The following is a 115,343-nucleotide window of genomic DNA, read 5'->3' on the forward strand; positions in this document are numbered from 1 at the left end:
TAATCCAACGCTGACCAACTATAAAGGACATAACATTTACTCTTATTATTTTTATTACGACACAACAGCGACAAAGCCATCTCGCCAATATCTGCTGACAAAAAAGGCGGCTATTTTAACGATCTTGCGACAAATATGACAAAAATTTGAGAGTTATCACAAATTATAAGGGGCTGTCCTAGATAACAACTAAAAAATCTATTTAGGTTAGAATGAACCAATGAGAAAAAGTCGTCTAAGTCAGCACAAACAAAATAAACTCATTGAGCTATTTGTTGCAGGTGTTACTGCAAGGACAGCAGCAGAGTTAGTCAATGTAAACAAAACGACTGCCGCATATTACTTTCATCGTTTATGCCAACTCATCTATCAAAACAGCCTTCACTTAGAGATGTTTGAAGGTGAAATTGAAGCCGATGAAAGTTATTTTGGCGGTGCTCGCAAAGGCAAACGTGGTCGTGGTGCGGCAGGGAAAATTGCGGTATTCGGGCTTCTCAAGCGCAATGGCAAGGTTTATACCGTTGCGGTTCCAAATACGCAATCTGCCACCTTGTTACCCATTATTCGGGAGCAGGTAAAGCCTGATAGTATTGTTTACACCGATAATTATCGTAGTTATGACGTGCTTGATGTGAGTGAATTTAGTCATTTTCGTATCAATCACAGCACACATTTTGCTGAAAATCATAACCACATTAACGGAATTGAGAATTTTTGAAGCCAAGCAAAACGCCATTTACGCAAATTTAATGGTATCCCAAAAGCGCATTTTGAGCTTTATTTAAAGGAATGTGAATGGCGTTTTAATTACAGCAACATAAAAAGTCAAATTTCTATTTTAAAACAATTGGTTAAAGGGAGTTTAGTCTAGTTATCTAGGACAGCCCCAAAAATTATGCCTTATAACATTTTGCTATAAATTATCTTTTTTAAAGTGCGGTCAGTTTTAGACGATGTTTTTCTTAGCCTTGACATTGCACGCATTCAAGATTAAAATTCGGCGTCTATCTATTCTAAGATAGAGTAAAAAGTAAACATTCTTTTATGAATAACATTTAATAAACTGGAGCTTTTTTAATGGCAACTATCAACCAGCTAGTACGCAAACCGCGTGTTAAAAAGGTTGTAAAAAGCAACGTTCCTGCATTAGAGGCTTGCCCGCAGAAACGTGGCGTGTGTACTCGTGTGTACACAACTACACCTAGAAAACCGAACTCAGCATTACGTAAAGTATGCCGTATTCGTTTAACAAATGGTTACGAAGTAACTTCTTATATCGGCGGTGAAGGTCATAACCTTCAAGAGCACAGCGTTGTGCTTATCCGTGGCGGTCGTGTTAAAGATTTACCGGGTGTGCGTTATCACACTGTACGCGGTGCATTAGACTGTGCTGGCGTTAAAGATCGTAAACAAGGTCGTTCTAAATACGGCGTGAAACGTCCTAAAGCTTAATGGTTCTCCGTTAAGTAAGGCCAAACGCTAATTAAATTAAATAATTATCATAAACTCCAGTAAACGTAAGCTCTCTTACACAACAGAGTTTTGGATAATCCTGAAGATTAAAAAACGGAGAAATTGCAATGCCACGTCGTCGTCGTATTGAACCACGCAAAATTCTTCCAGATCCAAAGTTCGGATCAGAATTACTTGCGAAATTTATTAATGTATTAATGGTAGATGGTAAAAAATCTATCGCCGAATCTATCGTTTATGGTGCGTTAGAAACTTTATCTCAACGTACAGGTAAAGAAGCTTTAGAAGCTTTTGAAATCGCATTAGAAAACGTTCGTCCAACTGTTGAGGTTAAATCTCGTCGTGTTGGTGGTTCGACTTATCAAGTGCCCGTTGAAGTACGCCCAACTCGTCGTAACGCATTAGGTATGCGTTGGATTGTTGAAGCAGCGCGTAAACGTGGTGATAAATCAATGGCTTTACGTTTAGCAAACGAATTATCTGATGCTTCTGAAAACAAAGGTGCAGCAGTGAAAAAACGTGAAGACGTTCACCGTATGGCTGAAGCCAACAAAGCGTTTGCTCATTACCGTTGGTAATTTTTTATTCAAACGATTGCTAGGCTTCATCTCATTTTGTGCGGTGAAGCCTTGTGCATATTTAAAATTTTAATTTATTGATTCCAAGCAAGGAAATCAAACAAGGAAATAATAATGGCTCGTGTAACTCCTATTGAGCACTATCGTAATATCGGGATTAGTGCTCACATTGATGCTGGTAAAACAACAACCACAGAGCGTATTCTATTCTATACAGGTGTTAGTCACAAAATTGGTGAGGTGCACGATGGTGCAGCTACCATGGACTGGATGGAACAAGAACAAGAGCGTGGTATTACCATCACTTCTGCGGCAACAACGGCTTTCTGGTCTGGTATGTCGCAACAATACCCACAACACCGTATTAACGTTATCGACACGCCGGGACACGTTGACTTTACTATCGAAGTAGAACGTTCAATGCGTGTTCTTGATGGTGCGGTAATGGTGTACTGTGCAGTAGGTGGTGTTCAACCTCAGTCTGAAACGGTATGGCGTCAAGCAAATAAATATAAAGTACCTCGTATTGCGTTCGTAAATAAAATGGACCGTACAGGTGCAAACTTCCTACGCGTTGTTGAGCAAATCAAAACTCGCTTAGGGGGAAATGCTGTCCCTCTTCAACTTCCAATCGGGGCTGAAGAAAACTTCAAAGGTGTTGTTGACCTGATCAAGATGAAAGCAATTAACTGGAATGAAGCGGATCAAGGTATGACATTTACCTATGATGATATTCCTGCGGATATGCTTGATTTATGTGAAGAGTGGCGTCAAAATTTAGTTGAATCTGCAGCTGAAGCTTCAGAGGAGTTAATGGAAAAATACCTTGGAGGTGAAGAATTAACTGAAGAAGAAATCAAAGGTGCACTTCGTCAGCGTGCATTAGCGACAGAAATCATTCTTGTAACCTGTGGTTCTGCGTTCAAGAACAAAGGTGTGCAAGCAATGCTTGACGCGGTAATTGATTACTTACCAGCACCAACAGACATCGCTTCAATTAAAGGGATTAACCCAGATGAAACAGAAGGCGAGCGTCACGCAGATGATAATGAACCGTTTGCAGCACTTGCATTCAAAATTGCAACCGACCCATTCGTGGGTAACTTAACCTTCTTCCGTGTATATTCTGGTGTGGTTGAGTCTGGTGCAACCGTATTGAACTCTGTGAAAGATAAACGTGAACGTTTTGGTCGTATCGTACAAATGCACGCAAACAAACGTGAAGAAATCAAAGAAGTTCGTGCAGGAGATATTGCAGCAGCGATCGGTTTAAAAGATGTGGGTACAGGTGATACATTATGTGCAGTTGATGCACCAATCATTCTTGAACGTATGGAATTCCCAGAGCCAGTAATTTCTGTTGCGGTAGAGCCGAAAACAAAAGCTGACCAAGAGAAAATGGGCTTAGCGTTAGGACGTCTTGCACAAGAAGACCCTTCATTCCGTGTTCATACCGACGAAGAATCAGGTGAAACCATTATTTCTGGTATGGGTGAGTTACACTTAGATATCATCGTTGACCGTATGAAACGTGAGTTTAAAGTGGAAGCAAACATCGGTAAACCACAAGTATCTTACCGTGAAACTATCCGTACTCGCGTGAATGATGTTGAAGGTAAACACGCAAAACAATCTGGTGGTCGCGGTCAATATGGTCACATTGTTATCGACTTGTACCCATTAGATCCAGAAGGTCCAGGTTACGAATTTGTCAACGAAATCAAAGGTGGTGTAATTCCTGGTGAATATATCCCAGCGGTTGATAAAGGTATTCAAGAGCAACTTAAATCTGGTCCATTAGCGGGCTACCCAGTAGTAGATTTAGGTGTACGTTTACACTTCGGTTCATACCACGATGTGGACTCATCTGAGTTAGCGTTTAAACTTGCTGCATCATTAGCGTTTAAAGCAGCATTTAGCAAAGCAAACCCAGTATTACTTGAGCCAATTATGAAAGTGGAAGTTGAAACTCCACCGGAGTATGTGGGTGATGTAATTGGTGATTTAAGCCGTCGTCGTGCTATGGTAAATGGCCAAGAAGCAAGCGAATTTGTTGTTAAAATCAATGCAGAAGTTCCACTTTCTGAAATGTTTGGTTATGCAACAGATCTTCGTTCACAAACTCAAGGTCGTGCATCATACTCAATGGAACCATTGAAATATGCTGAAGCACCTTCAAGTGTTGCAGCTGCAGTAATTGAAGCACGTAAAAAATAATTTTTGATTCAATAAAACTTCGTAGCATCTCAAGGTGCTACGAAATTTCACTTAAAGGAAACATTAGCAATGTCTAAAGAAAAATTTGAACGTACAAAACCGCACGTAAACGTGGGTACAATCGGCCACGTTGACCATGGTAAAACAACTTTAACAGCAGCAATCACCACAGTATTAGCGAAACACTACGGTGGTTCAGCACGTGCATTTGATCAAATTGATAATGCACCAGAAGAAAAAGCACGTGGTATCACCATCAACACCTCACACGTTGAATACGATACCCCAACTCGCCACTATGCACACGTTGACTGCCCAGGGCACGCGGACTATGTTAAAAATATGATCACTGGTGCGGCACAAATGGACGGTGCAATTCTTGTAGTAGCAGCGACAGACGGCCCAATGCCACAAACTCGTGAGCACATCTTATTAGGACGCCAAGTAGGTGTACCATACATCATCGTATTCTTAAACAAATGCGATATGGTAGATGACGAAGAGTTATTAGAATTAGTAGAAATGGAAGTGCGTGAACTTCTTTCTCAATATGATTTCCCAGGTGATGATACACCAATCGTACGTGGTTCAGCGTTAAAAGCGTTAGAAGGCGATGCGGCATGGGAAGAAAAAATCCTTGAGTTAGCAAACCACTTAGACACTTACATTCCAGAGCCAGAGCGTGCGATTGACCAACCATTCCTATTACCAATCGAAGACGTATTCTCAATCTCAGGTCGTGGTACCGTAGTAACAGGCCGTGTAGAGCGTGGTATTATCCGCACTGGTGATGAAGTAGAAATCGTAGGTATCAAAGAAACTGCGAAAACGACCGTAACAGGTGTAGAAATGTTCCGTAAATTACTTGACGAAGGTCGTGCGGGTGAAAACATCGGTGCATTATTACGTGGTACAAAACGTGAAGAAATCGAACGTGGTCAGGTATTAGCGAAACCAGGTTCAATCACACCACACACAGACTTCGAATCAGAAGTTTACGTATTATCAAAAGAAGAAGGTGGTCGTCATACTCCATTCTTCAAAGGTTACCGTCCACAATTCTATTTCCGTACAACTGACGTAACAGGAACAATCGAGTTACCAGAAGGCGTGGAAATGGTAATGCCAGGCGATAACATCAAAATGACAGTAAGCTTAATTCACCCAATCGCGATGGACCAAGGTTTACGCTTTGCGATTCGTGAAGGTGGTCGTACAGTAGGTGCGGGCGTGGTAGCGAAAATCATCAAATAATGATGATATTGCTAGGTAACACTAGAAAGTTAAGAGAGGGCATCGAAAGATGCCCTTTTGTTTTGCTTGGATTTCTCAATGAAAAAATGACTGCACTTGGCATAAAAGAATAAATAAAGTGCGGTATAATTTTTAAGAATTTTTTCTTTGTATAGATTTATGCCCTTATTGTATGAAATCGTGAAAATTTCTCTTATTTTTAATAGGCAATAAAATAAGAAAATGATACAATTCACCGTTCGAAGTATATCCCAATATAAAATTAAATAATGGATAAACATTATGGCGTTAGACATTCATAAACATAAACATGCTCAAGGGGCGGAAAGTAATCAAAAGTCAAAAGGGCTAAATACGTTTTTGTGGCTATTGGCAATCTGCATTATTGTTATTTCTGCGGTAGGCAATATTTATTTTGCTAACCAATTTTCTACTCCAATTCGAGTTGTTGGAATCGTAATTTTATTACTTATTACTCTTGTTATTCTTGCAATAACTAATCAAGGTGTAAAAGCAAGACTCTTTTTGAGAGATTCATATACAGAATTAAGAAAAATTGTTTGGCCGACTCGTCAAGAGGCAATGCAGACAACCTTAATTGTGGTGACTGTTACGGTTATTGTTTCTCTAATCTTGTGGGGGCTTGATTCTATTATTGTTTCTGTAATTAATTTCTTAACAAATTTGAGGTTCTAAAATGGCAGAGAATACAGCAAAGAAACGCTGGTATGTGTTACAAGCATTTTCTGGCTTTGAAGGCCGTGTAGCAGCAACATTACGCGAATATATTAAATTGCACCAAATGGAAGAGCAATTTGGTGAAGTCTTAGTGCCTACCGAAGAAGTGGTTGAAAATGTCGGGGGTAAACGCCGTAAAAGTGAGCGTAAATATTTTCCAGGTTATGTTTTGGTACAGATGGAAATGAACGATTATACTTGGCAGCTCGTGCGTAGTGTGCCGCGTGTAATGGGTTTTATCGGCGGAACGCCAGATAAACCAGCACCAATCAGCAATCGCGAAGCGGATATCATCTTAAATCGACTTGAGCAAAATTCCGACAAACCAAAACCAAGAACTGTCTTCCAACCGGGTGAAGAAGTGCGTGTTAAAGAAGGACCATTTGCTGACTTTAATGGTACGGTGGAAGAAATTGATTATGATAAAGGGCGTTTAAAAGTGTCCGTTTCTATTTTTGGTCGAGCGACTCCTGTGGAGCTTGAATTTAGTCAGGTAGAAAAAAATAGTTAATATACAAAAGGTAAGCTAAGGCTTACCTTTTTCTTTGGGTTTATTTGGGTGAATAAAATGAAAAAATATCTAGGGCTATTTCTGCTTGCAGGGCTTTGTTCTTCACCGCTCTTGGCAGAAGATTATATTGTGTTTTCTTGTTTTACGGCGAAAGGTAAGCAAATTGCCTTAATAGAAAGCGAGGGATATTATGAGTACAGTTTTGGCAAACCAGGCAAGCCCGAGTTAGTTTTTAAAAACAAAATTGCTGATGTTGAAGCACGTTCTGAAAAATGGAACGGCGTGGGATCTTATTGGGAAGCCTATAACCTTAAAAATGGGCAATATTATTATGTGGTGTATAAATCGGAAAACCGTGTGAGCGATGAACATGAGTTCAGCGGAGGGGTAACGGTTTCTAAAGGCGATAAAGAAATCGCAACGGTTTCTTGCGAACGGTTTTAAAAAACAGTAAAAAAACGACCGCACTTTAAGGAATAAAGCCGTTACTTTATTCCTTTTTCAACAATCGGATAATTTCTTCTAACTGCCGAATTTCTTTTTCTTTTTGTTTTAGAAGCTCTTCTTTGTGCGTGATGATAAGTTTGAGTTTTTCGTTTTCAGCAGAGAGAGCTTGGTCATTATTAGCATAGTTTGTATAAATATAGTCGCTATTTTCATTCATAAAAAAGACGACACCTTTATCAAAGTCAACTAATTCGCAAACTTCAATATTGAATATTTTGGCAATTTGTACAAGTTTATCATAATAGAGCTTACTTTCTCCTCGCTCAATTTTTGAGTACCCACTAACTGACATATTCATTTTATTTGCCATATCTTCTTGAGACCATTGGTGAGCCTCACGCATTAAACGAATTTTATTATGAAGAGTATTCATTTTTATTTTTCCTAAATTGATTTTATTTTGACAATGAAGGTAGGTTATTGTCTTGTTTGATATTGGATCTCTTTTCTTAACTTGATTAGAATTTTAGCACATTTAAATTAAAGTTGTGTAATTCATTATTATCTATTAAGTGTGTATAGAGGTTTGTATGGGAGGGAGTATCAGATTGCCACACACTTGTCCTAAGTGTAGGCAGGTTACAGCAAAATCAGCACAAGAATTAGAAGAAAAATTTGGATATATAACTCTTGGAGGCAATGCAACTAATCAGAGTTGGTGTAAAAAATGTCGTTCAATGAAGTAAAGGTAAACTGATGAAAATAAAGTGCCAAAAATGTGGATTGATAGAAGAAGTTAATATTTCATTAATTATTAGGGGCTGTCCTAGATAACTAGACTAAACTCCCTTTAACCAATTGTTTTAAAATAGAAATTTGACTTTTTATGTTGCTGTAATTAAAACGCCATTCACATTCCTTTAAATAAAGCTCAAAATGCGCTTTTGGGATACCATTAAATTTGCGTAAATGGCGTTTTGCTTGGCTCCAAAAATTCTCAATTCCGTTAATGTGGTTATGATTTTCAGCAAAATGTGTGCTGTGATTGATACGAAAATGACTAAATTCACTCACATCAAGCACGTCATAACTACGATAATTATCGGTGTAAACAATACTATCAGGCTTTACCTGCTCCCGAATAATGGGTAACAAGGTGGCAGATTGCGTATTTGGAACCGCAACGGTATAAACCTTGCCATTGCGCTTGAGAAGCCCGAATACCGCAATTTTCCCTGCCGCACCACGACCACGTTTGCCTTTGCGAGCACCGCCAAAATAACTTTCATCGGCTTCAATTTCACCTTCAAACATCTCTAAGTGAAGGCTGTTTTGATAGATGAGTTGGCATAAACGATGAAAGTAATATGCGGCAGTCGTTTTGTTTACATTGACTAACTCTGCTGCTGTCCTTGCAGTAACACCTGCAACAAATAGCTCAATGAGTTTATTTTGTTTGTGCTGACTTAGACGACTTTTTCTCATTGGTTCATTCTAACCTAAATAGATTTTTTAGTTGTTATCTAGGACAGCCCCAATTATTAAAATAATAGGTGGAGCAATGCCAATAGGTGGATTTTGGGCTTGGGTTACTTATTTTTTTGCAGGAACTGGATTTGCTTTACCTATCTGTATAGCTCTTGTTACAGGTGGTACAGCAATGCTTGTATTCAAAGATGAAATTGTTTCTTGGATTATTCAGAAAGGATATAGTTGTAACAACTGTCATCAATCTGAATGGAAAGTTATTGATTAAAATTAAATAAGGAAAAGTAATTATGGGATTTTGGGATGCCGTAGGCAAAGTGGTTGGTTCTGCTTTAGATAAAGGTAGAGAGATGAATGAGCAAAAACGTCGTGTAATGATGGAATTTGACCATCTTTCTGATAGTGCGTTATTTGAAAAATTGGCAGATTTGGGACGACAAAAAAGATTTGCCGAAGCTGTCGGTATTAAACAATTATTAAAAAACAGGGGATATAGCGATGAAGAGATTAGCCGAAGATCAAAGGCATATCTCTAAAATAGCAATACTATTTTGTTGAGTTGTAAAAATAGTTAGCGTATAATCCGCAATCTACCACGAGCAAGCCATCTTGCTCGTGGTTTTATGTAAAGCATCTTTGATGTGTTTCAATTAACGGGGAGCTGAAAAGCGTTATCACCCATAACGAGGAAATTAAAATGGCAAAGAAAGTTCAAGCCTATGTTAAGTTGCAAGTTGCAGCAGGTATGGCTAACCCTTCACCACCAGTTGGTCCAGCATTAGGTCAACAAGGTGTGAACATTATGGAATTCTGTAAAGCATTCAACGCACGTACTGAAAGCTTAGAAAAAGGTTTACCGATTCCAGTTGTTATTACTGTTTATGCAGACCGTTCATTCACTTTTGTTACAAAAACTCCACCAGCAGCTGTATTATTGAAAAAAGCAGCCGGTATCAAATCAGGTTCTGGTAAACCGAATAAAGATAAAGTGGGTACTGTAACTAAAGCTCAAATCCGTGAAATCGCTGAAACAAAAGCAGCAGATATGACCGGTGCAACAATTGAAACTAAGATGAAATCTATTGAAGGTACTGCACGTTCAATGGGTTTGGTAGTGGAGGACTAATCAATGGCTAAACTAACCAAACGTATGAAAGCAATCAAAGCGGGTGTTGATTCAACCAAAGCTTATGAGATCAATGATGCGATCGCAGTATTAAAACAATTTACTAGCCCTAAATTCGTAGAAAGCATTGATGTGGCAGTAAATTTAGGTATTGATGCACGTAAATCTGACCAAAACGTGCGTGGTGCGACTGTATTGCCAAACGGTACAGGTCGTAACGTTCGCGTTGCTGTGTTCACTCAAGGTGCAAATGCAGACGCTGCGAAAGAAGCAGGTGCAGATTTAGTGGGTATGGAAGATTTAGCAGAACGCATCAAAAAAGGCGAAATGGACTTTGATGTGGTTATCGCTTCTCCAGATGCAATGCGTGTTGTTGGTCAATTAGGTCAAATTTTAGGGCCGCGTGGCTTAATGCCAAACCCTAAAGTGGGTACAGTAACACCAAACGTTGCAGAAGCCGTGAAAAATGCGAAATCAGGTCAGGTGCGTTACCGTAATGATAAAAACGGTATCATTCACACCACAATTGGTAAAGCGGACTTCACCCCTGAGCAATTAAAAGAAAACTTACAAGCATTATTGGCAGCCTTAACTAAAGCAAAACCTGCTTCAGCGAAAGGCGTGTTCATTAAGAAAGTAAGTCTTTCTACCACTCAAGGTGCAGGCGTTGCGATCGATCAAAGCAGCCTATAATCCTGTTTTATAGAAAAGTGCGGTAATTTTTGACCGCACTTTTTCCGTGGCTAATGTGCAAATAGTGCTTTACTTTGTTTAAAAAATAACTATAATTGGCCACCTTAATTTTGTACGTTGTCTTTAAGAGCGAAGTGCAAAATATTGATGGTGCTTGCCAATACAAGCCCCGTCCAAGACCGTAGGTGAAATGGCGTGAGCGATTTCTTAATTTAAATCCTACGTAGATGGTGAACAGACAGAATTTTCTGCTTCTGGACACCTTAGGCTTAGAAAAGCAGACTGGCTTGTTTATAAAGTGCGGTCGGTTTTTTTAAGATTTTTTGTAAGTTCCGCTTTGGCGGAGTGTATCAGGAGCTAAAGCCAATGGCATTAAATCTTCAAGACAAACAAGCAATTGTTGCTGAAGTAAATGAAGCAGCCAAAGGTGCCCTATCAGCAGTAATCGCGGATTCTCGCGGTGTTACTGTAGATAAAATGACTGAATTACGTAAAGCAGCTCGTGAAGCTGGTGTTTCAATGCGTGTTGTGCGTAACACATTATTACGCCGTGCAGTTGAAGGCACTGATTACGAATGCTTAAAAGATGCGTTTGTAGGTCCAACACTTATCGCATTCTCTACTGAACACCCAGGTGCAGCAGCACGTTTGTTCAAAGATTTTGCAAAAGCAAATGATAAGTTTGAAATTAAAGGTGCAGCCTTTGAAGGTAAGATCCAAGATGTTGAATTCTTAGCAACATTACCAACTTACGACGAAGCAATTGCACGTTTAATGGGTACAATGAAAGAAGCGGCAGCAGGAAAACTTGTTCGTACGCTTGCAGCATTACGCGACAAATTACAAGAAGCGGCTTAATTCAAGCCTTTCTTACTCGGTTTAATTTATTTACTTTAGGAATTGATTGTTATGTCATTAACTAACGAACAAATCATTGAAGCGATTGCTTCTAAATCAGTAACTGAAATCGTAGAATTAATCACTGCGATGGAAGAAAAATTCGGTGTTTCAGCAGCAGCGGCTGCAGTAGCAGTAGCAGCTGGCGGTGACGCAGCTGCAGCAGAAGAGAAAACTGAATTTGATGTAGTTCTTGCAGCAGCAGGTGCTAACAAAGTAGCAGTAATCAAAGCGGTACGTGGTGCAACTGGCTTAGGCTTAAAAGAAGCGAAAGACTTAGTTGAATCTGCACCAGCAGTATTGAAAGAAGGCATCGCTAAAGCAGAAGCTGAAGCACTTAAGAAAGAATTAGAAGAAGCGGGTGCACAAGTAGAAATCAAATAATTTTGATTTTTCTATTACCCATTCTGGTTCTAAAAGCCCTGATAGAAATATCGGGGTTTTTTATTTTTTGTTCATTCATTTGCAATATGGCTTAGAGTTATCTAATATATACTTATTTTATAAAGTATATACTCTGAGAGGTTATTATGGTAATAACAAAAGTTTTCCAAAGTGGTAATAGCCAAGCTGTACGTATTCCATTAAGCTTTCGATTAGAGGTTGATACAGTAGAAATATTATATGGTGAAAATGGCGATATTATTTTACGCCCGATCAAACCTAAAGCGGATGTAAGTTTTCTCGATTTATTTTCAGGATTTGACGATGATTTTATTCAAGCATTAGAAGATCGCGATATTGAACCGCCACAAGAAAGAGAAACCCTATGATTTATATGCTTGATACCAATATTTTGATTTATTTAATGAAAAACAAACCGCTCAAGGTTACAGAGCGGGTTGCACAATTAAGTACACAAGATAAATTAGTAATGAGTTTTATTACTTATGCAGAATTATTAAAAGGGGCTAATGGTAGTACTCATTCACTGAAAGCTCGGGAAAATATAGCACGCATAACCCAACGTATTTCTGTACTTCTTCCTCCCAAAGAAATTTGTGAGTTCTATGGCATATGGGCAGATAAATTAAAACGTCAAGGTACGCCTATTGGCGGCAATGATCTTTGGATTGCTTGCCACGCATTAGCTTGTGATGCGGTACTTGTTACTCATAATGTTAAGGAATTTCAGCGGATTTCTTCTTTAAAGTGGCAAGATTGGACGGTTTAAATTAATTGCTTGACCTAAGTTGCTGTAATCCACTATAATAGCCAGCCATTTTTAATTCGCAAAGCCAATTTTGGATTAAAAATATACTGAATAATTCCCGTTTTGTTGCGTTATCATCAAGTTAAATTTCTCTTTTAGATAGGCAAAATTGCTTATTTCTAGGTAATTTGATGGCAGCCCGTTCATCAGAAGTAAGGTTCAGAGTGCGGTATCTAAAAACGGATTCATCATTGATATAAAAAACTGTGTGAAAAAATGACCGCACTTTTGTTTTATATCGACTCGGTCTCACTAAAATTTATTGAGGAAAACCAATGGGTTACTCCTATACTGAGAAAAAACGTATTCGTAAAGACTTCGGCAAACGTCCGCAAGTTTTAAATGTACCTTATTTATTAACTATTCAACTTGATTCTTTTGATAAATTTATCCAAAGAGATCCTGAAGGTCAGCAAGGGTTAGAAGCGGCGTTCCGTTCTGTGTTCCCGATTGTCAGCAACAACGGCAACACCGAATTGCAATATGTGAGCTACCGCTTAGGCGAGCCTGTATTTGACGTACGTGAATGTCAAATTCGTGGTACAACTTATGCCGCCCCATTGCGTGTAAAATTACGCCTTGTGAGCTACGACAAAGATGCCGCCCCTGGCACAATCAAAGATATTAAAGAGCAAGAAGTCTATATGGGTGAAATCCCATTAATGACAGACAATGGTACCTTTGTGATTAATGGTACTGAGCGTGTTATTGTTTCACAATTACACCGTAGCCCAGGCGTTTTCTTTGATAGCGATAAAGGTAAAACCCACTCGTCAGGAAAAGTGCTTTATAACGCACGCATTATTCCTTACCGTGGTTCTTGGTTGGATTTTGAATTTGATCCAAAAGATAACTTATATGCACGTATTGACCGTCGCCGTAAATTGCCTGCGACCATTATTCTGCGTGCGTTAAATTACACCACAGAAGAAATTTTAAATTTATTCTTCGATAAAGTGATTTTCCAAATCGAAGACAATAAATTATTAATGGATTTAGTGCCAGAAAGATTGCGTGGTGAAACCGCGACTTTCGATATTGTGGCAAATGGCAAAACCTATGTGGAAGTAGGTCGCCGTATCACCGCTCGCCATATCCGTGCCTTAGAAAAAGATAACGTTACCCAAGTTGAAGTGCCAACAGAATATATTGTGGGTAAAGTGGCAGCGAAAGATTATGTGGATCTAGAAACGGGTGAGGTGATTTGTCCTGCGAATGGCGAGATCTCCCTTGAGATTTTAGCGAAATTATCGCAAGCAGGTTATAAAACCATCGAAATCCTGTTCACTAACGATTTAGACTACGGCCCTTATATTTCTGACACCTTACGCGTTGATCCAACCACCGATCGCCTAAGTGCATTAGTGGAAATTTACCGTATGATGCGTCCGGGTGAGCCACCGACAAAAGAAGCGGCAGAAGGTTTATTTGATAACCTGTTCTTCTCACCAGATCGCTATGATTTATCAGCGGTAGGTCGTATGAAATTTAACCGCTCTTTAGGTATTGAAGAAACTACAGGCAGCGGCATTTTAAGCAAAGAAGACATTGTGAATGTGATGAGAAAGCTCATTGATATTCGTAATGGTCGCGGTGAAGTGGACGACATTGACCACTTAGGTAACCGTCGTATCCGTTCTGTGGGTGAAATGGCAGAAAACCAATTCCGTATTGGTTTAGTGCGTGTTGAGCGTGCAGTGAAAGAGCGTCTTTCTTTAGGTGATCTTGAAGCGGTAACCCCACAAGATTTAATCAATGCGAAACCAATTTCAGCCGCGGTGAAAGAATTCTTTGGTTCATCACAGCTTTCCCAATTTATGGATCAAAACAACCCGCTTTCAGAAGTAACGCATAAACGCCGTATTTCTGCCTTAGGGCCGGGTGGTTTAACCCGTGAGCGTGCGGGCTTTGAGGTGCGAGATGTTCACGCAACCCATTATGGTCGTGTGTGTCCAATTGAAACCCCTGAAGGGCCAAACATCGGTTTGATCAACTCATTAGCGGTGTATGCACGTACTAACGACTATGGTTTCTTAGAAACCCCATATCGTAAAGTGGTAAATGGTCAAGTAACCGAAGAAATCGAATATTTATCCGCCATTGAAGAAGGCAAATATATCATCGCACAGGCAAACTCTAACTTAGATGATGAGTTACGTTTTACCGATACCTTCGTAACCTGTCGTGGTGAGCATGGTGAGTCTGGTTTATACCGTCCAGAAGAAATTCACTATATGGACGTATCGACCCAACAAATCGTTTCTGTGGCAGCGGCGCTTATCCCGTTCCTTGAACACGATGATGCGAACCGTGCCTTGATGGGGGCGAACATGCAACGCCAAGCCGTGCCAACCTTGCGGGCGGATAAACCATTAGTCGGTACAGGTATGGAAAAACCGGTGGCGTTAGACTCTGGTGTTGCGGTTGTAGCAAAACGTGGTGGAACAATCCAATACGTTGATGCTTCGCGTATCGTTGTAAAAGTAAACGAAGATGAAACTGTTGCAGGTGAAGCAGGGATTGATATTTACAACTTAGTGAAATATACCCGCTCTAACCAAAATACCTGTATTAACCAAATTCCTTGCGTGAAATTAGGTGAGCCAATTGAACGTGGTGAAATCCTTGCTGATGGTCCTTCAACGGATTTAGGTGAACTTGCCCTTGGTCAAAATATGCGCGTGGCATTTATGCCTTGGAATGGTTATAACTTCGAAGACTCAATGTTAGTGTCTGAGCGTGTGGTGCAAGAAGATCGTTTCACTACCATTCACATTCAAGAGCTTTCTTGTGTGGCGCGTGATACCAAACTTGGTTCTGAAGAAATCACTGCCGATATTCCGAACGTAGGTGAAGCGGCATTAAGCAAACTTGATGAATCAGGGATCGTCTATATCGGTGCGGAAGTAAAAGGTGGCGATATTCTTGTGGGGAAAGTAACACCAAAAGGTGAAACCCAATTAACCCCAGAAGAAAAATTATTACGCGCAATCTTTGGTGAAAAAGCATCTGATGTAAAAGATTCTTCATTACGCGTACCAAACAGCGTATCTGGTACAGTTATTGATGTTCAAGTGTTCACCCGTGATGGCGTAGAAAAAGATAAACGTGCCTTAGAAATCGAAGAAATGCAGTTAAAACAAGCGAAGAAAGACCTCGTTGAAGAATTAGAGATCTTAGAAGCAGGCTTGTTTGCACGCGTTCGCAATGTATTGATTTCAGGCGGAATGGACGCGACACAGTTAGATAAATTAGACCGCACTAAATGGTTAGAACAAACCCTTTCAGACGAAGAAAAACAAAGCCAGTTAGAGCAACTTGCGGAGCAATATGAAGAACTCCGTAAAGACTTTGAGCATAAACTCGAAGTGAAACGTGGCAAAATCATTCAAGGTGATGATCTTGCACCGGGCGTATTGAAAGTGGTGAAAGTATATCTTGCGGTGAAACGCCAAATCCAACCGGGTGATAAAATGGCAGGTCGCCACGGTAACAAAGGGGTTATCTCAAAAATCAACCCAGTTGAAGATATGCCGTATGACGAAAACGGTCAGCCAGTAGACATCGTATTGAACCCGCTGGGCGTACCTTCGCGTATGAACATCGGTCAGATTCTTGAAACGCACTTAGGTTTAGCGGCGAAAGGAATTGGTGATCAAATCAACGCAATGATCAAACAAAAACAAGATGTTGAGAAATTGCGTGGCTATATCCAAAAAGCCTACGACTTAGGTGGCGGTTCACAAAAAGTGGATCTTTCAACCTTTACTGATGAAGAAGTAATGCGTTTAGCACAAAACTTACGCAAAGGTTTACCATTGGCAACGCCAGTATTTGACGGGGCGCACGAAGAAGAAATTAAGGGCTTACTAGAGCTTGGCGGCTTACCAACATCAGGGCAAATTACCCTTTATGATGGTCGCACGGGTGAGAAATTTGAGCGTCCAGTAACCGTAGGTTATATGTATATGCTCAAATTGAACCACTTAGTTGATGACAAAATGCACGCACGTTCAACAGGTTCTTATAGTCTTGTTACCCAACAGCCATTGGGTGGTAAAGCACAATTCGGTGGTCAGCGTTTCGGTGAGATGGAGGTTTGGGCGCTTGAAGCTTATGGTGCCGCTTACACCTTACAAGAAATGCTCACGGTGAAATCCGATGATGTGAATGGTCGTACGAAGATGTATAAAAATATCGTCAGCGGCAACCAACAAATGGATCCGGGTACACCAGAATCCTTTAATGTAATTATGAAAGAAATTCGTTCACTCGGTATTAATATTGATTTGGACGAAGAGTAATCTGAGTAGCAAACGCTAAAGTACGCTCAAGTGCGGTGTAAAAAACGCAAGAATTTTCTACCGCACTTGGATAAGTTTAACTCCGACAGGAGCAAAATCTGTGAAAGACTTAGTTAAGTTTTTAAAAGCACAATCTAAATCCAGCGAAGATTTTGATGTGATCAAAATTGGTTTAGCCTCACCGGATATGATCCGTTCTTGGTCATTTGGTGAAGTTAAGAAACCTGAAACCATCAACTACCGTACCTTTAAACCAGAGCGTGACGGGCTTTTCTGTGCGCGTATTTTCGGGCCAGTGAAAGACTACGAATGTTTATGCGGAAAATATAAACGCTTAAAACACCGTGGTGTAATCTGTGAAAAATGTGGCGTAGAAGTGACACAAGCAAAAGTTCGCCGTGAACGTATGGGTCATATTGAGCTTGCTTCACCTGTTGCTCATATCTGGTTCTTAAAATCTTTACCGTCCCGTATCGGCTTATTATTAGATATGCCGTTGCGTGATATTGAACGTGTACTTTATTTTGAATCTTACATTGTTACTGAGCCGGGAATGACTGATCTTGAAAAAGGTCAATTATTAACGGAAGAACAATATATGGACGCAGAAGACCGTTGGGGCGATGAATTTGAAGCTAAAATGGGTGCAGAAGCGATCCAAGCGTTATTGCGTGATATGGATCTAGAAGTGGAATGTGAAACCTTGCGTGAAGAGTTGCAAGAAACCAATTCAGAAACTAAACGCAAAAAAATCACTAAACGCTTAAAATTATTAGAATCTTTCATTCAATCAGGCAATAAACCTGAATGGATGGTGATGACTGTATTGCCAGTGTTGCCACCAGATTTACGTCCATTAGTTCCACTTGATGGCGGACGTTTTGCCACTTCAGATTTGAACGATTTATATCGCCGAGTGATCAACCGTAATAACCGTTTAAAACGCTTATTAGACTTGATCGCGCCAGATATTATCGTGCGTAACGAAAAACGTATGTTACAAGAATCTGTTGATGCGTTATTAGATAATGGTCGCCGTGGTCGTGCAATTACCGGTTCTAACCGCCGTCCATTGAAATCACTTGCGGATATGATCAAAGGTAAACAAGGTCGTTTCCGTCAAAACTTATTGGGTAAACGTGTAGATTACTCAGGCCGTTCTGTAATCACCGTAGGGCCATACTTACATCTACATCAATGTGGTTTACCGAAAAAAATGGCGTTGGAATTATTCCGTCCATTTATTTATGCCAAATTAGAAAGCCGTGGCTTTGCAACTACAATCAAAGCAGCGAAGAAAATGGTTGAGCGTGAAGACGCAATTGTATGGGATATTTTGGCAGAAGTAATTCGTGAACACCCAATCCTATTGAACCGTGCGCCAACCTTGCACCGTTTGGGTATTCAAGCCTTTGAGCCGATCTTAATTGAAGGTAAAGCGATTCAATTACACCCATTAGTGTGTGCGGCGTTCAACGCGGACTTCGATGGTGACCAAATGGCGGTTCACGTGCCATTAACCCTTGAAGCACAGCTTGAAGCGCGTGCCTTAATGATGTCAACCAACAACATTCTTTCACCAGCAAATGGTGAGCCGATTATCGTACCATCACAGGACGTGGTATTAGGTCTTTATTATATGACCCGCGACAAAGTGAACGCGAAAGGCGAAGGAATGTTATTGCAAGATCCACGCGAGGCGGAAAAAGCTTATCGTACTGGACAAGCCGAGCTTCACGCTCGTGTGAAAGTGCGTATTACCGAATATGTGAAAGATGCGTCTAACGAATTTGTGCCACAAACCACGCTTGTGGATACCACAATCGGACGTGCCATTTTATGGCTGATCGCACCAAAAGGTATGCCATTTAGCTTGTTCAACCAAACCTTAGGCAAAAAAGCGATTTCAAAATTAATTAACGAAAGCTATCGCCGTTTAGGATTGAAAGCGAGCGTATTGTTTGCTGACCAAATTATGTACACCGGTTTTGCTTACGCTGCACGTTCTGGTTCATCAGTAGGGATTGATGATATGGTGATCCCAGCGAAGAAATATGAAATTATTTCTGCGGCAGAGCAAGAAGTGGCTGAAATCCAAGAACAGTTCCAATCAGGTTTGGTAACGGCGGGTGAGCGTTACAACAAAGTGATCGATATTTGGGCAGCAGCGAATGAACGCGTTGCCAAAGCGATGATGGAAAACCTTTCACAAGAAGAAGTAATGAACCGTGAAGGGGAGTTAGAAAAACAAGCTTCATTTAACAGCATCTTTATGATGGCTGACTCAGGGGCGCGTGGTTCTGCGGCTCAGATTCGTCAGCTTGCAGGTATGCGTGGTTTGATGGCTCGTCCAGACGGCTCAATCATCGAAACGCCAATTACCGCGAACTTCCGTGAAGGTCTAAACGTACTTCAATACTTTATTTCAACCCACGGTGCACGTAAAGGTTTGGCGGATACCGCATTGAAAACAGCGAACTCAGGTTACTTAACCCGTCGTTTGGTTGATGTGGCACAAGATTTAGTCATCATTGAAGATGACTGTGGCACTTACGAAGGGATCGTAATGACCCCATTAATCGAAGGGGGAGATGTAAAAGAACCTCTGCGTGATCGCGTATTAGGTCGTGTGGCGGCAGAAGACATCTTAAAACCAGGTACAGACGAAGTGCTTATCCCGCGTAACACCCTATTAGATGAAAAATTGTGTGATCTGATCGATGAAAACTCAGTGGATAGTATCAAAGTGCGTTCAGTGGTAACCTGTGATACGAACTTCGGGGTGTGTGCGAAATGTTACGGACGCGATCTTGCACGTGGACACCTTATCAATCAAGGTGAAGCCGTGGGGGTTATCGCCGCACAATCTATCGGTGAACCGGGTACACAGCTCACGATGCGTACATTCCATATCGGTGGTGCGGCATCGGCGGCAGCAAAAGAATCTAGCGTTCAAGTTAAAAACAACGGTACTTTACGTTTAGCCAACGTGAAATTCGTAACGAACAAAGAAGGCAAATTGGTCTTAACGTCGCGTAACACCGAATTAACTATTATTGATGCATTCGGACGTACCAAAGAGCATTATAAAGTGCCATATGGTGCGGTGCTAAATAAAGCCGATGGCGACGAAGTGAATGCAGGCGAAACCGTAGCAAACTGGGATCCACATACAATGCCAGTGGTTTCTGAAGTATCAGGTTTCGTGAAATTTGTGGACATTGTTGATGGCTTAACGGTAACGCGTCAAACTGACGAATTAACGGGGCTTTCTTCCATCGTTGTTCAAGATGTGGGTGAACGTGCAACCGCAGGTAAAGATCTACGTCCATCAATTAAATTGGTTGATGCACAAGGGAATGACATTCTGATTCCCGGTACTGATGTGATTGCACAATATTTCTTACTGGGTAAAGCTATCGTTACCCTTGAAGACGGTGCAGAAGTTCACGTTGGGGATTCTTTAGCACGTATTCCGCAAGAATCGGCAGGAACTAAAGATATTACTGGGGGTCTTCCACGCGTAGCGGATCTCTTTGAAGCTCGCAAACCGAAAGAGCCAGCAATCCTTGCGGAAATCTCAGGTATTGTGTCTTTCGGTAAAGAAACCAAAGGTAAACGCCGCTTACTCATCACCCCAACAGAGGGCGAAGTGTACGAAGAAATGATTCCAAAATGGCGTCAGCTCAACGTATTTGAAGGGGAAATGGTACAACGTGGTGATCTGATTTCTGATGGTGCAGAAACCCCACACGATATTTTACGCTTACGTGGCGTGCACGCCGTCACCGATTACATCGTAAACGAAGTGCAAGAAGTTTACCGCTTACAAGGGGTAAAAATTAACGATAAACATATCGAAGTTATCGTACGCCAAATGTTGCGTAAAGCTATCATCACCAACGCTTATGACTCTGAATTCTTAGAGGGTGAGCAAGTGGAAGTGGCACGTGTGAAAATGGTTAACCAAAAACGCGAAGCGGAAGGAAAACCATTGGTGGAATTTGAGCGTGAATTATTGGGTATCACCAAAGCCTCATTGGCAACGGAATCCTTTATTTCCGCCGCATCGTTCCAAGAAACCACTCGTGTGCTTACCGAAGCTGCGGTGGCAGGAAAACGCGATGAATTACGTGGCTTGAAAGAGAACGTCATCGTAGGTCGCTTGATCCCAGCAGGTACAGGTTTCGCGTATCACCAACAACGCCAAAAAAACCGTGCCGCAGGCATCGTTGAACCTGAGCAATTAACCAAAGCATCAACGATTTCTGATGAAGAAATTGCTTCAGAATTTACATTCACCGCAGACGACGCAACCGCAAGTCTTGCTGAAATGTTAAATATGGCAGAAGATGCAGAATAATCGCTAACAAGTAAATAAAAGCCCGAAACATCGTGTGATCTGCACCCCAAAAGTTGGACTAAATAACCAACTGATTAAGGTGCAGATTTTTTATGACTAAATATACTCAACGTTTCAAACAACAAGTGCTCGACTTTTATCATCAAAATGGAAAAAACCGTTCGCTTACTCGCCAGTATTTTCAGCTTCCCCAAAGCACGTTAGCACGTTGGATTGCGAAATTTAATCATAATGGAATCAATGGATTAGCTGTGTTAGGTAAAAAACGATGTTATTCTGTTGAGTTTAAATTAAAGGTTATTCAAGCTATCAAAAAAGGCCAGTGCTCCGCTGAAGCCGCCTGCTTTCGCTTTGATATCCCCAGTTCAGGGATAATTAGTCAATGGTTGCAACGCTTTGAAAAACAAGGTATAGATGGGTTATTACTCAAACCTAAAGGTCGTCCAAGTATGAAACTCAACTCACCTAAAATGCCACCAACGCCCAAAACAGAAGAAGAACGCTTGCGTTACCGAATTTTGGAATTAGAAGCGGAGAATGCAATGCTAAAAAAGTTGCAGGAACTCAACCAACAAAAAATGCAGAAAAAGCCGTCATCGTAAATGCCTTACGCTTGCGTTTCCCGTTGGAATTGTTACTCAGGCTAATCGGATTGGCACGCAGTTCGTTCTTTTATCATCTCAAGCCAAAGTCGGATAAAAATGTAGCGATTTCACAGAAAATAGAGGAAATTTATCGCAAAAATGACGAAAATTATGGTTATCGTCGAATTACCTTGGAATTAAGGAAATACTTGATTATCAACCACAAAAGGGGGCAAGCGATAATGCAACGTTTGGGGTTAAAAGGAAAAAGTAAGCAGAAAAAATATCGTTCTTACCAAGGCAAAGTGGGACACATTGCCGATAATCTGTTGCAACGGGATTTTACGGCAACGATGCCGAATGAGAAGTGGGTAACGGATATCACCGAGTTCAAATGTGCGGAAGGCAAAGTGTATTTATCGCCGATTAAAGACTTGTTTAATAACGAAATTATTGCTTATGATGTGGCGAGAAGTCCGAGTTTTGAGCAGATAACCAGAATGCTGACCCAGGCGGTGAACCGATTAGCGGGGGAAAAACCGATACTGCATTCCGACCAAGGGTGGCAGTATCAAATGATGGGTTATCGGGAGATATTGAAAAAACACGGTATTACGCAAAGTATGTCGAGAAAAGGCAATTGCCTTGATAATGGTGCGATGGAAAGCTTTTTCGGGCGATTGAAGACGGAATGTTACTTTGGCAAGCGGTTTGAAACCTTTGAACAGCTTGAAAAAGTGATTCACGAGTACATTCATTACTACAACAATGAGCGTATTCAAGTGAAGCTCAAAGGACTAAGCCCTGTGGAATACAGAACTCAGTCCTTGAATGAAATTAGAATATAGTCTAACTTTTTGGGGGCAGATCATTTTTTCAATAAAAAAACACCGCACTTTTTAAAATATCTAGTTAAATTATTTCTTCAACGCCCCCATAATCCCTCGCATAATTTGTTTGGTGATTTGGTTGCGGATATTACGCCCGACGGATTTTGCCACACTGCTCACCACTTGTTCGGTAACGCTGAGCTGTTCGCCGCGTTTTTTCTTACCAAATAACATTCGGCTGAGGCTGCCCATAATGCCGTTATCCTCTTCCTGTTGGGCTTGTTCCGCTTGCTTTTGAGCGACGGCGGCAAGATCCGCTTGTTCTTGCAACATTTCAAAGGCGGAAATGTTGTCCACATAATTATTGTAGTAAGTGTAAAGATCATCGTCTTTTACCCATTGCTCACGTTGCTCAAGAGAAATCGGTTTCAGTTGGCTTTTCGGCGGGTAAATATAGGCGATTTCCACTGGTGTTGGCATTCCTTTTTCATCAAGGAAAGATACCAAAGCCTGCCCCACACCCAACGAGGAAATGCTTTCCACTACATTGACTTTCGGGTTTGAGTGGAAGGTTTCCGCCGCCGATTTCACCGCTTTTTGATCCCGTGGCGTAAAAGCACGCAAGGCGTGTTGTACGCGGTTACCGAGCTGTCCTAAAACGGTATCGGGCAAATCTAATGGATTTTGCGTAACGAAATAGATCCCCACGCCTTTGGAGCGAATCAGGCGAACCACTTGCTCCACTTTATCCACCAGCACCGCCGGGGCACCGTCAAATAATAAATGGGCTTCGTCAAAGAACATCACAAATTTTGGTTTGTCTGGATCGCCCACTTCAGGCAGTTGTTCAAACAATTCCGCCATTAACCACAGCAAAAACGCACTGTACATTCGTGGCGAGTTGATCAATTTTTCTGAATTTAGCACATTGATCACTCCACGCCCATCGCGAGTTTGTAGCCAATCCTCAAGATTTAACGCGGGCTCACCAAAAAGCTTTGCCGCTCCCTCATTTTCTAAGGTGAGCAAGGCGCGCTGAATTGCACCCACGCTGGCGGCGGAAACATTACCGTACTCTAATTGGAATGTTTTGGCATTTTCTGCCACATATTTCAGCATCGCACGCAGATCTTTTAAGTCAATCAGCAAAAGCCCTTTATCATCGGCTACGCGGAACACCAAATTGAGCAAGCCCTCTTGGGTGGCATTCAAATTGAGCAAACGGGAAAGCAGTAACGGCCCCATTTCCGAAATGGTGGTTCGTAGTGGGATTCCCGTTTCGCCGAACACGTCCCAAAAAGACACGGGATAGCCCTGCAAATAGCTTTCATCACCCAAATGAAATTGTTTGATACGCTCAGCGACTTTGCCCTGAAACTCGCCTGCTTTGACTAATCCCGACAAATCCCCTTTCACGTCCACCAAAAAAACGGGTACGCCGTCATCACTGAATGCCTCTGCCATTTTGCGTAAAGTAACGGTTTTCCCCGTCCCTGTTGCCCCCGCGATCAAGCCGTGACGGTTTGCCATTTTGGCAGTTAATCCTAAGGTTTCACCCTGTTCTGTTTGTGCTAATGAGTATTGCATACAAGCCTCTGAGTAAGTCAAACTTTTGTAAAGTTAAAGAAAAAATAGAGTGCGGTTAAAAAATTAATTTAATCACAAATTTTAAACGAGAAAATAAACATCGCTTCTCATTCCCTATGATAGTGATCTTATTTTTCCATATCATTCATTCCCGTTATCATACCTTACCACTTTCTTTATTACCACTTTAAGCCGTGATGATAAGCTGTAGATGATGAAGTTTATGGGAGATTATGGTTAAATTTAGTATTAAAAGAACATATAAAAGCCCCTTTGTTGAGGAAATTTGATACAGTTCCTAAAATACTATGAAAAAACATACTCAACTTTCTGATTTTATGGGAAAATTAACTCTCCTGTTTTCTAATAGAATAAGATTATGACAACACCTTATTATCAATGGCCAAAGCCAGTCTTACTTTATCCAGATCGTAATAACAAGTCTTATCGGTTAAAACGTTTACGTTATCGTTTGCGAAGTTGGTTACATTTTAGCTATATCAAGAAATTTGAACATTTCGTAAATCAGCAACCTTGGTTAATTAATCTATTAGAATCTCGAGCTGATTGGAGCTATCCTATTGCACATCGTTTTTTAGATAAACGCTTTACTCGTAAACAACGATTTACGGCGGTTTGTGATAATTTGCAATTTTTACCTATTGAACTTGCAAAATTAGGTATCGCTCCATTGTGGGAACGTCCCATTTCTTTTGGAGAAGTTATTCCAGATTTTGAGCTTATTCTCACTTTAACGACCCATCAACCAATGGAAGGTTATTGGACGTTTGAGCTTATTCATAAACCAACAAATGAACTTATCTATTTATTGACCTTTGGTAAAGTGGAAGACGCCTTACTTATTGCTGTTGTGCAGGGACCAAATTGTGAAGGTTCAAAAGATATCGTAAAACAATTAACAAAGCAGTGTTATGGGTTAAGGCCTGCTTATTTAATGGTTGAAGTGATGAAGATTTTTACTCAAGTTTTAGACTATAAGCGTTTGTTGGGAATACCACAGAAGTATCAAAATAAATCTCGTTTTGTTCGGGCTTCTAGATATATAGTAGATTACGATGTGATTTTTAAAGAAAGTGGAGGCGTTTTAAAAGAATATTGGCAACTTCCAATAGGTATTGAAATGAAAGATTTAGAAACCGTGTCGAGTAATAAGCGATCGATGTATCGTAAACGTTATGCAATGTTGCAAAATATTCAGCAGGTTTTTTATCAAGTACTCAATGTAAAAAATAATGATAGCTTAAGTTTAAAATAAGATCAGGTAATGTATAAGGGAGAGCTGATTTTAGAGCTAAAAACAATATTAAAAAATACCGCACTTTACATTTGAAAAATCAGGGCGAATTGCCCTGATTGAGTGAGAAATTATTCCAAACGTTCGCCGTGTGAAGTGAGATCTAAACCTTGACGTTCTTCATCTCTCTCTACGCGAAGTGTCATAAATTTGCTCATTCCCCATAATAAAGCGAACGAAACCGCACTGCTATAAACGAGAGTGATAAGGACGCTTTCAATTTGTATCCAAAGGCTTGCCCCTTCGCTGCCCGTAATGTCGGCGGAAACGAAAATGCCAGTTAAAACGGCTCCCACAATTCCACCAATACCGTGGATTCCAAAGGCGTCTAAGGAATCATCGTAGCCTAATTTGTATTTGAGTTTGGTTACGGAGAAGAAGCAGATCACACTGGTGATAAAGCCAATGAAAACCGCACTTTGTGCATCAACAAAGCCTGCCGCAGGGGTGATACCCACTAACCCCGCCACAGCCCCCGAAGCCAAGCCTAAGGCGGACGGTTTGTGGCGATAGCAAGCTTCACATAAAATCCACGCTAATGCACCAACAGCGGCAGAAATTTGTGTGGTTACCATTGCCATTCCCGCACGACTGTCGGCTGCGAGGGCAGATCCTGCGTTGAAGCCGAACCAGCCAATCCATAACATCGCACAGCCAATCAGAGTGAGGGTGAGGTTATAGGGTGGCATTGCGTCTTTGCCATAGCCGATACGTTTGCCGATGAACATCGCAGCGCATAGCCCCGCAACGCCCGCATTAATGTGAATGACCGTGCCACCCGCGTAATCTAACACGCCGTCTTCCGCAAGCCAACCGCCAATGCCCCAAACCCAGTGAGCGGTCGGTACATAAACGAGTAATGTCCATAATCCAACGAAAATTAACACCGCACTAAATTTCATACGCTCAGCGAATGCACCCGTCATAATCGCCCCTGCGATGATAGCGAATGCCATTTGGAAGAGCATAAACACGGATTCAGGAATGGTGCTTGCACCAGGATAAACCGTGAGTTGTTCTTGTGCGGTGAACACGTTTAAGCCGTGTAAAAATAGACGATCTAGCCCGCCAATAAAGGTGTTGTTAGGTGTGAATGCAAGGCTATACCCGCACACAAACCAAATGACGGCAATGAGGCTACAAGCGGCAAAACTTTGCACCATTACGGATAAAATATTTTTCTTGCGAACCATTCCCGCATAAAACAGGGCTAGCCCAGGGATTGTCATAAACAGAACTAAAATGGCGGATAACATTACCCAAGCGGTATCCCCCGCACTAATGACTGAGAAAGGTTGCACCCAGTCTGATAAGGCCGCGTGCGATGTCAGGGGGAAGCATAAAAGGGTTAATAACCCACTGAATTTTTTCATTTTGCGATTCCTCAATTCGTTTTCTATGTTATAGGGCTTGCTCACCGGTTTCTTTGGTACGAATACGCACCACTTGCTCCAAAGGAAGCACAAAAATTTTGCCGTCGTCCACTTTTCCGCTTTAAGCGGCATCAAGGATAGCATCGATTGCGGGTTCAACTAGATCATCGGCAAGGGCAATATCAATTTGAATTTTCGGGATAAAATCCACCTGATATTCACTCCCACGATAAATTTCAGTATGCCCTTTTTGCCGCCCAAAGCCCCGCACTTCGCTGACGGTAATGCCACGAATGCCAATGGCGGTTAAGGCTCCTTTCACGTCCTCTAGCCTAAAAGGTTGAATAATGGCACTGATGAGTTTCATAAAGTTCTCCTGTATGATGGTTAGTATAATTAATGTTGTGTTTGCTTTGAATTTTCTATATAAAAATACAAATTTGATTGGATATTGTCAAATAATAAGATAATTTGTTTATATAATATTTCAAATTGAAAGTAATTTGAGATAACGAATTGAAGATAGTGTAAGTAATAAGATAAGGTGGATTTGTGCAGGTTTATTTTGAAATCAAATGACTATAGTTTGATGGTGGGAAGAAGCCCATTGTTTATTCAAACAATGGGCGATCTAAGAGATAACCCCTACAACGAAATAGAAGGGTAATTTCTCTAATTAACGTTTTAGCGACTGCAGTGGGTAAACAGCATAATCATCTAAATTTTTCACACTCTCAACTAAGGCTTCTGCCGCCGCGAGGGTGGTTTGGATAAAGACTTTTTGTTGCAATGCACTGTGGCGAATGGAATGGCTATCTTCCACGCTTTCCGGCAGGCTGCCGACGGTATTAATCACCATCGCAATTTCGCTGTTTTTGATCGCGTCCACGATATGCGGGCGGCCTTCACGCACTTTATTGACGATTTGGGCGAATACACCGTTTTCGCGTAAAAATTTTGCTGTGCCGATGGTGGCACATAAGCCGTAGCCTTGTTCTTGCAAGCGTTGGGCGATAGGCAGCAAGCGGGCTTTGTCTTTGTCATCCACGGAAAGGAATACTTTGCCGGTTTTCGCAATGCGTTCGCCTGCCCCTAGTTGAGCTTTGATAAAGGCTTCTGCAAAGGTTTGCCCCACGCCCATCACTTCCCCTGTGGAACGCATTTCAGGCCCTAAAATGGTGTCCACGCCTGGGAATTTAATGAATGGGAACACGGCTTCTTTCACCGCATAAAAGTGCGGTTGGATTTCGCCTTGAATTTGCTGTTTTTGTAAGCTTATCCCTGCCATTACACGTGCGGCGATTTTGGCTAACGGTCGCCCTGTGGCTTTGCTCACAAACGGCACAGTACGGCTGGCGCGCGGGTTCACTTCTAACACATAAATCACGCCATCTTGCACGGCAAATTGCACATTCATCAAGCCCACTACGTTCAAGGCTTTTGCCATTGCCACTGTTTGACGGCGAATTTCATCTTGAATTTCTGTGCTTAAGGAATAAGGCGGAAGCGAGCAAGCGCTATCACCACTGTGAATCCCAGCTTGTTCAATATGCTGCATAATGCCACCAATCACCACTTGCTCGCCATCGCAAATGCAATCTACGTCCACTTCAATGGCGTTGTTTAAGAAGTGATCAAGCAAAATTGGGCTGTCTTCGGAAACCTGCACCGCTTCACGCATATATTTGTTCAGTTCGTCCACGTTATACACGATTTGCATTGCTCGTCCGCCTAGCACATAGGAAGGGCGTACCACCAGCGGATAGCCCACTTCTTCCGCTAATTGCACCGCTTCAATGGCATTGCGTGCCGTGCGGTTATTCGGCTGTTTTAAGCCGAGTTGTTGCAGAATTTGTTGGAAGCGTTCGCGATCTTCGGCAGCGTCAATGCTGTCTGCGGACGTGCCGATAATATTTACGCCATTTTCCGCCAAGGCATTGGCAAGTTTTAATGGGGTTTGACCGCCATAATGCACGATCACGCCATAAGGCTGTTCAACGTGAATGATTTCTAACACATCTTCAAGGGTGAGCGGCTCAAAATAAAGGCGGTCTGAGGTGTCAAAATCGGTAGAAACCGTTTCAGGGTTACAGTTCACCATAATGGTTTCAAAGCCGCTTTCACGCAAGGCAAGGGCAGCGTGTACACAGCAATAATCAAACTCAATACCTTGCCCGATACGGTTCGGCCCACCACCTAAGATCATAATTTTTTTACGATCAGAAGGATTGGCTTCACATTCTTCTTCATAGGTGGAATAAAGGTATGCGGTGTCGGATTTAAATTCGCCCGCACAAGTATCCACGTGCTTATAAACTGGGTGAAGATTGAAAGATTTGCGTAAATTTCGCACCGCACTTTCCGTGCTTTTTACCAGCTGGGCAATACGTTTATCGGAGAACCCTTTGCGTTTTAAACGGCGTAGTTCGGCGTAATCCAATTGCTCTAGCGTTTTTTGCTCAAGCGCCAGTTCTTCCTGCACAAGATCTTGAATTTGCACCAAGAACCACGGATCGATTTTGGAATAATGATGCACTTCTTCTAGGCTAAACCCTGCGCCAAAGGCATCTGCCACATAAAGAATGCGGTTAGGGCCGGGGTTGCCAAGCTCGGTGCGGATTTTTTCTGGTGCTTCAGACAGCAAATTGAACCCACAAATGCCTATTTCCAGGCCACGCAAGGCTTTTTGCAAGCTTTCTTGGAAAGTGCGTCCCATTGCCATCACTTCCCCTACGGATTTCATTTGCGTGGTTAAACGATCGTCCGCTTGTGGGAATTTTTCAAAGGCAAAGCGTGGCACTTTGGTAACCACATAATCAATAGACGGTTCAAAAGAGGCAGGGATTAATCCCCCCGTGATGTCGTTACGCAATTCATTGAGCGTATAGCCCACGGCTAATTTTGCTGCCACTTTGGCAATCGGGAAGCCTGTGGCTTTTGAGGCAAGGGCAGAAGAACGGCTCACACGCGGGTTCATTTCAATCACAATCATTTCGCCATTGGCGGGATTAATGGCAAATTGCACATTTGAACCGCCCGTATCCACGCCAATTTCACGCAATACCGCAAGGCTGGCGTTACGCATAATTTGATATTCTTTATCGGTGAGTGTTTGCGCTGGCGCAACGGTGATGGAATCGCCTGTATGCACGCCCATTGGGTCAAAATTCTCAATGGAGCAAACGATAATGCAGTTATCCGCTTTATCACGCACCACTTCCATTTCGTATTCTTTCCAACCTAGCACCGATTGTTCGATAAGTAATTCGTGGGTTGGCGAGGCATCAAAACCGCGTTCGCAAATGGCGACAAATTCATCACGGTTATAGGCGATCCCACCGCCAGAACCGCCCATTGTGAAAGAAGGACGAATAAGCGTCGGAAAGCCCACTTCGGCTTGTGCTGCCCAAGCTTCATCGAAAGTATGGCAAACAAAGGATTTTGGTGTATTTAAGCCGATTTTCGCCATTGCTTCTTTGAAACGACCACGATCTTCCGCTTTATCAATGGCATCTTCGCTCGCTCCAATCAGCTCCACGCCGTATTTTTTCAGCACGCCATTTTTGGAAAGATCTAAGGCACAGTTCAACGCGGTTTGCCCGCCCATTGTTGGCAAAATGGCATCGGGGCGTTCTTTCTCAATGATTTTTTCTACCGTCTGCCAAGTGATCGGCTCGATGTAGGTAACGTCCGCCATATCGGGGTCGGTCATAATGGTGGCTGGGTTGGAATTTACCAGCACCAATTTATATCCCTCTTCACGCAAGGCTTTACACGCCTGTGTGCCTGAGTAGTCAAATTCACAAGCCTGCCCAATCACAATCGGGCCTGCACCGATAATTAATATTGTCTTTATGTCTGTACGTTTTGGCATTTTTTATAGTCTCTTTTTACTTAAATTGGAATGATTCGATAAATATATACAGTTTTGGAAAATAAAAGAATAATAATCATTAATAACCAAGATAAACCACAAAGCATCCCAATATAGATAGGAATGCTACTCACAGATCCTTTAAAACCACATAGCATTTTTTTAATTAATTCTGGTTTTTCTTTAATAAACTCTTCTAATTCTTTTTTCTCTCTTTCTTTTGCAAGCTTCAATGTATCGTTATATTTATCTATAGACGAAAATACTCCTCTCTGACCACTAGCGATCGCTAACTTCTTTTCTATATCAAACAATTTCATTTCCCATACTTCGTGCCAATATTTCGCTCCAATAGCACCTCTTGTTTGAAGGAAAGACATAATAATTCCTATAATTGGTATTATATAATAAATTAGGGTGACAGATTTCCCATCAGAAAACATTGTTGTAAAAACTGAGAATAAAATACCTTGAAATACTAGGAAAAAATTATTTCGTGTAGTTATTTGCTCCGCTTCAAACCTTCTATTTTCTATACATATATTATATAACTCAATTTGTTCAGGATATTTTTTATTATTCACAGCTTTCACCTATATTTTTAATAAACTTATCAAACAAATACGCTACATCATTTGGGCCGGGGCTGGCTTCGGGGTGGCCTTGGAAAGAAAACGCCACTTGGTCGGTGAGTTCAATGCCTTGCACGGAATCATCAAATAAAGAGCGGTGGGTTATTTTCACATTTTTTGGCAAGCTGTGTTCGTCCACTTCAAAACCGTGGTTTTGGCTGGTGATATACACTTTTTGCGTATCCAAATCTTGCACGGGGTGGTTTGCACCGTGATGCCCGAATGGCATTTTTTTCGTTTTACCGCCTACGGCAAGCCCGAGTAATTGATGCCCTAAACAAATGCCGAAAATCGGTTTTTTCGTTTTGAGCAAGGTTTGAATATTGCTGATGGCATAATAACAAGGCTCAGGATCGCCTGGGCCATTGGATAAGAAAATGCCGTCAGGTTGATAGGCTAGCACTTCTTCTGCTGAGGTTTTAGCTGGCACAACGGTAATTTTACAGCCTCGTTCGGCGAGCATTCGTAGAATATTGTGCTTCACGCCGAAATCGTAAGCGACAATATGATATTTCTGTTCTAGCTCGGAATGATACCCTTTGCCTAATTGCCATTCTCCTTGCGACCATTCATAAGGCGTTTGGCAGGTGACTTCTTGAGCTAAATCTTTGCCCGCCATTGAGCCAAAACTTTGTGCCAGTGTAAGGGCTTGTTGTTCATCGATTTCACCCGCCATAATGCAACCTGCCATTGCCCCTTTATCCCGTAAAATTCGTGTTAAACGGCGGGTATCAATGTCTGCAATCGCCACCACATTATTCGCTTTTAAGTAATCAGCAAGGCTCTGATTGGCACGGAAGTTGCTGTGTAATAAAGGCAAATCACGAATGATTAAGCCACTGGCATATACCGCATCGCTTTCTTGATCTTCATTATTTGTGCCGGTGTTGCCAATATGGGGATAGGTGAGGGTAACAATTTGTTGGAAATAGGAAGGATCGGTCAAAATTTCTTGATAACCCGTCATTGAGGTATTAAAAACCACTTCGCCAATGGTTGTTCCACTTGCACCAATAGATCTGCCGTGAAACACCGTGCCGTCAGCCAATACTAAAATCGCTGAATCAGACATAAAATACTCCTTAATTGTAATGGTCGAACACTTACGAATGCTCATTAACCGCAATTTAGCTTGTGTTACTTTTAACAAAGGGCTAAATTTGCCTGTATGTCTAGCCATCGAGCTAAACTGACTAAGTGTAAAAGACTCTGGTTAATAATTCAAGTAAATTCGAAAAAGGTTTTTTAGGGATTATTTATGCATTTATTCTGCATAAATAATCATTCTAATGCAAGTGATTTATTTTTCTTTGATTTATTTTGTAGTTCCTCAATAAGTTGTTTACAATGTGCATCATTTGAATGGAAAAACGATAATGAAAAGATCCTATTTACTCGCCTCGCTGGTTTTAGGCTCATCAATCCTTGCGGGTTGTGCTACGATCGATCCAAAAACTGGTGAACGTAATGATCCCTTAGAGGGCTTTAACCGTATGATGTGGGATTTCAACTATAACGTTGCCGATCCTTATCTTCTCAAACCCGTTGCCAAAGGCTGGAAAGAATATGTGCCACAGCCTATCAAAACGGGCATCACTAATGTGGCGAACAACCTTGATGAACCTGCTAGCTTTGTAAACCGCTTATTACAAGGGGATTTCAAAAAAGCAATGGTGCATTTTAACCGCTTTTGGATCAATAGCGTTTTCGGCTTAGGCGGTTTGATTGATTGGGCAAGTGCAAGCCCACCGCTTAGATTAGAAGAAAGTCGCCGTTTTGGTGATACGCTAGGTTCTTACGGTGTCGGTACGGGGTCTTATGTAATGTTGCCTTTATATGGACCAGCTACCCCGCGTCAAGATCTCGGTAACTTAGTAGATACCACCTATCCGATGCTTTCTTTATTAGGACCTTGGGGGGTATTAAAATGGGGTATTCAAGGCGTTAATGCTCGAGCGAAAATGCTAGATAAAGAGGCACTCCTAGAACAATCGCAAGATCCTTACGTTACTTTCCGCGAAGCCTATTTCCAAAACTTGGAATATCGTATTAATGACGGAAAAGTGCAAACTGTTAGTGAAACGCTTTCCCAAGATGAACTTAAAGAAATTGACTAAATAATATAGGAATAAATACTATGGAAATGACCTCAACCCAGCGTTTAATTCTTGCCAATCAATATAAATTAATGGGCTTATTAGATCCGAACAACGCAGCACAATATGCACGTTTAGAAACCGTCGTTAAAGGTGGCTTTGGCTTAGAATTAAAAGAATTAGACAAAGAATTTTCTAACCTTTCAGAACAAGAATGCCAAACTGTGCGTGATACCCTTGAAATGTATCACGCCTTACAGGTTTCTTATAATAACTTAGGCGACACCACCACTGTAACGCCACACCGTTTACAATTTGCGGGGTATTGTGCCGTGCGTGAGAAAAAATACCTCAATTACTTACGTTTTATCACCACCACAGAAGGGAAATATCCAGAATTTATGCAATGCGAACACGGCTGTGATTCACAAACGCCAATGTGGGATAAATATATCAAAATGCTTGAAGCTTGGCGTAGCTGTCCGCACGAATACCATTTAAGTATGGCAGAAATTCAGAAGATTTTGAATGCTTAAAGATTCGGGACTGTAACAGATACAATGGAATACACCAGTATGGTATAAGATTATAAAATATAAGGGAGCAGATTGATCTGCCCCCAAAAAGTTAGACTATATTCTAATTGGGGCTGTCCTAGATAACTAGACTAAACTCCCTTTAACCAATTGTTTTAAAATAGAAATTTGACTTTTTATGTTGCTGTAATTAAAACGCCATTCACATTCCTTTAAATAAAGCTCAAAATGCGCTTTTGGGATACCATTAAATTTGCGTAAATGGCGTTTTGCTTGGCTCCAAAAATTCTCAATTCCGTTAATGTGGTTATGATTTTCAGCAAAATGTGTGCTGTGATTGATACGAAAATGACTAAATTCACTCACATCAAGCACGTCATAACTACGATAATTATCGGTGTAAACAATACTATCAGGCTTTACCTGCTCCCGAATAATGGGTAACAAGGTGGCAGATTGCGTATTTGGAACCGCAACGGTATAAACCTTGCCATTGCGCTTGAGAAGCCCGAATACCGCAATTTTCCCTGCCGCACCACGACCACGTTTGCCTTTGCGAGCACCGCCAAAATAACTTTCATCGGCTTCAATTTCACCTTCAAACATCTCTAAGTGAAGGCTGTTTTGATAGATGAGTTGGCGTAAACGATGAAAGTAATATGCGGCAGTCGTTTTGTTTACATTGACTAACTCTGCTGCTGTCCTTGCAGTAACACCTGCAACAAATAGCTCAATGAGTTTATTTTGTTTGTGCTGACTTAGACGACTTTTTCTCATTGGTTCATTCTAACCTAAATAGATTTTTTAGTTGTTATCTAGGACAGTCCCTTCTAATTTCATTCAAGGACTGAGTTCTGTATTCCACAGGGCTTAGTCCTTTGAGCTTCACTTGAATACGCTCATTGTTGTAGTAATGAATGTACTCGTGAATCACTTTTTCAAGCTGTTCAAAGGTTTCAAACCGCTTGCCAAAGTAACATTCCGTCTTCAATCGCCCGAAAAAGCTTTCCATCGCACCATTATCAAGGCAATTGCCTTTTCTCGACATACTTTGCGTAATACCGTGTTTTTTCAATATCTCCCGATAACCCATCATTTGATACTGCCACCCTTGGTCGGAATGCAGTATCGGTTTTTCCCCCGCTAATCGGTTCACCGCCTGGGTCAACATTCTGGTTATCTGCTCAAAATTCGGACTTCTCGCCACATCATAAGCAATAATTTCGTTATTAAACAAGTCTTTAATCGGCGATAAATACACTTTGCCTTCCGCACATTTGAACTCGGTGATATCCGTTACCCACTTCTCATTCGGCATCGTTGCCGTAAAATCCCGTTGCAACAGATTATCGGCAATGTGTCCCACTTTGCCTTGGTAAGAACGATATTTTTTCTGCTTACTTTTTCCTTTTAACCCCAAACGTTGCATTATCGCTTGCCCCCTTTTGTGGTTGATAATCAAGTATTTCCTTAATTCCAAGGTAATTCGACGATAACCATAATTTTCGTCATTTTTGCGATAAATTTCCTCTATTTTCTGTGAAATCGCTACATTTTTATCCGACTTTGGCTTGAGATGATAAAAGAACGAACTGCGTGCCAATCCGATTAGCCTGAGTAACAATTCCAACGGGAAACGCGAGCGTAAGGCATTTACGATGACGGCTTTTTCTGCATTTTTTGTTGGTTGAGTTCCTGCAACTTTTTTAGCATTGCATTCTCCGCTTCTAATTCCAAAATTCGGTAACGCAAGCGTTCTTCTTCTGTTTTGGGCGTTGGTGGCATTTTAGGTGAGTTGAGTTTCATACTTGGACGACCTTTAGGTTTGAGTAATAACCCATCTATACCTTGTTTTTCAAAGCGTTGCAACCATTGACTAATTATCCCTGAACTGGGGATATCAAAGCGAAAGCAGGCGGCTTCAGCGGAGCACTGGCCTTTTTTGATAGCTTGAATAACCTTTAATTTAAACTCAACAGAATAACATCGTTTTTTACCTAATACAGCTAATCCATTGATTCCATTATGATTAAATTTCGCAATCCAACGTGCTAACGTTCTTTGGGGAAGCTGAAAATACTGGCGAGTAAGCGAACGGTTTTTTCCATTTTGATGATAAAAGTCGAGCACTTGTTGTTTGAAACGTTGAGTATATTTAGTCATAAAAAATCTGCACCTTAATCAGTTGGTTATTTAGTCCAACTTTTGGGGTGCAGATCAAAATACCGCACTTTTTATTATTGCTTATTTAATAAGATTTTCTAACCCAGAAGATGGTGGCAAGCTTACTTTTTCAAATACTTTCCCTTTATTTGCCTGAATCAATGTTTCCGTTTGTTTAGCTAATTCAACTAAGTTCATTTTCTCATAAGCATATTTCATCAAAGGCAATGCTTCAAGAGTAGCTTGGGTATCTGGATATTGACGAAGCATATCTGCTACACGATTTGCTACCGCAACGTAAGCATTACGTTTCATATAAAATTTTGCAATAGCTAATTCGTGACGAGCTAAAGCAGCTTTAATATAAGCCATTCTAGCTAAAGAATCTTGTGCATAAACACTATTAGGAAAATATTGCACAAGCGTCCGAAAATTTGCAAACGCTGCTTTCATCGCTGCTGCATCTCTTGTTGCACGATCTATACCAAAAAAATCTTGCAAGAAATTATCACCTGAAGCGAAATTCGTTAATCCTGCCATATAAACAACATAATCCACATTTGGGCTATTAGGATATCGCTGTAAAAAAGCTTCAGCTGCTGATAACGCTTTTGTATATTCTTGAGATTTATAATAGGCGTAAATCAAGCCTAACTGTGTTTGTTCACTGTAACTCATTGCAGGAAAACGATTTTTCACCGCTTCTAAATAGCGTACAGCTTGAGAATAATCGCCATTTTGCAAATAACTCTGCCCTTTTGTGTAAAGTTCTTGTTCTGAGCCTTGTTCTATCTCTTTTCCTGAACTAGAGCAAGCACTTACGGCTAACGCAACGAGAGCAACCAGTGTAAAAGACGTTAATTTACGCATTGATGAATCCTTTTTTTACGAGCAATAATAAATAAGTTACAATATTCCGTATTTTATAGCACATTGCTAAATAAGCAAATTATTCACGGATTTTATTTATGGCACAAATTACTTTATCGGCTGAAGTGCAGCCAAGCCAAATGGGACAACGTTTAGACCAAAGTTTAGCAGAAATGTTCCCTGACTACTCACGCTCCCGCCTAAAAACTTGGATTGAAGACAATCTCGTTCAGGTCAATGGCGAGATCGTGAATGTGCCAAGAAGCAAAGTGTACGGCGGCGAGCAAATTTCTATCACTGTTGATGTGGAAGATGAAAGCCGTTTTGAGCCAGAAAATATTCCGCTCAATATTGTCTATGAAGATGATGATATTATCGTTATCAACAAGCCAAAAGATATGGTGGTTCACCCCGGTGCGGGCAACCCGAATGGCACAGTATTAAATGCCTTGCTTTATCATTATCCGCCCATTGGCGAAGTGCCACGTGCGGGCATTGTTCACCGCTTAGACAAAGACACCACAGGTTTAATGGTGGTGGCAAAAACCATTCCGGCGCAGACTAAATTAGTGCGAGATCTGCAAAAACGCAAAATCACCCGTGAATACGAAGCTATTGCTTACGGCATTATGACGCAAGGTGGCACCGTGGACGAACCCATGGCGCGCCACCCAACCAAGCGTACTCATATGGCGGTTCACCCAATGGGTAAGCTTGCCACAACCCACTATCGCGTAATGGAACGCTTCCGCAATTACACCCGCTTACGCCTTCGCTTGGAAACGGGCAGAACGCATCAAATCCGCGTACATATGGCACATATCGCCCACCCATTATTAGGCGATCAAACCTACGGCGGACGCCCTCGCCCACCGAAAAACGCCAGTGAAGAATTACTCACCACCTTGCGTGATTTCAAACGCCAAGCCTTGCACGCCATAATGCTCCGCCTCGCCCACCCCATTACGGGCGAATTAATGGAATGGTACGCACCGCTGCCAGCGGATTTTGTCGGCTTAGTCAATGCCTTAAAAGCAGATTACCTCGCACACAAAGACGAATTAGATTATTAAAATGGATGCCATCAAACCTAATTGGACAGTCGCGAAAACTATTCACGCTTTCACCACCACAAGGCAAGGCGGTGTAAGCCTGCCGCCTTATGACAGCTTCAACCTTGGCGACCACGTTGGCGATGAAAAAAGTGCGGTCAAAAATAACCGCACTTTATTAGTGGAACGATTTCACCTGCCTCAATTCCCAATCTTCCTCAATCAAACCCACAGCACAAGAGTAATTCGTCTGCCTTATGAGGGCAACAATGTAGATGCCGATGCGGTTTACACCAACCAACCGAACCAAGTTTGCCTTGTCATGACCGCAGATTGCCTGCCCGTCCTCTTTACCTCCCAGCAAGGCAATGAAGTCGCCGCCGCTCACGCCGGTTGGCGAGGTTTATGCAATGGCATATTAGAACAAACGATACAACAATTCCAAGCTCAACCACAAGAGATTATCGCGTGGTTTGGACCAGCTATTGGGCCGCGTTCTTTTCAAGTAGGAGAAGATGTCCGCCAACAATTTATCGCACAAGATCCCAATGCCGCGCAAGCCTTTATGCCAGATCCTAGCGAGCAAGGCAAATACCTTGCGGATCTTTATCACATCGCCCGATTACGTCTTAATAAATTAGGCATTTCGCAAATTAGCGGTGGCGAGCATTGCACCTATTTAGAACGGGAAAATTTCTTTTCTTTTAGACGAGATAAACAAACAGGAAGAATGGCATCATTAATTTGGTTCGAATAAGAAATATTTTTGTGGAATTCAAAAATTAATTTGCTTACCAACCTCAGATTATTTTGGCGTAATATAAAAATATTTGCGACCGAGAGGTTCATCTACTCGATAGATGACCTTATAAAACAAGGTGTTACATTGACTGTCAAGTTTTTTACTTTAATTTATTAATCCTTAGGATAAATCCCCCCTAAACTCACCGCACGGCTCGCTCCTGTTACGCTTGGTTCATTGGAGGGAAGATTTTCCATTCGGCGATAAGCTAGCCACGCGAAGGCGGCGGCTTCTAAATAATCCGCGTCCAAACCGTAATCCGTGGTGGTGGCGAGTTGCCATTCGGGGAGCAAGCGTTGTAAATGTGCCATTATCACAGGATTTTTCGCCCCGCCGCCACAGACCAACAAAAGACGCGGTAAGTCAGATTGAGCGACTCCTGTGAGTTCGCGTGCGGTGCATTGTGCGGTAAATTCTGCCAGCGTTGCTTGCACATCTTGGGGGAGAAGTGCGGTGTGTTTTTGCAGAATTTTTTCTAGCCACGCCAAGTTAAATAACTCTCGCCCAGTGCTTTTGGGGGCTGGCAAGGAAAAATAAGGATCTGCCAACAAATCTTGCAATAATGCAGGATTGCTTTGCCCCGTTTTCGCCCATTCGCCATTTTTATCATAGCTTTTCCCCTGATGTTTGGCGATCCAGCTGTCCATTAAAGCATTGCCTACGCCCGTATCATAACCAATCACAGGCTGGTTTGGGGCGAGTACGGAAATATTGCTGATCCCGCCGATATTCAGTATCACGGTGATCCGCGTAGGATTAGCAAAAATACCTTGATGAAAGGCAGGAACGAGCGGTGCACCCTGTCCGCCATAAGCCATATCTTTACGGCGAAAATCGGCGATGGTGGTAATTCTCGTTTTGGTAGCGATCACATTGGCGTCACCAATCTGCCAAGTGAACGGAAATTGCCCCTGCGGTGCGTGCCAAATGGTTTGCCCGTGGCAGCCCACCGCTTGAATTTGTGTGGAAGAAAGGGAATGCTTGGTTAAAAATTGGTTGATGCTGTCTGCATACAGCAAGCCGAGTTGCTGATCCAATTCGCCAATTTGTTGTAACGTACCTTGCCCTGAATGGATAAGTGCGGTGAGATTTTCACGCAAATTTTGTGGCATTGGCACAAAATCCGTTGCCACTAGCTGGGCAGGTTGGAGCGAAAGATCCATTAACGCGAGATCCACGCCGTCAAGGCTGGTGCCAGACATCACGCCAAGATAATATTGAGATTGCATAGGATTGCCGTTGAAAATTTGAATTGCGACTATTCTATTATAAAATAGCCGAGATTTTTATCTTTAAAATACAAAGGAATTTTTATGAACAAACTCAGCGTGGTGATTTTAGCTGCGGGTAAAGGCACAAGAATGTATTCAGATTTGCCAAAGGTGCTGCATAACATCGCAGGAAAGCCAATGGTGAAGCACGTTATTGATACAGCAAAACAGCTCAATGCCGATAATATTCATTTAATTTATGGACACGGGGCGGAATTGTTACAGCAACGCTTGGCTGATGAGCCTGTAAATTGGGTGCTACAGGCGGAACAGCTCGGCACGGGACACGCAATGCAACAAGCCGTACCGTTCTTTGCGGACGATGAAAATATCGTAATGCTCTATGGCGATGCCCCGCTTATCACGGCGGAAACCTTGCAAAAACTGATTGCGGCGAAGCCTGAAAACGGCATTGCGTTATTAACCGCTCATTTGGACGACCCAACAGGCTACGGGCGAATTATCCGCCAAGACGGCAACGTGGTGGCGATTGTGGAACAAAAAGATGCCAGCCCCGAACAGCTCGCCATTCAAGAAGTGAACACGGGCGTGATGGTATCTAGCGGGGCGAGCTTTAAAAAATGGTTGGCTAAGTTGGATAACAACAACGCACAAGGCGAATATTATATGACCGATGTGATCAAGTTCGCAAACCAAGACGGCTGCCAAGTTGCCGCTGTACCAGCGAGCGACATTATGGAAGTGGAGGGCACGAATAACCGCTTACAACTGGCGGAGCTTGAGCGTTATTATCAGCGTAAACAAGCGGAAAAATTATTGCTTGCGGGCGTGAGTTTGCGTGATCCCAATCGCTTTGATTTGCGTGGCGAAATCCTTCACGGTAAAGAAGTAGAGATTGATGTGAATGTGATTATCGAGGGCAACGTGAAGCTGGGCGATCGGGTTAAAATTGGTGCAGGTTGCATTATCAAAGATTGCGTAATTGGTGATGATGTGGAAATCAAACCTTATTCTGTATTTGAAGATGCCGTGATTGGCGAAGAAGCGAAAATTGGGCCTTTTGCCCGCCTTCGCCCAGGTACAGAACTTGCCGCGCAAACCCATATCGGCAACTTCGTTGAAGTGAAGAAATCACACATCGGCAAAGGCTCGAAAGTGAACCACCTCAGCTATGTGGGCGATAGCGAAATTGGCTCAAATTGTAATATTGGTGCGGGAGTGATCACCTGTAATTATGACGGTGCGAACAAATTTAAAACTATTATTGGCGATGACGTGTTTGTCGGCTCAGACAGCCAACTCGTTGCCCCTGTGAAGATTGCAAATGGTGCGACTATTGCGGCAGGCACAACGGTAACCAAAAACATCGCACAAGATGAACTGGTGATTTCACGCGTGCCACAACGCCACATTCAAGGCTGGCAACGTCCAAAGAAAAAAGACAACGCAAAATGAACCTCTAACAAGGTTTTTTGACTAAGCAAAAGTAGAGAGCAATAAAGTGCGGTGCATTTTATCGCTGTTTTTTCAACCCTAATGCTAAAGGTAATTTATGACAACAGAAGTAACCACCACAGAGCAAAACATCAATCTTCCGGCACAAACTTCCGAATTAATCGACAAAGTGCATTCAATGGAGTTTTCGCAACTATTACAACAATATCTCATACCCTATGGCATAAAATTGTTACTTGCCATCGCCATTTATGTCATCGGCAAAAGCATCGCCCGCCTCTTGAGCCGATTACTGGGTAAAGCGGTGCTACATTCAAGTAAAGATGAAATGTTGCAAAGTTTTGTTTCTTCAATCAGCTATTTTTTATTCCTCTTAATGGTGATTATTGCTGCCCTTTCCCAACTCGGCATTAATACTTCTTCCCTTGTGGCATTAATTGGTGCGGCTGGCTTAGCCGTTGGCTTAGCATTGCAAAACTCACTGCAAAATTTTGCCGCAGGTGTGATGATTTTGCTTTTCAAACCCTTTAAGAAAGGCGATGTGATCGAATCTAGCGGTACAGTAGGAAAAGTAGAGAAAATCGGGATCCTATTTTTGGAATTACGCACAGGCGATAACAAAACCATCTTAATCCCGAACGGCAAAGTGTTTGGCAACAGCATCACAAATTACTCCAGCAACGCTACACGGCGTATCGATTTTATTTTTGATATTGACTATAAATCCAATATTGAACAAGCGAAAAGCATTGTAGCAAATATTTTGGATCAAGATTCCCGCATCTTAAAAGAACCGACTCCAACGATTGCCGTTGGAGCTTTAGCAGCAAATAGCGTACAACTTGTGGTTCGTCCTTGGGTGAATACGTCTGATTACTGGGCGGTGCATTTTGATGTTACAGAAAAAGTCAAACTCGCCTTTGACGAAGCAGGTATCGAAATCCCATTCCCACAAATGAACATTCATTTGCCAAAAAAATCAGATTAATTTCGAAAGAATATGCGATTCTTATCACCTTTCAAATTATATTGTCTTTGGAGCAAAATCTTATTTTGGTTTAACCAATCCTAATAAGTGAAAACGTATTTAATCTTAGATTAAATACGTTTTTTATGTGTTATTCAAAATAGAGCACTAACCCTAATTCTTTAAGCCGATGATGTTCTGTAATAAGATCATTTCGTATAAGGGGATTTTCATTTAGATAATTGTCCTCAAATTGCAATGTCCACTCAGTTGAAGTGCGGTCGGTTTTTAGGGTTATTTTTTCGCTAATTACACTAGCTTGGCGAGATTTATTGAGCAAAATCGCTAAACGAAGCAGACGGATTAGGGCGAGGATATCCTGTACATTATAGCGGGAAAATTTAGCCAAATCAGAGAGCTTAATATTATTAATTTGATAGCGAACTAAAGTAGCAAGCAGGCGTTGCTGCTCTTTATCAAAACCCGGTAATTCCATATTTTGTAAAATATATGCCGAATGTTTTTGCACACCTTTGTGGTTGATTACAAGGCCTACTTCGTGCAGTCGAGCAGCCCAAAACAAAATATCACATATTTCTTCCTGTAACTTTGGATTTTTCCAAATCCTGTATTGTGTAGTAAGCAATTTGACGCTTTTATAAACACGTTCCGACTGTTCAATATCTAAATTAAATTGTTCGGTGAGGGCAAGAGCAGTGCGTAAGCGAATATTGCTCATTTGAAAAGTTTTTTCAAGACTGTACATCACACCTTCACGCAATGCTCCGTCAGAATATCGCATTTCTTCAATGCCGAAAACCTCAAACACGGCAGTTAAAATAGCAAGCCCTGGCACGAACACATCGGCACGATCTTCATTTAGCCCGTCTAAATGCAGATCATCAAAATGCTGAACCGATAACACTTTTTTGCTAAGCTGTGCTAAACGCGATGGAGTGATAATGCCATTTGGATCGAGATTAGCGGCAATCACTTGGTAAACAGTTTTGATCGTGCCAGATGAGCCAAGTACTGATTGCCAGCCCAATTTGCGGTATTCAAAAGCTAAATCTTCAATTTTATTGACCGCACTTTGTTTTGCCCGCTGAAAATTTTCGGCAGAAATGTCGCCATTGGGAAAGAATTTTTTCGCAAAGCTCACGCAGCCCATATGGCGACTTTCGGCGATGAGCGGGTGGAAATCTTCACCGATGATCATTTCTGTTGAGCCGCCGCCGATGTCCACCACAAATTTCCGTCCGATTTCAGGCTGAGTATGCGAAACGCCTGCGTAAATGGTTTTGGCTTCCGTTTGCCCACTAATAATATTGATAGAATAGGGGAAAACTTGGGCGGCTTGGCGTAAAAATTCGTCATTATTGACGGCAGTTCGGAGGGTGAATGTGCCGACCACATTTACATTTTCCGCCTTGAAACCTTGTAAGCGTTCAGCAAAAAGAGCAAGGCAATTTACCCCTCGTTGAATTGCCTCTTGGCTGAGGCGATTGTTTTCATCAAGCCCTTCGGCGAGCTGAACTTTCTGTTTGAGGCGAGAAAGCACTTGAATTGAGCCGTTGATAATACGGGCGACAATCATATGAAAGCTGTTCGAGCCTAAATCAATGGCAGCAATTTCTTTCACTTCGCCACGCTGATGGACATAATCCGACGCTTTGCTTAAAAGGTTTTCGTTATTCATACATTGCCCTTATTGCCTTAGAAATCAAAATGATAAAGAAGATCCACTGCTTGGCTTACGCCAGAAACAGACTGTAAATAAAGTTGCGGCAGTAATTTATACCGCACGGTAAATTCTGCCAACCCGTCAAATAATCCTACCCCATATTTGAGTTGTAAACGAGGAGTAATATTGCCGCTCACGGTAACTTTTGAGCTGTCGCCCACCCCTTGCGTGCCTAAGCTAAGGTCTTGAACACCAAAGGCTTCGCCAATACCGCCGACTAATTTACCGCTTTTGGCTAAGCCCATTCCGAGTAAGGCTGCTCCGATCGAACCGCCGGTTCCCGCTTCGCCACTGTTTTCTAAAGAACGCCCTGTCAGTAAATAAGAAAGGGCTTCATCTTGTGAGGATGCTGGATCAGAAAACACAGTAATTTCAGGTGAACTTGCCAGTCCAATAACTTTAACCCCAGCGGTAACATTACTATTTTCCATAGTAGCTAGATTACGAATCGCCTCAATATTTAGCATAGGCTGCGAAGGTAAACCCGAGAAGCTAATTTGTCCTTTACGAATAAATAAATCTTGCCCATAAGCAGCGTAACGTCCATTTTGCAGATAAATTTGTCCGTATAATCCGAGATTACCATTATCTTGTTGTACTGAAAGCGTACCATTAAGACTAGATTTTAAGCCATAGGCTTTCAGTGTTACTTCTTTGCCGATGATGATCTTCAAATCGGAACGAATTTGCATACCGCTTTGGGTTTGTGCTTTGATTTGCCCTTGTGTGAGCGGGGTGATTTTGGTTTTGTCTGGCCCGTCTAAAATCACTTCATCGCTGCTTACGGCGACCGCACTGTCGGGTAACCCTTCAATGGCAATTCTTGCCCAAGGAATATCTACCGTGCCAGAAATATCCAACAATTTCGGGCTGGCAGAAAGTGCTACATTTGGGCTGACTTTTAATTTAGCCATTGCAGGGATATTTACGCTGAAGCGATCGGCTTTGGCGATTAAATGCGTGTTCCAATGTTCGATGTCCCGCCAATTGGCATCACCGCTTAGATCTAAACGGCTATCTGGGGTTTGCAATGCTCCTTGCAAGGTGGAGTGATTACCCATAAAACGCAGTGCCAAGTTCCCTTGTTTAATTTCAAAAGGCAGGGTTTTGGTGATAGCACTGATTTGATTAACATCAAAATTCCCGTGCAATAGCGGATTATTCAGATTTCCGCCAAGGGTGAGATTTGCCATAATTTCACCATTGACTTTCTCACCGCTCGAAAGTAGCTGATTTGCCAGTTTTAAATTCAGATGCTGAACGCTGATCGTGCCGCCTAACGTGCGTGATTTAGCTAAATCTTGTATGCTAAGTTGTGTATTTAAACGCCCGTTATCCGCCAGATCCACTTGGCTATCTAAATGTAATTGATCGTTCGCCATTTGGGCTTTGACGGTTAAATTGGAAATCGGCAGTCTAAAGGTGCGGTAGTCCAGTTTCTCCGCCATTTCTAAATGATTGCCCGTCAGTTCAACATTTAATTTAAGTGGCTGATTAGTCGCCCATTCCACTTTTCCGTTACTTTGTAAAATGCCTTTAAATTGTTCTTTTTCCAGCAGTTTATTCACTAAATTAAGATCTAACTTGCGTAATTGGAACGGCAATTCTCCCGATTTTCCAGCAGTAAATGCCGTAGGGAAGCAAAGCTCAATGTCGCTATTCAGCCAACAATGGGAAGCAATGTTGGCTTCGATTTTTTGTTGGTTGTAAGCGATATTCACCGCCTGATTGGTTTGCCATTTTCCGATAGGGGATTGAATATCCACGCCACTTAGCACGCCTTTCCAAACTTGTGAAGTGCGGTCAAAATTTCCTGTGATTTTTAAATTCGCCGCTACAGGTTTGCCTTGCGATTGGAGTTGCAAGCTATGATTTTTCTCATCGCCTTTCAAACTCAAGTTGGCTTGATTGAGGGCAACACTGTCATAATGCAAGCCGTTTATATCCATCTCAAGACTTCCTTGAATCACTTGATCCGCACTGATACGGCCTTTCAGGCTAAATTGGTTAAGTTGCAGTTGTTGAAAGTGGATACGGCTTCCTGTTAAATCCACGTCGATATTCGGCGAGTGAATATCCCCTTTGAGATTAGCATAGCCCGCTAAACTGGCGGATAAATCAGGCAATAAACCTTTTAAATCAGGAGCTTGGATATTGAGTGCTAAGTCGGATTGCTTCCCCACATTGCCCTTTACAGCGATGTGGTTTTTGCCATAATCCAGTACTAAATTAGGAATGGTTAATAGGCTGTCATTACTGGCGTTGAGTTCGCCCACCAAACTGAGCGGTTGTCGTGAAAGTGTGCCGTTTATGGCTAAATCAGCCACCTGCATTTGCCATTTTTGCCCTTTGATCTCGCCTTGTGTCGCGAGTTTTCCCGATAGCACAGCGGGCATTGTCGGCAAATAAGGCCTGATATTGAGCTGAGCAAAATCCAGCCCACTTTGCCATTGCACGCCATCAGCCCAATTAATGTTGCCTTGTAAATTTGCCGTCCCTTGCAAGGTTTTCAGTTGAAATTGGGAGATTGTCGCTTGCGAAAGCCCCCCGTTAATCAGGCTCGTCAGTTTGGTGCGAGGCACGCCCATACCCTGTGCATTGCCGTTGAGTTGAATGCGATAATCCAGTAAATCCCCACTAACTTGTAAGGAAAGATCCTTAATTTTCAGCGGATCTTTTTCTTTTAGATCAAAAGGATACTGCACATTTTGGCTGCTGAGGCTGAGGTTCAGCGGGGTTCTCTCCACGTTGAGTTGAGCTTCGGCATTCAGATGGGCGTTAATCCCGCCAGAGGTTTGTACATCAAGCTGCGTTTTGCCGCGTAATTCCCCCGAAAGGTTGAGGGTTAAATCTGTCTTTGGTAAAACAAGCTGTTTTTCTTGCTCGATTTGGGCGATATGGCTTTGCAATTTGACATTCAACGGAAATTGCTCCGCCAGTTGAATTTGCCCCTGCCCTTCAAGCGTTCCCACAGAGCTTTCAATGCTTAGTGTTTGTAGTTCAACGCGATCGCCGTTGCTGTCCGCTTTGAGTTGTAAGTGCGGTAGGTTAATTTGCTGTTTTTGTTCGCCATTAGTGCTGACATATTGCCACTGTGTTCCTTCAATATTTTGAATGTGGAAATCAAAAGGCAGCTCAATTTTTGGTAGATCGGCTAAAAGTGGCTGGCTGAGTTTTTGCTCTAACGCTTGCCAATCAATCGGGGAATTTTTCGCCTCATTGCTCGCTGATTTGGTATCTTCGTTTTCAGCTTTAGTTGAGGAACTATTTTGCATTTGAACGATTAATTGATCGATCTGCGTTGGGGCAAGGGTAAAACCTTGTTCGTTATTTAGACTAAGTGCGGTGTGAAAACGGGCTAAATTTATTTGGTTCTCATCGATCTTAACTTGCAGATTTTGCACATTCACTTGATCCACCTGAACGGAAATCGGCAGCTCAATTTTGTGCATTGGCGTGCTGGGTTCGTTTTTTTCCTCTGACGGCGGCAGCAGGGCAGTATCGATCTCGATCTGCGGATCTTGCAGGCTGAGATCCCGCAGGCAAACTTGTTTTTGCATTAAGCAATGAAAATCCAGTTGCACGCGGGCTTGGGCGAGGTGGGTTTTCACCCCTTGTTGCTGATAGGTGAGATTGGTTAGCACTAGCCCTTGTTGCAAATCCCCCTCTGTGCGTTCAATGCTCAGGCTATCCATCAATTTATCCGCGAGCTGGATCAGCTTATGCTGCCCGAACGGGGTGGCTAAGGCGGCGATGAGGAAAAAAATAGGCAAAAAAATGACCGCACTTATCATCAGCACACATTTTCCCCAATGGCGTTTTTTTACTACGGGAGGCGTTGGCGTGCCGTTTTGCTCTGCGGACGCTTGAGGTTGTTCAAGTGCGGTGCGATGATTTTGCGTTTTTTGATCTTCGTTTTGAGCCATAGCCATATGCCTTTTTTATAATTCTGAACCTAATCCAATGTAAAATTGAATATTTTTGCTGTTGTCTTTATCGCGAATGGGGGTGGCGATGTCAAATTTAATCGCCCCGATCGGGGAAGCCCAACGTACGCCCACGCCAGCTCCGTAACGCAGTTCATCAACGCTGTATTTGTCTGCTGCAAGCCCCGTGTCGGCAAAGGTCGCGAGCCACCAATCTTCGTACACTTGATATTGATATTCCGCACTGCCCGTCAGCAATTTAGACGCACCGATCAATTTTCCTTCGCTATTTTTGGGCGAGATTTTTTTATAGCCGTAGCCTCTCACGCTGCGATCACCCCCCGCGAAAAAGCGAAGTGCGGGCGGAATGCGTTCAAAGTCGCTAGTTTTGAGCCAACCGATTTCTCCGCGAACTAAAAAGCGATGGTTGTCAGCGAAGGTGCGAATCCACGCGGTTGAGGCTTGCACTTTCAAGAAATTCACATCAGACAGCCAGATTTTGCGTCCAAAATCCACCGTGATACGCTGAGTATCGCCCCAGGTTGGGAACACGCCACCTTTCAGCCTTGTACGACTTGCCGAGGCGGTGGGATAGACAAGCCAAGTTTTATCGGAATGATCCGCTTGAATAAAGGAATCATAACGCACCCGCAAACCCAGTGCGTGTTGCCAACCCGTTGGGCGATTCCAATAGCGTAACGCGGCAAAGGTCGCGGCGGAGGTTTCGGTGTCGTTGCTATTTTCCTGTTCATACCCCGTAGAAAATTCATAATAATAGCGTAAAGGATTTTTCAGCAGCGGCATTTTGTAAGTGGCTTCAATGGTTTGCTTCGGAGAGGACGCATAAACATTAAGGTTGAAGCTATGCCCACGACTATTGATCCAAGGCTTCAGCCAGCCGAATTGGAGGCGAGGCCCTACATCGGTGGAATAGCCGATCCCGATGTCCATTGAGTTTTTCTTGCGAGGCGTGAGTAGCACATCAACATTGACGATTTTATTTTTTTCATCTAAGTTAGGTTGCACTAATACCGAGCTGAACCAGTTGGTGGAGGTGTAATCATTGGTGAAACTGGAAAGATCATTGATCAAGTAAGGTTGTCCCTCTTTGATCTCCATCATATTGTGTAAATAATCCTCGCGAATCTGCGAACGAGTAAAGGTAAACCGTCCGAAGCGGTAGCGATCCCCCGTGTTGTAAATCAGTTTCCACCAGCCTTGATCGGTGGAAGGCTTGACTAACAACTGCGAAGCCTCAAATTCCGCATCAAAATACCCCCGTGCGAGGGCTATGGTTTGCAGGCTACTTTTGTAATCGTCATATTTTGAGTGATACAGCATATCGCCGATTTTCGGCAGTTTTTTCTCTAAGACTTGAAAGGCTTCATCGTCTTTGCCTTGCCCTAACACTAGCACATCAAACCCCGCGAGCAACACGGGCTTGCCCGCATTCACATCGGCAATCAGCACAGGGCGTTTGCCATCTTTCGCGGGCTGGAGGGAAAAATCAATTTTGATATTGTAATAACCATAAACCCTTAAGGCTTTTTTGATGGCTTCGCTAACTAAATATTGATAGCGATCTGAACCGTCAGCTTCTTCGCTGTCGATCATTTTGGTGTAAATATCCACGTTTTCAATGGCTTTTACCCCTTTCACGCCGATGACTTTTAAATCAACGCGATGCTCGGCTTGAGCATTAAAACTGATGATGCTACAGCCCATCATTAGGCAAGATACTATGCGTAAATGGCGTTTTTTTTGTTGTAATAATTTTATCATTTTTTCTAAGTTATTTATTCAGCTTAGGCTTTATTTCTAGCTCAATCTACTATGCCACAAGGCTCAAATGAATGTAAATGCAGTGCGTTTTGATCGCATTTTTTATGAATGCAATAAATGCCGTTTACGCACACCAAATAGAGCTAATGCTGCGACATAAATCAGGGCGGCGAGGGCAATCAGCCAAGCGAGCCAATGAACGCGTTGTAAAAAACTCATTTGTTGCCAAAGGTCTAAACTTGGGCAATAGTGCCAAATTACGCCGCCCATAGCCAGCCCTGCCAATAAAACTTTGACAAAAAACACCGCACTTTGTTTACTAAAATGATAAATATTTGCCCGAGCCAAGCCACGATAGAGCAAATAGGCGTTCAGCGTGGCAGACATCGCAGAAGCAATGGCTAAACCCACATAACTAAAGGGAATGGCAAGCAGGTTAAATGCCATATTGCTCACCATTGCGATAATGCCGATTTTCACGGGGGTTTTGGTGTCTTGGCGGGCATAGTAACCATTGGCGAGAATTTTAATCAGCATAAAGCTCAACAGCCCCGCATTAAAGGCGAGCAGGGAATAGGAAGCGGCTTGCACATCAGAAAAGAGGAATTGACCTCGCATAAATAGCACTAGCAACATCGGTTGTGCCAACACGCCAATGCCGATCATCGCAGGCACGCCGAGCAACAAAATCATTCGCACGCCCCAATCCATTGTGTTGCGAAAATCCACCGCACTTTGTTCGGCATTATCCGAACGATTAACGTGGTGGCGGGCGAGGGTTGGCAAGATCACAGTAGAAATGGCGATACCAAAAAGCCCAAGAGGAAATTCGAGCAAGCGATCGGAATAATACAGCCAGCTAATCGAGCCTGTCATCAGGAAACTGGCGATAAAGGTATCAAGCAGTAAATTGATTTGGCTCACGGAAACGCCGAATAACGCGGGGATCATCAGCGTACGAATTTTCTTCACCCCTTCATCATTCCACGCCCATCGCGGTTTCACCAAAAGCCCTGCTTTTTTTAAGAACGGCAGTTGAAATAAAAATTGTAGCAATCCGCCGATAAAAATCCCGATAGCCAAGGCGAGATCGGGGCTGCTGGTATGAGGGGCAAGAAAAAGTGCGGTGCAAATCATCGCCACATTGAGCAACACAGGGGAAAACGCCATTACGCCGAACTTGCCCAAAGTGTTTAAAATCGCCCCTGAGAGGGCGACAAAGGTGATAAACCACAGGTAGGGAAAGGTAATTTTGAGTAATAACGAGGCCTGCTCGAATTTTTCCGCGTTTACCCCGTCATTAAGCCAGTCGATGAACCAGCCCGTGCCAAAAATAGCGGCAACGACAGGCGATCCGACCATCGCAAAAAGGGTAACAAGGGTAACCAATCCTCCCAAAGTGCCAGACACTTTGCTGATAAATTGCTGAGTTTTGCTGAGATCGCCGGCTTTTTGGTATTCCGCCAACACAGGCACAAAGGCTTGAGAAAATGCCCCTTCGGCAAATAAACGGCGTAAAAAATTGGGAATGCGATTGGCGAATAAAAACACATCAGCTGCCACACCCGCCCCGATAATTTGGGCGATGATCACATCTCGTACCAGCCCCAAGACGCGGGAAACTAAGGTCATTACACTGACGATAATGCCAGATTTTAATAATCGTTTACTCAAAATAGCTTTCTCATCAAGAAAAATTTGGCTTAATTGTATAGAAATTTTGTTTTTAAGCTATATTCTAGCCAAAAAAACTGATAAAATCTCGCCCACATCGTTTGGTGGGCTAATTTTGAAAGCCGCATTTTTCGCGAACGATGCAGACTTTCGGTTGTGTCTCACCGAGTAATCAAGCTAAATTTTGCTAATTGTTTATTGACAATTATTGAACGAAAAGGCATAGTTTACGCCTTTATTTATTCCATAAACTAACAGAAATTTTTAGGAGTTTGACCTTGGCTAATATCAAGTCAGCTAAAAAACGTGCGGTTCAATCTGAAAAACGCCGCCAACACAATGCAAGCCAACGCTCTATGATGCGTACTTACATTAAAAAAGTTTACGCAGCCGTAGCAGCAGGTGAAAAAGCCGTTGCTGAAGCCGCTTTTGTCGAAATGCAAAAAGTTGTGGATCGTATGGCTTCTAAAGGCTTAATCCACAAAAACAAAGCTGCGAACCACAAATCTAAATTATCTGCTCAAATCAAAAAATTAGCGTAATTCAGATTTAAAAAACGATTCAAAATCCAACCGCACTTTTAAGGTGCGGTTTTTTATTTTCTTAATCCTTTGCGGCGGCGGTGATAGGTTAATCTTGACGCAGGGCGAGACGTTTGTGCCACCGTTGGCACTGTGGATTTATGTGGCTTATGACGGCGATAATGCTTGATAAAATAATACATGCTGCTCGCAAGCAAAAAGCCCGTAAAAAAAAGAATGATCAGCTCGCCATACAACCGATTGAAAATCTGATTAATTTTCTGCTGTGTGGTTTGGCGATATTTGCTGTTAAAGGTAACGCGTAAAAATCCCTCTACGCCATTGGCAGAATAAATCGGCTCAACCACCTGTTGATAATCCTTATTCGGCGTCGCCTCGCTGTTTGAAGGAAAATGGCTGAGGGCGTGGTTGGAACTTTGGGCGAGCAATTCCCCTTTGTTAGAATAAATAGAGGCATCAACAATAAAGCCCTCTTTGGTGAATTTATCCAAATTTTCTGTTAATTGCTCAGCTTTCGCATTATTAATCAGCAAAATTGAAAACAGATGGGTTTGTTGGCGAACCAATAAATGGGATAAATTGGTAACTTGATTAATGCTCGCCAACTGCGAACCCCATTTAAATTGTTGCACGCCAAAGAAAACCACGCCGACAATCCCCGCACAGAATCCGACGATCACCAACAGCATCGTGATTTTTAACGCTTTTTCTTTAATGAGTGGCAAGTTATTTTCCCCAAATTTTTATAAAATAGGCTAGAATAGTCGGCATTTTAAGCTATTTTGCGGTTCGTCGCACGAAAATATCTAACATCACGATAATTTACAGGATTTCCTATGCAAACACAAAATCTCCACTCGCTCCAACAGCCATTTCCAACCCTGCCTTGCCCGCTGCGTCAAAATTTACCGCGTTCTACGGCACAGGCGTATTTTATTCTTTATGGCGACAAGCTGAATTTTGCCACGTTAATGAACTTCCAACAAAAGTGCGGTGTAAATTTTATGCTTTTTGATTATTGGAATGAACAGCAAAATACCGTTGTGTTATTACAAGGGCAATGGGACGCACAATGGCAAAGCTATGCCCATCAACTCGGGGTGGACATTGCGTATTTGAATTTTCACGCCCGCTTACAACAAAAGGGCTTGCTGGTGATGGATATGGATTCCACTGCGATTCAAATAGAATGTATTGATGAAATTGCCAAATTAGCAGGCACGGGGGAGATGGTGTCGCAAATCACCGAGCAAGCAATGCGTGGCGAGTTAGATTTTGAACAAAGCCTACGCCGCCGTGTCGCCACCTTAAAAGGGGCGAAAGAACAGATTTTGCAACAGGTGAGAGAAAACCTCCCCCTCACCTCAGGGCTAAAAGAAACCCTTAAAACCTTGCAAAAATACGGCTGGCGAACTGCCATTGCTTCAGGGGGCTTCACCTATTTCGCTGACTATTTGAAAGATGAACTCGCACTTGATGCCGCCGTGTCAAACCAATTTGAAATTGCGAATGGCATTTTAACGGGCGAGGTAAAAGGGGCAGTGGTGGACGCACAATATAAAGCCCGCACACTTGAACAACTCGCCTCACAATACCATATCCCAATGGAAAACACCGTGGCTATTGGCGACGGGGCAAACGATTTGCCGATGATGAAGGTAGCAAATTTAGGCGTTGCCTTTCACGCCAAGCCAAAAGTACAACAACAGGCACAAATTGTGATAAACTTTGCCGACTTAACCGCACTTTTATGTATTTTAGGTGCAAATGACCGAATAATGAAAAACGAGGAGTAAAAATGCCTTCATTTGATATTGTTTCCGAACTGGATTCGCACGAAGTCCGCAATGCGGTGGAAAATGCCAACCGCGATTTATCAAACCGCTGGGATTTCCGCAATGTTCCGTCTTCTATCGAACTGAACGAAAAAAACGAAACTATTAAAGTAGTGAGCGAATCCGATTTCCAAGTGGAGCAGTTAGTGGATATTTTGCGTAACGCCTGCATTAAGCGTGGCATTGATTCTGCATCATTGGATATTCCAACAGAATATGAACACAGTGGTAAAACCTTCAGCAAAGAAATTAAGCTGAAACAAGGTATCGAAACGGATATGGCGAAAAAACTTACCAAGTTGATCAAAGAATCCAAACTCAAAGTGCAAACTCAAATTCAAGGGGAACAGGTTCGCGTAACGGGGAAATCTCGTGATGACTTGCAAGCAGTGATCCAACTGGTAAAAAATGCAGAATTAGGTCAGCCATTCCAGTTTAATAATTTTAGAGATTAATACCTCTTTTAAATTTATGACAGGAAAGAAATAAAATTCCGAACTATCAAAAGAATTAAGTCTAATATATTACTTTCATTAGTCCTAATTTTTGCATTCTCTCGATTCACAGAATTGGCTTAACATCCTATATTTGGGCGTTAAGCCTCTTTTTTAACTATACAATATCGACTTTTACCAAAATTTCATTGATTAATAACCAGAGTAAAACTTAGTCATCACCCATTATTGTTTCTAAAAATCAATTCTATTTTTACAAAAGACTATAAATATCAAAACGATGATTTTTGGTTTCACGGCTAAAGTGCGGTGCTTTTTCGGCGAGAAATGTGGCGTAGTCAGGGCGTTTTACCACTACGCGTTTTTGGGCGATTTGTAAGGCGGGGGAGAGGAGTTGATCGGCATCTTCATCTGCACCAACCAAATGCTGGAAAATTCGCATTTCTTTTTTCACCAACGCACTTTTGGCTTTGTGTGGATACATCGGATCAAGGTAAACCACGTCAGCTTGAATGCCTTGTGGGGCTAATTCGGCGATATGAGTTTCGGGCAGGAGTTGCATATTTTGTTGCATCATTGTGCCAATTTCAGCATCTTGGTAGGCTCGCTGTAAGCCGTCTTGCAACAACAATCGCACCACAGGGTGGCGTTCGACCAAACGCACTTGGCAGCCAATTGCGGCTAGCACAAAAGCATCTCGCCCCAGCCCTGCGGTTGCGTCAATCACAGTGGGGAGATAATCTTTTTTGATACCGACCGCTTTGGCGATGGCTTCGCCTCGTCCGCCACCAAATTTACGCCGATGGGCAAGCGTGCCGCTGACAAAATCCACATAAACCGCCCCCAGCTTGGGTTCATCTAGCTTGCGTAGCTCTAAACGTTCAATCCCATTTTGTTCGGTTTGTACCAATGCTAGCGGGCTTTCTGGCTGATGAACTAAGCCTTCTCGTTCACAAAGTGCGGTGAATTTTTCGGGCATTTTTGTTTCGCAGAGGAGCTGAAGGGCTATTTTCGTTGCAACCATACACCCGCCTCCATATGTTCCGTGTAAGGAAATTGATCGAATAAGGCGGAACGCTCGATGCGGTGCGTTTGGCAAAGGCTGGTGAGGTTGTTGCATAAGGTATGGGGATTGCAGGAGATATACAAAATGCGATCGTATTGTTGCACCAGTTTCACCGTGTCGGGGTCTAGCCCCGCTCGTGGCGGATCGACAAAAATCGTGTTGCATTCATACTCACGCAGATTAATCCCTTTTAAGCGATTAAATTCACGCACGCCGTTCATCGCTTGGGTAAATTCCTCCGCTGACATTCGGATAATTTGCAAATTGTCAATGTGGTTGGCTTGAATGTTAAATTGTGCTGCTGCCACAGAGGGTTTGGCGATTTCCGTTGCTAGCACGTTGCGGAAATTTTGTGCCAGGGCAATGGAAAAATTGCCGTTGCCACAATAAAGCTCAAGCAGATCCCCTTGGCTGTTTTGAGTGCAATCCATCGCCCACTGTAACATTTTGCAATTCACCGCCGCATTCGGTTGGGTGAAACTGTTTTCCACTTGGCGATAGGTGTAATTTTTGCCATTGACGGGTAAAATTTCATCAACATAATCCTGATCCAAACAAATTTTTTGCTTGCTTGCACGCCCGATCAGTTGTACATCAAAGCCTTGTTGTTGCAAGTTTTGGCGTAGTTGTTGGGCTGCTTGTTGCCATTGTTCATCAAGGGTTTTGTGATACAGCAGACTGACGATGATCTTATTGCTCAGCGTGCTGAGATAGTCGATTTGAAACAGACGATGGCTAAGAGCAGGCTCAGCTTTCAGCAGAGGCAAAATTCTTTGCATCATTTGATTGATAAGCTGGCTAGCAATGGGGAAATCATCAATGCGGTAGGGCTTGCGGGTTTGCGGATCAAACATAATATGATAAAAATCCGAGCCTTGATGCCAAATGCGAAACTCCGCCCGCATTCGGTAATGCAACGCGGGGGAATCGAACACCTCCAACGCAGGAGCGTTGAACGGAGATAAAAGTGCGGTCAGTTTTTGCTGTTTTTTTTCTAATTGCTGTGAATAATGATCGGGATTGTATTGCATAAGATTGCTGGCTCTTTTCTGTCAGAATGGCTAGTTTATTGTGTTAGCGATAAAAAATCAGGGCTTGAATATTCAAGCCCTTGTTTCGTCAAAATGTGCTGTTTTATTCGGCAGAAAAATCGTCTAAATTATCCGCACCCACCACGCCAGAGAGCGTATAAACACGTTTTGTTGCGGAAATACGAGAACGGTATTTATCCCACGTTTTCTCGAAGAACGTTTCGGCTGGGCGTTCGCCTTTACAAAAAGCAACAAATGCCGTTTCTTCTTCGGTTGCTGGCGTGCGTTCACCAGATTCTAACGCTTTGAACGCTTGACCATATTGCTCTAACACTTGAGATTCTTTAATCGTATAATCACCGTGGCGAGCAAAACCGCGGGGATAGTTTTTATCGTCAAAAAAGCGACGGGTTACACTAAAACTTTCTGCCATAATATCCTCAGTTTTCCGTATTCAAAATCGGCACGCATTAAACCAATTTTTTAGTCTTTTTGCAATGGATTTGTTACTTTTGTAGCAAGGCTTTCACCGTGTCCACATAATCTTGAATAAAGCCGTCTTGGGTGTGAGATAAGCCCTCAGGATTGATGCGATATTTGCCATTCACATAAAAATCTGGCACGCCGTGGACATCAAAACGCTGTGCCGCTTGCACTTGCTGATTATAAAGCCCTGTTACCGCAAAACTATTAATGCCGCCGTCAAACTGCTCCGCACTCACCCCATTATCAATGAAAATTTGGCGAATATCCGCTAAACTTGGGGCATTTTGATCGCGATTTCGCACCGCACTTTGTGCCGCTTCAAATAAAGGGGCTTTCACTTTCTTTTCCACGCCTAACGCCATTGCCAACGCCCACGCACGAGTTAAGTTTTCTGATTGAAAACCTAAGAAATTAACGTGATATTGTTTAAATTTCGTTCCTTCAGGCAAAGCATTTTCCACTTTTTCAGGAATGTGATAGTCCATTTCAAAGGCATAACAATGCGGGCAATAGAATGAGAAAAACTCAACCACCTCAGGCTGCACCGAACGCTCGGTATTTAAGGTAACATATTGTTTTCCCTCAGTTAAATCCGCCGCCTGCACATTTGCCACCGCAAAAAAAGAAACCAGTGTAAAAAGCAATTTTTTCATTGAGATAATCCTTATTTAATGATACCGCGTGCTTTTAACAACGCAGTTTTGAAATCTTCTTCGTAATCTTTTTTAATTCCCGGAATTGGCTCATTTTTATCTGTGCCATACATTTTTAAATGATAGATGATCACCTCATCGGTCAATTCCGCCACAGGTTTATCAAAGCCCGCCTCATCAGCAATTTTCTGCAAAATTTGGGTTAAGCTCAAATCAGGATCTTGCGACCAATAAGGCTGCAACAATTCCAACACTTCATTTAAACGATGACATTTCATAGCACTTCCTCACCAAGAATAACAAAAGGTTGAATGATACTTTAATTATTTTGAGAAAGGAATAAGCTGGGGTAAAAAACCATAAACTTCAATGAAAGCTGAAAATCCCTCCATTTTCACACCGCACTTTTCATTTGCTCATTTCTAGACTAACCTCGTAAAATAAACCATCATTAAGTGGAGGAAGTAATGGAAATCAGTGCGGTAATTTTAGCTGGCGGTTTGGCAAGGCGTATGGGCGGTGTGGATAAGGGGTTACAACTTTATCAAGGCGTGCCGCTCTTTTGGCATTGTTATCAACGGCTGAAAAATCAAGTGGCGGAAGTGGCTGTGAATGCCAATCGTAATCAAGCCATTTATCGACAAAGTGGCTTGCCTGTGTTTGCTGATGATTTAGCCGATTTCCAGGGTCCGCTTAGCGGTATGTTAGCGGGATTAACCCGAGCGAAAAGTGATTTGGTTTTATTTGTGCCTTGCGATTGCCCGTTCTTACCTTTAGATTTAGTGGAAAAACTGCAACAGCCCTTTTTAGACAACGAAACGCAAAATAAAAGTGCGGTGAAAAAATCCTCTATTTTTCTCACTTATGCCACAGATGGAGAACGCGAACACCCCACATTTTGCCTTGTTTCTCCCTTATTGACGGAAAATTTACGCACATATTTACAAAAAGACGAACGGCGAATGTTACAGTTTATGCGAGAAAATCACGCCATTGCAGTGGATTTCTCCACACAAAAAAACGCCTTTCAAAATTTTAATCATCTTGAAGATCTAAAATAATAGGGATAATTGATACATAGATCTAAAGTCAAAAACAACCGCAAAACCGCCACACTTTGTTATGTAATTGCAATACAGTTAGCGTATTTCGCTTATCAACAATTAACGACAAACCAGAAAATTGGGCATTAAGCCCAATTTTTTATCCTGCAAGTTATTCAAGCCCATAAGGCAATGGAACGGCATTTAACAGTGTTTCACTGCCAGCCAATCTAAATTGCGTATTAGGTTCAAAATTATTATTTAACACCACTTGTAGCCATAAAACGTTATCAAAATGCACCGCACTTAGGATAGTGCCTGTTTTACGCCAGCCGTTTTCTAACTGCATTTCAATTTCTGAGCCAAGCTGAATTTGTGCGGCGGTTTCTTCGTTCGTTTCGAGGTTGAAGGTAAACATCGCTCGTTTGTTAATACCACGATATTTCGCACGCGCCACGGTTTCTTGCCCGATGTAACAGCCTTTTTGGAAGGAAATGGCTTGTTCGATACATTGTAAATTCAAGGCTTGGGGGATAAATTCATTTTGGCTTTCGGGCGATAAAATCGGGTAGCCCGCTTGAATTTCGGCAAGATCCCATTGTTCCGCTGTGCCGGTGATAACGAGATCCTGTGCGGTTTGGTTGAGCAGGATCACGCTATTTAGCGGGGCGGGAAGCGTAACAGAAAAATCCGCTGAAATCGCACCGCACTTTTGTTTATCTAAAACACCGATAATTTGCCAATCTTGCTCTGTGAACACCACTTTAGAAAAAACGGCGTATTTTTTCAGATTATCCAACGCTGAGGGCAATAGAGCGTGGCGAATGAGCAGATAAAACTGCTCCGCATTGGCACGAATAAGGCGGAAAACGCTGTTCATTTTGCCTTTAGGGTCGCAATGGGCGGTGAGGGTGGATTGCCCATCAGGCAGCCCGTTCACATCGCAAGTGAGCTGACCTTGCAAGAATTTTTCCGCGTCCGCCCCTTGCACAGAAATCACGCGGTATTGGTGTAAATTAATCATCATTGTTATTCCAAATTCTGAATTTGTTCACGCATTTGTTCGATAAGCACTTTAAGCTCCACCGCCGCATTGGTTACTTCAGCGTTGATGGATTTTGAGGCGAGCGTATTACTTTCGCGGTTCAGCTCTTGCATCATAAAATCTAGCTTACGCCCCACCGCACCGCCTTTGTGCAGAATGCGTTGGGTTTCTTTAACGTGCAGTTGCAGGCGGTCAAGCTCTTCTGCCACATCAATCCGTTGAGCAAGTAGCACCATTTCTTGCTCTAATCGTTGCTGATCCGCTTGTAATTGCAATTCATCGAAGCGTTGTTGCAGACGTTCACGCTGCCACTGCAAAATCTCTGGCATTTTTGACCGCACTTTTTCGCTTTCCAGCGTAATCGCCGCTAAGCGTTGTTCGATGAGATCGTGGAGCTTTTCCCCCTCGCGACCACGCATTGCGATAAATTCCGCTAAGGCTTGCTCAAATCCCTCAAGCAACGCTTGGCTGATGCGATCGAGATCCTGCTCGGGCGTTTCCACCACACCGGGGTAACGTAACACATCGGTGAGATTAATCTCGCCCTCGCCCGCTTGCTGTTTTAACCATTGCAACGAAGCGATGACTTGCTGGGCTAAGGCTTGGTTTAAATTTAACGCTTCGCTAGTTTGTGGCTTGCCCTCAAAACGCAGGCTACATTCCACTTTGCCACGGGTTAAACGCTGGCGTAGTTTTTCACGCAAGCCATTTTCTAAGCCACGGAAAGGCTCTGGCAAGCGGAAAAAGGTTTCTAAATAACGTTGATTGACGGAGCGAATTTCCCACACCGCATTGCCCCAATCTTGTTTGATTTCATAACGGGCGAATGCCGTCATACTGTAAATCATAATTTGTCCTTATAGGCGGTAAAAATTGCCCTTATTCTACCGTTAAATTTTTCATCTGTCAGTTTGCGTGTTAGAATGAGGGACATTTTATGACCAAATCAAAGGAATCCTAAATGCGTCCAAATGATCGCCCTGTAAATCAACCTCGCCCGATTAAAATCACCCGCCACTTCACCAAATATGCCGAAGGTTCGGTGCTGGTGGAGTTTGGTGAAACCAAAGTGCTTTGCACCGCCTCTGTTGATGAGAGTGTGCCACGTTTTTTAAAAGGGCAAAATCAAGGTTGGGTAACGGCAGAATATGGAATGTTGCCACGTTCCACCCATAGCCGTATGCAACGCGAAGCGGCGAAAGGCAAGCAAGGCGGACGCACAATGGAAATTCAACGTTTAATCGCCCGCTCTTTGCGTGCAATGGTGGATCTCACCGCCCTTGGTGAGCGTTCAATCACACTGGATTGTGATGTGATCCAAGCTGATGGCGGCACGCGGACGGCTTCTATTACTGGAGCTTGCGTGGCGTTAGTGGACGCTATAAACGGCTTAATGGAAAAAGGTGTGCTAAAAACGAACCCAATTAAAGGGCTGGTGGCGGCTATTTCTGTTGGCATTGTAGAGGGCGAAGCGGTATGCGATTTGGAATATGTGGAAGATAGCAACGCCGAAACCGATATGAACGTGGTGATGACCGATGATGGCCGAATGATTGAAGTGCAAGGCACAGCAGAAGGTGAGCCATTCTCCCACGAAGAATTATTAACCCTGTTAGATCTCGCAAAACAAGGCTGTGAAGTGATCTTCAACGCGCAGCGTGAAGCCTTAGAGCAAGCATAATTGGGGGCGCAAATGCAAGGCTACAAAATCGACTTTATCAAATTCGCACTCAGCCGAAATGTGCTTAAATTTGGTGAGTTCACCTTGAAATCAGGGCGGGTCAGCCCTTATTTCTTCAACGCTGGCTTGTTTAACACGGGAGCGGATTTGGCTCGTTTAGGGCAATTTTACGCCGCTGCCATTCAAGCCAGTGGCTTAGATTATGATGTGATTTTTGGCCCCGCCTACAAAGGCATTCCCATTGGCACAACGCTCTCTGTGGCGTTGTTCAACCAATATGGCATTGATAAGCCCGTGTGTTTTAACCGCAAAGAAGCGAAAGATCATGGCGAGGGCGGAAATTTAATCGGCAGCCCGTTGCAAGGCAAGGTGCTATTGGTGGACGATGTGATCACCGCTGGCACGGCAATTCGCGAAGCAATGGATTTGATCGCACAAAATCAAGCGACATTAAGTGCAGTGATGATTGCGTTAAATCGTAAAGAACGCGGCAAAGGCACGCTTTCTGCCATTCAAGAAGTGGAACGCGATTATCAATGCAACGTGCTTTCTATTGTGGATTTTGATGATTTAATGCAGTTTATTGAGCAAGATCCCGCTTATCAACAATATTTACCCGCAATGCGGGCATATCGCGAACAGTACGGCGTAGAATAAAAAACGACAAATTTTAGCACCGCACTTTGATAAAGTTTGGAGAATGAAATGACATTTATTGGAAAACTATTAGGCTTTTTTATTGGCTACCGTTTTGGTGGCTTTTTTGGTGGGCTGGTTGGTGCGTATTTAGGGCATTTGGCAGATAAAAAATTATACGAACTCGGTAGCGTGCGTTCGAGTTTTTTCCAACGCAAAGAAACCCGCCAATCGCTCTTTATGCAAACCACCTTTGCCGTACTCGGGCATTTGTCGAAATCCAAAGGTCGCGTTACGCAAGACGACATCGCCCTTGCCAATAACCTAATGAACCAAATGAATTTGGACGACAAAGGTCGCAAACTGGCACAAGAAGCGTTTAATCGCGGGAAAGATCCGAATTTCCCATTGCGTCAAGTGATCCGTGAATTTTGCACCGCCTGCGGTCAGCGTAGCGACTTGTTGCGAATGTTCTTACGCATTCAGCTGCAAGCCGCCTTTGCCGATGATCATTTGCACGAAAATGAAAAAGATGTACTTCAAGTGGTGGCGGAAGAATTGGGCTTGTCCAGTTTCCAATTCCAACAAATTTTAATGGCAGAAATTGCCGCTCGCCAATTTAGCCGTGGTGGGTTTTATTATGAATATAACGGCTCACAACAGGGCTACTATCAGCAACAAGGAAGCTATCAGGGCGGTTATCAAAGCTCAGGCCCAACCTTGCAGGACGCTTACAATGTGCTAGGCGTGAGTGAAAATGACGATCGCACCACCGTTAAGCGAGCTTACCGCCGTTTAATGAATGAAAATCACCCCGACAAACTGGTTGCCAAAGGCTTGCCAGAAGAAATGCTTGAAATGGCGAAAGAAAAAACCCAACAAATTCAAGCCGCTTATGATTTGATTTGTAAAGCGAAAGGGTGGAAGTAAACCTTTATTTATTGCTGAATTTTTTACCGTTTCTCTCAAATAACAAAGTGCGGTGAAAAATTCAGCTTTTTTATTTTTATCAAAAGAGTGACAGTAAATAAAATGCGTGTTTTCCTAGCCCCAATGCAGGGCGTGCTTGATCCTCTTGTTCGCCAATTATTAACGGAAATCAATGATTATGATCTCTGTATCTCCGAATTTGTTCGCGTTGTGGATCAACGTCTGCCAGCCAAAACTTTTTATCGCCTCTGCCCTGAACTGCACCAAGGGGGATACACCCCCTCAGGCACGCCTGTGCGAGTGCAATTACTCGGGCAACACCCCCAATGGCTAGCAGAAAATGCTATTTTAGCCACCGAATTGGGATCGCACGGCATTGATTTTAACTGCGGTTGCCCCTCAAAAACCGTCAATGGTAGCCACGGCGGCGCAGCGTTGCTCAAACAGCCCGAACTCATTTACCAAGCCACCAAAGCCTTACGCCAAGCTCTCCCGCAAAAGCAGGTGGTGAGCGTCAAAGTGCGTTTAGGTTGGGACAGCGATAGCCACGCTTTTGAAATCGCGGACGCGGTGCAACAAGGCGGCGCAACGGAAATCACTATTCACGGACGCACTAAAACCGATGGCTATCGCGCCGAAAAAATTAACTGGCAAAAAATCGGTGAAATCCGCCAACGGCTGAACATTCCCATTATCGCTAACGGCGAAATTTGGAGCTGGCAAGACGCACAAGACTGCCTTGCCACAACAGGTTGCCAAGATGTGATGATCGGACGCGGGGCTTTAACCCTCCCCAACCTAAGCCTTGTGGTGAAATTTAATCAACAAAAATTAGACTGGGACAACGGCGTAATGCCCCTACTACACCGCTACGCACACATTGAAAACCAGCACGACACTGGCTTCTACCACATCGCCCGCACCAAACAATGGCTACAATACCTGAAAAAATCTTACCCACAAGCCACCGCACTTTTTGAGCGGATAAAAACCTGCCAAACGGCAGAGGATTTACGGGAAAGATTAGATAAAATGCGGTAGCCCTTTTGTTGATTGACTTACAAAAATGCTTAAAAATCTCACCGCACTTTAAGTTTGATAAAATGAAAAAATCCTCCACATTTGAGAGGATTTTTATTCGCGAAATTTAAACCTCTAATCCCAACACTTTTCTTCCGTTGATGCTGGCGATATTGACCATTGCCTCTAAATCAGGGAAGCGACAACCAGCGGCGAGAAGGCTAAGTTCTTGCCACATATCCCCCTCGCATAATGGCACCATATAATCGCAGATATTGTCTGTGCCGATGGCGACGGTGACGCCTTCGGGGATCATTTCATCAACAGGGGTGAGGGCATTATGAAACGGCATTAAATCTTCTTTACGGTTACTGTCGATCCACGCCATTGGGCAGGCGATCATCATCATTTTGGCTTGTCGCATTTTTTCGTAGAGGTTGTAGCGGTATTCTTTGGAATGCGCCCCGATGGAAATGCCGTGAATGGCGACAACGCGTCCTTCCATTCCGTGTTCGATGGTTTTATCGCACAGCTGTTCCGTTTCTTTTTCTCTTGGGGTGTTGAATTGATCCACGTGAACGTGGCACATTATGCCGAGGGATTTGGCTTTATCGAGCAGAATATCCATTGCGTCTAAACCACGTCCGTAATCCAGCTCATCGCGATAAGGAAGACCGCCGATCATATCCACCATTTCTGAGCCAATATCAAACCATTTTCTTGCGGTGGGTTCGATCACGCCTTTTAGGGTTTGGTTGGCGAATTTTAAGGTGATGTCGTGTTTGTACACTTCGCGGGCTTTATGGGCGGCAATAATGGCTCGGTCTTCACAAATGGGGTCAATGTCCACAAATGTACCAAAGGCGGTTACGCCTTGCGAGATCATTAATTCAATGGCTTGGCAGAAGCGAGCATAATAGTCATCAACGGTGGAGGTGCGTTTGACTTCGTCCACTAAATCCCATTTTTGTTGTAAATTGCTGGTGTGATAGATGCCGATTTTCTCTGGCGTCATTGTGAACGCACGGTCGGCGTGTGCGTGGGAATTTACCCAACCACCTTTCTTGATAATTTCATCTCTGATATAGGTTTTAAAGCTACGAACGTGGTTACGCATAATTTTCTCCGTAATAATGAAAGCGAGGCGGACAATAGGCTAGATATGAAAAAATCCCAATAAAGTGGGATCTTGTTATTAAGAGAAAATAGCTTTTCACTCAAGCGGTGAGCGTCTTGATTGGTGTGTTGTGTAATGTTATAAAAAATTCGCGGATTTTTACTTAATAACATTCTATCTTGTCCAGATTGATTTGAATAATAAAACAGGCGAAATGCCGTTACTGGGGCGATAGTATAAGCGGTTCAATAGTAAAAATATAATTGGTTCTAACTATTGGTTATGATTTTTTGTGGCCTTTTATTTTTCAAAAAAGGAACGATCTCTGCTGAACACCTCAAGGAAAAGCCCGAGCGGAGGCGTGTTAGACGCGGCTTTTTGATAAGTGCGGTCATATTTTTGATAGTTTCCGCGACGATCGATGTGGTATTGTGTTCCATCGTTTGTAATGATGACATTCCAGCGATAATTTCCTGCTTGCACCCAATTTCGGCGTGCTATTGAGCTAAATAAATCTTGCCCTTGTGCATAATCAGAAACAGGATTTTGCACCGCGAAAAGATGGGTCATTAAGGCTGGCACAATATCCGTGTGGCTGGTGAGTTTTTCCACCTTGCCTTTTTCTAGCCCTTGCCACGCGATAATCAGTGGCACGCGGATTTCCTCTGGGGCGAAATAATTGGCTTGCTGTTTTTCGCTCAAATCCGTGAAATGATAGCCTTGCTCAGCGGTGAGTAAAATTAAGGTATTTTCGCGATCCACTTGGCTTAGCACAGCATCAAGCTGCTGATCTAAGGCATTTAGTTGCAAGGCGTAAGCAGTTTGGTCTAACCGTTGCGGTATGGCAAGGCTCAAATAGCTGAAATAAGGACGTGAATTGTGCTTCGCATACCATTGCGACCATTGTTGCACTGCCGTTTGATTGTTGTTCGCTTTGCGGTTGAGTTTCTCTTGATGAAATACACTTTGGTTTAACAAACTCGCCTTAAAGCCATCGCTAGCAAACAGGGCAAATTGGTAAGGCGTTGGCTGATTTTTTAGGGTTTCAATCAACACTGGCGAGGTTTTATTATTCAGTAAGCTGTCGGTATAGTTCGCCGTTAGCCCGTAAAATAGCCCCGTCAGCCCCGCATTATTGTTATTCCCCGTGCTGTAATGGTTGAGATATTGCGTGGCTTGCTGTGCAAAAGCGTTGAGCTTCGGCATATTTTCTGCACTCACTGCGTCATAACGTAACCCTGACACGGTAATCAGCAAAATATTGCTTGGCTGATGTGATGTAAAATGCAAGGGGGATTTCGGATAATCCATTTCCAACGCTTCAGGGCGACCGTCTTGGACGAGGGCTTGGCTATATTGCTCTTTATCCAAAAAACCGTGTTTTTCGAGGAATGAGCGTGCGGTCATCGGGTACGACAGCGGGAAATTGGATTTTTGCATTGTAATCGGGCGATAAATTGCCGCGTCCGCCCACGCATAAACTAAATGGGTGGCAATAAAGGTGCAAACAAAAAAGATCCCCACGCCCTTGAGCCATTTTTGTCGCTCAAGGCTACGCAATTTTTCCCACGACCAACGGGAAAACAGCATTTGAATCAAGAGGATAATCGGCATTGGGGCAAAGAAAATTTGCCAATTCCGCGATAATTCGCCGTTATCGGGGTTCACCAATAAATTCCACACCAGCGAAGAAAGATGAAAGTTAAACCGTGCGAAAACTTCCGTATCCACCAGTAAAAGGGTTGCCCCGATGGTGGTGAGAATCACACTCAGCCCGCGAAAAGTGCGGTTGTTTTTTACGATAAAACTGAGCGGGAAAATAATCAGCAAATACAGGGCAAAAACGATAAAACTAAAATGCCCCAATAGGCTAACGAAAAAATACAGTTTACCGAAGAGGGTATCAGGCCAGTCGATCAAAAAGGCATAACGCCCGCCGATCACAATCGCCCAAAGGATATTAAAAAAAACAAACCAATGTCCCCACGCAATTTTGCGGGAGGTTTGTTCACGGTATTGTTTGCTTGTTTTAATCCCAAACATTTGACTATTTTTTCTCTTTTAAAGAATTCATTAACGCATCAGAAAAAGCTTGTGCAAGGGCGATACGTTGCTGCTGCCCCATATTATTTTTGAGGACTATTGCCCAGCACCACTAAGGATAAATCCACTGGCGTTTGATGTTTTTCAAACACCGCGATGAGTTCATTCAATAAAGTATCGACTTGTTTATCTTGAAATTTTGATTGTTTCGCCATAATCGTTTTTGCTGAAGTCCATATCTCAGACGAGAATAATTTTGCGTATCCTAGCATATTTTTAGCAAAAGTGCGGTTATAATATTGCACAATTTTTTATAAAGACGGATTTAAAAATGAGTATTACAGTTAAGCAAATTGTTTTACACCAACTGGTTAAACACCAACAGGAAGATGCCGTTCAGCTTGATGTGCAACTGCGTGATAACCTCCTGCCAATTACCCCTGAGGTGGAGCAAATGATGTTGCATTTGCATCAAGGCTATCAGAATAAGGCTAAGGCTTACGGCATTTTTCAACAAGGCTCGGTTTTCGCACAAGATCTTAACCGTTTATTGGAAAATGAAATGGATTTCCTGCCATTTAGCCACCAATCTGCCAAATTATTAGCCACCGAATTAAGCAAATATGCCTTCGCCGACAGCGGGACATTCGTGTTGTGTCAATACAACTTTCTTGCCACCGACTATCTATTTATCGCCTTGCTCGATAGCCGAGCCAGTATGTTAGTGGACGAGAATCTAGAAATTCACCGCACCCAATATTTAGATTTAACCCAATTCGACATCGCCGCACGCATTAACCTCACCGAATTGCAACTTGACGCAAAATCTAACCGCTATTTAACCTTTATTAAAGGTAAAGTGGGGCGAAAAATTGGCGACTTTTTTATGGATTTCCTTGGTGCGGAAGAGGGCTTAAACCCGCAAGTGCAAAACCAATGTTTATTACAGGCGGTGAGTGATTATTGCGAACAAGGCTCGCTCAATACCGAACAATCACAAGCGGTCAAAAAACAGGTGTTTGAATACTGCAAAGGGCAAATCAATGCGGGGGAAGAAATTGAATTGCGGGAACTTTCCGACAGTTTGCCTACTCTAAACGAACAGTCTTTCGCTGAATTTACCCATACGCAAGATTATGGTTTAGAAGAACATATCCCACCGGTGCGTTCCACCTTAAAAGGCTTAACCAAATTTTCAGGCTCAGGCAAAGGGGTAACAATCAGCTTTGATGCAGAACTCATTAACCAACGCGTGATTTGGGACGAAATGGGCGACACCCTCACCATTAAAGGCTTGCCGCCTAATTTACGCGATCAATTACAGCGTTGGCTGAAAGACCAGAATTAATTTGGCAATCTCATTAAGTTTCGGTATTATCACCCCATTTATACAAAGGAAAAGGGAACCCTTATGCAATTAAAAACTCTTCTCACCACAGTGCTATTGGCTCTCAGCGTTACCGCCTGCTCAACCATCAGCCAAGTGGTTTACCGCATTGATGTGCCACAGGGCAACTACTTAGAAGCGGCAATAGTCGATCAAGTCAAAGTTGGAATGAATGCCCAGCAAGTGCAATATTTACTCGGCACGCCCGTCTTAATTGATCCATTTAGCAACAACACTTGGTATTACGTTTTCCTAATCCAAAAAGCGTATCAAAAACCTGATCAACACACCTTTGTTGTCAATTTTGATCATCGTGGCATTGTTACTCATCTTGATCTAGATAAACCATTGCCAAATAATGGTGAAGCCGAAGTAAACAATGCCATCATTGAACTAAAGCCAAAAGACAAAAGATGGTGGCAATTTTGGGAATAGATACTTAGCTCAAATTTTCTATAAAATATAAGGAATTGAGAAAATGACCAGATTGTTATTAATCAATGCTGGTACATCTCTTGTTTATGATTTGATTCACCTACTTCATAAGAATAATTTTGAAGTCGAAGAAACGAATGAACAAGACGTATTAAATCAATCAGAGGAACATTATCATCTGGCTATATTAGATATATCCCACACCAAGTCAGATCGTACTGTAATCCTACGACAAATTAGAGAACATTTTACTATCCCTATAATTGTAATAACCGCAGGTAATGCTATGAATCGCATTACCTGCTTAGAGCTAGGTGCAGATGACTGCTTATCTCAACCTTTCAATGAGCGTGAACTTATCACAAGAATTAATGCAATTTTACGTAGGATAAATGTAAGCTCTCATACTCTTAAGAAAAGTCAAGAAAATTATTACATTACATATAGCGAACTAGTTCTTGATATAAAAAAACAACAAGCGAGCCATAACGACCAAGATTTGGGATTGACCTCTACAGAATTTATTTTACTTCAATTACTGATTACCCATCCAGGACAAATACTATCTCGAGAGTATTTAAGCATCAACGCTCTAGGCAAACATATCACACCCTTTGATCGCAGTATAGATATGCATATCTCAAACCTAAGAAAAAAACTCCCGAGAAGAAAAGACAATAACCTTTGGGTTAAAACACAACGAGGGAAAGGCTATCAGCTAATATGAGTGATACATTTCACATTCTTATAGTTAATACTTTTAAATAGGAAGAATTTCTCTCCCAAAATTTTCGTTAATCATTTCTGCAGCGGCAAGGTAAAAAGCACAGAATGCGGTGATTAAGCCTAAACAGCCCCCCATTTGCACTAAACCGTGAAGCCCGAATCCATCACCAATCGCTAATGCGTAAAAGGTTAAGACTAAGAAGAAAAAGATGATCTGCCCCCAAAAAGTTAGACTATATTCTAATTTCATTCAAGGACTGAGTTCTGTATTCCACAGGGCTTAGTCCTTTGAGCTTCACTTGAATACGCTCATTGTTGTAGTAATGAATGTACTCGTGAATCACTTTTTCAAGCTGTTCAAAGGTTTCAAACCGCTTGCCAAAGTAACATTCCGTCTTCAATCGCCCGAAAAAGCTTTCCATCGCACCATTATCAAGGCAATTGCCTTTTCTCGATATACTTTGCTTAATACCGTGTTTTTTCAATATCTCCCGATAACCCATCATTTGATACTGCCACCCTTGGTCGGAATGCAGTATCGGTTTTTCCCCCGCTAATCGGTTCACCGCCTGGGTCAGCATTCTGGTTATCTGCTCAAAATTCGGACTTCTCGCCACATCATAAGCAATAATTTCGTTATTAAACAAGTCTTTAATCGGCGATAAATACACTTTGCCTTCCGCACATTTGAACTCGGTGATATCCGTTACCCACTTCTCATTCGGCATCGTTGCCGTAAAATCCCGTTGCAACAGATTATCGGCAATGTGTCCCACTTTGCCTTGGTAAGAACGATATTTTTTCTGCTTACTTTTTCCTTTTAACCCCAAACGTTGCATTATCGCTTGCCCCCTTTTGTGGTTGATAATCAAGTATTTCCTTAATTCCAAGGTAATTCGACGATAACCATAATTTTCGTCATTTTTGCGATAAATTTCCTCTATTTTCTGTGAAATCGCTACATTTTTATCCGACTTTGGCTTGAGATGATAAAAGAACGAACTGCGTGCCAATCCGATTAGCCTGAGTAACAATTCCAACGGGAAACGCGAGCGTAAGGCATTTACGATGACGGCTTTTTCTGCATTTTTTGTTGGTTGAGTTCCTGCAACTTTTTTAGCATTGCATTCTCCGCTTCTAATTCCAAAATTCGGTAACGCAAGCGTTCTTCTTCTGTTTTGGGCGTTGGTGGCATTTTAGGTGAGTTGAGTTTCATACTTGGACGACCTTTAGGTTTGAGTAATAACCCATCTATACCTTGTTTTTCAAAGCGTTGCAACCATTGACTAATTATCCCTGAACTGGGGATATCAAAGCGAAAGCAGGCGGCTTCAGCGGAGCACTGGCCTTTTTTGATAGCTTGAATAACCTTTAATTTAAACTCAACAGAATAACATCGTTTTTTACCTAACACAGCTAATCCATTGATTCCATTATGATTAAATTTCGCAATCCAACGTGCTAACGTGCTTTGGGGAAGCTGAAAATACTGGCGAGTAAGCGAACGGTTTTTTCCATTTTGATGATAAAAGTCGAGCACTTGTTGTTTGAAACGTTGAGTATATTTAGTCATAAAAAATCTGCACCTTAATCAGTTGGTTATTTAGTCCAACTTTTGGGGTGCAGATCATTTTAGTTACCAAACATAGTTAAACATTAATTGAGCTACTACGTTTTCAATATTTTTTCCTTTTTGATGCCCTATATAGGTAGAAATGGATTGTTTTTTGGCAAGATCAAATTCAGCTCCTAAGCCAATATAACGTGCCGAACCACTGATATGTGCATCCAATGTATTTTCATCAATTTCAATTCGATTGCTATTTTTGATATCCCAGCGATATGAAACATCAATATAAGGTTTAAATGTAGTAGATTTTCCTTTATTATCTATATGTAATCCTAATCGAGAGCCGATATGGACATCCGCATAAGTTATTCCTTTATGTTTAATTCGTGTCCTACCTAAATTGTAAGTAGCTGAATTTTCTTTGTATGCACGAACTCCTGAATACGGCATTATAAATAGTGTTGCATTGGTATAGTGATAACCGATTTTACTTTCTATGCCTGTACCAAAGGTATGATATTTACCTTCAAATACCTGTTCGCTATTGAATGAACTAATATCCATTTTTTTTCTTGAGAAGTTTAACCATCCTTGAGCATCTATAAATATACCGTTAGATAAGATTTGAGAGGCATAAACTTTTGCACCATAAGATTGCATCTTTCCTTCATTTAAACCATCTTTGAGTTTACTATCAGCTAATAGAATAGAGGCACCGATGAGAAATTTTTTATTTTCCTTAATGAATAATTTATCAGCTCCAAAGATAAATCCATTATCTTCTATACGAAGAGTAGTATTATATGATGAGTTTAAACGTTGTGATTGATGGATAGGTTTGAAATAGAGACTGTTTTGATTATATTGATTAGTTCGAAATTCTTGGGGTCTATCTTGGTTATAATATAAACTCATTGTTGCATAACTAGTATTAGATAAAGAATTTGCAGCATATGCTGTATTGGATAAACGTACAGGAACATAGTAATACCCTCCATATTCTTTTCCAAGTTCCTCTTTTGAATAATATTTCACTCTATAAGTATATAAACCTTTTTCCATAATAGGTTTATTGTCATTTACAGTTAAACTCGGTGTATCTGCCCCTAGATAATAAATGAGTGGTTCGCTTCCGTAAAGTCCTCGGGCATTAGCCTGACCTTCATCTTGTAAAAGAACATTACCACTTGCCGAAGTGGCGATTTGAAAATATTGATCATTTGTATCCGAGTTTAAAATAATTACACCATCATCAGAGGTAAATTTATCTACAACTAATCCATTCTTACCATTGGGATTATTGCTATGATTAAAATCGAGTATTCCTCCATTTCGTAAATTTATTATACTTGCGGTAGAGCTAAGCATAATTTTGTTTCCTGAGGATGAAAATAAAGAACTCGTTTTATTTTTTAATGCATTTTTAAATTGTGTCCATTCCCCTTCAGTTGCAGTACCTTGCTTTAATTTAGAAATTAAATCACCTGAGCCATTTCCGCCGAGCGGAGAAATCAAATATTCATTTTCTTTGGCAGCTAAAATAAATAATCGAGAGTTTTGATAATCTATACTATCGATAATGTCCTTGAATCCCTTTTCTCCAGAACGGGAAAAACTGGTTTGCCATATATACAATTTTGCTCCGTCTAACACATTCACAGTTAAATTACCAGATAACGTTCCCAAAGTAGCATTTTTCCAAAGTGCGTTCTCAGTTAAATTAACGGTTAAATTGGATCGATTAGCTAGTCGAACAAAGGAATTCCATATTGCTTGTTTTCCTTTAATATCAACACTATTATTTCCTTTATAAGATGTAACACTCGCCGTCCAATTTTTGGGGGCGGAAGTTCCGTCTAATTTTAAATTTCCGCCATTTAAATACCAAGCGTTAAATCGACCGTTATAATAATCAGTCTCTCCACTTGGTATGGCGACATTATCGTTACCTTGTGCCATTGTTAGTTGGCTGATTGTTAAAGCACAGCATAATGCAATTGCTGATTTCTTAAAGCACATTAGAGTCCCCTTATTGTCTTTGATAGATTTAGATATTTAATAGTCAAAATACTCAGGTATTCTACCCCCCCCCCAACATAAATAATCAAGTATAAAAATACCTCTTTAGGATGGTATTTTTAATCAAGGTAATGATAAAAAGAAAGGGGCTGTAGTAGCATTAGTAACAATGCTATACTACAAAAATGAAGATAACATATTGTAAATTAAAGCAATCCATACAGAAAAAACTGCTTGAGTTTTTTGTCGCAGAAGTTACTGCAAGAACAGCAGCAAATTTGCTAGATATTCAACCGAATACAGCCGCTTTGTTCTACCATAAAATCAGGCTTGTGATTGGCTATCATTTATCCCTTGAAGTTAACGAGATTTTTGAGGGGGAAATTGAACTAGACGAAAGCTATTTTGGTGGTCATCGAAAGGGAAAACGAGGACGAGGACGAGGAGCGGCTGGAAAAGTTGCTGTTTTTGGGTTACTAAAACGACAAGGAAAGGTATTTACTGTTGTGGTTGAAAACACCAAGAGTGAAACATTACTCCCTGTTATTAAAAGAAAAATCAAGCCTGATAGCTGGGTTTATACGGACACTTATCGCAGTTATGATGCACTTGATGTGAGTGAATTTCACCACGAACGAATCAATCATTCCGAGCTATTTGCGGTGAAACAAAATCATATTAATGGCATTGAAAATTTTTGGAATCAGGCGAAGCGGATACTGCGAAAATATAATGGAATTAACCGAAAAAACTTTCCTTTATTCTTGAAGGAATGTGAATTTCGGTTTAACTTTGGGACACCAAAAGAGCAGTTAAAAATATTGCGAAAATGGTGTGAAATTTAGGGCTAATCTACTACAGCCCCTATATTAATTTACATCTTTTTCAACATTAATTTCTCTTTGCACTGTTTACAAAAATACTCCGCACTTTGATTCTGTACGCGGTTATGACGGCGTAAGCTAAGATTGTGGATTTGGCAAGCACATTGATATGGAAAGGTTTTGCCCTGTACGGATTGCACATCTAAGCAATGATAAATTTCAGCGGGCAAGTTAAACAGTTTTTCCATTACCGCTTTCCATTCCTTGCCGTGCGGTGAAACTCGTCCAAATACTTGATAAACAATTAAATGAGCCAATTCGTGAGGTACAATTTGTTGTAAAAAATAGTCGGGATTTTCCAGTAATAAAGTGCGGTTAAAACAGATCTCATTTTTCTGTAAATATGCCACGCCCGCTTTCAATCCGCGTAATTGATAATTCACTTCTGGCATTGGGAAGGAACGCTGAAAATGCTGTTCCGCCAATTTCAGATAATGGCGTAATTGACGGAGGATTTGGATATTGAGTAAGCGTAGCGAAATATTTTTTTCTAACATCGGAATATCATCATTTCAATTTCAAATGGACAGGCAATAAGCCAAAAACAGTATATATAATGTAAACAAGCAACATAACGTAGCATTACTAAAGTCAACAAAGAAAATAAAAAGAAATACCTGATATGTCTATTGGTCAGGGTTAGCAAATAAATAACTCTGCAAATGCTAACATCACACCTGCACCTAATTTCTTCCATCTTTTGAATACTACCATAGCGTAAATTGATAAATACTTCTCTTTATACATTTCAGTTGGATTGTAAATCTAAGGCAAAAACAGTAAAATAGATCTTATATTTTAATTTCAGTGAATCATTTTAGTTTTGAGGGAATCCTAATATGAATACCCTAATTAGTGTAGTAGGTATTATTGTACTTTTAGTTATTGCTATCCTTTTGTCTAGTAATCGTCGAGCAATTCGTTTGCGTACTGTCGTTGGTGCATTGCTCATTCAAATTTTAATAGGTGCATTTATTCTTTATGTGCCAACAGGACGCAATATTTTATTGGCTATGGCTAACGGTATTAGCAACGTAATTAATTATGGGAATGAAGGAATAAAATTCCTGTTTGGTGGTTTAGCAACGGAGGCTTCCTTTAAAGCTTTTGGTAATGATGGATTTATCTTCGCAGTACGCGTCTTACCTATCATCGTATTCTTTTCAGCCCTAATCTCACTACTATACTATGTGGGTATTATGCAGTGGATAATCAAAATCATTGGTGGAGGATTGCAAAAAGCCTTAGGCACCTCAAAAGCGGAATCAATGTCTGCCGCAGCAAATATTTTGGGGCTGTCCTAGATAACTAGACTAAACTCCCTTTAACCAATTGTTTTAAAATAGAAATTTGACTTTTTATGTTGCTGTAATTAAAACGCCATTCACATTCCTTTAAATAAAGCTCAAAATGTGCTTTTGGGATACCATTAAATTTGCGTAAATGGCGTTTTGCTTGGCTTCAAAAATTCTCAATTCCGTTAATGTGGTTATGATTTTCAGCAAAATGTGTGCTGTGATTGATACGAAAATGACTAAATTCACTCACATCAAGCACGTCATAACTACGATAATTATCGGTGTAAACAATACTATCAGGCTTTACCTGCTCCCGAATAATGGGTAACAAGGTGGCAGATTGCGTATTTGGAACCGCAACGGTATAAACCTTGCCATTGCGCTTGAGAAGCCCGAATACCGCAATTTTCCCTGCCGCACCACGACCACGTTTGCCTTTGCGAGCACCGCCAAAATAACTTTCATCGGCTTCAATTTCACCTTCAAACATCTCTAAGTGAAGGCTGTTTTGATAGATGAGTTGGCGTAAACGATGAAAGTAATATGCGGCAGTCGTTTTGTTTACATTGACTAACTCTGCTGCTGTCCTTGCAGTAACACCTGCAACAAATAGCTCAATGAGTTTATTTTGTTTGTGCTGACTTAGACGACTTTTTCTCATTGGTTCATTCTAACCTAAATAGATTTTTTAGTTGTTATCTAGGACAGCCCCAATATTTTTGTTGGTCAAACTGAAGCCCCTCTCGTCGTGAAACCTTATATAAGCAAAATGACTGAATCCGAGTTATTTGCCGTAATGTGTGGTGGCTTAGCTTCAATCGCAGGTTCTGTATTAGCTGGTTACGCAGGTTTAGGCGTGCCATTGCCATACTTAATCGCGGCGTCATTTATGGCAGCACCTGCAGGCTTATTATTTGCCAAATTGATGATGCCACAAACTGAAAAATTCAATGATGACATTGAAGATGTTACTTTAGATAAACCCGCCAATATTCTTGATGCCGCAGCTGGCGGTGCATCTTCAGGTATACAACTCGCTCTCAATGTAGGAGCAATGCTGATTGCATTCGTAGCACTCATTGCATTGGTTAATGGTTTATTAGGTGGAATCGGCGGCTGGTTCGGAATGCCAGAGCTTTCTCTTGGCTTAATTCTTGGCTGGATTTTCCGCCCATTAGCTTGGATCATTGGTGTGCCTTGGAATGAAGCCGAAATCGCAGGGCAAATGATCGGGATTAAACTCGCAGTCAATGAATTTGTGGGTTACTTAGAATTTGCCCCTTACCTTGCTGCTGATGCTGCAGTGCAACTCAGCGATAAAACCAAAGCCATCATCACCTTCGCACTTTGCGGTTTTGCTAACTTCAGCTCAATCGCGATCTTAATCGGTGGATTAGGCGGAATGGCACCAAGTCGCCGAGGGGATATTGCACGTCTTGGCATTAAAGCGGTAATTGCAGGCTCATTAGCTAACTTAATGAGTGCGACTATCGCGGGATTATTTATCGGTTTAAGTGGTGCGGCACTCTAAAGTGCGGTACAATTTGAACAATATTTTCCCAACACCACGGCAACATTCCGTGGTGTTGTCATATTTGTACAATGTAAACGTTTGCATCGAGGTAAAATGAAACGCGTATTTATAATAATGTTAGATTCTTTCGGTATTGGTTCAAGTGAAGATGCAGAAAAATTTGGCGATAAAGGAGCGAACACCTTAGGTCACATTGCACAGCGTTGTGCAGAAGGGTTAGAGGACAAAAATGGTCGCAAAGGCCCACTTCATCTGCCTAACTTTGAAAAACTCGGCTTAGGCTTGGCTGCGAAAGAATCTTGCGGTGAATTGCCAGCAGGCTTTAACCCTACGCCAAATTTAATCGGCGGTTATGCTTATGCAAAAGAAATTTCTTCAGGTAAAGACACTCCATCAGGACACTGGGAGATCGCGGGTGTTCCCGTTTTGTTTGATTGGGGCTATTTCCCAGAACACGAAAACAGCTTCCCACAAGCACTTTTAGATCGCATTGTTGAACGTGCGGGGCTTGATGGCTATCTCGGCAACTGCCATTCTTCTGGCACGGTGATCTTAGATCAGCTTGGTGAAGAACATATGAAAACGGGCAAACCGATTTTCTACACCTCGGCAGATTCCGTTTTCCAAATTGCTTGCCACGAAGAAACCTACAGCTTGGAAAAACTCTATGAACTGTGCGAAATCGTGCGTGAAGAACTGGCTGATTACAACATTGGCCGCGTAATCGCTCGTCCATTTGTGGGCAACAAAGCGGGCGAATTTTCTCGTACCGGCAACCGCAAAGACTACGCCATTGAGCCACCTGCCAAAACCGTATTACAAAAATTAGTGGAAGAAAAACAAGGCGATGTGATTTCTATCGGCAAAATTGCGGATATTTACGCACACACTGGCATCACCGAAAAAGTGAAAGCCACGGGCTTGGAAGAATTATTCGACAAAACCCTTGTGGAAGTGAAAAGAGCGGGGGAAAATTCCATTGTTTTCACCAACTTTGTAAACTTTGACTCTGATTTCGGCCATCGCCGTGATGTAGCAGATTACGCTGCGGCATTGGAATATTTCGATAGTCGTATTCCAGAATTATTAGCCTTAATGAACGAAGATGATTTACTCATTTTCACCGCTGATCACGGTTGCGATCCAACGTGGCACGGCACGGATCACACTCGCGAGCATATCCCTGTGCTATTATACGGTTCGCAAGTGCCAAAACAATTTTTAGGCAAACGCGACACTTTCGCTGACGTAGGGCAAACTGTCGCAGATTATTTTGATCTGCCGCCAATGGATTACGGCAAATCAATCATTGATTTTCACCATCAAGATTAACTTTAAGAGGATAGATTATGACTCCACATATTAACGCACCCGCTGGGGCTTTTGCTGACGTAGTATTAATGCCGGGCGATCCGTTGCGTGCTAAATATATTGCTGAAACCTTTTTAGACGATGCCAAAGAAGTAACCAATGTGCGTAATATGCTTGGCTACACAGGCACATACAAAGGTCGCAAAATCTCCGTAATGGGACACGGAATGGGTATTCCGTCTTGCTCTATTTATGCCAAAGAGCTGATCACTGAATACGGCGTGAAAAAAATTATCCGCGTCGGTTCGTGCGGTGCCGTGCGTTCAGATGTTAAATTGCGTGATGTCATCATCGGGCTTGGTGCTTGTACGGATTCCAAAGTGAACCGCATTCGCTTTAAAGATAACGATTTTGCTGCTATTGCCGATTTTGATATGACCCAAGCCGCCGTGCAAGCGGCAAAAAACAAAGGCATCAATGTGCGTGTGGGAAACCTTTATTCTGCTGATCTGTTCTATACGCCAGATGTGGAAATGTTTGACGTAATGGAAAAATACGGCATTTTGGGCGTAGAAATGGAAGCCGCGGGCATTTATGGTGTTGCTGCAGAATTTGGTGCGAAAGCTTTAACCATCTGTACCGTATCAGACCACATTCGCACTCACGAACAAACCACCGCAGAAGAACGCCAACTAACCTTCAATGAAATGATTGAAATCGCGTTAGAAAGCGTATTAATCGGTGATCAAGCCTAAAAAATACGCTAAAAAATGACCGCACTTTAATGATTGTGGTCTTTTCCCTTTTGCGGAACATTTTTCACGCCATATGATCAATATGGCGTGTTTATTTTTGGGCTTCCACTTCTCAGCGAGCAGATCTTGTCTAGCTGTTTCAAAATAACTAAATTGTTTTCACTTTCATACAAGGCTTTGAACCGATACAGTACAAATCGTTCGGTGAGGCAAAGTAACGCCACAGGAAAGTAAAGTGCGGTGTTTTTTATCCCTATTTTTCTTGCTTTCCCATACCTTGCAGAGAAAAATATTGCTATAATTTCGCCCAATTTAAACCTCATCAACAATTTCCACAATGTTAAAGCGATTTACCAATAAAATTCGTCATTTTATTCACCGAACTCTACGCCAAAGTTACCGTATTTCTCGCAAAACCCTTGAATTTTCTTGTTTATTAATGGGGGCGGCGTTGGTGTCGTTATTTTCTCTCGGTTTCGCGAAGCTGGCGGATCTCGGTTTGCATTGGAATGCCCTTTGGACAGCTAAACATCCCTATGCGGTGTGGGTGGTGCTGCCGTTGGGCTTAGCCTTTTTGGCTTGGGTAACTGCCAAATATACCCCTTATGTTTCGGGCAGTGGCATTCCTCAAGTTATCGCTTCCATTGATATGCCTTACAGTGCCAATAAAAGCAAACTCATCGCTTTTGGGCAAACCCTGTGGAAAATCCCACTCACTTTTTTGGCGATGCTGTTTGGAGCTTCCGTTGGACGGGAAGGGCCTTCGGTGCAAGTGGGGGGCAGCGGTGATGTATGCGTGGGGCAATGTTTGCCGTCGCCACGGCTTGGCATTCAAAGGGCTAAACGCCAATGAACTAATGGCAACAGGGGCGGCGGGAGGATTGGCTGCGGCGTTCAATGCCCCATTAGGCGGTGTAATTTTTGCCATTGAAGAACTCGGGCGGGGCATTTTATTACGCTGGGAACGTCGTGTATTGCTCGGCGTATTGGCTGCTGGATTTATTTTAGTTGCTATCGAAGGCAATAATCCTTATTTCCCCAATTATCACGGACAAACTTCCGTACCCTATATGTTTCTATGGGTGATCCTCTGCGGCGTAGTGAGCGGGGTGTTAGGCGGCGTTTTTGCGTGGTTACTCGCCAAAGGCGTTGCAGGCACCGCTCCAGCCAAAATGCGAGGTTGGATTCGCCGCCACCCTATTTACACGGCGTTTATTTTAGGCTTGATCCTTGCAGGACTTGGTACATTCACTCACGGACAAACTTACGGCACGGGTTACGAAGTCGTAACCAAAGCCCTTGATGGTCAAACCGTTGCCTCAGAAGTTGGGATAAGTAAATTATTTGCTACGGTTGCCACTTATTGGACTGGCACAGCAGGCGGCATTTTCACTCCCGCACTCACTACTGGGGCGGGGATTGGTGTTCAAGTTTGGTCGCTTACGGGAGAAATTGTCGATCAACGCCTTTTAGTTTTGCTCTGTATGGCAGCATTTTTGGCGGGAGCAACCCAATCCCCTGTTACGGCAAGTGTGATCGTGATGGAAATGACTGCGAGTGAGCCTGTATTATTTTGGCTCTTGATTTGTAGCCTTATCGCTTCTATTATTTCACGCCAATTTAACGCAAAACCGTTCTATCATTTTGCTGCGGGACGCTTCCGCCAACGTATCCAAGAGGAGGCGAAGCAACAAGAGGCCATAAAACAAGACGCAGTGAAACAAGAAGTAACAAAGCAAGCCGTACAAGAAGAAACCAAATAATGGAACACAAAAAACTCACTGAAAAACAACCGCACTTTTATCGTGGGCGGTTTTCTGTCGCCCCAATGCTCGATTGGACAACCCGCCATTGTCGCTATTTTCATCGCCAATTTACCCAGCACGCCTTACTTTATACGGAAATGGTCACCACAGGGGCGATCATTCACGCCAAATACGATCATTTAGAATTTGATCTGGCGGAAAATCCTGTGGCACTTCAGCTTGGCGGTAGCGATCCCGATCAGTTGCAACATTGTGCTAGGTTCGCAGAGCAACGGGGCTATCAAGAAATTAATCTCAATGTAGGTTGCCCCTCTGATCGTGTACAAAATGGAATGTTTGGCGCGTGCCTAATGGCAAAAGCGGATTTAGTTGCTCAGTGTGTTGAACAAATGCAATCCGTGGTGGATATTCCCGTTACGGTGAAAACGCGTATTGGTATTGATGAGCTGGACAGCTACGAATTTCTGTGTGATTTTGTCGAAAAAGTGGCAAAAGCGGGCTGCCAAGAATTGATCGTTCACGCGCGCAAAGCGTGGCTCAGCGGTTTAAGCCCAAAAGAAAATCGCGAAATCCCGCCGCTTGATTATGAGCGGGTTTACCAACTGAAACGGGATTTTCCACAACTGTGGATTAGCATTAACGGTGGGATTAAAACCATTGAAGAAATGCAAGCTCATTTGAATTATGTAGACGGCGTAATGGTGGGGCGTGAAGCCTATCAGAACCCAAGTTTATTGGGTTACATTGACCAAGCCTTGTTTGATCCGCAAAACCCTATCGTCAGCCCAAGAGAAGCGGTGGAGAAAATGTTCCCTTATATTGAGCAACAACTTTCCCAAGGTGTACACCTGAACCACATCACCCGCCATATGCTTGGTGCATTTCAACACTGTAAAGGCGCACGCCAATGGCGAAGATACCTCAGTGAAAATGCCCATAAAGCAGGTGCAGGGATTGATGTTGTCGAACAGGCATTGGCGTTTATTCAAGAATAACGCTATCCTTACATTGCTTACAAATTTCAGCTGCCTGAATCAATTTATCCATATGGACAGTAAAAATAGTTTCTTCATTGTTACCAGTGGCTGTTTTGATAGTTCGGCTAGAGGCATCTACCCGACTTATTACAGCCTTTAATTGAGAAACATTCACTACATCATTTGGATCTAAGTCATTCGCAATAGAGTTAGTAGCATTCTCCAAAGTCTGCCTACCATAAGCAATGGCGTCGTTAGAAATAACTTTAGCAAAATCACCTAGGATAATGATATGGCACGCCCTATTGGATTCGAACCAATGACCTACGGCTTAGAAGGCCGTTGCTCTATCCAGCTGAGCTAAGGGCGCATTTCAAATGGATATTAAGATAAGAGTGGTCGGCGAGATAGGATTTGAACCTACGACCCACTGGTCCCAAACCAGTTGCGCTACCAAGCTGCGCTACTCGCCGAAATTTTCTGAGTATTATAGAAGGCTTTCTGAGTAAGTCAATGAGTTTTTTTTGAGGTTAGATTTAATTGTTTAAAATTATTCCAGTAAGACTTACATTAATATTTTTTTTTTGCGAAAATAGCAAACGTTTACATTCTTTTATATTAAAGGCAAAGGGGAAAAAATGACAGCTAAAATTATTTCAGGAGTAGAGTTATCTAAAAATATTAAATGTGAAATAACACGGAAAATTCAACAATATTTACGGCAAGGTAAACGAGCACCAGGTTTGGCCGTTATTTTGGTCGGTTCTGACCCCGCTTCTCAAATTTATGTTGAAAGTAAACGAAAAAACTGCGAAGAACTGGGAATGTATTCTAAATCTTATGATTTGCCACAAAATACCACAGAAAATGAGCTGCTTAACTTAATTGATGAATTAAATCATGATCCTTTGATTGATGGTATCTTAGTTCAACTTCCGCTACCTGAGCACATTAACAGTACATCTGTTATAGAACGTATATCTCCAGATAAAGATGTGGATGGTTTTCATCCCTATAATGTTGGGAGACTATGTCAACGCATACCTACATTACGGGCTTGTACCCCTTATGGAATTATAAAATTATTAGAATCCACAAAAATTGATTTTTATGGAAAACATGCTGTTATTGTTGGTGCCTCCAATATTGTTGGACGTCCAATGGCATTAGAACTATTGCTTGCTGGTTGCACCGTTACAGTAACTCATCGTTTTACACGAGATTTAGAATTTCATATCAAGCAAGCAGACATTCTCATTGTTGCGGTAGGTAAACCACAGTTTATTCCAGGAGATTGGATCAAAGAAGGAGCTATAGTAATAGACGTAGGCATAAACCGTATAGATGGAAAACTTGTAGGAGATATTGAATTTGAGAAAGCTAAGAATAAAGCAAGCTATATTACACCTGTACCTGGTGGTGTGGGGCCAATGACAGTTGCTATGCTAATGTTTAATACATTATATGCTTATGAAAAAAACAGCTCTAGCCATATTATAAAGATGCCTAAATAACATAAGAATACTTATTTTTTAAATTAGCTTGTTGTGATGCTCTTGTACCTCTTCCTATAAGAACTATCTAAGTATTAGTTTTTAGGGGCTGTATCGCTATAACCTGTGGTATAGTATAACAAAACAACCTGTAACAGAGATGAAAATGATCCTTAGCCTAATTGTTGCTATTACCAAAAATAATGTTATTGGAAAAGACAACCAAATGCCTTGGCATTTACCTGTGGATCTTGCTTGGTTTCGCAAAAATACACAAGGTAAACCAGTAATTATGGGGAGAAAAACTTTTGAAAGTATTGGTCATCCCCTCCCAAAACGGACGAATATCGTACTTTCTCGCTCCCCCTTTGAATATCAAGGTGTAATTTGGAAAGCAAGTTTTGAAAGTGCGGTGCTTTCAGTACAAGATTCCCCTGAAATTATGCTTATAGGTGGCGGCGAATTATTCAAACAATATTTGCCACAAGCAGATAGACTTTATTTGACTGAAATTCAGACCGAAATTGATGGTGACACTTTTTTTCCGTGTATTGACTGGACGGAATGGAAAGTCATTCTTGATGAATATCATCCCGCAGATGAATGGAATATGTATGATTGCCGTTTTATGATTCTAGAAAAAATAAAAGTTAAGAGATAATAAGATTAACGATATTTGTATTGTTAAGATGGCACACCCGAAAGGATTCGAACCTTTGACCGCTCGGTTCGTAGCCGAGTACTCTATCCAGCTGAGCTACGGGTGCGTATTTGAATATTTAGTACCGTTCATTTAATCATTTTAATCTTATTGTAGAGTTCAATAAGATGGCACATCCGAGAGGATTCGAACCTCTGACCGCTCGGTTCGTAGCCGAGTACTCTATCCAGCTGAGCTACGGATGCCCTGACTAAATGGCGGTGAGAGAGGGATTCGAACCCTCGATAGAGTTTCCCCTATACACCCTTAGCAGGGGTGCGCCTTCAGCCTCTCGGCCATCTCACCGCAATCGGTTTGTGGGCGGTATAATACGGATTGCCCCCACATAAGTCAAACAGTTTTTTGTAAAAAGTGCATTGTTTGAATGATTTCTCTACAATCTCAATCATTTTGCCACTTAGCTGTTTAAAATCGAACGCAAATTGGCAATGTGATTTTTGGCTTTTTGTTGCTTTTCTTGTGTACTCAATGGAGGCTTGTCACGTTCCCATAGCACATCATCAGCGGGCAGTTCCTCAAGAAAGCGGCTGGGCGTTGGTTTAAAAACCTCGCCAAATTGTCGCCGCTCTTTGCATAATGAGAATGTGAGTGTTCGCTGTGCTCGTGTAATTCCCACATAAGCCAAGCGGCGTTCTTCCTCCACATTATCTTCATCAATGCTAGTTTGATGTGGCAGGATATTTTCTTCCATTCCCACCAGAAAAACGTGCGGAAACTCTAGCCCTTTTGAGGCGTGTAAGGTCATTAGTTGCACCTGATCACTTTCATCGTCCTCTTCGCCACGCTCCAACATATCCCGCAAGGTTAGGCGTGCCACTACTTGGTTTAAGGTCATCGGCTCATTAAATTCATCGCCTTGCAACATTTCTGCCACCCATTGGAATAAGGTCGCCACATTTTTACTTTGTACTTCCGCCATTTTCAGTGATGTCGCTGTTTCATAGAGATATTCTTCATAATGAAGTTGGCTTAACATTCGGCGAAGTGCTTGCTCTGGCTCGGCACGCTGGATTTCATCGGTTAATTCCACAATCCAACGGGCAAAATGCTGTAACGCGTCATAGGCTTTTGGCGTTACCCGTTGAATGAGTTCAAAATCAAAAATCGTTTCAAACAGGCTAATTTGTTTTTTCGCTGCTAGCGTACCCAATTTCTCCAGGGTAGCCGTGCCGATTTCTCGCTTCGGCGTGTTGATAATTCGCAGCAACGCCGCATCGTCATCTTGGTTAACCAACAGGCGGAGATACGCCATCATATCTTTAATTTCCGCTCTGGAGAAAAAAGACGTGCCGCCAGAAATTTTATAAGGAATGCGGTTTTGCATTAGCACTTTTTCAAATAAGCGAGATTGGTGATTGCCGCGATATAAAATAGCATAATCACGATATTGCGTTTTTTGCATAAAGCGGTGGGCAATGAGTTCGCCGACCACCCGTTCGGCTTCGTGTTCTTCATTTTTTGCTTCAATGACTTGCAATTTTTCGCCATCGCCTAAGGCGGAAAATAATTTTTTCTCGAAAACGTGATCATTATTGGCGATTAAAATATTCGCACAATGCAAAATTCGCCCCGTAGAACGATAATTCTGTTCCAGTTTAATCACGCTTAAATGCGGGAAATCTTGTTTTAATCGTGCCATATTTTGCGGTTTCGCCCCTCGCCACGAGTAGATCGACTGATCATCATCACCCACGACGGTGAAACGTGCCTGCTCCCCCACCAATAGCTTAATCAATTCATATTGGCTGGTGTTGGTGTCTTGGTATTCGTCCACCAATAAATAGCGAATTTTTGCCTGCCATTTTGACCGCACTTCCATATTGTGGCGTAATAGCAAAGTTGGCAGCATAATTAAATCGTCAAAATCTAACGCATTATAGGCCCGCAGTTGCGTCGCATAGCGTTGATAGCATTCAGCAAAATCCCGTTCTTGCGGATCTTGTGCCGTTGCAATGGCTTGTGCGGGCAAAATCAAATCATTTTTCCAACGAGAGATACGCGTCATCAAGGCTTTGAGCAGGTCTTTATCTTCTGCCAAAATATCCGCTGTGAGTTCTTTCAATAACGCCATTTGATCGGAATCATCAAATAGCGTGATCGAGGCTTTCAAGCCTAAATGCTTATATTCCCGCTTCACCAAATCAAATCCCAGTGTATGGAAGGTGGAAATGGTTAAGCCGCGGCTTTGCTCTTTCCCGATAGACTGTGCCACGCGTTCTTTCATCTCCCGCGCGGCTTTATTGGTGAAGGTAACGGCGGCAATTTGCTTCGACAAATAACCGCACTTTTCAATTAAGTAGGCAATTTTATTGATGATAACCCGCGTTTTTCCCGAGCCTGCCCCCGCTAACACGAGGCAAGGCCCTGAAACATAATGGACGGCTTGTTGCTGTTGATCATTTAATTTCATAGTTTATTCTTTCGCCCAAACATAAGGTAATAATGCGGTATCTAACAAAAAAGACAGCGGTAAATCTAAGATCGGCACGCCCCATTTCTGTGCCATTTGCCAATCGTATTTTGTTCCCGCATAGCTTTCATAAGGTGAGGTGGCTGCAACCAATTTCACCAGTGTGCCACAACCTGAAAGTAAACAAAGTGCGGTCAAAATTAAGGCTATTTTTTTCATAATTAGTAGTTCAAAAACTTTAGATATTATAGAAAACGAGAAAAAGTAAATAAAATAAAAAATACTATTCAGAGATAACTCATCACGTAAAGGAATCAAAATAATCTGTTTCGTTATTATATTCAAGAATGATGGGGCAATGTGTGGAAAATAAAATTTACTTCAATATTTAGAGTATTTTTAATCATAGTAAAAAGCCACCGATAAATGATCTGCCCCCAAAAAGTTAGACTATATTCTAATTTCATTCAAGGACTGAGTTCTGTATTCCACAGGGCTTAGTCCTTTGAGCTTCACTTGAATACGCTCATTGTTGTAGTAATGAATGTACTCGTGAATCACTTTTTCAAGCTGTTCAAAGGTTTCAAACCGCTTGCCAAAGTAACATTCCGTCTTCAATCGCCCGAAAAAGCTTTCCATCGCACCATTATCAAGGCAATTGCCTTTTCTCGACATACTTTGCGTAATACCGTGTTTTTTCAATATCTCCCGATAACCCATCATTTGATACTGCCACCCTTGGTCGGAATGCAGTATCGGTTTTTCCCCCGCTAATCGGTTCACCGCCTGGGTCAACATTCTGGTTATCTGCTCAAAACTCGGACTTCTCGCCACATCATAAGCAATAATTTCGTTATTAAACAAGTCTTTAATCGGCGATAAATACACTTTGCCTTCCGCACATTTGAACTCGGTGATATCCGTTACCCACTTCTCATTCGGCATCGTTGCCGTAAAATCCCGTTGCAACAGATTATCGGCAATGTGTCCCACTTTGCCTTGGTAAGAACGATATTTTTTCTGCTTACTTTTTCCTTTTAACCCCAAACGTTGCATTATCGCTTGCCCCCTTTTGTGGTTGATAATCAAGTATTTCCTTAATTCCAAGGTAATTCGACGATAACCATAATTTTCGTCATTTTTGCGATAAATTTCCTCTATTTTCTGTGAAATCGCTACATTTTTATCCGACTTTGGCTTGAGATGATAAAAGAACGAACTGCGTGCCAATCCGATTAGCCTGAGTAACAATTCCAACGGGAAACGCGAGCGTAAGGCATTTACGATGACGGCTTTTTCTGCATTTTTTGTTGGTTGAGTTCCTGCAACTTTTTTAGCATTGCATTCTCCGCTTCTAATTCCAAAATTCGGTAACGCAAGCGTTCTTCTTCTGTTTTGGGCGTTGGTGGCATTTTAGGCGAGTTGAGTTTCATACTTGGACGACCTTTAGGTTTGAGTAATAACCCATCTATACCTTGTTTTTCAAAGCGTTGCAACCATTGACTAATTATCCCTGAACTGGGGATATCAAAGCGAAAGCAGGCGGCTTCAGCGGAGCACTGGCCTTTTTTGATAGCTTGAATAACCTTTAATTTAAACTCAACAGAATAACATCGTTTTTTACCTAACACAGCTAATCCATTGATTCCATTATGATTAAATTTTGCAATCCAACGTGCTAACGTGCTTTGGGGAAGCTGAAAATACTGGCGAGTAAGCGAACGGTTTTTTCCATTTTGATGATAAAAGTCGAGCACTTGTTGTTTGAAACGTTGAGTATATTTAGTCATAAAAAATCTGCACCTTAATCAGTTGGTTGTTTAGTCCAACTTTTGGGGTGCAGATCAAAACGGTGGCTCAGTATAATAATTAGGCTTGACCTTTAACTGCTTTTAATCCTAAGAATGGGGCTTTGTCACCAAGTGCTTCTTCGATACGGATTAATTGGTTGTATTTCGCGATACGGTCAGAACGGCTCATTGAACCTGTTTTAATTTGGCCTGCAGCTGTACCTACCGCTAAGTCAGCGATAGTTGCATCTTCGGTTTCACCTGAACGGTGAGAGATCACTGCGGTGTAACCTGCATCTTTCGCCATTTTGATTGCCGCTAAAGTTTCAGTTAATGAACCGATTTGGTTGAACTTGATTAAGATTGAGTTTGCGATGCCTTTTTCGATACCTTCTTTTAAGATTTTGGTATTGGTTACGAATAAATCGTCACCTACTAATTGAACTTTGTCGCCTAACACTTTAGTTTGGTAAGCAAAACCTTCCCAGTCTGATTCATCTTGACCATCTTCGATAGAAACGATTGGGTATTCTTTGCAAAGCTCTTCAAGGTAGTGTGTGAATTCTTGAGAAGTGAATGATTTGCCTTCACCTTTCATTTCGTACATACCGTTTTCTTTGTTGTAGAATTCAGATGACGCACAGTCCATCGCAAGGGTAACGTCTTTACCTAATACATAACCTGCTTTTTCTACCGCTTCTTTGATACAAGCCAGAGCTGCTGCATTTGATTCTAAGTTTGGTGCGAAACCACCTTCATCACCAACCGCTGTGCTTAAACCTTTAGATTTCAATACTTTAGCAAGATTGTGGAACACTTCTGCACCAATGCGTAGTGCTTCTTTTAAAGTTTTTGCACCCACTGGTTGGATCATAAATTCTTGAATGTCCACATTGTTATCTGCGTGTTCACCACCGTTGATGATGTTCATCATTGGTAATGGCATTGAGTAAACGCCTGGAGTACCGTTAAGTTCTGCGATCCACGCGTAAAGTGGCAAGCCTTTAGAAGCGGCGGCTGCTTTTGCGTTCGCAAGAGAAACCGCTAAAATCGCGTTTGCACCGAATTTAGATTTGTTTTCCGTGCCGTCTAAGTCGATCATAATTTGGTCGATTTCAGCTTGATTAGTGGCATCTTTACCCACTAAAGCTTGTGCAATTGGGCCATTTACCGCTTCAACCGCTTTCAATACACCTTTACCTAAGAAACGAGATTTATCACCATCGCGTAATTCTAATGCTTCACGAGAACCTGTTGATGCACCAGATGGTGCAGCTGCAAGCCCTACGAAGCCACCTTCAAGGTGAACTTCTGCTTCTACAGTTGGGTTACCGCGAGAGTCGATGATTTCACGACCAATAATTTTAACAATTTTTGCCATTTTAGTTTCCTTCTTACAAGTTAAGTCAAATTTCTCTCTATATTAAAGTGATTTTTAATTTTTGTCTTGTAAAAAATGATTTAAACTTGATCACAATTAAATTTTACTGATAGAACAGCCAACATTTATCACCCGATAATATTGTATGTTTATAATAAACCTGAGCATCTTAGAATTGCTCAACTTTGGAAGAAACCTTCCATCATCAACAATTTGAGATAAAAAATGCTATTGGATACGTAATAATGGAAATAAAGCTACATTCTAATGCAACGACAACCCCCAAGGTGCGGAATTATATTCAGACATCCACAAAGTCAGATTCTGAACTTGCAGAACAGTTTAGTGTTTCATTACAAACAATTAGGAAATGGCGTAAACGTTCTTCTACTTTTGATCGGTCACATACTCCTCACACAGTTAACCGTAGATTAAGTTTTGAACAAGAAGCGTTAATTGTTTATTTGCGGATACGGCTAAATTTATCATTAGATGAATTGTTAAAAGCAACTCATTCCCTAATAAACCAGAAAATATCTAGAGCAGCTTTAGCTAGAAGTCTTCAAAAATTACAAATAAATCGGGTTAAAAAAACATTACTTCCGCAAAAAATAGGAGATACATTTTTAGACATTATTCCGTTACCTAAGTCCATATCAAAAAATAAAGAGTTTTTACTTATACTTGTAGAAAAGCTGACGGGGTTTATTAGTTTTGCTTGTTTAGATCAAAAACAAACAAGATTGGATGGCATTATCAATTATTATCAAAATATGCTTCCCTACCAGATAACTAGTATCGAGGGGCAAAAAATAACGTTAGTAGAAACTATCTGTAACAGACTATCCGTTCCTTATGTTTTCCAAAAAACTAATGAGCAATTATCTTTCTCTTTTCAGAAATTTGATCAAAATAAAGATTTTACAGAAATCTTATGCGGTACATTTACTGATGCTAGACTCGGCATAGATGCACTACTATTAATGTATGAAGATTACTTAAACGCTCATCTATCTAGAACAAGATTACAGAAAAAAACAGCAATATCTTATTTACAATTCAATGATTGATGAGAGATTTGTCGATAAACATCAATAAGTTCTTTTGCTAAATCAAAGAGTAATACTGCATTCATAATATGATCTTGAGCATGCACTAAAATAATCGTGGTGGGGAGTTCTCCCTCACCTTCATCTGCCGCAATTAGAGCCATTTGTTGCGAATGTGCCTGTAAAAGACTTTTTTCAGCTTGTGCTATTAAAGCTTCTGCCTCATCGAAAGTAAAAGATTTTGCTTTTTTGATAGCCTGCATTAATAGACTTCTACACTCCCCCTCATAACAAATAAGTTCCATTATTTGTGTTTCAGAAATTTTTTTATTCATTTTATTCTTTCCACTTAAAGTAATGATTGTGCCTGAGCAAGAATCTTTTCTCCATCCAACATTCCATAATCCATCATATTAATACAAGCTACTTTTTTATTAAATTGATGAGCTATATTTTGACACTCCTCTAGTTTATACGCTATTTGCGGTCCTAATAATGCACAATCAAATTCTTGAATTAATTCTTTGAAGTGCTGCATTCCATGGGCCTCAATTTGTAAGGATAATGACTTTTCTTTTGCAATCTTATTCATTTTCTTTACAACTAAACTAGTAGACATTCCCATATCACAAATTAATAATATTTTTTTCATTATGTTCTCCTTATAGTTTTATGTTATTAGCAACTCTCATTTTTCAAAAAGTGATATAATAAGGGTAGCGGATTACCATTAGCACAAATATTTTCATTATGATCTAAAGCAGTTCCACTAATATCTAGATGTAACCAAGGATACTGTTTCACAAATGAACTCAAAAAATAGGCAGCAGAAATACTAATTGCCGCATTATTTGGTGGCGTATTTGTTAAATCAGCTATCTTACTTTCAATTTGAGGCTTAAATGAATCATCGCAAGGTAATTGCCAAATTCGTTGTTTTGATTGTTCTGAAGCTTGCTTCATTTTGTGTACGAGTTCTTCATTATTACTCATCACTCCATTAATTTCATAACCTAATGTTTTTACGATAGCTCCTGTTAATGTTGCTACATCTATAATATAGGTTGGTTTTTGTTCTGTAGCATAACTTAATAAATCAGCTAGAATTAAACGCCCTTCCGCATCAGTATTAATTATTTCAATAAATTTCCCTGAATATGATTTAATAATATCTCCAGGTCGCATTGCATTATTACCTACAGTGTTTTCAGCAAACCCTAAAATAATAGTTATATTAATCGGTAATTGCATTTTTACTACAGAATCAAGTAACCCAATTAGCACTGCAGCACCACATACATCATATTTCATCGTTGCCATTTTTTCGCCTGATTTTAACCATAATCCACCAGTATCAAAGGTAATACCTTTCCCAACAAAGAGATAGCGATGATTATTATCAGGTATTCCGTTATAGCTTATCTTTATTAAATAAGAAGAGTATTGACTCGCTTTTCCTACTGTATATAGCGCATCAAATCCGTATTGACATAAGGAGTGATTATCTAAGATTTGAATATCTAACCTATTCTTTTTAGCATAATTTTCCAAATATTGCGAATAATATAGTGGTGTAGCTATGTTTGCAGGTAAATCAGCTAGCTTTCTCGCTTTAACCATTGCCTTTCCAATTATAATAAATTCATCATTTAATCTTTTCCATAATTCAACTTGATTCTTAATTAATAATAAAAATTCGTGTTTTTGTGTTTCATTTTTATGTTTAAAACCAAGATCAGAAATATCATAAACAGAGTTATATAACGTCAATAATATATTTTCTGCTAATGCGATATCATCATTATTTTTGGGGTCAAATTCCGTTAAATCGAGAATGATATGATGAATGTTATTAATATAACGTTTTAAATCTTTCAAAGAATTCTTAAGAAAATAATACCGCTCTTGATAAAACGTTTTATCATTTTCAAAAAAGTAATGATGAATTGATAATGGAATTGATGTATAAGTTGGAGAAATGAATAAATTAGGATATAAATGATTAAGGTTAGAAACGCTACTTTTCCAAGAAATAAATACACTATTTGGTGGTAAAGATAGTTGATCATCAATGATTTTTAATAAGCAATTAATCGTCATTTTAAATCCCCCACTAAGTTTAATTGATAATTTCTCATCCATTCATTATCAGCTGGCTCATAGAAAGTATGAGTATCTTTATTTTTAGCTAAAAAAACTGTAGGTTGAAGTTTATTATTCGTAGCAACAAATGAAAATGTGTCAATATTGCTTGCAACGCCAAAATTACCATCAATATCCATACATACAACTGATAAGTCTCCTGCCTTACCATATTTTTCCAATAAACGTAATTCTAACTCTGAAACTGTTATTTCCGCCGCTTTTTGAGGTGATATTCCAGCACGCATTTTACGGACAATTTCATAACTAGTGCAACCTTTCATTAGATCTTCTCCTAAACCTGTTGCGGTAGCTGCACCAACGTCAGAATCTGCATAAAATCCTGAGCCAGATAAGGGAGAATCTCCTACTCGCCCTTGGCGTTTCATAAACAACCCACTAGTTGAAGTACCTACACAAATATTTCCTTGTTGATCTAAAGCAATAATTCCTACAGTATCGTGTCCTGAATAGGGACTTAAACCACGTCCAATAGTTTGCTGATAGTATCTTTTATAGTAATGATAAGCTCTATCTGTCAGCATATTTTTCATTTCAAAGCCTTTATATTTAGCCCATCTTTCAGCTCCTTTTCCAACAAGGAAGTTATTAAAACGTTCGTGGCTTAAAGCTTCTGCAACTAAAATTGGGTTAGCGATATTTTTAATTCCTGCTACAGCACCAATAGCCAAAGACGAACCATCCATAAAAGCTGCGTCAAGTTCAACAATACCTTCTTCATTAGGTAACCCACCGTATCCTACCGACTTATAATATGGAAAATCTTCAACCGCCTTAATCGCATTGATAACAGATTGCCGAGCAGACCTTCCAATTTTTAATTGCTGACTTGACTCTCTAATGCCTTCTAAAGACATTCTCCAAGTTCCAATCATTCCCCAAATCGAGCTCATTATTACCTCACATATTCTTTTTGTAGATATTGTGTATCAATAATTTTTAAAAATGGTAAATAAATCATTGCTCCAATAAGTAAGTTTAAAAGCTGTATTATTGCCCCAGAAATATGTCCCGTTACAATGAAACCACTGATACCTGCTGGTAAAGTCCAAGGGATATAAATACCGGTTGTTGTCGCAATCATATCTAATGACATTCCTACATATTGGACAGTCATCATTACCAATGGTACGAGATTGAATGGAATCAACATAATAGGATTGAGTATAACGGGTAAGCCAAATAAAACAGGTTCATTAATATTAAATATAGAAGATCCAATTGCTAATCTAGACACTTTTTTACAATGCTGGCTTTTCGCAAAAATAATCATTGCTAAAACTAATGCTAATGTTGATCCAGAACCGCCCATAAAAATCATATCAAAAAATTGTTCTGTTACGATATGCGGAGGGGCAAGTCCATTTTGCATAGCTACTAGATTTTCTGCCTGATTTTCTAGCCAGAACGGACGTAAAATACCATTAACCATAGAACCAGAATTTATGCCTACAGACCAGAGAATATTAATACTGAAAACAGTCATAAACGCACCAAAATAAGAAGTGCCAAAATGTCTTATTGGCATAGCCAAAATTTGATAAATAAATTGATGGATCGTTTTATATTCTGTATTTGCGAATAAAAGACGAAGAGTTAATGCAATGCATAAAATAATTAATGCTGGAATTAATGCGGCAAATGATTGTTGAACCGCTGGCGGTACACCATCAGGCATTTTTATCCTAATATTGCGTTTCAATAGCCAAGCAAAAAGCTCAGTCCATATAATTCCACCTAACATAGCGATAAATAACCCTTTAGAGCCAATCCATTCTGTTGAAATTACGCTACCCACATTTTCTATACGAAGAAATGGTGTCAGTATTAAAAATGCCGACAAAGATAAAATACCGCTAGACATCTTATCAATGTTATAACGTTCCGCTAATCTATAAGCCACTAGAAAAGAAATAAACAATGCCATTGAAGAAAAAATCACATTAAATGGAATCTCAATAATTTCATCCCAATTTTCTCCGAAAATTTGGACCATAAATTGTTTATATGCTTCACTCGGGAATGAGCTAATTACTAATAATATAGAACCAACGATAATAAAAGGCATAAATGATATGTATGCATCCCTAATTGCTCCTAAATGCCGCTGTTGAGCGAGCTTACCAGCGAGTTGGATAAGAGATTGCTCCATATTTTTTGTAAAAGAATGCATAACTCCTCCTAACAGAAAGTAAAAGGTAACAACAAGAAATTTATTTAGTGGAACTTTATCACTAAATCTATATAAAAAAAGTGATCGAGATCGCAAAATTAAAAAAAGTATCATATGATTATATTATTTTAATTGCAATTTTATTTAATTATATTTATATCTATGATTTAATAATCATATGATACTTTTTATATTGAGGCTGAAATGAAAATAGAAGTTTGTGTTGATAACATCGAATCAGCTATAACAGCCTGTCAAGCTGGAGCAGATCGTTTAGAACTATGCAATGCTCTTGCTTTAGGTGGATTAACGCCTAGTTATGCGTTTGTTAAAACAGTATTACATTATGTATCTAAACCCGTTGTTGTGATGATAAGACCTCGAGCTGGAGATTTTTTATTTAATGATAAAGAATTGTCAATAATGCTTACTGATATTGAAATGTTTAAGCAATTAGGTGTCGCTGGTTTTGTTATTGGTGCATTAACTGAGAAAGGGGAATTAGACATTCCTTGTATTTCATCTTTAATTGAGCAGGCTAAAACGAAAGAAATTACTTTTCATCGTGCATTTGATTTATTGGTGAACCCCGAAAGTTCTCTGGAAACACTGGTTGAGTTAGGCTGTCATCGTATTCTTACATCGGGTCAACATATTGATGCATATCAAGGAAGAGAAAAAATTGCCTCTTATGTTAAGCAAGCTAACAACCGAATTTCGATTATGGCTGGAGCAGGAGTCACCGCAATCAATGCACAAGCAATCGTTGCAGAAACGGGCGTCAGGGAATTACATTTATCTGGAAAAAAATATCGACGTAGTTTAATGGACTATCAGCATTGCAGAGCGGTAATGGGAGATAATTCAGCACAGGATTATCAGATAGCTATTACAGAATTCCAACAAATTGAGAAATTAAAAAAATTATTTTAAAAAGAGTAATACATAAAATCCTTGCGAAACAGCCTTTAACGAATTTATTATTGAACCTTTAATTAAAAAAGGTGAGGAACAGTTTAAGACCCCCCTAAGGAGGTCTTAAACTAATATTACCTATTATTTTCCTATCGGTTTGATATTTTCATCAAACTCAGGTAACGGTTTGTGTTCGCTGGCGATGTAAGAGTAGATCACTGGCAAGACGAACAAGGTGAACAGCGTTCCGATTGCAAGCCCTGCGACAATGACGATACCGATACTAAAGCGTGATACCGCACCCGCACCTGTGGCATAGAGAAGCGGGATTAAGCCTGCGATCATCGCGGCGGTGGTCATTAGAATTGGGCGTAAACGCACTTTTGCGGCGGACATTATCGCATCAATGCGGTTTTTGTGGTGATTAAGCTGTTCTTCTTTTGCCACTTCACACATCAAAATACCGTGTTTGGTGATTAGCCCCACAAGGGTGATTAAGCCCACCTGTGAATAAATATTCAAGGTTGTCCCTGCAAAGCCAAGAGCAGCAAAGAGGTTTAGGGCGAATAATGCCCCGCTTACTGCGAGCGGTACGGAGATCATAATCACCATTGGGTCGCGAATTGATTCAAATTGAATCGCAAGCACAAGGAAGATGATGATGACCGCTAAAGCAAAGGTTACCGCTAGGGCGTTGCCCTCTTGCTCAAGCTGACGTGCTTCGCCTTTGAAATCATAGTTATAGCCTTGCGGTAAGTCTGTCGCAGCGGTGTCTTTTAACCATTTCACTGCATCACCAATGCTTGAAGTGGGCGATGGCACGGCCCCAATAATCGCCGAGTTCAACTGACTAAAGCGTGGCAATGAGCTTGGCTGTGATTCCAATTTAATAGTTAGGAAGCTGCTTAGCGGTACAGATTCACCGTTGCTGGCTTTCACATAGTAATTGTCTAAGCTTTCTGGCGAGAGGCGATCTTTGCGTTTCACTTCTGAGATCACTTTATAGGCACGCCCGTCAATGTCTACGCGGGTGATGGTTGCCGCAGAGAGGTAGCTCCCTAAAGTGCTACTGATTTGTTGCATTGATACACCATAAGTTCCCGCTTTTTCTTTATCAATGGTAATATTCATTTGTGGCGTATCGAATTTCAAATCCAATGTAGTGTAAACGAATAGCCCCGAGTTTTTCATTTTGTCGAGGAAGCTGCCTGCAATTTGAGCTAGCTCATCATAGCCTTTCGCAGTACTGATCACAAAGCTCACTGGCGGCCCTTGCTCTGCCGTGTCGATTTCAGGGAAGGCGAAGCCACTCACTGATACTTCAGGGATCGCTTGAGCTTTTTTATTGAGATCAGCCAATACTTCACTTTGTTTACGGCTACGATCATTCCAATCCTTTAAGGTAATCACATTAAGCGATTGGTTAGAGCTTGGTGCACCGGAGATTACCATTGAGAATGCCACTTCAGGGGTTTCTTTGAGGATTTGCTCGTAGCCTTTCATTGCGTCTTGAACATAATCCACATTCACGTTTGACGGTGCATTACCTAAGGCGAGGAACGCCCCTTTGTCTTCCGCTGGCGTAAGTTCGCTCGATAGAGAGTTGAACAACATCGGCACAGTGGCAAAAATCACCACTGCAAACGCGAGTACAGATTTACGGCTGTTCATTACTAAGCCCAACGCATAGCCATACGCATTGGTGAGCTTAGTTAAAGTGCGGTCAATTTTTTGCTCAAATTTTGAAGGTGCAGTGTGGGCTTTGAGCAGTTTACTACTCATCATTGGCGAAAGGGTTAATGCCACGATGCCCGAGATAAATACCGCACCCGCAAGGGTGAGTGCGAACTCTTTAAATAGCGATCCCGTAATCCCGTTCATTAATGCCATTGGGGAATACACCGCGATCAAGGCGATCGTCATTGAGATAACAGGCACGGCAATTTCACGCGTCCCGATAATCGCTGCTCTAAATGGCGTTTCACCCAGTTTAATATGGCGATCCACATTCTCCAACACCACGATGGCATCATCAACCACCAGACCGATGGCGAGGATTAACGCCAGCAAGGTCATCAGGTTAATGGAGAAATCAAAGGTTTGTAGCATCATAATCACCCCGATTAAGGAAATCGGAATGGTAATGATCGGGATTAAAATCGCACGCAGCGATCCAATAAAGAGGGTAATCACCACCAATACGATCACGGTGGCTTCTAAAATGGTTTTGATTACTTCGTCAATGGAGCTATTAATTGCGATAGTGCGGTCGTATAAAATATCCGTTTCGATGCTATCTGGCAGGTTGCGTTTAATGCTCTCATAAAGTGGGCGAATATTTTCCGCAACAGTTAATGGGTTCGCGGTTGAGGCTGGATCAATGGCAAGTACCACGGAATCTGAGCCATTTGCCACCGCACGGCTATTATCGCTTTCTTTATCTAATTCCACATCGGCGATGTCGCGTAAACGCACTAAATTATCACCTTGTGAATACACGATAAGATTACGCAACTGCTCCACCGTTTTAGTGGTGGTTTCCACTTTGTTTTTATACACCGTGAAATAGCCGTTGTCATTCCCTGCCGCGGTTTGTGCGTTATTTGCCGATAAAGCAGCCATTACTTCAGGGGCAGAGAGGTTTTGCGATGCCATTTTTTGCGGATCTAACCAAATACGCATTGCATATTGCGAAGCCCCGTAAATGGTTACTTTCGCCACCCCTTCAATGGTGAAAAATTGCGGTTTGACTACGCGTTCAATGTAGTCTGTTACCTGACTAGCATCAAGTTTGTTGGAACGGAAACTGATGTACATAATCCCCGATCCCCCTAAAGAAGAGGTAATGGTCGGGTCATCAATCCCACTTGGCAAGGCGGAACGCACCGAGTTCACTTTCGCTAACACATCAGCCAATGCCGCATTCGGATCGGTGTTCAGCTTCATTTTCACTGTGATCGAAGAGGTGCTAGGGCTACTTGATGAGGACATATAGTCAATATTGTCCGCCTGTGCAATGGCTTCTTCCAGCTTGGAGGTAATAAACGCCTGAATTAAATTGGCATCAGCACCGGGGTATGCTGTGGTTACATTAATCACGGTAGTTGTCATTTTTGGGTATTCACGTACGGTCAGCTTCGCGATCGCTTGCAAGCCCAAAATCACAATCAACAAACTAATGGAAACCGCTAATACTGGGCGACGAATAAATATATCAGTAAATTTCATTCGTATATTCCTAAATTAAAGATTGGTTTTCTTCGCCGGCTCTGTCGTACCAACGCCCGCTTTCTCCGTTGCTAGCACAAGGCTGCCGTTACCAATACGTTGCTGACCGCCAGTAATAATTAAATCACCCACTTTCACATCATCACCTTTTAACTGAGCGTAAATGCCTTGGCGATCTTTGGTGAACACGGTAATTTGCTTGGCTCGATACAGCTTATCAAGCTGATCTTTATAAGCAAACGCTGGATTAGAAGTGAGTTTTTCTTTGTCTTGGTCAGAAAGTGCGGTCAAAACATACGCGATTTCGCCATACATATTGTAGCTCACTGCCACTTGTGGCACGACAACTTGCTGAGTTTCCGTAGGCAAGGCAATGCGTAAGCGGGTGAACATTCCTGATAATAATTTTTGTCCATCTTCAGGTTCAAAGGTGGCTTGCACATCAACTAACCCTGTTGAACTATTAATGGCTGGCTCAATGGCAGTGATTTTCGCCGCGAAGGTTTCCCCTAAGCGAGCATCTGCCGTAGCCGTAACTTTTTGCCCTAAATGCAACTGTTCCAACGAATTTTGTGCGATAGAAAAATCCACTTTCATTTGGCTACGATCTTCAACGCGAACAATTTCTGTCCCATTGGTGACATATTGCCCCGCATTCACTTTCACAATCCCTGCTACGCCATCAAAAGGGGCGACAATTTGGCGACGTTGAATGGTGGCTTTTAAGGCTTCAATATTCGCCACTAACGCATCATAGCTCGCTTTGGCATTATCCAGCTCTTGTTGCGAAACACTTTTGGTTTTGTATAAGCTCAAATAACGTTGATAGGTTTGTTTGGTGGAAGCTAACTGTGCTTGCGAGGCTTTCAAATTCGCTTGTTCCACTAAGCTGTCTAGCTCAACCAGCACATCGCCCTTTTTCACCGTTTGCCCTGATTGCACTAACACTTTCGACACCGTACCCGCAATTTGTGAACTGAGCATAGCCCCTTGATTTGGTCGCACCAGCCCTGTGGTTTCAATCACTGGTGTCCATTCACTGGCTTCTACCTTCATCACCGTAACAGGACTGGCATTTTCTGGCATATTCGCCAAATATTTTCCTATCATATGTCCTTTAAAAAGGTTTGCAGCAATCATACCAACAAAAATCAATGCAAACACAATAAGGCTCAACTTTATCCAAAAAACGTGAGAACGTTTTTTAACGATAGGTTGAATGGATTGAGTATTTTGGCTCATAAAAAACTCCATAACAGAATAACTAAACTACTTTTGAACTGAACGCCAAGTTCTTACGATCACTTGCTCTAACATCTCGTCTTTCATTTCAGTTTTGAAAAAAGCTTGGTCTAAAGCCAAATTAATCGCACTTTTTAAACTTAATGAAAACAAAACCTTATTTGGCAATTCACATAAAACATTGGCTTTTTTGGCCTTTTCGCAAAAGGCATACCAAAGACTTTCGCTTTCAAGTTCAGTACATACCTCATAAAAATCAGGTAAGGACTGATACTGGCTCATATTCACCACGATCATTGGATTATTTTGTAAGTGATGCCAAATATTCCACCACATTTGGCGATATTGCTCAAAGTGCGGTCGGTTTTCATCATAGTTTTTTTCTAATTCCTTAGAAAAAAGGGTAAACACTCTACGAGCAAACTCTTTGAGTAATTCTTCTTTACTTTTGAAGTAAATATAAATTGTGCCAGCAGAAATACTGGCTTCTTTAGCGATTTTATGCATTGATAAATTATGCAATCCTTCTTTCGCCATTAGCCTTTCCGTAGCTAAAAAGATTTGCTCGGTCATCTCATTTTCAGATTGACGCATTTAACTAATCTATAAAAATTGAATAAAAAGAAGTTACAAACAGCTTGACTGAATGAACGTTCGTTCATTTTAATGTTTTTTTATTTTAACGCAATAAAGAAATGATAATAGTCTAAAAAAGTCTCTTTTAGACACTCCAAAAATGAATAAGGAACTCACTCAATGTTTTTCATCGTAAAAAGAAAAATCCATTTACAATTTGAAAATCTTTAAAGTGCGGTCATTTTTCATACCAAATTTTATTCACAAATAACGTCACTAAGCCAGATGGTGTATGGACTTTCACTTCATCATCTACTTCTTTTCCAATCAAAGCTCGTGCCACAGGGCTGTCAATGGAGATCCAATTTTTAGCGGGATCAAATTCATCGCTGCCCACGATACGGTATTGATTTTCCTCGCCATTTTCATTTTCAAGGCTTACCCACGCACCGAAAAAAATCTTTCCTTCTTGTCTTGGGTGATAATCCACAATCTGCAACACTTCTAAACGTTTTGTCAAAAAGCGGACACGGCGATCAATTTCACGCAAACGGCGTTTGCCGTAAATATATTCCGCGTTTTCACTGCGATCCCCCAAGGCTGCCGCATCAGATACCGCTTGCGTTACCTTCGGGCGTTCCTCTTTCCACAAAAATTTCAATTCTTGATCCAATGCGTTCCAACCTTGGCGGGTAATGTAGTTTGATTTTGTCATTTTTTCAGCCTATTCATCAAAGGGATTGAGTAATTTCACGCCCATACGCGAAAAATCTGCGGTATTACGGGTTACCAGTGTCAGCCCATATTGAATAGCACTAGCTGCAATCCAAGCATCATTTTCAGGGCTGTGGTCAGGAATATGTAAGGACGCACAAATTTTTGCCGTTCTCTCATCAAGTGGAAGAATGCGATGGGTAAAGCTCGGTTTTATGGATTGCTCAAACCATTGGCGTAACGCTTTACCTTGTGGCGGATCTTTGCGTTCTTTTGCCAAAATGCCACGTTCTAATTCCATTATCACCACCACATTGGTATAAATTTGTGCTTCATTAATTGAGGACAGCCAGCGAATTAGCCCCAAATTAGCTTTTCCCTGCTTAATTTTGCGGATTTCGCTGAGTATATTGGTATCAATAAAATACATTTTTCCCTCTACTCATCAAATGCGAGTGTCGCACGCTGTTTTGTGGAGCGTGGGGTAATATCAAGTTCAATCGCCATATCATCTTGCGGCATTAGGGCTTCTAACGCATTGCGAGGAGATGATTTGTGCAGTGCTTTTTGATAATCCGCGTAGCTCATTAGCACATAAGCGGGTTCGCCACGATTGGTTACAATAACAGGGGCAACTTGAGCGGCTTTCTGGGCTTGATTAAGATGTTGATTGAACTCTCGGCTTGTCATAATCGTCATTTTTCACCTCTCTTTATTTTGTAGTGATATGGCTACAATGTAGTGCAAAAAGAATAAAATCGCAACAAAAGACGAGATCTTTTTTTCTTGAAGAAGAAACATTTGAGCAAATCTACTAAAACCAGTATGCTATGCGGATTTTTGACGATGACTATTTATTAACGATACAAAACTATGTTAAATCAATTTATTTCACAGATTATTGCGGCGGAGCTTGCGGTGCGTCCGCAGCAAATTCTTGCCGCAATTCAATTATTGGACGAAGGCAATACCATTCCTTTTATTGCTCGCTATCGCAAAGAGGTAACGGGCGGGCTTGATGATACTCAATTACGCCATTTTGAAACTCGCTTAATTTATTTGCGTGAGTTGGAAGATCGCCGTCAGAGCATTTTGCAATCCATTGAAGAGCAAGGCAAACTCAGCGAGGAATTACGGGAAAAAATCCAGCAAACGCAAAGCAAAACTGAATTAGAAGATCTATACCTCCCTTACAAACCGAAACGCCGTACTAAAGGGCAAATCGCCATTGAAGCAGGGCTTGAGCCGTTGGCGGAAGGTTTATGGAATGATCCGAGCCAAGATCCTGAAGCCCTCGCTAATGATTATATTGATGCGGAAAAAGGCTTTGCTGACAGTAAAGCTGTGCTTGATGGGGCGCGTTATATTTTAATGGAACGCTTCGCTGAAGATGCCGCATTGCTTGCAAAAGTGCGTCAATACTTGCAACAAAGTGCGGTACTAATTTCTAAAGTTTTGGCGGGGAAAGAGGAAGAGGGCGAAAAATTCCAAGATTATTTCGATCACCAAGAGCCTTGGCACAGCGTGCCTTCACACCGTGCATTGGCAATGTTTCGTGGGCGGAACGAGGGCATTTTACAGCTCAGTTTAAATGCCGATCCTGAGCAAGAAGAGGGCGTGCGTCAAAGTTATTGTGAGGAAATTATCCGCCAACATTTGGGCGTGCATTTCAATCAGCAACCTGCGGACAAATGGCGTGAGCAGGTGATTAGCTGGACGTGGCGGATTAAGATTTCGCTTCATTTGGAAACGGAATTAATGAGCCAGTTGCGTGAAAAAGCCGAAGAGGAAGCGATCAATGTTTTTGCTCGAAATCTTACCGCACTTTTAATGGCAGCCCCCGCTGGAGCGAAAAACACAATGGGCTTAGACCCTGGTTTGCGTACGGGGGTAAAAGTTGCCGTTGTGGATAATACAGGGAAATTACTAGCAACGGATACTATTTACCCACACACAGGGCAAACCGCCGCGGCAATGAGCAGTTTGTATCAGTTGATTGAACGCCATAATGTGGAGTTGATTGCCATTGGAAACGGCACGGCATCGCGAGAAACAGAGCGTTTTGCCAAAGAGGTAGTGAAGCAATTATCAGGACAGAAACCGCAAACGGTGGTGGTGAGCGAGGCGGGAGCCTCGGTGTATTCGGCTTCCGAATTAGCGGCACAAGAATTTCCACAGCTTGATGTATCGTTGCGTGGGGCGGTGTCGATCGCACGCCGTTTACAAGATCCGCTAGCGGAATTAGTGAAAATTGAACCGAAAGCCATCGGTGTGGGGCAGTATCAGCACGATGTTAATCAAACCCAATTAGCACGCAAATTGGACGCGGTGGTGGAAGATTGTGTAAACGCCGTGGGCGTGGATTTAAACACCGCCTCCGTGCCATTACTGGCTCGTGTTGCGGGAATGACAAAAACGTTGGCACAAAATATCGTGCAGTTCCGTGATGAAAACGGGCGTTTTGAAAACCGTGAGCAGTTGAAAAAAGTCGCTCGTTTAGGGCCAAAAGCCTTTGAGCAATGTGCGGGCTTTATGCGTATCCCGCAGGGTAAAAATCCTCTTGATGCGTCAGGCGTTCACCCTGAAACCTACCCTGTGGTGGAGAAAATTTTGCAAGCCACGCAGCAATCTATCCAAGATTTAATGGGCAACGCCAGTGCGATCCGTCAGCTCGATGCAAAACAATTTATTGATGAGCAATTTGGTTTGCCAACGGTGCAAGATATTTTCAAAGAGCTGGAAAAACCAGGGCGTGATCCGCGTGGGGAATTTAAAACTGCCACCTTTATGGACGGCGTGGAAGAGATCAGCGATTTGAAAGCGGGAATGATCCTTGAAGGCACCGTTACCAACGTAACCAATTTCGGAGCGTTTGTGGATATTGGTGTGCATCAAGACGGGCTAGTGCATATTTCTTCCCTTTCCAATAAATTTGTGGAAGATCCGCACGATGTGGTGAAAACAGGGGATATTGTGAAAGTCAAAGTGTTGGAAGTGGACGTAGCACGCAAGCGGATCGCATTGACGATGCGTTTAGACAAACAGCCTGTGGATAAATCACAAAATGGCGAAAAAAATCACCGCACTTTATCCACGAAACCTCAGCGTAAACCGCAAAACCACAGCGTAATGAGCAATGCCTTTGCAGACGCGTTAAAAAACTGGAAAAAATAAAGGACATTCAATGACAAAAAATACCTTTATTATCGGTTTTATGCTGTTTGCCATCTTTTTTGGTGCGGGCAATTTGATTTTCCCGCCCAAATTAGGTTTTGAAACGGGATCGGAATTTTTACCCTCTATTTTGGGCTTTGTCTTAACGGGCGTGGGGCTGCCTCTGCTTGGCATTATTGTGAGTGCCTTTTATCGTGGCGGTTATATCGCCGCGTTGAAGCAAATTCACCCTAGGTTTTCCGTGCTGTTTTTGGTGTCGATTTCCCTTGCGGTCGGGCCTTTTTTCGCTGGACCAAGAACGGGGGCGATGTCTTATGAAATGGTGATGTTGCCCTTTTTACATCAAGCCGATGCCTTGTCGCAACTGGCGTTTACTGCGGTATATTTTGCTATCACCCTATGGTTAAGTTTAAATCCGTCAAAAATGGTGGAGCGGATTGGCTCGATCCTCACCCCTGTGTTGTTGATCGCCATTATCGCCCTTGTGGTGAAAGCGGTATTTATGCTAATGGGGAAAACTCCGCTGCCAATGCCAGAAGATAGCCATCAGTATTTTTTCAATGGGGCGATTAACGGCTATTTGACAATGGACGCACTGGCTTCCATTGCCTTTTCCACAATGGTGTTGGGGGCGATAAAATCCAGTGCAGTAAAAGCGGTTTCGCTACAAAAGCAAACCATTTTTGCCGCAATGATCGCAGGCGTTGCCCTTGGCTTTATTTATATTTCCCTCGGTTGGGTGGGCAATCATTTGATGATCTCCCCTGATGTGTTGGCACAATTACAGCAAAACAAGCAAGATCTCGGTACTTACATTCTCAACCACGTTACCGCAATGGCATTCGGGGAAGCGGGGCGTTTGGTGCTGAATGTCATCGTTTCCCTCGCCTGTTTAACCACCGCTGTAGGGCTTTGTGCCTCGATCAGTAGCTATTTTGCACAACAATTTCCGCATTTTTCTTACCGCACTTACGCGATGTTGTTTTGCATTATCAGCTTTGTGATCGCAAATTTAGGGCTAAAAGAAGTGATCGGGCTTTCCTTGCCAGTGTTGATGATTTTATATCCCATCACCATTACGGTCATTTTGTTGTTATTAATTAATTTATTTTTGCCAATGCCGATTTTGGCTCATCGCTTAGCCATTGGTTTGGTTACCTTTGTGTCGGTTTTATCTGTGCTAGGTTCAGGAAAAATGGATTTTCTCGAACAGCTCCCGCTTAAACCTTATTCTATTGAATGGTTGCCTTTCGCGTTGGTGGGCTTGGTGGCAGGCTATTTACTGCACTGGCGTAAACGACAAGGGATTTTGTCGATTATTCAAGAAAGCAAAGTAAAATAATTTATTCCAAAGAAAAGGATTGAGCCTGATGTTCAATCCTTTTTTAGGGGCTGTAGTAGATTAGCCCTAAATTTCACACCATTTTCGCAATATTTTTAACTGCTCTTTTGGTGTCCCAAAGTTAAACCGAAATTCACATTCCTTCAAGAATAAAGGAAAGTTTTTTCGGTTAATTCCATTATATTTTCGCAGTATCCGCTTCGCCTGATTCCAAAAATTTTCAATGCCATTAATATGATTTTGTTTCACCGCAAATAGCTCGGAATGATTGATTCGTTCGTGGTGAAATTCACTCACATCAAGCGCATCATAACTGCGATAAGTGTCCGTATAAACCCAGCTATCAGGCTTGATTTTTCTTTTAATAACAGGGAGTAATGTTTCACTCTTGGTGTTTTCAACCACAACAGTAAATACCTTTCCTTGTCGTTTTAGTAACCCAAAAACAGCAACTTTTCCAGCCGCTCCTCGTCCTCGTCCTCGTTTTCCCTTTCGATGACCACCAAAATAGCTTTCGTCTAGTTCAATTTCCCCCTCAAAAATCTCGTTAACTTCAAGGGATAAATGATAGCCAATCACAAGCCTGATTTTATGGTAGAACAAAGCGGCTGTATTCGGTTGAATATCTAGCAAATTTGCTGCTGTTCTTGCAGTAACTTCTGCGACAAAAAACTCAAGTAGTTTTTTCTGTATGGATTGCTTTAATTTACAATATGTTATCTTCATTTTTGTAGTATAGCATTGTTGCTAATCTACTACAGCCCCCTTTTTTATTTTAAAGTGCGGTGCTTTTTTCCGTATTTTTAGCCATAAAAAAAGCGGGTGAAAATTCACCCGCACTTTTGGGCTAGCTCTCTTGCACCGCCTCGCCTTCGAGCGGTAAATCTGCTTGTTCCCAGCCCATAAAACCGCCTTGCATACTGTACACGTTGTCATAGCCTTGTTCGATAAGGAATGCCCCCACATTGCGGCTGCTGATGCCGTGATAACAGCTCACGATAATGGGATCATCAAAATCCACCAGTTGTTGAAATTCGCCATAGCTTTGGTTGGTGAGGTGAAATGCCCCTTTGGGGTGGCTGTGTGTGAAGCGAGGAAAGTCGCGAATATCCACTAACATCGCGTTTTCTTCATTCATCATTTGCCAAGCCTGCTGTGGGGTGATTTCTTTAAGTGCGGTCATTTTTTTCCTTGTTTTTTAAAATGGTGTAGCGATAAAATAATCCGCTATATTATTGATATAGATCAATTTGTTCAAGACCTTTGCGGATTTTTCAAGTAAAATAACCGCACTTTCAATTCATTGATTTAGGACTATGCCACAACTTTCGGAAAAACTCACCGTTTACGCCCAATTAATGCGTTTCGACAAACCCATTGGCACATTATTGCTTTTGTGGCCGACCTTGTGGGCGTTGTTTTTGGCAGAGAAAAATGTTCCGCCTGTTTCCGTGTTGTTGGTATTTGTACTTGGTGTGGTCGTGATGCGAGCCGCTGGCTGTGTGGTAAACGATTACGCCGATCGGCATATTGATGGCAAGGTGAAACGCACTTCGCAACGCCCGCTAGCCACAGGTCGAGTGAGTGAGAAAGAAGCAAAAATCCTGTTTGCTAGTTTGATTTTTTGTGCATTTATTCTAGTGCTATTTCTAAATCATTACGCCATTGGCTTGTCTTTTATCGCCGTGTTGCTCGCCTTTATTTACCCCTTTATGAAACGCTATACCCACCTGCCGCAATTCTTTTTGGGCGCGGCATTTGGCTGGTCAATTCCGATGGCTTATGGGGCGTTAATTGCATATTTACCCCTAGAATGTTGGTTGCTTTTTTTAGCCAATTTGGCTTGGACGGTGGCTTATGATACCCAATACGCAATGGTGGATCGCGATGATGATTTACGCATTGGGGTGAAATCCACAGCCATTCTTTTTGCACAATATGACAATAAAATCATCGCCTTATTGCAATTTATTGCCCTCGCTTTGCTGGTGCTAATTGGTTATCTTGCTCAGTTACACTGGAGCTATTTTTTGCTTCTTTTTTGCACCGCACTTTCCTTTGCCTATCAATGCAAACTCACGCGTGATCGCCGCCGCGAAGCCTGTTTCAAGGCATTCTTAAATAATAATTATGTGGGAATGGGGATTTTTCTCGCCTTTCTTGCAGGGATTTTTCTTTAAACGCCATGTCCTACCTTGAAAGCCTGATTTTCAACCCAATATAAGGCGTATCTCTTTTATCGAAAAAGGAAAAAATATGACTACGATAGTAAGTGTTCGCCGCAATGGGAAAGTGGTTGTGGGGGGAGATGGGCAAGTTTCCCTAGGTAATACCGTAATGAAAGGCAACGCACGCAAAGTTCGCCGTTTATACAATAATAAAGTTCTCGCAGGCTTTGCGGGAGGGACGGCTGACGCATTCACTTTGTTTGAATTATTTGAACGTAAACTGGAAATGCACCAAGGGCATTTGTTAAAAAGTGCGGTGGAATTAGCCAAAGATTGGCGAACCGATAGAGCCTTACGTAAATTGGAAGCGATGTTGATTGTGGCTGATGAAAAAGAAAGTTTAATCATCACGGGCATTGGCGATGTGGTTCAACCTGAAGAAGATCAAATTTTGGCGATCGGCTCTGGCGGGAACTATGCGATGTCTGCGGCTCGAGCGTTAGTGCAGAACACCGATCTTTCTGCTCGTGAAATTGTTGAAAAATCCCTTAAAATTGCGGGCGATATTTGTGTTTATACTAACACGAATTTCACCATTGAAGAATTGCCTTAACCCTCTATCTCTAATGCGTTAAATCGATTATACAAAAGGATTAAATTATGTCTGAAATGACCCCTCGTGAAATAGTTTCTGAATTAGATCAACATATTATCGGGCAAGCTGAAGCGAAAAGAGCGGTGGCTATCGCCCTGCGTAACCGCTGGCGTAGAATGCAATTACAAGAGCCATTACGCCACGAAGTCACGCCGAAAAATATCCTAATGATCGGGCCGACGGGTGTGGGGAAAACCGAAATCGCACGCCGTTTGGCGAAGCTTGCCAATGCCCCGTTTATTAAAGTGGAAGCGACCAAATTTACCGAAGTGGGCTATGTGGGGAAAGAAGTGGATTCCATTATCCGTGATTTAACCGATAGTGCGATGAAATTAGTGCGTCAAACTGAGATTGAAAAAAATCGTTTCCGTGCCGAAGAAGCGGCAGAAGAACGCATTTTAGATGCCTTATTGCCACCAGCGAAAAATCAATGGGGCGAAGTAGAAAATCAAAACAACAATAACAGCACCCGCCAAATTTTCCGTAAAAAATTGCGTGAGGGGCAGCTTGATGATCGCGAAATTGATATTGACGTAGCCGCACCATCAATGGGCGTAGAAATTATGGCACCGCCGGGAATGGAAGAAATGACGAGCCAGTTGCAATCAATGTTCCAGAATCTTTCTAGTGGCAAAACCAAAACCCGCAAAATGAAAATTAAAGATGCGTTCAAAGCCTTAGTTGATGATGAAGCTGCGAAATTAATTAATCCTGAAGAACTGAAAGAAAAAGCCATTGAAGCGGTAGAGCAAAATGGCATTGTGTTCATTGATGAAATCGACAAAATTTGCAAAAAAGGCGAATACAGCGGGGCGGACGTTTCTCGCGAAGGCGTGCAACGTGATTTGCTCCCACTGGTGGAGGGCTCAACGGTCAGCACCAAGCACGGCATGGTGAAAACCGATCATATCCTTTTCATCGCCTCTGGTGCGTTCCAAGTGGCTCGCCCTTCTGATTTAATTCCTGAATTACAAGGGCGTTTGCCAATTCGTGTGGAGCTTTCCGCATTAACTGCTGGGGATTTTGAGCGTATTCTCACAGAGCCGAATGCCTCTTTAACGGAACAATACAAAGCCTTAATGGCAACGGAGGGCGTGAATATTACCTTTACTCAAGATGCGATTAAGAAAATCGCCGAAGCCGCTTTCCGTGTCAATGAAAAAACGGAAAACATCGGGGCTAGACGCTTGCATACGGTAATGGAACGCTTAATGGACAAAACCTCCTTCAACGCTAGCGATATGAACGGCGAACAAGTTACCATTGATGGTGCTTACGTTGCAGATGCCCTAGGTGAAGTGGTAGAAAACGAAGATTTAAGTCGTTTTATTCTCTGATTTGTTATTTGTGATGATATCTATTCTTGACATAGTAACTAGGAGAACGCTTACTTTATTAAGCCTAGTAGCTCTTTTTTAATGTTAGAATCAAGTTTCTATTTGGGAGGAAGAAATGAATAGATATCAGTTACTCTTGCAGTCAATGGGCATTGTTCAATGGAAGCTTGTTCGTCCAGATAGTTTAAAAGGGAGTGTAAATATACCTGTTAATGAAAATATCCGTTTAATTATTATCAGTGAAACTGAATTATTATTTTCTCCCTTATTAAGAGATATTTTAACGAGTCTGGATATTACACAAGAACAGTACCTAGTCATTAATTTTGATTTAATACCCCATTTTAAAATAAATCATCCTGTGTATTATTGGTTTTTAAATGATGATCCTGAAAAAATTCACCAAGCTCAAAATTATTGTAGAACTTTCTTAGATAAATGGGTATCTCCTCGCTGGGAACGCTTTATGGAAGATCCTGTAGCTAAACGTAATCTATGGACACAAATTCAACGGAAAGGTTTATAGTATGCCAAGTATATCACCTATTGCTGAACAAGATTTTGATGCGTTGTTCGAAATAGAAAAAGCAGCTCATTCTATTCCTTGGTCCTTGAGGACATTAAAAAATAATCAAGGAAATAATTATTTTAATTTAAAGCTTGTTTGGGAAGGTAAAATAATAGGATTTGCGATATGCCAAAAAGTATATGATGAAGCTACCTTGTTTAATCTTGCAATATTCCCTCATTATCAAGGGAAGGGATTAGGAAAGTATTTATTAAAATATTTACTTTCGGAATTGAGAAAGCAGAATATACTTACGTTATGGTTAGAAGTGCGAGCGTCTAATAAAATCGCACAAAATTTATATCTTTACTGTGGTTTTAATAAAGTTGATATTCGTAGAAATTATTACCCAACGGTGGAAGGAGGTCGCGAAGACGCTATTATTATGGCTTGCTATTTATGATTGATAGCAGATTATGGCAAAAAAGAAAAATGTTATATTGATCACAAAATCATTGATAATTCAGGCAAATTTAATGATTTTTCTCGCTTTTTCACTCATTAGCGATTATATTTAGCATACAGCTGTACGCTAAAATGAATTTATAAACGAGGAAATAATAATGACAACAACGCTTGATTTTCATTTTGTGAACCGTTTTCAACACCAAGCAAAAACATTAAAAAATCACACCGCACTTCGTTATTTTGAAAATCAACAATGGCACGATACTTCTTGGGCGAGTTTCCAGCAACAAGTTGATGCCTTTTCCTTAGCTTTACTGGCACATCATATTGATATACAAGATAAAATCGGCATTTTTGCCCATAATATGCCACGTTGGACGATCGCCGACATCGGCACATTGCAAACCCGTGCGATCACCGTGCCAATTTATGCCACAAACACCGCACAGCAAGCCGCGTTCATCATCAATGATGCCGACATCAAGATCCTGTTCGTTGGCGATCAAGCACAATACGATCAAGCCATACAAATTGCCGATCAATGCCCACAGCTTCAACATATTGTCGCAATGAAAGACAACATTGAGCTAAATCATTATCCGCACGCCTACACTTGGGAACAGTTCATCGCACAGGGAACGCAAACCGATCCCGCCTTGCTTGCTGAGCGTCTTGCCAATAAACGTTTGGACGATTTATTTACCCTCATCTACACCTCAGGCACAACGGGCAAGCCAAAAGGGGTAATGTTGGATTACGCGAACCTCGCCCATCAGCTCAAAGCACACGATCAAGCCTTGCAACCCATTGATGAGCGGGACGTTTCTCTATCGTTTTTACCGTTTTCGCACATTTTTGAACGGGCGTGGGTGGCTTATGTGTTACACCGCGGGGCAACCAACTGCTATATTGAAGATACCAATCAAGTGCGTACCGCCCTCAGTGAAATTCGCCCCACATTAATGTGTGCCGTACCGCGGTTTTACGAAAAAATTTACACCGCAATCCACGACAAAGTGCAACAAGCCCCGTTTTTCCGCCGTGCAATGTTTCACTGGGCAATGAATATCGGGCATCGCTATTTCGATCGCAAAAGCCAAAAACAGCCCATCTCTTTTTGGCTCAAACAGCAATTTTTACTTGCTGATAAATTGGTACTCCGCAAATTACGCCACCTGCTCGGTGGAAACATTCGTATGATGCCGTGCGGTGGGGCGAAATTAGAGCCAGCCATCGGACGTTTTTTCCATAGCATTGGGATCAATATCAAACTCGGCTACGGAATGACCGAAACTACCGCGACCGTGTCGTGCTGGAAAGACGATCATTTTGAACCCGATTCCATCGGCGAATTAATGCCGGGCGTGGAAGTGAAAATTGGCGAGAATGACGAAATTCTCGTGCGTGGCGATATGGTAATGCGTGGCTACTATAAAAAGCCCGAAGAAACCGCCCAAGCCTTTACCGCTGACGGCTTTCTAAAAACGGGTGACGCGGGCAAACTTGATGAGCAAGGCCACCTTTACATCACCGATCGCATTAAAGAGCTAATGAAAACCTCGAACGGAAAATATATTGCACCACAGCATATTGAAGGCAAAATCGGCAAGGATAAATTTATTGAACAGATAGCGGTGATTGCCGATGCGAAAAAATACGTTTCTGCCCTCATCGTGCCTTGCTTTGCCTCATTGGAGGAATACGCGAAAAAGCTCAATATCAAATATCAAGACCGAATGGATCTCATCAAACATTCCGAGATTATTCAACTGTTTGAAAAACGCTTAAACGAATTACAAAAAGAACTGCCGAGCTTTGAGCAAGTGAAAAAATTCACCCTGCTACCACAGGCTTTCACCACCGCGATGAATGAAATTACCCCTACGCTAAAGCTACGCCGTAAGGTGATTTTAGAACGTTATAAAGCACAAATTGAAGCGATGTACCAATAATAGTTATTTTATTTTGAGCTTAAAATAACTACGGAATAATAAAAGTGCGGAAGAAAAATGATGAAATTTCTTACCGCACTTTGATTATACTTATTTATCTTCAGTAAATCGTTCTGCCTTGTAACGAGGATTCATTAGGTTTTCTAACGAAAGAATGTCATCTAATTGTGTTTCGCTTAGTAGTCCTTGCTCTAGCACGACTTCACGTACATTTTTTCCTGTTTCAGCACAAATTTTTCCTATAATATCTCCATTATGATGTCCAATAAATGGATTCAGGTAAGTAACAATGCCAATAGAATTGAGGACGTAATTTTTACATATTTCAGGATTTGCGGTGATCCCATTAATACATTTATCACGTAAATTAATGCACGCGTTACTAAGCAACTCAATAGATTCAAACATTGCTTGCCCTATGACTGGTTCCATTACGTTCAATTGTAGTTGTCCAGCTTCGGCGGCAAAGGTTACTGTTGTATCATTACCGATAACTTTAAAACACACTTGATTTACTACTTCTGGAACAACAGGATTGACTTTTGCAGGCATTATTGATGACCCTGCTTGTAGCTCTGGTAAATTAATTTCATTTAACCCTGCTCTTGGGCCTGAAGATAATAGACGTAAATCATTGCAGACTTTTGATAATTTCACCGCTGTGCGTTTTAATGCACTATGTACCATTACATAGGCTCCGCAATCAGAGGTAGCTTCAATCAAATTCTCTGATGGAATACAAGGTAATTGACTCACTTCAGCAAGATATTTTACTGCAAGATTCGCATAGCCTTCAGGAGTGTTTAAGCCTGTACCAATTGCGGTTGCACCTAAATTTACTTCAAGCAACAATTTTGCAGTCCGTTTTAAATTACGCACTTCTTCTAATAATACTGAAAAAGCTTTAAATTCTTGTCCTAATGTCATAGGCACTGCATCTTGTAATTGAGTTCTACCCATTTTTAAGATGCTAGAAAATTCCTTAGCTTTCGCTTCAAAGCCTTTTTGTAAGTAACGGATATTTTTTAATAAGTGCATAATACTGTTATACACTGCAATGCGGAACCCAGTAGGATAGGCATCATTGGTAGATTGGCTTGCATTAACGTGATCCATTGGATTAATAATACTATATTCGCCTTTTTTATGTCCTAGCAACTCTAATGCAAGATTCGCAATAACTTCATTGGTATTCATATTCACCGATGTTCCCGCACCGCCTTGGTAAATATCTGTTGGAAATTGATCCATACAGCGTCTATTTTCTAATATCTCATCACAGGCTTTTACTATCGCATTAGCAATTTTAGAAGGAATTGCACCAAGTTCACCGTTAGCTAGAGCAGTGGCTTTTTTTACCATTACCATTCCACGGATGAGAACATCCACACAAAGTGAGAAATTAGGACTTATGTTGAATTAAACGGAATTAAGTGGGTCAGAAGTCTTATAGAATAAGGGATTGAGCTAAGTCAGTCCCTTTTTTTATGGGTAAAAGTCAGAAAAGCCAAAATGAGAAAAAACGGTAAAAAGCCGTTAAAAAATCCACATAAAGTGAGAAAATTTAACGGCGGTTTAAATCGTGTTTAAATGCCGTTTAAAAAACTGCATCGTTGCTGGCTTGTTTATCAAGATCCATTTGCAGCGATTGCGATGTTTTCATCCTTGTCATCATCGCTGGCATTACTAGCTGCAAAGCCCAACATCGTGAAAGAAAGGCTTAAAATCGCTTCCCTGCCTCGCTCATCGGTTTGTCGATAATTCCGTATCACCGTCATTTCTTCCAGCTTTAACGGCACGCCATCAAGCACAAGGTTATCTTTTGGCTTTTGCCTTGCTATGG

101 protein-coding genes, 5 tRNA genes and 8 pseudogenes (2 of these 114 running past the window's edge) are annotated in these 115,343 nt (G+C 41.7%); 56 read left to right on the forward strand and 58 right to left on the reverse strand.

Features of this window, described 5'->3' with window-relative positions:
• Positions 1-31, reverse strand: partial view of an RNA polymerase-associated protein RapA gene (gene rapA, locus DXZ23_RS03615; protein WP_017805440.1) — the beginning only. It extends 2,864 nt beyond the left edge of the window; only the first 31 of its 2,895 coding nucleotides appear in the window; its start codon is at positions 29-31; the stop codon falls past the left edge of the window.
• Positions 32-220: 189 nt separating this feature from the next.
• Here rapA and DXZ23_RS03620 point away from each other — a divergent pair.
• The 8 genes and pseudogenes from DXZ23_RS03620 to DXZ23_RS03655 all read left to right on the forward strand — a co-directional run bounded on the left by DXZ23_RS03620 (position 221) and on the right by DXZ23_RS03655 (position 7,215).
• A pseudogene (locus tag DXZ23_RS03620) lies at positions 221-871 on the forward strand (IS1595-like element ISHpa1 family transposase).
• A gap of 206 nt (positions 872-1,077) precedes the next feature.
• Positions 1,078-1,452 (forward strand): 30S ribosomal protein S12, encoded by a 375-nt coding sequence (gene rpsL / locus DXZ23_RS03625; protein WP_017805438.1) that lies wholly within the window; start codon positions 1,078-1,080, stop codon positions 1,450-1,452.
• Positions 1,453-1,580: 128 nt separating this feature from the next.
• Positions 1,581-2,051, forward strand: coding sequence for a 30S ribosomal protein S7 (rpsG, locus tag DXZ23_RS03630; protein ID WP_011609791.1), 471 nt, complete (start codon positions 1,581-1,583; stop codon positions 2,049-2,051).
• Between the two features lie 114 nt (positions 2,052-2,165).
• Positions 2,166-4,268, forward strand: a complete 2,103-nt coding sequence (gene fusA / locus DXZ23_RS03635) for an elongation factor G (protein ID WP_017805437.1) — start codon at positions 2,166-2,168, stop codon at positions 4,266-4,268.
• 69 nt (positions 4,269-4,337) lie between these two features.
• Complete coding sequence (tuf, locus tag DXZ23_RS03640; RefSeq protein ID WP_017805436.1) at positions 4,338-5,522, forward strand: elongation factor Tu; 1,185 nt, start codon at positions 4,338-4,340, stop codon at positions 5,520-5,522.
• Positions 5,523-5,804: 282 nt separating this feature from the next.
• On the forward strand, positions 5,805-6,218 hold the full coding sequence (secE, locus tag DXZ23_RS03645) for a preprotein translocase subunit SecE (protein WP_017807502.1): 414 nt from the start codon (positions 5,805-5,807) through the stop codon (positions 6,216-6,218).
• 1 nt (position 6,219) lies between these two features.
• Positions 6,220-6,771, forward strand: a complete 552-nt coding sequence (nusG, locus tag DXZ23_RS03650; RefSeq protein ID WP_017807503.1) for a transcription termination/antitermination protein NusG — start codon at positions 6,220-6,222, stop codon at positions 6,769-6,771.
• 57 nt (positions 6,772-6,828) lie between these two features.
• The gene (locus DXZ23_RS03655; RefSeq protein WP_017807504.1) at positions 6,829-7,215 is read left to right on the forward strand and encodes a hypothetical protein; all 387 of its coding nucleotides are present in this window, start codon (positions 6,829-6,831) and stop codon (positions 7,213-7,215) included.
• Positions 7,216-7,261: 46 nt separating this feature from the next.
• Here DXZ23_RS03655 and DXZ23_RS03660 read toward each other — a convergent pair whose 3' ends face one another.
• Entirely contained in the window at positions 7,262-7,651 is a 390-nt protein-coding gene (locus tag DXZ23_RS03660) for a helix-turn-helix domain-containing protein (protein ID WP_017807505.1), read from the reverse strand.
• Between the two features lie 401 nt (positions 7,652-8,052).
• Entirely contained in the window at positions 8,053-8,703 is a 651-nt protein-coding gene (locus tag DXZ23_RS03665) for an IS1595-like element ISHpa1 family transposase (RefSeq protein WP_017805439.1), read from the reverse strand.
• Positions 8,704-8,779: 76 nt separating this feature from the next.
• Here DXZ23_RS03665 and DXZ23_RS03670 point away from each other — a divergent pair, with 76 nt between their 5' ends.
• From DXZ23_RS03670 to DXZ23_RS03720, 11 genes are all read left to right on the forward strand, one after another.
• A complete protein-coding gene (locus DXZ23_RS03670) occupies positions 8,780-8,974 on the forward strand; it encodes a hypothetical protein (RefSeq protein WP_017805432.1) in 195 nt (64 codons plus the stop codon).
• A 22-nt stretch (positions 8,975-8,996) separates the two neighbouring features.
• Positions 8,997-9,242, forward strand: a complete 246-nt coding sequence (locus DXZ23_RS03675; protein ID WP_017805431.1) for a hypothetical protein — start codon at positions 8,997-8,999, stop codon at positions 9,240-9,242.
• Positions 9,243-9,403: 161 nt separating this feature from the next.
• Complete coding sequence (gene rplK / locus DXZ23_RS03680) at positions 9,404-9,832, forward strand: 50S ribosomal protein L11 (protein ID WP_017805430.1); 429 nt, start codon at positions 9,404-9,406, stop codon at positions 9,830-9,832.
• A 3-nt stretch (positions 9,833-9,835) separates the two neighbouring features.
• A complete protein-coding gene (gene rplA / locus DXZ23_RS03685) occupies positions 9,836-10,525 on the forward strand; it encodes a 50S ribosomal protein L1 (protein ID WP_017805429.1) in 690 nt (229 codons plus the stop codon).
• 366 nt (positions 10,526-10,891) lie between these two features.
• Positions 10,892-11,383, forward strand: a complete 492-nt coding sequence (gene rplJ, locus DXZ23_RS03690) for a 50S ribosomal protein L10 (RefSeq protein ID WP_017805428.1) — start codon at positions 10,892-10,894, stop codon at positions 11,381-11,383.
• 51 nt (positions 11,384-11,434) lie between these two features.
• Entirely contained in the window at positions 11,435-11,806 is a 372-nt protein-coding gene (rplL, locus tag DXZ23_RS03695; protein ID WP_017805427.1) for a 50S ribosomal protein L7/L12, read from the forward strand.
• A gap of 146 nt (positions 11,807-11,952) precedes the next feature.
• Entirely contained in the window at positions 11,953-12,195 is a 243-nt protein-coding gene (locus DXZ23_RS03700) for an antitoxin (protein ID WP_017805426.1), read from the forward strand.
• Positions 12,192-12,596, forward strand: a complete 405-nt coding sequence (locus tag DXZ23_RS03705; protein WP_017805425.1) for a type II toxin-antitoxin system VapC family toxin — start codon at positions 12,192-12,194, stop codon at positions 12,594-12,596. The genes DXZ23_RS03700 and DXZ23_RS03705 overlap by 4 nt, the downstream gene beginning before the upstream one ends.
• 314 nt (positions 12,597-12,910) lie before the next feature.
• The gene (gene rpoB / locus DXZ23_RS03710) at positions 12,911-16,939 is read left to right on the forward strand and encodes a DNA-directed RNA polymerase subunit beta (protein WP_017805424.1); all 4,029 of its coding nucleotides are present in this window, start codon (positions 12,911-12,913) and stop codon (positions 16,937-16,939) included.
• 100 nt (positions 16,940-17,039) lie between these two features.
• Complete coding sequence (gene rpoC / locus DXZ23_RS03715) at positions 17,040-21,302, forward strand: DNA-directed RNA polymerase subunit beta' (RefSeq protein ID WP_017805423.1); 4,263 nt, start codon at positions 17,040-17,042, stop codon at positions 21,300-21,302.
• A 92-nt stretch (positions 21,303-21,394) separates the two neighbouring features.
• Positions 21,395-22,734 (forward strand): IS3 family transposase gene (locus DXZ23_RS03720; protein ID WP_114995411.1). Its coding sequence is split into 2 segments (ribosomal slippage): positions 21,395-21,845 and positions 21,845-22,734, totalling 1,341 coding nucleotides; the frame shifts between segments, so codons are not numbered across the junction.
• 69 nt (positions 22,735-22,803) lie between these two features.
• Here the strand turns inward: DXZ23_RS03720 and DXZ23_RS03725 are convergent.
• Positions 22,804-24,303, reverse strand: coding sequence for a helicase HerA-like C-terminal domain-containing protein (locus tag DXZ23_RS03725; protein WP_103846739.1), 1,500 nt, complete (start codon positions 24,301-24,303; stop codon positions 22,804-22,806).
• Between the two features lie 379 nt (positions 24,304-24,682).
• Between DXZ23_RS03725 and DXZ23_RS03730 the strand changes: the two genes are divergently transcribed.
• Positions 24,683-25,579: a VirK/YbjX family protein gene (locus tag DXZ23_RS03730; RefSeq protein WP_017805420.1), complete on the forward strand. Its 897-nt coding sequence runs from the start codon at positions 24,683-24,685 to the stop codon at positions 25,577-25,579.
• Between the two features lie 110 nt (positions 25,580-25,689).
• On the opposite strand, the gene DXZ23_RS03735 is transcribed toward DXZ23_RS03730, so the two are convergent.
• The 5 genes and pseudogenes from DXZ23_RS03735 to carA all read right to left on the reverse strand — a co-directional run bounded on the left by DXZ23_RS03735 (position 25,690) and on the right by carA (position 32,569).
• On the reverse strand, positions 25,690-26,991 hold the full coding sequence (locus tag DXZ23_RS03735) for an ammonium transporter (RefSeq protein ID WP_017805419.1): 1,302 nt from the start codon (positions 26,989-26,991) through the stop codon (positions 25,690-25,692).
• A gap of 28 nt (positions 26,992-27,019) precedes the next feature.
• A pseudogene (locus DXZ23_RS03740) lies at positions 27,020-27,358 on the reverse strand (P-II family nitrogen regulator).
• Positions 27,359-27,667: 309 nt separating this feature from the next.
• Positions 27,668-30,865, reverse strand: a complete 3,198-nt coding sequence (gene carB, locus DXZ23_RS03745) for a carbamoyl-phosphate synthase large subunit (RefSeq protein ID WP_017805417.1) — start codon at positions 30,863-30,865, stop codon at positions 27,668-27,670.
• A 20-nt stretch (positions 30,866-30,885) separates the two neighbouring features.
• On the reverse strand, positions 30,886-31,449 hold the full coding sequence (locus DXZ23_RS03750) for a RipA family octameric membrane protein (RefSeq protein ID WP_017805416.1): 564 nt from the start codon (positions 31,447-31,449) through the stop codon (positions 30,886-30,888).
• Positions 31,442-32,569, reverse strand: a complete 1,128-nt coding sequence (carA, locus tag DXZ23_RS03755; RefSeq protein ID WP_017805415.1) for a glutamine-hydrolyzing carbamoyl-phosphate synthase small subunit — start codon at positions 32,567-32,569, stop codon at positions 31,442-31,444. Before carA ends, DXZ23_RS03750 begins: the two co-directional genes overlap by 8 nt.
• Positions 32,570-32,873: 304 nt before the next feature.
• Between carA and DXZ23_RS03760 the strand changes: the two genes are divergently transcribed.
• Positions 32,874-33,614 (forward strand): MlaA family lipoprotein, encoded by a 741-nt coding sequence (locus DXZ23_RS03760; protein WP_017805414.1) that lies wholly within the window; start codon positions 32,874-32,876, stop codon positions 33,612-33,614.
• A gap of 20 nt (positions 33,615-33,634) precedes the next feature.
• Positions 33,635-34,129, forward strand: coding sequence for a YfbU family protein (locus DXZ23_RS03765; protein WP_017805413.1), 495 nt, complete (start codon positions 33,635-33,637; stop codon positions 34,127-34,129).
• A 126-nt stretch (positions 34,130-34,255) separates the two neighbouring features.
• Here DXZ23_RS03765 and DXZ23_RS03770 read toward each other — a convergent pair whose 3' ends face one another.
• The 3 genes from DXZ23_RS03770 to DXZ23_RS03780 form a co-directional block, all read right to left on the reverse strand.
• Complete coding sequence (locus DXZ23_RS03770) at positions 34,256-34,906, reverse strand: IS1595-like element ISHpa1 family transposase (protein ID WP_017805306.1); 651 nt, start codon at positions 34,904-34,906, stop codon at positions 34,256-34,258.
• A 34-nt stretch (positions 34,907-34,940) separates the two neighbouring features.
• Positions 34,941-36,292, reverse strand: a protein-coding gene (locus tag DXZ23_RS03775; RefSeq protein WP_114995414.1) for an IS3 family transposase whose coding sequence is annotated in 2 segments (ribosomal slippage) — positions 34,941-35,842 and positions 35,842-36,292 — 1,353 coding nt in all. Because the reading frame shifts where the segments join, the coding sequence is not laid out codon by codon here.
• An 81-nt stretch (positions 36,293-36,373) separates the two neighbouring features.
• Positions 36,374-37,162: an outer membrane protein assembly factor BamD gene (locus DXZ23_RS03780; protein ID WP_021724796.1), complete on the reverse strand. Its 789-nt coding sequence runs from the start codon at positions 37,160-37,162 to the stop codon at positions 36,374-36,376.
• Between the two features lie 98 nt (positions 37,163-37,260).
• On the opposite strand from DXZ23_RS03780, the gene rluD reads away from it, so the two are divergent.
• Positions 37,261-38,235, forward strand: a complete 975-nt coding sequence (gene rluD, locus DXZ23_RS03785; protein WP_017805410.1) for a 23S rRNA pseudouridine(1911/1915/1917) synthase RluD — start codon at positions 37,261-37,263, stop codon at positions 38,233-38,235.
• Position 38,236: 1 nt separating this feature from the next.
• On the forward strand, positions 38,237-38,971 hold the full coding sequence (gene pgeF / locus DXZ23_RS03790) for a peptidoglycan editing factor PgeF (protein WP_017805409.1): 735 nt from the start codon (positions 38,237-38,239) through the stop codon (positions 38,969-38,971).
• A 158-nt stretch (positions 38,972-39,129) separates the two neighbouring features.
• On the opposite strand, the gene DXZ23_RS03795 is transcribed toward pgeF, so the two are convergent.
• Positions 39,130-40,245, reverse strand: coding sequence for an anhydro-N-acetylmuramic acid kinase (locus DXZ23_RS03795; RefSeq protein WP_021724797.1), 1,116 nt, complete (start codon positions 40,243-40,245; stop codon positions 39,130-39,132).
• Positions 40,246-40,329: 84 nt separating this feature from the next.
• Between DXZ23_RS03795 and glmU the strand changes: the two genes are divergently transcribed.
• Positions 40,330-41,703, forward strand: coding sequence for a bifunctional UDP-N-acetylglucosamine diphosphorylase/glucosamine-1-phosphate N-acetyltransferase GlmU (gene glmU / locus DXZ23_RS03800; protein ID WP_017805408.1), 1,374 nt, complete (start codon positions 40,330-40,332; stop codon positions 41,701-41,703).
• A gap of 97 nt (positions 41,704-41,800) precedes the next feature.
• Positions 41,801-42,691: a mechanosensitive ion channel family protein gene (locus DXZ23_RS03805; protein ID WP_017805407.1), complete on the forward strand. Its 891-nt coding sequence runs from the start codon at positions 41,801-41,803 to the stop codon at positions 42,689-42,691.
• A gap of 130 nt (positions 42,692-42,821) precedes the next feature.
• On the opposite strand, the gene ppx is transcribed toward DXZ23_RS03805, so the two are convergent.
• The 4 genes from ppx to murJ all read right to left on the reverse strand — a co-directional run bounded on the left by ppx (position 42,822) and on the right by murJ (position 51,796).
• Entirely contained in the window at positions 42,822-44,369 is a 1,548-nt protein-coding gene (gene ppx, locus DXZ23_RS03810; protein ID WP_017805406.1) for an exopolyphosphatase, read from the reverse strand.
• Positions 44,370-44,386: 17 nt separating this feature from the next.
• Complete coding sequence (gene tamB, locus DXZ23_RS03815; RefSeq protein ID WP_017805405.1) at positions 44,387-48,340, reverse strand: autotransporter assembly complex protein TamB; 3,954 nt, start codon at positions 48,338-48,340, stop codon at positions 44,387-44,389.
• A 15-nt stretch (positions 48,341-48,355) separates the two neighbouring features.
• Complete coding sequence (gene tamA / locus DXZ23_RS03820; protein WP_242510703.1) at positions 48,356-50,068, reverse strand: autotransporter assembly complex protein TamA; 1,713 nt, start codon at positions 50,066-50,068, stop codon at positions 48,356-48,358.
• A gap of 156 nt (positions 50,069-50,224) precedes the next feature.
• A complete protein-coding gene (murJ, locus tag DXZ23_RS03825; RefSeq protein ID WP_017805403.1) occupies positions 50,225-51,796 on the reverse strand; it encodes a murein biosynthesis integral membrane protein MurJ in 1,572 nt (523 codons plus the stop codon).
• A 278-nt stretch (positions 51,797-52,074) separates the two neighbouring features.
• Between murJ and rpsT the strand changes: the two genes are divergently transcribed.
• Positions 52,075-52,338, forward strand: a complete 264-nt coding sequence (gene rpsT, locus DXZ23_RS03835; RefSeq protein ID WP_017805402.1) for a 30S ribosomal protein S20 — start codon at positions 52,075-52,077, stop codon at positions 52,336-52,338.
• A 53-nt stretch (positions 52,339-52,391) separates the two neighbouring features.
• On the opposite strand, the gene DXZ23_RS03840 is transcribed toward rpsT, so the two are convergent.
• On the reverse strand, positions 52,392-53,063 hold the full coding sequence (locus tag DXZ23_RS03840; RefSeq protein ID WP_017805401.1) for a YtjB family periplasmic protein: 672 nt from the start codon (positions 53,061-53,063) through the stop codon (positions 52,392-52,394).
• A 111-nt stretch (positions 53,064-53,174) separates the two neighbouring features.
• On the opposite strand from DXZ23_RS03840, the gene serB reads away from it, so the two are divergent.
• Together serB and DXZ23_RS03850 are read left to right on the forward strand one after the other, a co-directional pair.
• Positions 53,175-54,134, forward strand: a complete 960-nt coding sequence (gene serB, locus DXZ23_RS03845; protein ID WP_017805400.1) for a phosphoserine phosphatase — start codon at positions 53,175-53,177, stop codon at positions 54,132-54,134.
• A gap of 2 nt (positions 54,135-54,136) precedes the next feature.
• Positions 54,137-54,628, forward strand: a complete 492-nt coding sequence (locus tag DXZ23_RS03850; protein ID WP_017805399.1) for a YajQ family cyclic di-GMP-binding protein — start codon at positions 54,137-54,139, stop codon at positions 54,626-54,628.
• Positions 54,629-54,881: 253 nt separating this feature from the next.
• Here DXZ23_RS03850 and DXZ23_RS03855 read toward each other — a convergent pair whose 3' ends face one another.
• From DXZ23_RS03855 to DXZ23_RS03875, 5 genes are all read right to left on the reverse strand, one after another.
• Positions 54,882-55,652, reverse strand: coding sequence for a class I SAM-dependent methyltransferase (locus DXZ23_RS03855; RefSeq protein WP_017805398.1), 771 nt, complete (start codon positions 55,650-55,652; stop codon positions 54,882-54,884).
• Positions 55,634-56,725, reverse strand: coding sequence for a tRNA (uridine(54)-C5)-methyltransferase TrmA (gene trmA / locus DXZ23_RS03860; protein ID WP_017805397.1), 1,092 nt, complete (start codon positions 56,723-56,725; stop codon positions 55,634-55,636). The genes DXZ23_RS03855 and trmA overlap by 19 nt, the downstream gene beginning before the upstream one ends.
• A 103-nt stretch (positions 56,726-56,828) precedes the next feature.
• The gene (locus DXZ23_RS03865) at positions 56,829-57,158 is read right to left on the reverse strand and encodes a MaoP family protein (protein ID WP_017805396.1); all 330 of its coding nucleotides are present in this window, start codon (positions 57,156-57,158) and stop codon (positions 56,829-56,831) included.
• A 73-nt stretch (positions 57,159-57,231) separates the two neighbouring features.
• On the reverse strand, positions 57,232-57,864 hold the full coding sequence (dsbA, locus tag DXZ23_RS03870) for a thiol:disulfide interchange protein DsbA (protein WP_017805395.1): 633 nt from the start codon (positions 57,862-57,864) through the stop codon (positions 57,232-57,234).
• 11 nt (positions 57,865-57,875) lie between these two features.
• Positions 57,876-58,142 (reverse strand): YihD family protein, encoded by a 267-nt coding sequence (locus DXZ23_RS03875; RefSeq protein WP_017805394.1) that lies wholly within the window; start codon positions 58,140-58,142, stop codon positions 57,876-57,878.
• Between the two features lie 189 nt (positions 58,143-58,331).
• On the opposite strand from DXZ23_RS03875, the gene mobA reads away from it, so the two are divergent.
• On the forward strand, positions 58,332-58,925 hold the full coding sequence (gene mobA / locus DXZ23_RS03880) for a molybdenum cofactor guanylyltransferase MobA (RefSeq protein WP_021724806.1): 594 nt from the start codon (positions 58,332-58,334) through the stop codon (positions 58,923-58,925).
• A 154-nt stretch (positions 58,926-59,079) separates the two neighbouring features.
• Here mobA and ygfZ read toward each other — a convergent pair whose 3' ends face one another.
• Together ygfZ and DXZ23_RS03890 are read right to left on the reverse strand one after the other, a co-directional pair.
• A complete protein-coding gene (ygfZ, locus tag DXZ23_RS03885) occupies positions 59,080-59,940 on the reverse strand; it encodes a CAF17-like 4Fe-4S cluster assembly/insertion protein YgfZ (RefSeq protein ID WP_026138456.1) in 861 nt (286 codons plus the stop codon).
• Entirely contained in the window at positions 59,937-60,800 is an 864-nt protein-coding gene (locus DXZ23_RS03890; protein ID WP_017805392.1) for a YicC/YloC family endoribonuclease, read from the reverse strand. The genes ygfZ and DXZ23_RS03890 overlap by 4 nt, the downstream gene beginning before the upstream one ends.
• A 113-nt stretch (positions 60,801-60,913) precedes the next feature.
• On the opposite strand from DXZ23_RS03890, the gene rph reads away from it, so the two are divergent.
• From rph to dusC, 4 genes are all read left to right on the forward strand, one after another.
• Positions 60,914-61,633, forward strand: coding sequence for a ribonuclease PH (gene rph / locus DXZ23_RS03895; RefSeq protein WP_017805391.1), 720 nt, complete (start codon positions 60,914-60,916; stop codon positions 61,631-61,633).
• A 12-nt stretch (positions 61,634-61,645) separates the two neighbouring features.
• On the forward strand, positions 61,646-62,290 hold the full coding sequence (gene pyrE, locus DXZ23_RS03900) for an orotate phosphoribosyltransferase (protein WP_026138455.1): 645 nt from the start codon (positions 61,646-61,648) through the stop codon (positions 62,288-62,290).
• Positions 62,291-62,338: 48 nt separating this feature from the next.
• The gene (gene djlA, locus DXZ23_RS03905; protein ID WP_017805389.1) at positions 62,339-63,199 is read left to right on the forward strand and encodes a co-chaperone DjlA; all 861 of its coding nucleotides are present in this window, start codon (positions 62,339-62,341) and stop codon (positions 63,197-63,199) included.
• Positions 63,200-63,301: 102 nt separating this feature from the next.
• Positions 63,302-64,240, forward strand: coding sequence for a tRNA dihydrouridine(16) synthase DusC (gene dusC, locus DXZ23_RS03910; protein WP_017805388.1), 939 nt, complete (start codon positions 63,302-63,304; stop codon positions 64,238-64,240).
• Positions 64,241-64,346: 106 nt separating this feature from the next.
• On the opposite strand, the gene DXZ23_RS03915 is transcribed toward dusC, so the two are convergent.
• The 3 genes and pseudogenes from DXZ23_RS03915 to DXZ23_RS03925 all read right to left on the reverse strand — a co-directional run bounded on the left by DXZ23_RS03915 (position 64,347) and on the right by DXZ23_RS03925 (position 67,594).
• Positions 64,347-65,336, reverse strand: coding sequence for an amidohydrolase family protein (locus DXZ23_RS03915; protein WP_017805387.1), 990 nt, complete (start codon positions 65,334-65,336; stop codon positions 64,347-64,349).
• Positions 65,337-65,636: 300 nt separating this feature from the next.
• A complete protein-coding gene (locus DXZ23_RS03920; protein WP_017805386.1) occupies positions 65,637-67,379 on the reverse strand; it encodes a DUF3413 domain-containing protein in 1,743 nt (580 codons plus the stop codon).
• 4 nt (positions 67,380-67,383) lie between these two features.
• Positions 67,384-67,594, reverse strand: a pseudogene (locus DXZ23_RS03925) (DUF1414 domain-containing protein).
• A gap of 116 nt (positions 67,595-67,710) precedes the next feature.
• Here DXZ23_RS03925 and yejK point away from each other — a divergent pair.
• The 3 genes from yejK to DXZ23_RS03940 all read left to right on the forward strand — a co-directional run bounded on the left by yejK (position 67,711) and on the right by DXZ23_RS03940 (position 69,928).
• Positions 67,711-68,727 carry a nucleoid-associated protein YejK gene (gene yejK, locus DXZ23_RS03930; protein ID WP_017805384.1) on the forward strand — a complete coding sequence of 339 codons (1,017 nt, stop codon included), beginning with the start codon at positions 67,711-67,713 and terminating at the stop codon, positions 68,725-68,727.
• 63 nt (positions 68,728-68,790) lie between these two features.
• The gene (bamE, locus tag DXZ23_RS03935; RefSeq protein WP_017805383.1) at positions 68,791-69,201 is read left to right on the forward strand and encodes an outer membrane protein assembly factor BamE; all 411 of its coding nucleotides are present in this window, start codon (positions 68,791-68,793) and stop codon (positions 69,199-69,201) included.
• A gap of 43 nt (positions 69,202-69,244) precedes the next feature.
• Positions 69,245-69,928: a winged helix-turn-helix domain-containing protein gene (locus DXZ23_RS03940; protein ID WP_017805382.1), complete on the forward strand. Its 684-nt coding sequence runs from the start codon at positions 69,245-69,247 to the stop codon at positions 69,926-69,928.
• A 33-nt stretch (positions 69,929-69,961) separates the two neighbouring features.
• Here DXZ23_RS03940 and DXZ23_RS03945 read toward each other — a convergent pair whose 3' ends face one another.
• The 3 genes from DXZ23_RS03945 to DXZ23_RS03955 all read right to left on the reverse strand — a co-directional run bounded on the left by DXZ23_RS03945 (position 69,962) and on the right by DXZ23_RS03955 (position 73,516).
• On the reverse strand, positions 69,962-70,177 hold the full coding sequence (locus DXZ23_RS03945) for a GPR1/FUN34/YaaH family transporter (RefSeq protein WP_017805381.1): 216 nt from the start codon (positions 70,175-70,177) through the stop codon (positions 69,962-69,964).
• Positions 70,161-71,500 (reverse strand): IS3 family transposase gene (locus tag DXZ23_RS03950; RefSeq protein WP_114995401.1). Its coding sequence is split into 2 segments (ribosomal slippage): positions 70,161-71,050 and positions 71,050-71,500, totalling 1,341 coding nucleotides; the frame shifts between segments, so codons are not numbered across the junction. The genes DXZ23_RS03945 and DXZ23_RS03950 overlap by 17 nt, the downstream gene beginning before the upstream one ends.
• Before the next feature lie 63 nt (positions 71,501-71,563).
• Positions 71,564-73,516 (reverse strand): autotransporter outer membrane beta-barrel domain-containing protein, encoded by a 1,953-nt coding sequence (locus DXZ23_RS03955; RefSeq protein WP_017805379.1) that lies wholly within the window; start codon positions 73,514-73,516, stop codon positions 71,564-71,566.
• Positions 73,517-73,701: 185 nt separating this feature from the next.
• On the opposite strand from DXZ23_RS03955, the gene DXZ23_RS03960 reads away from it, so the two are divergent.
• The gene (locus tag DXZ23_RS03960) at positions 73,702-74,361 is read left to right on the forward strand and encodes an IS1595 family transposase (RefSeq protein WP_017805094.1); all 660 of its coding nucleotides are present in this window, start codon (positions 73,702-73,704) and stop codon (positions 74,359-74,361) included.
• Positions 74,362-74,390: 29 nt separating this feature from the next.
• Here DXZ23_RS03960 and DXZ23_RS03965 read toward each other — a convergent pair whose 3' ends face one another.
• Positions 74,391-74,897 carry a SprT family zinc-dependent metalloprotease gene (locus tag DXZ23_RS03965; protein WP_017807545.1) on the reverse strand — a complete coding sequence of 169 codons (507 nt, stop codon included), beginning with the start codon at positions 74,895-74,897 and terminating at the stop codon, positions 74,391-74,393.
• A 342-nt stretch (positions 74,898-75,239) separates the two neighbouring features.
• On the opposite strand from DXZ23_RS03965, the pseudogene DXZ23_RS03970 reads away from it, so the two are divergent.
• A pseudogene (locus DXZ23_RS03970) lies at positions 75,240-75,689 on the forward strand (Na+ dependent nucleoside transporter N-terminal domain-containing protein); the annotation flags it as partial.
• 19 nt (positions 75,690-75,708) lie between these two features.
• Here DXZ23_RS03970 and DXZ23_RS03975 read toward each other — a convergent pair.
• Positions 75,709-76,359 (reverse strand): annotated as a pseudogene (locus DXZ23_RS03975) (IS1595-like element ISHpa1 family transposase).
• A 51-nt stretch (positions 76,360-76,410) separates the two neighbouring features.
• Between DXZ23_RS03975 and DXZ23_RS03980 the strand changes: the two are divergent.
• The 5 genes and pseudogenes from DXZ23_RS03980 to dusA all read left to right on the forward strand — a co-directional run.
• Positions 76,411-77,229 (forward strand): annotated as a pseudogene (locus DXZ23_RS03980) (NupC/NupG family nucleoside CNT transporter); the annotation flags it as partial.
• Between the two features lie 96 nt (positions 77,230-77,325).
• Complete coding sequence (gene deoB / locus DXZ23_RS03985; RefSeq protein WP_026138453.1) at positions 77,326-78,564, forward strand: phosphopentomutase; 1,239 nt, start codon at positions 77,326-77,328, stop codon at positions 78,562-78,564.
• A 17-nt stretch (positions 78,565-78,581) separates the two neighbouring features.
• Positions 78,582-79,298 (forward strand): purine-nucleoside phosphorylase, encoded by a 717-nt coding sequence (deoD, locus tag DXZ23_RS03990; protein ID WP_017805375.1) that lies wholly within the window; start codon positions 78,582-78,584, stop codon positions 79,296-79,298.
• Positions 79,299-79,635: 337 nt separating this feature from the next.
• A pseudogene (locus DXZ23_RS04000) lies at positions 79,636-81,061 on the forward strand (chloride channel protein).
• Positions 81,061-82,059: a tRNA dihydrouridine(20/20a) synthase DusA gene (gene dusA, locus DXZ23_RS04005; RefSeq protein ID WP_017805373.1), complete on the forward strand. Its 999-nt coding sequence runs from the start codon at positions 81,061-81,063 to the stop codon at positions 82,057-82,059. The pseudogene DXZ23_RS04000 and the gene dusA overlap by 1 nt, the downstream one beginning before the upstream one ends.
• Here the strand turns inward: dusA and DXZ23_RS04010 are convergent.
• The 3 genes from DXZ23_RS04010 to DXZ23_RS04020 all read right to left on the reverse strand — a co-directional run bounded on the left by DXZ23_RS04010 (position 82,046) and on the right by DXZ23_RS04020 (position 82,514).
• Complete coding sequence (locus DXZ23_RS04010; protein ID WP_026138451.1) at positions 82,046-82,267, reverse strand: hypothetical protein; 222 nt, start codon at positions 82,265-82,267, stop codon at positions 82,046-82,048. The genes dusA and DXZ23_RS04010 overlap by 14 nt on opposite strands.
• A 67-nt stretch (positions 82,268-82,334) precedes the next feature.
• Positions 82,335-82,411, reverse strand: a tRNA-Arg gene (locus tag DXZ23_RS04015).
• A 26-nt stretch (positions 82,412-82,437) separates the two neighbouring features.
• A tRNA-Pro gene (locus tag DXZ23_RS04020) sits at positions 82,438-82,514 on the reverse strand.
• 165 nt (positions 82,515-82,679) lie between these two features.
• On the opposite strand from DXZ23_RS04020, the gene folD reads away from it, so the two are divergent.
• Together folD and folA are read left to right on the forward strand one after the other, a co-directional pair.
• Positions 82,680-83,555, forward strand: a complete 876-nt coding sequence (gene folD, locus DXZ23_RS04025; protein ID WP_017805372.1) for a bifunctional methylenetetrahydrofolate dehydrogenase/methenyltetrahydrofolate cyclohydrolase FolD — start codon at positions 82,680-82,682, stop codon at positions 83,553-83,555.
• Positions 83,556-83,700: 145 nt separating this feature from the next.
• On the forward strand, positions 83,701-84,195 hold the full coding sequence (folA, locus tag DXZ23_RS04030; RefSeq protein ID WP_017805371.1) for a type 3 dihydrofolate reductase: 495 nt from the start codon (positions 83,701-83,703) through the stop codon (positions 84,193-84,195).
• A 29-nt stretch (positions 84,196-84,224) separates the two neighbouring features.
• Here the strand turns inward: folA and DXZ23_RS04035 are convergent.
• The 7 genes from DXZ23_RS04035 to eno all read right to left on the reverse strand — a co-directional run bounded on the left by DXZ23_RS04035 (position 84,225) and on the right by eno (position 89,836).
• Positions 84,225-84,301, reverse strand: a tRNA-Arg gene (locus tag DXZ23_RS04035).
• Between the two features lie 62 nt (positions 84,302-84,363).
• Positions 84,364-84,440: transfer RNA gene (locus DXZ23_RS04040), tRNA-Arg, on the reverse strand.
• Between the two features lie 10 nt (positions 84,441-84,450).
• Positions 84,451-84,540: transfer RNA gene (locus DXZ23_RS04045), tRNA-Ser, on the reverse strand.
• A 112-nt stretch (positions 84,541-84,652) separates the two neighbouring features.
• The gene (gene rep, locus DXZ23_RS04050; RefSeq protein WP_017805370.1) at positions 84,653-86,665 is read right to left on the reverse strand and encodes a DNA helicase Rep; all 2,013 of its coding nucleotides are present in this window, start codon (positions 86,663-86,665) and stop codon (positions 84,653-84,655) included.
• Between the two features lie 3 nt (positions 86,666-86,668).
• Positions 86,669-86,884 (reverse strand): YceK/YidQ family lipoprotein, encoded by a 216-nt coding sequence (locus DXZ23_RS04055; protein ID WP_017805369.1) that lies wholly within the window; start codon positions 86,882-86,884, stop codon positions 86,669-86,671.
• A 231-nt stretch (positions 86,885-87,115) separates the two neighbouring features.
• Positions 87,116-88,455, reverse strand: a protein-coding gene (locus DXZ23_RS04060) for an IS3 family transposase (RefSeq protein WP_114995397.1) whose coding sequence is annotated in 2 segments (ribosomal slippage) — positions 87,116-88,005 and positions 88,005-88,455 — 1,341 coding nt in all. Because the reading frame shifts where the segments join, the coding sequence is not laid out codon by codon here.
• Positions 88,456-88,534: 79 nt separating this feature from the next.
• Positions 88,535-89,836, reverse strand: coding sequence for a phosphopyruvate hydratase (gene eno, locus DXZ23_RS04065; protein ID WP_017805368.1), 1,302 nt, complete (start codon positions 89,834-89,836; stop codon positions 88,535-88,537).
• A 185-nt stretch (positions 89,837-90,021) separates the two neighbouring features.
• On the opposite strand from eno, the gene DXZ23_RS04070 reads away from it, so the two are divergent.
• Positions 90,022-90,906 (forward strand): hypothetical protein, encoded by an 885-nt coding sequence (locus DXZ23_RS04070; RefSeq protein ID WP_021724815.1) that lies wholly within the window; start codon positions 90,022-90,024, stop codon positions 90,904-90,906.
• On the opposite strand, the gene DXZ23_RS04075 is transcribed toward DXZ23_RS04070, so the two are convergent.
• The 5 genes from DXZ23_RS04075 to DXZ23_RS04095 are packed head-to-tail and all read right to left on the reverse strand — an operon-like array spanning position 90,885 to position 95,221.
• Positions 90,885-91,220, reverse strand: a complete 336-nt coding sequence (locus DXZ23_RS04075; protein WP_017805366.1) for a PTS lactose/cellobiose transporter subunit IIA — start codon at positions 91,218-91,220, stop codon at positions 90,885-90,887. The two genes, DXZ23_RS04070 and DXZ23_RS04075, sit on opposite strands and share 22 nt — an antisense overlap.
• A 14-nt stretch (positions 91,221-91,234) precedes the next feature.
• Entirely contained in the window at positions 91,235-91,537 is a 303-nt protein-coding gene (locus tag DXZ23_RS04080; RefSeq protein ID WP_017805365.1) for a PTS sugar transporter subunit IIB, read from the reverse strand.
• A 26-nt stretch (positions 91,538-91,563) separates the two neighbouring features.
• Positions 91,564-93,027: a M17 family metallopeptidase gene (locus DXZ23_RS04085; protein WP_223810366.1), complete on the reverse strand. Its 1,464-nt coding sequence runs from the start codon at positions 93,025-93,027 to the stop codon at positions 91,564-91,566.
• Complete coding sequence (locus DXZ23_RS04090; RefSeq protein ID WP_017805363.1) at positions 92,982-93,941, reverse strand: glycosylasparaginase; 960 nt, start codon at positions 93,939-93,941, stop codon at positions 92,982-92,984. The genes DXZ23_RS04085 and DXZ23_RS04090 overlap by 46 nt, the downstream gene beginning before the upstream one ends.
• Before the next feature lie 2 nt (positions 93,942-93,943).
• A complete protein-coding gene (locus DXZ23_RS04095) occupies positions 93,944-95,221 on the reverse strand; it encodes a PTS sugar transporter subunit IIC (protein WP_017805362.1) in 1,278 nt (425 codons plus the stop codon).
• A gap of 204 nt (positions 95,222-95,425) precedes the next feature.
• Between DXZ23_RS04095 and DXZ23_RS04100 the strand changes: the two genes are divergently transcribed.
• The gene (locus DXZ23_RS04100; RefSeq protein WP_017805361.1) at positions 95,426-96,154 is read left to right on the forward strand and encodes a copper homeostasis protein CutC; all 729 of its coding nucleotides are present in this window, start codon (positions 95,426-95,428) and stop codon (positions 96,152-96,154) included.
• 123 nt (positions 96,155-96,277) lie between these two features.
• Here DXZ23_RS04100 and acrB read toward each other — a convergent pair whose 3' ends face one another.
• The 6 genes from acrB to DXZ23_RS04130 form a co-directional block, all read right to left on the reverse strand.
• A complete protein-coding gene (gene acrB, locus DXZ23_RS04105; protein ID WP_017805360.1) occupies positions 96,278-99,364 on the reverse strand; it encodes a multidrug efflux RND transporter permease subunit AcrB in 3,087 nt (1,028 codons plus the stop codon).
• A gap of 15 nt (positions 99,365-99,379) precedes the next feature.
• Positions 99,380-100,606, reverse strand: coding sequence for a multidrug efflux RND transporter periplasmic adaptor subunit AcrA (acrA, locus tag DXZ23_RS04110; RefSeq protein WP_017805359.1), 1,227 nt, complete (start codon positions 100,604-100,606; stop codon positions 99,380-99,382).
• Positions 100,607-100,633: 27 nt separating this feature from the next.
• Complete coding sequence (locus tag DXZ23_RS04115) at positions 100,634-101,200, reverse strand: TetR/AcrR family transcriptional regulator (RefSeq protein ID WP_021724820.1); 567 nt, start codon at positions 101,198-101,200, stop codon at positions 100,634-100,636.
• 220 nt (positions 101,201-101,420) lie between these two features.
• A complete protein-coding gene (gene greB / locus DXZ23_RS04120; RefSeq protein WP_017805357.1) occupies positions 101,421-101,897 on the reverse strand; it encodes a transcription elongation factor GreB in 477 nt (158 codons plus the stop codon).
• A gap of 9 nt (positions 101,898-101,906) precedes the next feature.
• On the reverse strand, positions 101,907-102,326 hold the full coding sequence (locus DXZ23_RS04125) for a type II toxin-antitoxin system VapC family toxin (protein WP_017805356.1): 420 nt from the start codon (positions 102,324-102,326) through the stop codon (positions 101,907-101,909).
• 8 nt (positions 102,327-102,334) lie between these two features.
• Positions 102,335-102,595, reverse strand: a complete 261-nt coding sequence (locus tag DXZ23_RS04130) for a type II toxin-antitoxin system Phd/YefM family antitoxin (RefSeq protein WP_017805355.1) — start codon at positions 102,593-102,595, stop codon at positions 102,335-102,337.
• Positions 102,596-102,769: 174 nt separating this feature from the next.
• On the opposite strand from DXZ23_RS04130, the gene DXZ23_RS04135 reads away from it, so the two are divergent.
• Together DXZ23_RS04135 and brnQ are read left to right on the forward strand one after the other, a co-directional pair.
• On the forward strand, positions 102,770-105,070 hold the full coding sequence (locus DXZ23_RS04135; protein ID WP_017805354.1) for a Tex family protein: 2,301 nt from the start codon (positions 102,770-102,772) through the stop codon (positions 105,068-105,070).
• A 10-nt stretch (positions 105,071-105,080) separates the two neighbouring features.
• A complete protein-coding gene (brnQ, locus tag DXZ23_RS04140) occupies positions 105,081-106,412 on the forward strand; it encodes a branched-chain amino acid transport system II carrier protein (RefSeq protein WP_017805353.1) in 1,332 nt (443 codons plus the stop codon).
• Between the two features lie 66 nt (positions 106,413-106,478).
• On the opposite strand, the gene DXZ23_RS04145 is transcribed toward brnQ, so the two are convergent.
• On the reverse strand, positions 106,479-107,138 hold the full coding sequence (locus tag DXZ23_RS04145; RefSeq protein WP_017805094.1) for an IS1595 family transposase: 660 nt from the start codon (positions 107,136-107,138) through the stop codon (positions 106,479-106,481).
• Positions 107,139-107,259: 121 nt separating this feature from the next.
• Positions 107,260-107,595 (reverse strand): thiosulfate sulfurtransferase GlpE, encoded by a 336-nt coding sequence (gene glpE, locus DXZ23_RS04150; RefSeq protein ID WP_017805352.1) that lies wholly within the window; start codon positions 107,593-107,595, stop codon positions 107,260-107,262.
• Between the two features lie 133 nt (positions 107,596-107,728).
• On the opposite strand from glpE, the gene ubiA reads away from it, so the two are divergent.
• The 6 genes from ubiA to DXZ23_RS04180 all read left to right on the forward strand — a co-directional run bounded on the left by ubiA (position 107,729) and on the right by DXZ23_RS04180 (position 113,500).
• Positions 107,729-108,592, forward strand: coding sequence for a 4-hydroxybenzoate octaprenyltransferase (ubiA, locus tag DXZ23_RS04155; protein ID WP_017805351.1), 864 nt, complete (start codon positions 107,729-107,731; stop codon positions 108,590-108,592).
• A 76-nt stretch (positions 108,593-108,668) separates the two neighbouring features.
• Positions 108,669-109,193 carry an ATP-dependent protease subunit HslV gene (hslV, locus tag DXZ23_RS04160; protein WP_017805350.1) on the forward strand — a complete coding sequence of 175 codons (525 nt, stop codon included), beginning with the start codon at positions 108,669-108,671 and terminating at the stop codon, positions 109,191-109,193.
• A 47-nt stretch (positions 109,194-109,240) separates the two neighbouring features.
• Positions 109,241-110,572, forward strand: coding sequence for an ATP-dependent protease ATPase subunit HslU (gene hslU, locus DXZ23_RS04165; protein ID WP_021724822.1), 1,332 nt, complete (start codon positions 109,241-109,243; stop codon positions 110,570-110,572).
• A gap of 115 nt (positions 110,573-110,687) precedes the next feature.
• Entirely contained in the window at positions 110,688-111,098 is a 411-nt protein-coding gene (locus DXZ23_RS04170) for a DNA polymerase III subunit psi (RefSeq protein ID WP_026138449.1), read from the forward strand.
• A gap of 1 nt (position 111,099) precedes the next feature.
• A complete protein-coding gene (gene rimI, locus DXZ23_RS04175; protein WP_017805347.1) occupies positions 111,100-111,543 on the forward strand; it encodes a ribosomal protein S18-alanine N-acetyltransferase in 444 nt (147 codons plus the stop codon).
• Between the two features lie 160 nt (positions 111,544-111,703).
• A complete protein-coding gene (locus DXZ23_RS04180) occupies positions 111,704-113,500 on the forward strand; it encodes an AMP-dependent synthetase/ligase (protein ID WP_017805345.1) in 1,797 nt (598 codons plus the stop codon).
• Positions 113,501-113,590: 90 nt separating this feature from the next.
• Here the strand turns inward: DXZ23_RS04180 and aspA are convergent.
• Positions 113,591-114,919: pseudogene (aspA, locus tag DXZ23_RS04185) on the reverse strand (aspartate ammonia-lyase); the annotation flags it as partial.
• 209 nt (positions 114,920-115,128) lie between these two features.
• Positions 115,129-115,343 carry the end of a helix-turn-helix domain-containing protein gene (locus DXZ23_RS04190; RefSeq protein ID WP_017805343.1) on the reverse strand. The gene runs 355 nt beyond the window's last position, so only the last 215 of its 570 coding nucleotides appear in the window; the start codon falls outside the window, past its right edge; it ends in the stop codon at positions 115,129-115,131.

This window comes from Avibacterium paragallinarum, assembly GCF_900450705.1.
Classification (GTDB): Bacteria; Pseudomonadota; Gammaproteobacteria; order Enterobacterales; family Pasteurellaceae; genus Avibacterium; species Avibacterium paragallinarum.

Bases quoted from the DNA above. Each gene is read 5' to 3' on its own strand.
- rpsL (WP_017805438.1), top strand. From the start codon at position 1,078: ATGGCAACTATCAACCAGCTAGTACGCAAACCGCGTGTTAAAAAGGTT.
- rpsG (WP_011609791.1), top strand. From the start codon at position 1,581: ATGCCACGTCGTCGTCGTATTGAACCACGCAAAATTCTTCCAGATCCA.
- fusA (WP_017805437.1), top strand. From the start codon at position 2,166: ATGGCTCGTGTAACTCCTATTGAGCACTATCGTAATATCGGGATTAGT.
- tuf (WP_017805436.1), top strand. From the start codon at position 4,338: ATGTCTAAAGAAAAATTTGAACGTACAAAACCGCACGTAAACGTGGGT.
- secE (WP_017807502.1), top strand. From the start codon at position 5,805: ATGGCGTTAGACATTCATAAACATAAACATGCTCAAGGGGCGGAAAGT.
- nusG (WP_017807503.1), top strand. From the start codon at position 6,220: ATGGCAGAGAATACAGCAAAGAAACGCTGGTATGTGTTACAAGCATTT.
- DXZ23_RS03655 (WP_017807504.1), top strand. From the start codon at position 6,829: ATGAAAAAATATCTAGGGCTATTTCTGCTTGCAGGGCTTTGTTCTTCA.
- DXZ23_RS03660 (WP_017807505.1), bottom strand. From the start codon at position 7,651: ATGAATACTCTTCATAATAAAATTCGTTTAATGCGTGAGGCTCACCAA.
- DXZ23_RS03665 (WP_017805439.1), bottom strand. From the start codon at position 8,703: ATGAGAAAAAGTCGTCTAAGTCAGCACAAACAAAATAAACTCATTGAG.
- DXZ23_RS03670 (WP_017805432.1), top strand. From the start codon at position 8,780: ATGCCAATAGGTGGATTTTGGGCTTGGGTTACTTATTTTTTTGCAGGA.
- DXZ23_RS03675 (WP_017805431.1), top strand. From the start codon at position 8,997: ATGGGATTTTGGGATGCCGTAGGCAAAGTGGTTGGTTCTGCTTTAGAT.
- rplK (WP_017805430.1), top strand. From the start codon at position 9,404: ATGGCAAAGAAAGTTCAAGCCTATGTTAAGTTGCAAGTTGCAGCAGGT.
- rplA (WP_017805429.1), top strand. From the start codon at position 9,836: ATGGCTAAACTAACCAAACGTATGAAAGCAATCAAAGCGGGTGTTGAT.
- rplJ (WP_017805428.1), top strand. From the start codon at position 10,892: ATGGCATTAAATCTTCAAGACAAACAAGCAATTGTTGCTGAAGTAAAT.
- rplL (WP_017805427.1), top strand. From the start codon at position 11,435: ATGTCATTAACTAACGAACAAATCATTGAAGCGATTGCTTCTAAATCA.
- DXZ23_RS03700 (WP_017805426.1), top strand. From the start codon at position 11,953: ATGGTAATAACAAAAGTTTTCCAAAGTGGTAATAGCCAAGCTGTACGT.
- DXZ23_RS03705 (WP_017805425.1), top strand. From the start codon at position 12,192: ATGATTTATATGCTTGATACCAATATTTTGATTTATTTAATGAAAAAC.
- rpoB (WP_017805424.1), top strand. From the start codon at position 12,911: ATGGGTTACTCCTATACTGAGAAAAAACGTATTCGTAAAGACTTCGGC.
- DXZ23_RS03725 (WP_103846739.1), bottom strand. From the start codon at position 24,303: ATGCAATACTCATTAGCACAAACAGAACAGGGTGAAACCTTAGGATTA.
- DXZ23_RS03730 (WP_017805420.1), top strand. From the start codon at position 24,683: ATGACAACACCTTATTATCAATGGCCAAAGCCAGTCTTACTTTATCCA.
- DXZ23_RS03735 (WP_017805419.1), bottom strand. From the start codon at position 26,991: ATGAAAAAATTCAGTGGGTTATTAACCCTTTTATGCTTCCCCCTGACA.
- carB (WP_017805417.1), bottom strand. From the start codon at position 30,865: ATGCCAAAACGTACAGACATAAAGACAATATTAATTATCGGTGCAGGC.
- carA (WP_017805415.1), bottom strand. From the start codon at position 32,569: ATGTCTGATTCAGCGATTTTAGTATTGGCTGACGGCACGGTGTTTCAC.
- DXZ23_RS03760 (WP_017805414.1), top strand. From the start codon at position 32,874: ATGAAAAGATCCTATTTACTCGCCTCGCTGGTTTTAGGCTCATCAATC.
- DXZ23_RS03765 (WP_017805413.1), top strand. From the start codon at position 33,635: ATGGAAATGACCTCAACCCAGCGTTTAATTCTTGCCAATCAATATAAA.
- DXZ23_RS03770 (WP_017805306.1), bottom strand. From the start codon at position 34,906: ATGAGAAAAAGTCGTCTAAGTCAGCACAAACAAAATAAACTCATTGAG.
- DXZ23_RS03780 (WP_021724796.1), bottom strand. From the start codon at position 37,162: ATGCGTAAATTAACGTCTTTTACACTGGTTGCTCTCGTTGCGTTAGCC.
- rluD (WP_017805410.1), top strand. From the start codon at position 37,261: ATGGCACAAATTACTTTATCGGCTGAAGTGCAGCCAAGCCAAATGGGA.
- pgeF (WP_017805409.1), top strand. From the start codon at position 38,237: ATGGATGCCATCAAACCTAATTGGACAGTCGCGAAAACTATTCACGCT.
- DXZ23_RS03795 (WP_021724797.1), bottom strand. From the start codon at position 40,245: ATGCAATCTCAATATTATCTTGGCGTGATGTCTGGCACCAGCCTTGAC.
- glmU (WP_017805408.1), top strand. From the start codon at position 40,330: ATGAACAAACTCAGCGTGGTGATTTTAGCTGCGGGTAAAGGCACAAGA.
- DXZ23_RS03805 (WP_017805407.1), top strand. From the start codon at position 41,801: ATGACAACAGAAGTAACCACCACAGAGCAAAACATCAATCTTCCGGCA.
- ppx (WP_017805406.1), bottom strand. From the start codon at position 44,369: ATGAATAACGAAAACCTTTTAAGCAAAGCGTCGGATTATGTCCATCAG.
- tamB (WP_017805405.1), bottom strand. From the start codon at position 48,340: ATGGCTCAAAACGAAGATCAAAAAACGCAAAATCATCGCACCGCACTT.
- tamA (WP_242510703.1), bottom strand. From the start codon at position 50,068: ATGATGGGCTGTAGCATCATCAGTTTTAATGCTCAAGCCGAGCATCGC.
- serB (WP_017805400.1), top strand. From the start codon at position 53,175: ATGCAAACACAAAATCTCCACTCGCTCCAACAGCCATTTCCAACCCTG.
- DXZ23_RS03850 (WP_017805399.1), top strand. From the start codon at position 54,137: ATGCCTTCATTTGATATTGTTTCCGAACTGGATTCGCACGAAGTCCGC.
- DXZ23_RS03855 (WP_017805398.1), bottom strand. From the start codon at position 55,652: ATGGTTGCAACGAAAATAGCCCTTCAGCTCCTCTGCGAAACAAAAATG.
- trmA (WP_017805397.1), bottom strand. From the start codon at position 56,725: ATGCAATACAATCCCGATCATTATTCACAGCAATTAGAAAAAAAACAG.
- DXZ23_RS03865 (WP_017805396.1), bottom strand. From the start codon at position 57,158: ATGGCAGAAAGTTTTAGTGTAACCCGTCGCTTTTTTGACGATAAAAAC.
- dsbA (WP_017805395.1), bottom strand. From the start codon at position 57,864: ATGAAAAAATTGCTTTTTACACTGGTTTCTTTTTTTGCGGTGGCAAAT.
- DXZ23_RS03875 (WP_017805394.1), bottom strand. From the start codon at position 58,142: ATGAAATGTCATCGTTTAAATGAAGTGTTGGAATTGTTGCAGCCTTAT.
- mobA (WP_021724806.1), top strand. From the start codon at position 58,332: ATGGAAATCAGTGCGGTAATTTTAGCTGGCGGTTTGGCAAGGCGTATG.
- DXZ23_RS03890 (WP_017805392.1), bottom strand. From the start codon at position 60,800: ATGATTTACAGTATGACGGCATTCGCCCGTTATGAAATCAAACAAGAT.
- rph (WP_017805391.1), top strand. From the start codon at position 60,914: ATGCGTCCAAATGATCGCCCTGTAAATCAACCTCGCCCGATTAAAATC.
- pyrE (WP_026138455.1), top strand. From the start codon at position 61,646: ATGCAAGGCTACAAAATCGACTTTATCAAATTCGCACTCAGCCGAAAT.
- djlA (WP_017805389.1), top strand. From the start codon at position 62,339: ATGACATTTATTGGAAAACTATTAGGCTTTTTTATTGGCTACCGTTTT.
- dusC (WP_017805388.1), top strand. From the start codon at position 63,302: ATGCGTGTTTTCCTAGCCCCAATGCAGGGCGTGCTTGATCCTCTTGTT.
- DXZ23_RS03915 (WP_017805387.1), bottom strand. From the start codon at position 65,336: ATGCGTAACCACGTTCGTAGCTTTAAAACCTATATCAGAGATGAAATT.
- DXZ23_RS03920 (WP_017805386.1), bottom strand. From the start codon at position 67,379: ATGTTTGGGATTAAAACAAGCAAACAATACCGTGAACAAACCTCCCGC.
- yejK (WP_017805384.1), top strand. From the start codon at position 67,711: ATGAGTATTACAGTTAAGCAAATTGTTTTACACCAACTGGTTAAACAC.
- bamE (WP_017805383.1), top strand. From the start codon at position 68,791: ATGCAATTAAAAACTCTTCTCACCACAGTGCTATTGGCTCTCAGCGTT.
- DXZ23_RS03940 (WP_017805382.1), top strand. From the start codon at position 69,245: ATGACCAGATTGTTATTAATCAATGCTGGTACATCTCTTGTTTATGAT.
- DXZ23_RS03945 (WP_017805381.1), bottom strand. From the start codon at position 70,177: ATGAAATTAGAATATAGTCTAACTTTTTGGGGGCAGATCATCTTTTTC.
- DXZ23_RS03955 (WP_017805379.1), bottom strand. From the start codon at position 73,516: ATGTGCTTTAAGAAATCAGCAATTGCATTATGCTGTGCTTTAACAATC.
- DXZ23_RS03960 (WP_017805094.1), top strand. From the start codon at position 73,702: ATGAAGATAACATATTGTAAATTAAAGCAATCCATACAGAAAAAACTG.
- DXZ23_RS03965 (WP_017807545.1), bottom strand. From the start codon at position 74,897: ATGTTAGAAAAAAATATTTCGCTACGCTTACTCAATATCCAAATCCTC.
- deoB (WP_026138453.1), top strand. From the start codon at position 77,326: ATGAAACGCGTATTTATAATAATGTTAGATTCTTTCGGTATTGGTTCA.
- deoD (WP_017805375.1), top strand. From the start codon at position 78,582: ATGACTCCACATATTAACGCACCCGCTGGGGCTTTTGCTGACGTAGTA.
- dusA (WP_017805373.1), top strand. From the start codon at position 81,061: ATGGAACACAAAAAACTCACTGAAAAACAACCGCACTTTTATCGTGGG.
- folD (WP_017805372.1), top strand. From the start codon at position 82,680: ATGACAGCTAAAATTATTTCAGGAGTAGAGTTATCTAAAAATATTAAA.
- folA (WP_017805371.1), top strand. From the start codon at position 83,701: ATGATCCTTAGCCTAATTGTTGCTATTACCAAAAATAATGTTATTGGA.
- rep (WP_017805370.1), bottom strand. From the start codon at position 86,665: ATGAAATTAAATGATCAACAGCAACAAGCCGTCCATTATGTTTCAGGG.
- DXZ23_RS04055 (WP_017805369.1), bottom strand. From the start codon at position 86,884: ATGAAAAAAATAGCCTTAATTTTGACCGCACTTTGTTTACTTTCAGGT.
- eno (WP_017805368.1), bottom strand. From the start codon at position 89,836: ATGGCAAAAATTGTTAAAATTATTGGTCGTGAAATCATCGACTCTCGC.
- DXZ23_RS04075 (WP_017805366.1), bottom strand. From the start codon at position 91,220: ATGAATAAAAAAATTTCTGAAACACAAATAATGGAACTTATTTGTTAT.
- DXZ23_RS04080 (WP_017805365.1), bottom strand. From the start codon at position 91,537: ATGAAAAAAATATTATTAATTTGTGATATGGGAATGTCTACTAGTTTA.
- DXZ23_RS04085 (WP_223810366.1), bottom strand. From the start codon at position 93,027: ATGGATGAGAAATTATCAATTAAACTTAGTGGGGGATTTAAAATGACG.
- DXZ23_RS04090 (WP_017805363.1), bottom strand. From the start codon at position 93,941: ATGAGCTCGATTTGGGGAATGATTGGAACTTGGAGAATGTCTTTAGAA.
- DXZ23_RS04095 (WP_017805362.1), bottom strand. From the start codon at position 95,221: ATGCATTCTTTTACAAAAAATATGGAGCAATCTCTTATCCAACTCGCT.
- DXZ23_RS04100 (WP_017805361.1), top strand. From the start codon at position 95,426: ATGAAAATAGAAGTTTGTGTTGATAACATCGAATCAGCTATAACAGCC.
- acrB (WP_017805360.1), bottom strand. From the start codon at position 99,364: ATGAAATTTACTGATATATTTATTCGTCGCCCAGTATTAGCGGTTTCC.
- acrA (WP_017805359.1), bottom strand. From the start codon at position 100,606: ATGAGCCAAAATACTCAATCCATTCAACCTATCGTTAAAAAACGTTCT.
- DXZ23_RS04115 (WP_021724820.1), bottom strand. From the start codon at position 101,200: ATGCGTCAATCTGAAAATGAGATGACCGAGCAAATCTTTTTAGCTACG.
- greB (WP_017805357.1), bottom strand. From the start codon at position 101,897: ATGACAAAATCAAACTACATTACCCGCCAAGGTTGGAACGCATTGGAT.
- DXZ23_RS04125 (WP_017805356.1), bottom strand. From the start codon at position 102,326: ATGTATTTTATTGATACCAATATACTCAGCGAAATCCGCAAAATTAAG.
- DXZ23_RS04130 (WP_017805355.1), bottom strand. From the start codon at position 102,595: ATGACGATTATGACAAGCCGAGAGTTCAATCAACATCTTAATCAAGCC.
- DXZ23_RS04135 (WP_017805354.1), top strand. From the start codon at position 102,770: ATGTTAAATCAATTTATTTCACAGATTATTGCGGCGGAGCTTGCGGTG.
- brnQ (WP_017805353.1), top strand. From the start codon at position 105,081: ATGACAAAAAATACCTTTATTATCGGTTTTATGCTGTTTGCCATCTTT.
- DXZ23_RS04145 (WP_017805094.1), bottom strand. From the start codon at position 107,138: ATGAAGATAACATATTGTAAATTAAAGCAATCCATACAGAAAAAACTA.
- glpE (WP_017805352.1), bottom strand. From the start codon at position 107,595: ATGACCGCACTTAAAGAAATCACCCCACAGCAGGCTTGGCAAATGATG.
- ubiA (WP_017805351.1), top strand. From the start codon at position 107,729: ATGCCACAACTTTCGGAAAAACTCACCGTTTACGCCCAATTAATGCGT.
- hslV (WP_017805350.1), top strand. From the start codon at position 108,669: ATGACTACGATAGTAAGTGTTCGCCGCAATGGGAAAGTGGTTGTGGGG.
- hslU (WP_021724822.1), top strand. From the start codon at position 109,241: ATGTCTGAAATGACCCCTCGTGAAATAGTTTCTGAATTAGATCAACAT.
- DXZ23_RS04170 (WP_026138449.1), top strand. From the start codon at position 110,688: ATGAATAGATATCAGTTACTCTTGCAGTCAATGGGCATTGTTCAATGG.
- rimI (WP_017805347.1), top strand. From the start codon at position 111,100: ATGCCAAGTATATCACCTATTGCTGAACAAGATTTTGATGCGTTGTTC.
- DXZ23_RS04180 (WP_017805345.1), top strand. From the start codon at position 111,704: ATGACAACAACGCTTGATTTTCATTTTGTGAACCGTTTTCAACACCAA.